The following is a 112,461-nucleotide window of genomic DNA, read 5'->3' on the forward strand; positions in this document are numbered from 1 at the left end:
CGGGCGACCCGTACGTCGGCGGCGGTGACGGTCAGGGAGCCCGAGCCGGGGACGGTGCATATCCGTCCGCGGGCGTCGATGAGCTGCACGATCTCGAACGGTCCGGGCGGGCGGGCGCCGCCCGCGGTGGGGCGTCCGGAGCAGGCGGCGAGCGCTTCGGCGAGCTGCCGGGCGACGGGGCGCGCGGGGCCCTCCCCCTCGGGGCCGGGCGGTCCGCCGGACACGGCGGCCAGCCGCCGGTCCAGTTCGCGGTAGAGCTGGTTGCGGGTGATCAGCCACCCGGCGGTCGCGCAGGCGGCGACGGCGAGCGCGACGGCCACCGCGGTGAGCAGCGCCATCCGCGCGCGCAGCGTGAGCCGCCGGGTGACGGGCCCCCGTCCTCCCGCACCCCGTCCCGCCGGGGTGGTCACGGGGCCGCTGCCGCGCGGAGCACGTACCCGACGCCGCGGACGGTGTGCACGAGCCTCGGCAGCCCGCCCGCCTCGGTCTTGCGCCGCAGGTACATGACGTACACGTCCAGGGAGTTGGAGGCGGGTTCGAAGTCGAAGCCCCAGACGGCCTCCAGGATCTGCTCGCGGGTGAGGACCTGGCGGGGGTGGGCGAGGAACATCTCCAGCAGCATGTACTCGGTGCGGGTGAGGTCGACGGGGCGTCCCGCGCGGGCGACCTCGCGGGTGCGGGTGTCCATGGACAGGTCGCCGAACGCCAGCACGTGACCCTGGCCTTCGCCGGAGCCTGGGCCCGTGGTCATGGCGGCGCGGCGCAGCAGGGCGCGGACGCGGGCGAGGAGCTCGTCCAGCTCGAAGGGTTTGGCGAGGTAGTCGTCGGCGCCGGCGTCCAGGCCGGTGACGCGGTCGCCGACCATGTCGCGGGCGGTGAGCATCAGGACGGGCATGGTGGCGCCGAGGGCGCGCAGGCGGCGGCAGGCGGTGAGGCCGTCCATGCGCGGCATGAGGACGTCCAGGACGACGAGGTCGGGCCGGTCCCGCTCGACCCGGTCCAGGGCGTCGGCGCCGTCGGCGGCGGCGTCCACCCGGTAGCCCTCGAACTCGAGGCTGCGGGCGAGGGACTCGCGGACGGCGGGCTCGTCGTCCACGATCAGTATCCGCGCGGCCCCCCGCCCATCGGCCCGCGCCCCGGCCCGTTCGGCGGCGCGTCCGGCCTGGTCGCTGCGCTGCTCCATGTGCTCACGGTAGGCAGCGCGGGCGGGATCCCGGTCTACCGGAGGGCGTTTCTCATCGTTCTTTCAGGATCTTCTGAGCGGGGGTTCAGGGCACGGAGTCGGTGGCGTCGCCCCATACGTCCCCCTGCGCGGCCTTCTCCCGAGCCTCCCGAGCCGCCTCCTCACCCTCCCCTTCGGCGTTTCCCTCGGTGTTTCCTTCCGTGTTTCCCTCGATGGCCGCCGCCACGGTCTCCTCGACGACGGCTGTGACGACGACGCGCGGGGGCTCGGGACGGGTCGCGCCTGCCCAGGTGGTCTTGACGACGTCGACCACGACGTCGCGGGACACGTCCACGATGATCCCGCGCAGGGTGTCGCGCAGCGCGAGTTTCAGCGCGTCGCGGATCAGTTCGCGCAGGACGGCCTCGATCGCGGCGGTCGTCGCGCGCAGGGCCAGGTCGCGGGCGGTGCGGGCGGCGGCGCTGCCCGCGACGGCGGTGAGCAGCCCGCCCGCGGCGCGGGCCGCGTCGGACCCGGCGGCGCGGGTGGCGAGGGAGGTGAGCGGGGCCAGGTCGGCGGCGACGCCGGTGTCCCGGGCGGCGTCCCGGACGGTGTCGCGGACCGCTCCGGCGAGGTCGCGGGCGGCCTGCTCGGCGGTCTCGCGGACGACGCGGGCGACGACGTCGCGGGCGACGAGCATCGCCGCGTCCACGGCGGCGTCGGCGACGGTGTCGACGGCGGCGTCCACGACGGCCTTGGTCGCGGCCCGCACGACGGGCCGGGACGCGGTGGCGGCGGCGGTGCGCCCGGCGCGGTCGCCGAGGTCGCGCGCGGCGGCGGCGAGGTCGCGGGCCAGCGGGCTGGTCACGGCGAGGCGGCGGGCGGCCTGCTCGGCGAGGGTCATGGCGGTGGTGGCGGCCTCGAACGCGCTCGCGGTCGCGGGGTTGGCCGCGGCGGCGGCGCGGGCCTCGGCGACGGCCCGCTCGGCGGCGCCGGACGCGGCGGCCACGGCGGCGTCGCGGGCGGCCCGCTCGACGGTCCGCATCGCGGGCGTCCCGGCCACCTGGTCCAGGATGCGGGTGGCGGCGACCGCGGCGGCGCGGCGGGCGGCGCCCGCGACGGGCTCGCCGGCCGAGGCCGCGGCGCGCGCGGCGGCCGGGGCGAGCCCGGCCCACAGCTCCTCCAGCCGGTCGGCGGCGGCCCGGTCGGCGCGCCGCGCCCGCTCGGCGAGCCCCGTCCCGGCGGGCTCGCTCCCGGACCCGCTGTCGGGCACGCTGTCGGACCCGCTGTCGGGCTCGGGCGCGCCGGGACGGCCGGTCTCGCGCTGCTGTTCGTCGTCCACGGTCACGCCTCTCATCGCGATCCGCCCCTCAAATGACGATAACTGCCGAACTGCTCCGCCAGTTCCTGCGGGGCCGCCCCGTCCGGGAAAAGGGGTGCCGGGGGCGGGCACCGCGGGGTAAGGTCGCGGTCGAACCCGAGAGGAGGTGTGGACGCATGGCCGTCGTTGCGCTGGCCGCTGCCCGCGGCATCCAGGTCGTCCTCATCTCCCGGGCCACCGGCTGACCAGCGCCTTCGTCGCGCGCTCGCCAGGGCCCCTTCACGCAAGGGTTCTCGAAGTGTCTTCTTTCACTTCTGCTTCTTCGTCTTCTTCTTCTGATTCTGGATCTCCGGGCCCGTCCGGTCTGGCCGCCTACGGCTGGGACGGCGCCCTGGAGGACGCGTTCTCTCCCCACCGCGCGGCGGGCCTGGTCCCGGCGCGGGTCGCCGCGGTCGACCGCGGCCTGTGCGACGTGGTCACCGCGTCCGGTCCGCTGCGCGCCGCGACCCACGCGGTCGGCGGCCCGTTCGGCGGCCCGGAGGGCGGGCCGTGCACGGGCGACTGGGCGGGGCTGCGGCTGGACGGTCCGGACGGCCGCGCGGCGGTGGCGGTGGTGCTGCCGCGGCGGACGGCGATCGTCCGGTCGTCGGCGTCGCGGGACTCGCGGGGGCAGGTGCTGGCCGCCAACGTCGACACCGTCGCGGTGGCGGTGCCGCTGACCGCGCGGGCGGCGCCCGGCCGGATCGAGCGGCTGGTCGCGCTGGCGTTCGAGAGCGGCGCGCGGCCGGTGGTCGTCCTCACCAAGGCCGACCAGGTGCCGGGCACCGCCGGGTTCGAGGCGGACGCCGCCGCTGCCGCCCCCGGGGTGGACGTGGTGGCGTGCAGCGCCGCGACGGGCGACGGCGTGGACGCCGTCCGGGCCGTGCTGGCGGGGACGGTGGTGCTGGTCGGACCTTCCGGGGCGGGCAAGTCCACGCTGGGGAACGCGCTGCTCGGCGCCGACCTGCTCGCGACCGGCGACGTTCGCGAGTCCGACGGCAAGGGACGGCACACCACGGTCCGGCGGGAGCTGCTGCCGCTGCCGGGCGGCGGCGTCCTGATCGACACGCCGGGGCTGCGGGGCGTCGGCCTGGTCGAGGCGTCCGACGGGCTGGAGCGCGCGTTCGCCGACGTCGAGGAGCTCGCCGCCGGGTGCCGGTTCCGCGACTGCGCGCACCAGGCCGAGCCGGGCTGCGCGGTCCTCGCCGCCGTCGCGGACGGGACGCTGCCGGGCCGCCGCCTGGACAGCTACCGCAGGCTGCTGCGCGAGAACGAGTGGGCGGCGTCGCGCACCGACGCGCGGCTGCGCGCCGAGCAGCGCGACCGGGTCAAGGCCATCTCCCGGTTCCAGCGGCAGCTGTACCGGGAGCGGGGCCGCGACCGCTGACCGTCCCGCCCCCGGACGCGGAGGCCGCACGGCCTCCGCGTCCGGGGTTCGGTCGGTTCGGTCAGCGGCCGCGCTTGCGGTAGGTCCGGGCCGACAGGGGCGCGAACACCGCGAGCAGGAGCAGCGACCAGCCGAGGCTGGCGGCGACGGGGTGGGCGATGGGCCAGGCGGCGTCCGCGGTCGGCGCGGCGGGGTTGCCGAACAGTTCGCGACACGCGGCGGTGAGGGCGCTGACGGGGTTCCAGTCGGCGATGACCTGGAGGACCTTCGGCATCCCGCCGGTCGGGACGAACGAGTTGGACAGCATCGTCACGGGGAACACCAGCGGGATGAGGTTGTCGGCGGTGTGCTCGTTCTTCACCACCAGGCCGAGGTAGCACCCGGCCCAGCTCAGCCCGTACCGCATGAGCCCGAGCAGCAGGAACGCCTCGGTGGTCGGCCACAGGCCGCGGTGCGCGCGCCAGCCGACCAGCAGCCCGGCGGCGGCCATGATCGCCAGGCCGAGGGCGCCGTGCAGGAAGTCGGCGCCGGTGTGCCCGAACGGGACGGCGGAGCGGGCGGTCGGCATGGAGCGGAACCGGTCCATGACGCCGCGGGAGGCGTCGGTGGCGACGCGCAGCGTCACGGCCATGGTGGAGGTGAAGGTGACCATGGCGAACAGGCCGGGCATCAGGTACTCGCGGTAGTTCCCGCCGCCGGGGACGGCGATGGCGCTGCCGAACACGTACCCGAACAGCACCACCATGATCGCGGGGAAGATCAGCGCGGCGATCAGCTCGCCGGGCTCCTGCCGGATCCGCGACAGCTCCCGTCCGACGAGGGCGACCCCGTCCGACAGGGCCCAGCGGAGCCGGACGGCGCGGGACGCGGGCGCGTGCACGCCGGGTGCGGCGGCGGCGGTCATCGGACGGTCTCCTTCGCACGCACCGCCGCCGACCCCTCGGCGCCGGTGCCGTCGGTCCCGGCGGGGGTGTCGGCGGTGGTGTCGTCGGCAGGGGTGCCGGTGAGGCGCAGGAACACCTCGTCGAGGGTGGGGCGGCGCAGCGCGACGTCGGCGACGGCGAGGCCGGCGCGGTCGAGTTCGCGGACGACGTCGGCGAGCCGGACGCTCCCGGCGGGCAGCGGGACCGACAGCCGTCCGCCCTCCAGGGTCGGGTAGGCGCCGGCGAGGCGGTGCAGGACGTCGGCGGCGCCCCCGGCCGCGCCGGGGTCGTCCAGGACGACGTCGAGCCGGTCGCCGATCGAGGACTTCAGCTCGTCGGGCGTGCCGGTGGCGATGACGCGGCCGTGGTCGACGACGGCGATGTCGTCGGCGAGCCGGTCGGCCTCGTCCAGGTACTGGGTGGTGAGCACGACGGTGGTGCCGCCCGCGACCAGGTCGCGGACGGCGTCCCAGATCTCGCCGCGGCTGCGCGGGTCCAGGCCGGTGGTGGGCTCGTCCAGGAACAGCACCTGGGGCCGCAGGATGAGGCTGGCGACCAGGTCGAGGCGGCGGCGCATCCCGCCGGAGTACCCGGCGACCTGCCGGTCGGCGGCGTCGGCGAGGCCGAACCGCTCCAGCAGCTCGTCGGCGCGGGCGCGGGCCTCGCGGCGCGACAGGTGGTAGAGGCGGCCGAACAGGCGCAGGTTGCCGCGCCCGGTGAGCTTCTCGTCGACGGCGGCGTGCTGCCCGGCCAGGCCGATCCGGGCGCGGACCTGGTCGGGCCGCCGCGCCACCTCGAACCCGGCGATCCGGGCGGTGCCGGAGTCGGCGTCGGCGAGGGTCGCGAGGATCCGCACGGCGGTGGTCTTGCCGGCGCCGTTGGGGCCGAGGACCCCGCAGACCGTCCCGGCGGGGACGGCCAGGTCGAGCCCGTCCAGGGCCCGGGTGTCGCCGTAGCGCTTGCGCAGTGCCTCGGCGACGACGATCGGTTCGTCCGCCACGATCCCTCCTCTGAGTACAATGTACGCAACTAGTGGGTGCCAGCGTAGACAACTGGGTACGTCGTACGCAACTAGGATGCTCCGCAAGGACGGCGACGCGCGCCGAACACGTGGCGAGCAGCTGGTGAGGGCGCGGTGAGAGGGGTGGAACGGTGACGGACGGCGGGGCGCACGTCAGTATCTGGTCGGTGCCGGAGCGGCAGGGCCGGGGCCCGCGGCCCGCCTACAGCCGCGCGCGGATCACCGAGGCGGCGATCGGGATCGCCGACGCCGAGGGGCTGGAGGCGGCGTCGATGCGCCGGATCGCCGCCGAGCTCGGCACGGGGGCGATGTCGCTGTACCGGTACGTGCCGTCCCGCGACGACCTGCTGGACCTGATGGAGGACCACGTCCTGCTGGACGCGGAGATCCCGGACCGTCCGAGCGGCGACTGGCGCGCCGACCTGACCCTGGTCGCCGAGGGGACCCGCGCGGTGTACCGGCGGCACGGGTGGCTGGCCGACCTGCAACGGCCGCGCGCCACCCTCGGCCCGAACCGGCTGCGGCTGGTGGAGTTCGCGTTCGGGGCGCTGGACGTCGGCATCCCGATCGACGACGTGTTCGTCCTGATCGAGATGCTGACCGGCTACGTCGAGCGGGTGGTGCGGTCGGAGCTGGCGTGGCGGCGGGAGGTGCAGGAGAACGGCCTCACCCCGGAGCAGTGGATGATGCGGTCCGGCCCCTACGTCCGGGAACTGCTGGACAGCGGCGCGTACCCGATGTTCCGGCGCATCGTGATCGACGCGCGGATGCCGCACATGAGCGCCGACGAGCAGTTCCGCTACGGCCTGGAGCGCGTCCTGGACTGCATAGCCGCCGTCCTTCCCCCCGACCCGGCCGCCCCCTGACCCGGCGGGGACCGGGCCGGGGCGCGGCGGCGCTACTTCTCGGCGGGCGCCTGGAGGCTCCAGACGCGGCCGTCGGGGTCGCGGACGGTCATCTCGCGGGTGCCGTAGTGGGTGTCCTCGAACGGCGCGACGACCTCGACGCCGGGCCCGGGGCGGAACGCGTCGGCGTCGGCCACCTTGAGCGCGACGCGCAGGTCGGGCTCGCTGTCCTCGGGGACCTCGACGAGGAACACGTAGGGGCCGCCGCCGTTGCGGAACAGGCCCGAGCCGTGGTCGGTCTCGAACTCCAGCTCGAACCCGAGGCCCTGGAGGAATCCGGCCGTCCTGCCCCAGTTGCGGGTCTCCAGGAACAGTGCCTCGATGCCCTCGGTCATGTCCGCTCCCCCTTCTCCGGCGACTCGGTCGCCTGCTCGGTGCTCTGCTCGGTGGTCTGGCCGGGCGTCCCGGCGCGGGTGCCGTCGAGGTAGGCGCGCAGCGCTTCGGCGACCAGCGCCGACAGGGACGTCTCCGCCTCGATGGCCTGGTGCTTCACCCGCTTGATCAGCCCGACCGGCAGGTACACGTTGAACTGCTTGACATCCTCGTCACCCACCCCCGCATGCTAGCAACTTAGGAAGCTACTCGCATGCGGTGGGCGTCGACGGCGCGGCGGGTCTCCTCGGCGACGAGGTCGGCGTTGATCTGCGCGGCCGCGGTGGCGCCCGCGGCGGCGGCGGTTCCGACCTGCGCGGACGGGTCGGTGACGTTGCCCGCCGCCCACACCCCGGGCACGGCGGTGCGCCCGGCGGCGTCGGCGGGGATGTGCGTCCCCATGCCGGACGGGTGGTCGGCGGGCCGCAGCCCGATCCCGTCGAGGAACGCGGCGCGGACGGTCATGCGCGGCGCGACGGCGACCGCGTCGCGGCGGACGAGCGTCCCGTCGGCCAGCCGCACCCCCACGAGCCGCCCGGCGCCGTCCGGCCCGGACGGGCCGCCGGTCTCCAGGGCGGTGACCTCGCCGTGGACGACGCGGACGCCGCGGGCGGCGAGCTGCTCGGCCTGCTCGGCGGACGGCTCCGGCCCGGTGTGGGCGAGGTAGGCGACGTCGCCGCTCCACTGGCGCAGCAGGAGCGCCTGGTGCACCGACATCGGCCCGGTCGCCAGGACGCCGATGGCGCGGTCGCGGACCTCCCAGCCGTGGCAGTAGGGGCAGTGCAGGACGTCGCGTCCCCACCGTTCGCGCAGGCCGGGCACGTCGGGCAGTTCGTCGGTGAGGCCGGTGGCGACCAGCAGCCGCCGCGCCCGGAGCGCCGCGCCGTCGGCGAGGACGACGGTGAACGCGCCGTCGTCCTCGCCGTCGTCGCGGGCCTCGACGAGGGCGACGGCGCCGGGGGCGACGTGCCCGCCGTAGCGGCGGACCTCGGCGCGGCCCCGGGCGAGGAGTTCAGCGGGGGGCGTGCCGTCCCGGGCGAGCAGGCCGTGGACGGCCTCGGCCGGGGCGTTGCGGGGCTCGCCCGCGTCGATCACCGCGACGCGCCGCCGCGCGCGGGCGAGCATCAGCCCGCCGCTCAGCCCGGCGGCGCCGCCGCCGGCGATCACCACGTCGTATCCGTCGTCCAGTCGATCGGTCATCATGACCACCTCCACCGGGCGACCCTGCGCGACCGCACCGCGATCCGGCAAACCTCGTTGCCGTTTCCGCAAGGACCGGCCCGTCCTGGACACTCTCCGCCAAGACGGCGGATCGGTCAGGAATCGAGAAGCGCCGCCCGGCGGGGCGCGGCTAGCGTGAACTGCGTGGACGCGAAGTCCACACCGAACCGAGACCACACGCGACCATAGGAGTGATCATGGCGGGTTCTCCCACCCAGGGGATCAAGACGGTGCTGCACCCGGTGTCGGACCTGGCGGCGGCGACCGCGGTGTACACGGCGCTGCTGGGCGTCGGGCCGAGCGCCGAGTCGTCCTACTACGTCGGGTTCGACGCCGAGGGCCAGCACATCGGGCTGGTGCCGGACGGCGGCCCGCAGAAGGCGGCGGGGCCGGTCGCGTACTGGCACGTCGCCGACATCGCGGCGAAGCTGGCGGAGGTGACGGCGGCGGGCGCGGCGGTGCGCGAGGAGCCCCGCGACGTCGGCGGCGGGCGGCTCGTCGCGACGTTCACCGACCCCGACGGCAACGTCCTCGGACTGGTCCAGGACCAGTGACCGCCCCGCGCCCCGCCCCGCGCGCCGGGGGCGGGGCGGGGCGTCCGGACGGGCCGGTCGGGCCGGTCGGGGCGCCCGTCGGGCGGACGTACTGTGTGAACCCGCCCTAATCTGAACCCGCCGCGGCAGAGCCCGGCGTTTCCCCTGCCGGACGGATGGAGACGATCGATGAGCACGACCCCGGGCACCGCCGACGCCCGCCCCCGCGACACCGAGGAGAGCGCGGGCGGGGTGCCCGCCGCGGACGCGCACGACATGATCCGCGTGCACGGCGCGCGGGAGAACAACCTCAAGGACGTGAACGTCGAGATCCCCAAGCGGCGGCTGACGGTGTTCACGGGCGTGTCGGGGTCGGGCAAGAGCTCGCTGGTGTTCGCGACGATCGCGGCGGAGTCGCAGCGGCTGATCAACGAGACCTACAGCGCGTTCGTGCAGGGGTTCATGCCGACGCTGGCGCGTCCCGACGTCGACGTCCTGGACGGCCTGACCACGGCGATCATCGTGGACCAGGAGCGGATGGGCGCCAACCCGCGCTCGACGGTCGGGACGGCCACCGACGCCAACGCGATGCTGCGGATCCTGTTCAGCAGGCTCGGCGAGCCGCACATCGGGTCGCCGCAGGCGTTCTCGTTCAACACGGCGTCGGTGCGGGCGTCCGGCGCGATCACCGTGGAGCGCGGCGACCGCAAGGCCGAGCGGGTCAGCTTCACGCGGGCGGGCGGGATGTGCCCGCGCTGCGAGGGGATGGGCAACGTCACCGACATCGACCTGTCCCAGCTGTACGACGAGGACAAGTCGCTCGCCGAGGGCGCGATCACGGTGCCCGGGTACAAGGCGGACGGGTGGTCGGTGAAGTTCTTCACCGGGTCGGGGTTCTTCGACCCGGACAAGCCGATCCGCGACTACACCGACGCCGAGCTGCACAACCTGCTGCACCGCGAGCCCGGCAAGGTGAAGATGAACGGCATCAACATGACCTACGAGGGTCTGGTGCCGCGGGTGCAGAAGTCGCTGCTGTCCAAGGACCGGGAGGCGATGCAGCCGCACATCCGCGCGTTCGTGGACCGGGCGGTCACCTACACGGCGTGCCCGGACTGCGGCGGGACGCGGCTCAGCGAGGCGGCCCGGTCGTCGAAGGTCGCGGGGATCAGCATCGCCGACGCGTGCGCGATGCAGATCAGCGACCTGGCGGCGTGGGTGGCGGGGCTGGACGAGCCAGCGGTGGCGCCGCTGCTGGGGGCGCTGCGCCACACCCTGGACTCGTTCGTGGAGATCGGCCTGGGGTACCTGTCGCTGGACCGGCCGGCGGGGACGCTGTCGGGCGGGGAGGCGCAGCGCACCAAGATGATCCGGCACCTGGGGTCGTCGCTGACCGACGTCACCTACGTGTTCGACGAGCCGTCGATCGGGCTGCACCCGCACGACGTCCAGCGGATGAACGAGCTGCTGCTGCGGCTGCGGGACAAGGGCAACACGGTGCTGGTGGTGGAGCACAAGCCGGAGTCGGTCGCGATCGCCGACCACGTCGTCGACCTCGGCCCGGGCGCGGGCACGGCGGGCGGCGAGGTGGTGTTCGAGGGCACCGTCGAGGGGCTGCGCGCGTCGGGCACGCTCACCGGCCGGCACCTGGACGACCGGGCGTCGCTGAAGGCGTCGGTGCGGGCCCCGTCGGGGGCGCTGGAGGTCCGCGGCGCCGGCTCCCACAACCTGCGGAACGTGGACGTCGACATCCCCCTCGGCGTCCTGACCGTGGTCACCGGGGTGGCGGGGTCGGGGAAGAGCTCGCTGATCCAGGGGTCGGTCGCGGGCCGCGACGGAGTCGTCGTGGTCGACCAGGCCGCGATCCGCGGGTCGCGGCGCAGCAACCCGGCGACCTACACGGGCCTGCTGGACCCGATCCGCAAGGCGTTCGCCAAGGCCAACGGGGTCAAGCCCGCGCTGTTCAGCGCGAACTCCGAGGGCGCCTGCCCCGCCTGCAACGGCGCCGGGGTCCTCTACACCGACCTCGGGATGATGGCGGGGGTCGCGACGACGTGCGAGGAGTGCGAGGGCCGCCGGTTCGAGGCGTCGGTGCTGGACCACCTGCTCGGCGGCCGCGACATCAGCGAGGTCCTGGCGATGCCGGTCGCCGAGGCCGCGGAGTTCTTCGCCGCGGGCGAGGCCAAGACCCCGGCCGCGCACAGGATCCTCAACCGGCTCGGCGACGTCGGCCTGGGCTACCTGCGGCTCGGGCAGCCGCTGACGACCCTGTCCGGCGGTGAGCGGCAGCGGCTGAAGCTGGCGACGCACATGGCCGAGAAGGGCGGCGTGTACGTTTTGGACGAGCCGACCGCGGGCCTGCACCTGGCGGACGTGGAGCAGCTCCTCGGCCTGCTGGACCGCCTCGTCGAGTCCGGCAAGTCGGTGATCGTGATCGAGCACCACCAGGCGGTGATGGCGCACGCCGACTGGATCATCGACCTCGGTCCGGGCGCGGGCCACGACGGCGGCCGGGTGGTGTTCGAGGGGACGCCCGCCGACCTGGTCGCGGCCCGGTCCACGCTGACCGGGGAGCACCTGGCGGCCTACGTCGGAGCCTGACCGCCGCCGCCGGTATGGCACGATTCGGCGTGTGACCGGTTCAGCGGGGTCGGGCGGGGCGGCGCAGGAGCGGCGGCTGCGCGACCTCGCGCGGCTGCGGCGCGTCCGCGACCGGATCGACCGGGAGTACGCGCGTCCGCTGGACGTGGAGGCGCTGGCGCGCGGGGTGAGCATGTCGGCGGGGCATCTGAGCCGCGAGTTCCGCCGCGCCTACGGCGAGTCGCCCTACGGGTACCTGATGACGCGGCGGATCGAGCGGGCGATGGCGCTGCTGCGCCGCGGCGACCTGTCGGTCACCGAGGTGTGCTTCGAGGTGGGCTGCGCGTCGCTCGGGACGTTCAGCACCCGGTTCACCGAGCTGGTCGGGGTGCCGCCGAGCGTGTACCGGCGGCGGGCGGCGGAGGCGACGCAGGGCATGCCGCCGTGCGTGGCCAAGCAGGTGACCAGGCCCCTCAGAGGCCGCTGACCCGCCAGGGGCCGCCGGTGGGTCTCCCCGGCAGGGATCGAACCTGCGCTTCCGGCTTCGGAGGCCGGTGCTCTGTCCGCTGAGCTACGGGGAGGGGACCCCGCCCCCAGGGTGACAGCGGGGGCGGGGCGGAGACGCCGGTGGGAGTCGAACCCACGTGGAACGGTTTTGCAGACCGTCGCCTGAGACCTCTCGGCTACGGCGTCGCGTCCTCCTGGAATCGGAGGGGTGGAGATGAGAAGGGCCGCGCTTCCGGTCGGGGAAGGCGGCCTGCCGCGGAATTCGGGATGCGGGCTGTCAGGGGGCCGCCGGGCGGGTCCGGGCGCGATCGCCGCGTCGACAGGTCATGACCGCTCCCCCCTTTGGGCCGGGCGTCGGAGTGCGTACGCCGGGTGCGTCCGCCTGATCAGGATGCCTCGCCGCCCGTCCCGCCCGCAACGCATTTTCCGCCGCCCGGCCCCCGGCACGACCTCCCGCGTGAAGATTCTTTCGGCGGGGGGTTTTCATTGAACGGAACGATGATGTTCCTGTGAACGCCCTGCATGGCAAGGGTGGTACGGGGCACGTGTGCAGTCCCCCGCGCCCCCGGCAGTCCGGTGGGCGGCCGGGCGGGGCGCGGCCCGGATGAGGAGGAGCGATGACGTTGCTCGACCCCGGCGTGTGGACCGGGAAGATCTTCGACGGCGGGTGGGTCGCCGCGGACGGCGGCTCCTACGCCGTCACCGAGCCCGCGACCGGCGGGACGCTCGGCACGATCGGGCAGGCCGGCGCGGCCGACGTGGCCCGCGCGGCGCGGTCGGCCGCGGCGGCGCAGCGGGACTGGGCGGCCCGCACCTACGAGGAGCGCGCCGCCGTCCTGCGCCGGGCGGGGCGCCTGTTCGAGGACCACGCCGCCGAGGTGCAGGAGTGGCTCGTCCGCGAGGCCGGGTCGATCCCGCCGAAGGCGCAGCTGGAGGCGCACTTCGCGGCGAGCCTGTGCTACGAGTCGGCGGCGCTGGCCTCGCACCCGCAGGGCATCGTGCTGCCGTCGGCGCAGCCGCGGTGGAGCCTGTCGCGGCGCCGCCCCGCCGGGGTCGTCAGCGTGATCGCGCCGTTCAACTTCCCGCTGATCCTGTCGATGCGGTCGGTGGCGCCCGCGCTGGCGCTCGGCAACGCCGTCCTGCTGAAGCCGGACCCGCGGACGGCGGTGTGCGGCGGCGTCACGATCGCGCGGATCTTCCAGGAGGCGGGCCTGCCCGAGGGGCTGCTGCACGTGCTGCCCGGCGGCCGCGAGCCCGGCGAGGCCGTGGTGTCCGCGCCGGAGGTGCGGGTGGTGTCGTTCACCGGGTCCACCGCCGCCGGACGCGCCATCGGCGAGGTGTGCGGACGGCTCCTCAAGCGCGTCCACCTGGAACTCGGCGGCAACAACGCGCTGATCGTCCTGCCGGGCGCGAACGTCCCCGACGCGGTGTCGGCGGCGGCGTGGGGCGCGTTCCTGCACCAGGGGCAGATCTGCATGACCTCCGGACGGCACCTGGTCCACGAGAGCCTGCACGAGGAGTACGTCGCGGCGCTGGCCGACAAGGCCGACAAGCTCGCCGTCGGCGACCCCCACACCGCGCAGGTCGCGCTCGGCCCGATCATCGACCAGGGGCAGCTCGCCCACGTCGACGGCCTCGTCCGCGACACCGTCGCGGCGGGCGCGCGGCTCGCCGCGGGCGGCACCCACGAGGGCCTGTTCTACCGGCCGACCGTCCTCGCGGAGGTGACCCCGGACATGCCCGCCTACGCGCAGGAGGTGTTCGGGCCGGTCGCGCCGGTCGTGCCGTTCGCCACCGCGGAGGAGGCGATCGCGCTGGCGTCCGACTCCGAGTACGGGCTGTCGCTCGGCATCCTCGGCGACGTCGGCCAGGCCATGAAGATCGCCGACGCGGTGCAGACGGGCCTGGTCCACATCAACGACCAGACCGTCAACGACGAGCCGGTCGTGCCGTTCGGCGGGGTCGCCGCCTCGGGCAACGGGTCCCGGTTCGGCGGCCCGCACGCCAACATCGAGGCGTTCACCGAGGCGCAGTGGGTCACCATCCGCGGCGAGATCGCCACCTACCCCTTCTAGCCCCTTCTAGCCCCTTCTAGCCCGTCAGGGAGGGGTGCAGGGCGCGGACCAGGGCCACCCACCGGTCGGGGTGGACGTGCGCGACGACCACGCCGCGGGGGAGCCCCGCGGCGCGGAGCGCGGCGTCCACCCGCCGGGCCGGGTGGACGGTGCGCAGCGACGCGCGCACCGTCCCGCCGACACCGGTGAACCCCAGGTCCACGCAGTCGAGGTAGGCGCCCATCGCGGACGCGGGCAGCAGCGGGACAGGGCGGCGGTCCAGCCGCAGCACCGCCGAGTCCACGCGCGGGACGGGACGGAACCGGTCCCGGCCGATCCGCCGCCCCAGCCGCCACCCGAACTCCGGCCACGTCCGCACGGTCAGGCGGCTCCACCGCCCGTAGTCGCCGGTGCGCTTGCGCGCGTACTCCCGCTGGACGATCAGCGTCGCCGACGCCAGCGACGGCGCGGCCAGGGCCCACCCGACGATCCGGGACGTGGCCGCGTACGGGATGCTCCCGGCCAGGTGGAACCGGCCGGGCGGCGCGCCGGCCCGGAGGAAGTCGCCGGTCACGCAGGTCACGTGCGGCAGGCCCGCGCACCGGTCGGCGAGCCGCGCCGCCATCACCGGGTCGATCTCGTAGGCGATGACGCGGCGGGCGCGCCCGGCGAGCGCGGCGGTGATGCGGCCGTCGCCGGCGCCCGCCTCCACGACCAGGCCGCCGGGGCCGTCGCCGACGGATCGGGCGTAGCGGGCGATGATCTCGGGGTCGGCGAGGAAGTTCTGCGACAGCTCGCGGCGGGCCCGCCCGCGCGCGGAGCCGCGCCGGGCCTGGGCGCGGGCGGTTCGGTTCGCGGGGTTGCCTGTGGTGCTGTTCGGGGTGCGGTTCACGGTCACCGTGTCCTGGGTCCCCGGCCCGGGGGACGGGCCGGTCGGGCGGTCGAGGGACGCTCGAAGGCCCTGGACGACGGCAGGCGGGAACGGCGCGGACACCGGCGCCGCGATCAGCGCGGCCCGCACCTTGGAGAGCGGACGGTGCGGGAACGGGCGGCGTCGCGCGGACGGCGCACGGCGCTGCGAGGCGGCGGCCGACGTTCACCGAACGCGGCGCTCGCCTGACGCGGACGGACGCGGCTCAGGCGCGTTCCGTCACACGGAATTGCGACCGGGCGGGCTTCAGGAGCCCGCCGGGTGGGTCAAGCGCCGGCGCGGCCTGGACGGTCCAGGGCGGGGCGACGCTCACGCAGCCGGACGGCGACGGCGGCGGAGACGAACGCCCGCGCCGCGCTGTCGTAATAAGCGCACATGCGGACCACCCTAAAACGGAGCCCGCGCCGTCCCCAAACGATTTTTACGCGACCATGCCGCGGACCGGCACGCGGACCGGCACGGAACGCCGCCCACCGGGGCCTGACCGGGGGATGGACGCCCGTGAACGAGCCGTGTCCCGGCGGCGGGCCGGGCGTGACCTGCACGTAAAGCTGCTTGCCGTCCCGTTTATCCCGCTTGGCGTGGGCAATCAACTCTTCAACCCGGGCGACCGGGACGTACAGGTCGAGGAGGCCCCGCCGTGTACAGGACGCACGAGATGCGGATGGTCCGGACGGAGGAGTCCGGGCTGGAGGAGTGGGCCTGCCCCACCTGCGGCCGCCGCATGCTGCTGCGCTGGCCGCCCCACTACGAGAAGCGGATCGTCGAGCCCGGCGACGCCCGCGCCTGCCACGTCGGCAGCGCCGCCCCCGGCCCCGCCGGGACCGGCGGCTCGCCGGACGCACCGCCCGGAACGTCGGAGGACAACGGTGAGCGGCAGTGGCGCGACGCGCGCCGCTGGCTCCGCGAGACCGGCGTCGACGCCGTCCCCCCGCCCGCCCAGCCCAACCGCCCCGAACCCGTCTGAGCGGACCGACCCGCCCGACCGGCAGGTCAGGGGCGGGCCATCTCGGCGCGCATCAGATCCAGGCCCATCGGGCCCAGGTCCAGCGCCCGGCGGTGGAACTCCTTCAGGTCGAACGCCGCGCCGGCCCGGCGCCGCGCCGCCTCACGCGCCTCCAGCCAGATCTTCTCCCCCAGCTTGTACGCGATCGCCTGCCCCGGCCGCCCCAGGTACCGGTCGATCTCGAACGCCACCTCCGCGCCCGACCTCGGGCCCGCGTGCGCGGCCAGGAACTCCCGGCCCAGCTCCGGCGTCCACCGCTCACCCTCGTGGAACCCCGTCCCCGCCGGGATCCTCAACTCCAGGTGCATCCCGATGTCCAGGATCACCCGCGCCGCGCGGAACTGCTGACCGCCCGCCAGCATCCCCAGCCGGTGCGCCGGATCCGGGTAATGCCCCAGCTCGTCCATCAGCCGCTCCGCGTACAGGCCCCAGCCCTCGCAGTGCCCCGGGTGCAGCTCGCTCGACACCCGCTGGAACCGGTTCAGCACCGGGTTCAGCGTCGTCACGCCCAGCTGGAGGTGGTGTCCGGGGACCCCCTCGTGGAACATCGTCGCAGGAACGCTCCAGGTCACGATGTCCGCCGACGGGTCGTCCACCGTCCACCACACCGTCCCCGGACGCGACAGGTCCTCCGCCGGAGCCAGGTAGTACACCCCCGCCTCCACCGGCGGGATCCGGCACTCGATCCGCCGCAACGGCTCCGGAATGTCGAAGTGCACCCCGTCCAGGTCCGCGATCGCCCGGTCCGCCAGCTCCTGGATCCACGCCCGGAACGCCTCCGCGCCCCGCATCCGGTGCGCCGGGTCGGCGTCCAGCGCCGCCACCACCGCGGTCAGCGGCTCACCCGGCAGGATCGCCTCCGCCGCCTCCGCCATCTGCGCCTCGACCCGCGCCAGCTCCTCCCAGCCCCACGCGTAGGTCTCCGCCAGATCGAGGTCGGTGCCGAGGAAGTCACGCACGCCCAACCGGTACCGGTCCGCGCCGAGGGCGTCCCGCTCCGGCGCCCGGCCCGCCAGCTCACCCGTCAGGAACTCCGCGAACTCCCCGAGCGCCGCCGACGCCGACTCCACCGCCGCGTCCAACGCGCCCCGCAGCGGACCGTCCGGAACCTGGTACCGGCCCGCCAGCTCACCCAGGTACGCCGGGACGTCCAGGCACTCACGCGCACTGCGCAGCACCTGCCGCCGCGCCGCCACCCGGCCCCGGTCACACGCGCGCTCCAGCGCGTCCCGCAACCCGCCGAGCGCACCCGGCAGCGCCGACACCCGCGCCAGCACCGCGTCCCAGTCGCTGTCCTTGCCCTGGTCGAGCAGCTCGATCGCCGTCCGGAGCCGCTGCACCGGACCGTCCGTGGTGTCCAGACAACCCTCGCGGACGCCCGCCTCGTCGAGCGCGACGTCCACCTCCAGGCGCTCCCGCAGCACCGCCGCGGCGATCCGCCCCGCCTCGCCCTCCACCGGGGTCCGCGCGAGCTCGGCCAGCGTCCGCCGCGCCAGCTCCGCGCGGGCCGCCACGCCGTCCGGGCCGTAGTCGGTCAGCCGCGCGTCCTGCCCGGAGATCCCCATCATCGCCGCCAGGCAGGGCTCCAGCGCTGCGAACGCGTCCACGTACCGGTCGGCCAGTTCATCCAGTGCGGTCACCGCCCTAGGCTACGGCCACCCGCCCCCATTGGGCGATCATGAAAATGTGCCAAAACGGTGGAACCTTCAACGGAACCTTCAACGGGTCTCGGCCGCCAGCCGCACGCCCAGCCCCACCAGCACCACACCCGACACCTGGTCCAGCCGCCGCCGCACCACCGGCCGCCCCAGCACCCGCTTCGCCGCCCCCACCAGCCACACCACCACCGCGTACCAGGCCAGATCGATCAACGCCCACAGCACCGAGAACCCCACCAGCACCACCGGCACCGACCACCCGTCCGGCACGAACTGCGGCAGGAACGACACCGCGAACACCCCGGCTTTCGGATTGGCGAAATTCGTCACCAGACCCAGCCGGTACCACCGCCACCCCGACGGCCCCTCCCCGTCCCCCTCCGCTGGACGGTCAACACCGCCCGCGACGACGCCGTCCGCGACCCGGCGCCGCGCATGCCACAACGCCCGCACCCCGAACCACACCAGCACCGCCGCGCCCGCGATCCGCAACCCGTCATAGGCCAGCCGCGACGCCGCCAGCAGCGCCGACAACCCCACCGCCGCCGCCACACCCCACGCCAGCACCCCGGTCTCGTTCCCCAGCACCGTCGCCAGCCCCGCACGGCGACCCGACCGCAACGACGCCCGCATGATCACGACCGTGCTCGGCCCCGGCGCCATCGCGATCAGCACCGCCGCACCCGCAAAAGCGAGCAAACTCCCCAGCATCCCCCCATGCTGACCCGCCCCGGCAACGCCCGGCAAACCCTTTCCCCGCGTCGCCGCACCGCGACGAACCGCTACAGGGGCCCGCCGCCGTCCTCACCGCCACCACCGTCACCGCCACCCGACGGCGACGGACTCGGAGCACCCGGCGACGGCGACCGACCCGGCGGACTCGGCGACGACGAGGGCGGCGGACTCGGCGACGCCGGACCCGTCCCCTCAGGCGACCGCGACGGCACCGGAAACGACGGCGTCGGCTCCGGCGGCTGCGGCGGCGGCTCCTTCGCCTCCGGCTGACACGCGAACAGCACACCCATCAACAACGCCAGCACCAGCAACCCCGCCGCCAGCCCCAGCACGCCCCCGACCAGACTCCGCTCCGGCGGACGCTCCCCCACCGGCCCCGCCGCACCCCCCGGACCCGGCGAACCAGGCGGCGGCTCCGGACGCTCCAACGCAGGCTCCGCCGCCGACCCCAGCCAATACGGCTGGAACTGCGGCCCCCGCCGACGCCGACCACCCCACCACGCACGCCCCGACCCCTGGAACGCCACCGGCTCCAAAAACCGCTCCGCACCCGCACGATCCGCCTCATACGACGTCGCCACCCACGGCGCCGGACCGTCCGGCTGCGCCGCCACCACCGGCGCCGGATCACCCGGCCCCCCAGCCGCCCCGCCCGGCCCGCCCGGCCCGCCGCGCCCCGGCACCGCCGCGTTGATCGCCGCACGGAACCGGTCCCGCGCCGCCGCGTCCTCCGCCGCACCCCGGTTCAACACCGCCACACTCGCGCGCCGCCCCGCCCCGTCCACCCCCAGGAACACGATCCCGGCGGCCGACTCCGACAAACGCGCCGACAAACGGAACGGCCCCAACCGGTCAGGATCACCCGGGGGCAACGGCCTCGACATGGCCGCAACCCTAACAACCACGCCCTACGATCACCCCGAGACACGACCCCGGCCCCCGCCCAACCCCCACCCCAGCGGGCCTCCCGCCCCCACTCACCGCCCCACCCGAACCGATCACCGGCAACGCGCACGTATCCCCAACGAACGGGTACAAGTGATCGCGTAGTGTCGAAAAACACGCCCAGCCCAGGCACCCGACGGACACCGAGGGGAAACCCGTCATGACCATCGCCGCCACCGACGTCGACGAGGCCGCAGCACTCCTGCAGAACACCCTCGCCGAGGTCAAGAAGGTCATCGTCGGCCAAGACCACATGGTCGAACGCCTCGTCGTCGCCCTCCTCGCCCGCGGCCACTGCCTCGTCGAAGGCGTCCCCGGCGTCGCCAAGACCCTCGCCGTCGGCACCCTCGCCAAAGTCGTCGGCGGCACCTTCGCCCGCCTCCAGTTCACCCCCGACCTCGTCCCCTCCGACATCGTCGGCACCCGCATCTACCACCCCTCCACCGAACAGTTCGACGTCGAACTCGGCCCCGTCTTCGTCAACTTCGTCCTCGCCGACGAGATCAACCGCGCCCCCGCCAAAGTCCAGTCCGCCCTCCTCGAAGTCATGGCCGAACGCCAGGTCTCACTCGGCGGCAACACCTACCCCCTCCCCAAACCCTTCATCGTCCTCGCCACCCAGAACCCCATCGAATCCGAAGGCGTCTACCCCCTCCCCGAAGCCCAACGCGACCGCTTCCTCATGAAGATCGACGTCCACCACCCCGCCGCCCACGAGGAACTCCAGATCCTCCAGCGCATGAGCGTCGACCCACCCGAAGCCGCCCAGACCCTCGACACCCACCGCCTCGCCGGACTCCAACGCGCCGCCGAAGAGGTCTCCGTCCACGAACTCATCGCCGACTACATCGTCCGCCTCGTCATGGCCACCCGCGAACCCGACCAGTACCGCCTCCCCGACCTCCGCGGCGTCATCGACATCGGCGCCAGCCCCCGCGCCACCCTCGGCCTCGCCGCCACCGCCCGCGCCCTCGCCCTGCTGTCCGGACGCGACTACGTCCTCCCCGACGACGTCCGCGCCGTCGCCCGCGACGTCATGTCCCACCGCCTCGTCCTCACCTTCGACGCCCTCGCCGACGGCGTCGACGCCGCCGACGTCATCACCCAGATCATCACCGCCGTCCCCCCGCCACGCGTCGTGTGGAACCACGGATCCGCAGCGGTGACCAGCGCATGACCCCCGCCACCGGACGCAGGCGCAGCGGCAAACTCGCCCACCTCGCCCCCGAACGCACCCTGCGCCGCCTCGAACTCCAGGTCACCCGCCGCCTCGACGGCCTCCTCAACGGCGAACACCTCGGCCTCCTCCCCGGCCCCGGCACCGAACTCGCCGAAGCCCGCCTCTACCAACCCGGCGAAGACGACGTCCGCCACATGGACTGGGCCGTCACCGCCCGCACCACCACCCCCCACGTCCGCGACCTCATCGCCGACCACGAACTCGAAGCCTGGGCCCTCGCCGACCTCACCCCCAGCATGGACTTCGGCACCGCCGCCATGACCAAACGCGACCTCGCCGTCGCCGCCCTCGCCGCCGTCGGCTTCCTCACCGTCCGCCTCGGCGACCGCGTCGGCGCCTACCTCCTCCACCACGACGGCATGCGCCGCTGGCCCGCCCGCACCGGCAAAGCCGCCCTCTACGCCCTCCTCCAGGCCGTCCTCGACGCCCAGTCCGTCGAGGACACCACCCCCGGCACCACCCGCACCGGCACCGCCTCCCCCCGCGACCTCCCCGCCGCCATCGCCGCCCTCGACCGCGGCCAGACCCGCCGCGGCCTCCGCGTGATCATCTCCGACTTCCTCGCCCCCGACGGCACCGACCCCACCGGCCTCCCGGTCGCCCGCGCCCACGACGCCCACCCCGACTGGGAACGGCCCCTGCGCCGCCTCACCACCCGCCACCAGGTCCTCGCCATCGAGATCATCGACCCGCGCGAACTCGACCTCCCCGACGTCGGACTCGTCGAGATGACCGACCCCGAGACCGGCGCCGTCCACGAGATCGTCCTCAACCGCCGCACCCGCGAACGCTACGCCGCCGCGGCCGCCGCCCAACGCGCCCGCACCCGCGACGCCCTCCGCCGCAGCGGCGCCCACCACCTCGTCCTGCGCACCGACCGCGACTGGATCGCCGACATCGCCCGCTTCGCCCTCCGCCAGCGCCGCGCCGCAGGCCGGCCCGTCTCCACCGCGGGAGCGCGCCCATGACCTTCCTCTCACCGGAACGCCTCTGGCTGCTCGGCCTGCTCCCGCTCCTGGGCGCCGCCTACGCCCTGCTCCAGCTCCGCCGCAGCCGCTACGCCGTCCGCTTCACCAACCTCGCCCTGCTCTCCCAGGTCGCCCCGCGCCGCCCCGGCTGGCGCCGGCACGTCGCCGCCGCCCTCTTCCTCATCATGATCACCCTCATGATGATCGGGTTCGCCCGCCCCGCCGACTCCGTCAAGGTCCCCCGCGACCGCGCCACCATCATGGTCGCCATCGACGTCTCCCTCTCCATGATGGCCAGGGACGTCCCGCCCAGCCGCTTCGACGCCGCCAAGGCCGCCGCCAAGAAGTTCATCGACGAACTCCCCGCCCGCTTCAACGTCGGCGTCGTCGGCTTCGCCGGAAACGCCAACCTCATCGCCGCGCCCTCCGCCGACCGCGCCGCCGCCATCGCCTCCATCGACCAGCTCGTCCTCGCCAAACGCACCGCCATCGGCGAGGCCGTCTTCACCTCGCTGCAGGCCATCCGCTCCTTCGACGCCGACGCCAGCCAGGACCCGCCGCCCGCCCACATCGTCCTGCTCTCCGACGGCGACAACACCACCGGACGCTCCGTCCAGGAGGCCATCGACGCCAGCCGCGGCGCCCACGTCCCCGTCTCCACCATCGCCTTCGGCACGCCCTACGGCACCGTCGACATCGAAGGCGAGACCACCAGCGTCTCGGTCAACAAGGAGACCCTGCGCGCCCTCGCCGACAGCACCGAGGGCAAGTCCTACGAGGCCGCCGACGCCGGACAGCTCCGCGAGGTCTACGCCAACATCGGCACCTCGCTCGGCTTCAAGACCGAGCACCGCGACGTCGCCGCGCGCTACCTCGGCATCGCGCTGATCTTCGCGCTCGCCGCCGGCGGCGCGTCCCTCGCCTGGTTCTCCCGCCTGCCCTAGCGCGCGCCCGCCCCGCCCCGGCACGGCGCCGGTACCCGCGCGACGCTGGTACGGTCGGCCGACGTGGGGGAACACTACTTCGCCGAACGGCCGGGCACCGCGAGCCGCCGTCGCACCGTCGACCTCGTCCTGCCCGACCTGCACCTGCGGCTCGACACCGACGCCGGCGTGTTCTCCCCCGACCGGATCGACCCCGGCACGCGCATCCTCCTCGAGACCGTCCCCGCGCCGCCGCCCACCGGCGACCTCCTCGACCTCGGCTGCGGATACGGCCCCATCGCCCTCACCCTCGCGAAACGCTCTTCCCAGTCGATGGTTTGGGGCGTGGATGTCAATCGCCGGGCCTTGGAGCTGGCTGAAGGTAATGCTCAAACCGCTGGCCTTGACAATGTAAGGTTCAGGGTGGCGGACGACATCGACCCCGGCCTCCGCTTCGCCGCGATCTGGTCCAACCCCCCGATCCGCGTCGGCAAGACCGCCCTGCACGACCTCCTCCTCGCCTGGCTCCCCCGCCTCACCCCCGGTGGCGCCGCGCACCTCGTCGTCCAGCGGCACCTCGGCTCCGACTCCCTGCAGCGCTGGCTGGACGGCCAGGGCCTCCCCGCCGAGCGGGTCGCGTCCCGGTCCGGATACCGGGTCCTGCGCGTCACGGCCCGCCCCGAACCCGACACGGAAGGCACCACCCGATGAGCGGCCCGACCACCCCCGGACGCCGGCAGCTGCGCGGCACCGACGTCAAGCGCCTCAACCGCGACTGGCGCCGCCGCACCGAGGCCCGCCTCGGCCTGCTCGTCGAATCGGTCACCCAGCCCTTCAACACCGGCTCGATCGTCCGCAGCGCCGCCGCGTTCGGCGTCGAGCGCGTCTGGTTCGCCGGGAACGCCACTCCCCCGACCCAGAAGGGCGTCGACAAGACCGCGCTCGGCACGCTGCGGCTCGTCCCGTGGGAGCACGCCGGGTCCGCCGCCGACGCCGCGGCCGCCGTCCGCAAGGAGGGCATGCGGCTCGTCGCCGTCGAGCTCACCGGCGACGCCGTGCCACTGCACGAGGCGCCCCTGGACGGCGACGTCTGCCTCGCCGTCGGCGGCGAGGACCACGGCTGCTCCCCCGCCCTGCTCGCCGCCGCCGACGCGGTCGCCTACATCCCCCAGATCGGACGGGTCGGCTCGCTCAACGTCGCCGTCGCCACCGCCATCGCCCTCGCCGAGGCCCGCCGCCGCGAATGGACGTCCTGACCCGCACGGTTTGCGGAAACGGCAACGCCGTTAGCGGAAAAGGCGCTCGTCCGGGCACCATCACGGCATGGACGAACCCACCAACGGCCAGGAGTTCTGGGACTCCCGCTACGGCGAGCACGACCACCTGTGGAGCGGCGAGCCCAACGCCGTCCTCGTCGAGGAGACCACCGACCTCCAACCCGGCACGGCGCTCGACCTCGGCTGCGGCGAGGGCGCGGACGCGATCTGGCTCGCCCGCCGCGGCTGGCGCGTCACCGCCACCGACATCTCCGGCGTCGCGCTCGACCGCGCCGCACACCACGCCGAGCACGCCGGCGTCGCCGACCGCATCGACCTGCAGCGCCGCGACCTCGCCGAGTCCTTCCCCGACGGCGTCTACGACCTGGTGTCCGCGCACTTCCTGCACTCGCCGCACGAGGGCATGCCGCGCGAGAAGATCCTGCGCGCCGCCGCCGCGGCCGTCGCCCCCGGCGGCACGCTGCTGATCGTCGGGCACGCCGGGCCGCCGCCCTGGGACCCCGACGCCCACCCCGACGTCCACCTGCCCACCGCCGACGAGGTCCGCGCCTCGCTCGCGCTCCCGGACGGCGACTGGGACGTCCTGCGCAGCGGCGAGCACGAGCGCGTCCAGACCGCGCCGGACGGCCGCGTCATGACCCGCACCGACAACGCCCTCCGGCTCCGCCGCCGCGCCTGACCCGATCTCCGGCGACAGGGAGGCCGCGACAGGGAGGCCGCGACACGGGCGCCGTCACGGACGGGCGGCGGCGCCCTCCATCAGGGCCGTGAACTCCTCCAGGGAGATCTTGCCGTCGCGGTTGGCGTCGGCGGCCACGACCACCTCCACCACGCGCGTGCCGGTCGTGTCCTGGCCGAGCTTCGCCATGAGGTTCTTCAGCTCGGCCGTCGAGATGTAGCCGTCGCCGTCGACGTCCACCAGCTCGAACGTCGCCCTGTACTCGTTCACGTCCGCCACGCCCGCTCCTTAGCCGATCGTTTGCCGCGGCCGACCGTAGCATTGACATCACCCGGCGCGGACCTTTACGCAGTAAGGTCCGGCGTGACCTCCCCGTCCGACATAATCGGACGGGTGCGACGCTCGTACGAGTTCCTCGACCACCCCGGCCCCATCCCGTTCGCCCACCGCGGCGGCGCCGGCGGCCGCCCCGAGAACTCCATGGCCGCGTTCCAGCGCGCCGTCGACCTCGGCTACCGCTACCTGGAGACCGACGCGCACGCCACCGCCGACGGCGTCGTCGTCGCCTTCCACGACCGCACCCTCGACCGCGTCACCGACCGCAGGGGCGTGATCGCCGAGCTGCCCTACGCCGAGGTCGCCAAGGCCCGCATCGGCGGCAGCGAGCCCATCCCCCGACTGGAGGAGCTCCTGTCGTCCTTCCCGGACGCCCGCGTCAACATCGACCTCAAGGACGCCCCCGTCATCGGCCCCCTCTCGGCGGCGCTGCACCGCGCCAAGGCGTGGGACCGGGTGTGCCTGACGTCCTTCTCCACCCGCCGGCTGGCCCAGATGCGGGCCCGGCTGCCGCTGTTCACCGACCGCGACGTGTGCACCGCGCTCGGCCCGCGCGGGGTGATGGCGCTGCGCGCCAAGTCCTACGGCGGCCCGGCCGCCAAGCTGATCCGCCTCGCCGCCACCGGCGTCGCCTGCGCGCAGGTCCCCTACGGGCTCGGACCTCTCCCGTTCGTCACCGAGGCGTTCGTCGCCCGCGCCCACGAACTCGGCCTGCAGGTCCACGCCTGGACGGTCAACGAGCCCGCCGACATGCGCCGCCTGCTCGACCTCGGCGTCGACGGCATCATGACCGACGATCTGCTGGCCCTGCGGGACGTGATGTCGTCTCGCGGCCAGTGGCCCGGCCCCTCCTGAGGCCCGTCAGCGGTTGAAGCCGGGCGGGCGGTACTCGGCCGCGATCCGCATCGGTCCCGACGGGCCGGGGCGCTCGGCGGGCCGGCCCGGCTGCCCGGGCGGCACCGTCCCGCCGACCTGGAGGTCGAGACGCTGCGACCGGGCCATCTCCAGGAGCTCCAGGTCCTCCGGGGAGACCAGCGCGGCCATCACCCGGCCGCGCCGCGTCAGCTTCACGGGCTCGCCCGTGTAGGCGACCCGGTTCACCAGATCAGCGAACTGGGCACGTGCTTCGGTTACCGGAACATCCACGTGATTCATCGTATAGCGAAACTCCCCGCTCTCCCCTGGTCGCCCTCAGCCACGCCGCGTTAACGTGCTCACGTACATAGTGTACGAACTGTACAGATGATCAAGGAGTGTCACGTGAGCGACGGACCGATGCGATGGGACGGCGACCAGCCCGGCGAGCGGCTGAACAGGACCTACATGGGCAGGACGCGGGCCAGCGTCACCGAGATGCCGCCGCTCGCCGAGGCCCAGCTGTTCGAGCGGCTCCTCGCGCAGCGCATCGTGTTCATCGGCAGCGAGATCGACGACCAGCTCGCCAACCGGGTCAGCGCGCAGCTCCTGCTGCTCGCCGCGCACGACTCCAGGCGCGACATCACGATCTACGTCAACTCCCCCGGCGGCGTCGTCGACGCGGGCATGGCGATCTACGACATGATGCAGTTCGTCCCAAACGACATATCCACGGTCGTGATGGGCATGGCGGCGTCCATGGGCCAGACGCTGCTGTGCGCCGGCACCGCGGGCAAGCGCTACGCGCTGCGGCACGCCCGGGTGATGATGCACCAGCCGCACGGCGGGATCGGCGGCACCGCGTCCGACATCAAGATCCAGGCCGAGCAGTCGCTGTACCTCAAGCGGACCCTGGCCGAGCGGACCGCGTTCCACACCGGGCAGCCGCTGGAGCGCATCGAGGCCGACAGCGACCGCGACCGCTGGTTCACCGCCGACGCGGCCCGCGAGTACGGCTTCGTCGACCACGTCATCGACAGCACAGACCGGGTGGGCACATGACACGTGCGGAACGCCGGACCCTCGTCCCGTCGTTCGAGGAGCAGACGACCTACGGGCGCAAGGAGACCGACCCCTACAACAAGCTCTTCGAGGACCGGATCGTCTTCCTCGGCACGCCGGTCGACGACGTCAGCGCCAACGACATCACCGCGCAGCTCCTCGCGCTGGAGGGATTGGACCCCGACCGTCCCATCGCCCTGTACATCAACTCGCCGGGCGGGTCGCTGACGGCGATGCTGGCGATCTGCGACACGATGCGCTACGTCCGGCCGCCGATCGAGACGACCTGCGTCGGGCAGGCCGGCTCGGCGGCGGCGATCCTGCTGGCGGCGGGCGAGCCCGGCCGGCGGCAGGCGCTGACCGGCGCGCGGATCGTGCTGCACGAGCCCGCGATCGAGGTGTCCCGCGGGTACGCCACCGACCTCGACATCCAGGCCCGCGAGGTCCTGCGGCTGCGCGAGCAGGCCGAGGCGATCGTGGCGGAGGCGACCGGCCGCGACCCCGCCACGGTCCGCGGCGACCTGGACCGCACGAGGTACTTCAGCGCCGCCGAGGCCAAGGAGTACGGGCTGATCGACGAGGTCATCACGACCCGGGGCTGACCCGCCCGGCGGGACGATCTTGCCCCGCGGCGCGGCCCGGCCGGAAACGGCAGGGTTGGATCACTCCCCCGGCGGGAATCTTGTCACGGTATTCAGCGTTGGTGATGGCAAGACCGCAAGCCGTCTGGGAGGCACGTGACGATGGCCGAGCGCGCACTTCGCGGCACCCGACTCGGAGCGACGAGCTACGAGAACGATCGCAACACCGATCTGGCCCCTCGCCAAGAGGTCGACTACACCTGCACGAAGGGCCACCGGTTCACCGTGACGCTCGCAGCCGAGGCCGAGGTGCCGATGACCTGGGAATGCCGCAACTGCGGCGCCACGGCCCTGCGGGTCGACGGGGAGCTGCCCCAAACCAAGAAGGGGAAGCCGCCGCGCACGCACTGGGACATGCTCATGGAACGCAGGACGCTCGAAGACCTGGAGGAGGTCCTCGCGGAGCGGTTGGAGATCCTGCGGGCAGGACGCCGCCGGTCGGCGTGAACGGCTGAGAGAACGCGCGGGAAGGGCCCGTACCGGGAACGGTGCGGGCCCTTTTCCATGCCTCGCGACGGCGTACGCGGGATACCGTCCGCCCTTTCGGCCGCGTGGTCGGCCGGTCAGCGGCCCGCGCGGGGTAGGACGAGGCCGGTCTCGTAGGCGGTCACGACGGCCTGGACCCGGTCGCGGAGCCCCAGTTTGCGCAGGATACGGCTGACGTGGGTCTTGACGGTCTCCTCCCCCACCACGAGCCGCGCGGCGATCTCGGCGTTGGTGAGGCCCTCGGCGACCAGGCGGAGCACGTCGGTCTCGCGCGGGGTCAGCGCGTCCAGGACGTCCGGGCCCTGGGACGGCGGCCGCGGGCGGAGCCGGGCGAACTCCCCGATGAGGCGGCGGGTGACGGCCGGGGCGAGCAGCGCCTCCCCCGCCGCCACCACGCGGACGGCGTCGAACAGCCGCTCGGCGGTGACGTCCTTGAGCAGGAACCCGCTGGCGCCCGCGACCAGGGCGTCGTAGACGTGCTCGTCCAGGTCGAACGTGGTGAGCATCAGGACGCGCGGGGCGTCCGGGGCGGAGGTGACGCGGCGGGTGGCCTCGATGCCGTCCATGACGGGCATCCGCACGTCCATCAGGACCACGTCCGGGCGGTGCTCGCGGCAGACCCGCACGGCGGCGGCGCCGTCGGCGGCGGTGGCGACGACGGCCAGGTCGGGCTGGGTGCCGAGCAGGGCCCCGAAACCCGCTCGGACGACCTCCTGGTCGTCGGCCACCACGACGCGGACGGTCACCGCGCCCCGCCGTCCTCGTCGTCGGTGGGCAGGGCCGCCTCGACCTGGAACCCGCCGACCGGCCCCGCGCCGGTGCGGAGCGCCCCGCCGACCGCGGCGGCCCGCTCGCGCATGCCGAGGAGCCCGTGACCGGCCGCCGGGCCGCCCGCTGGCCCGCCGGAGGGCGCGGGTCCGGGGCCGTTGTCGCGGACGCGGACGAGCAGCTCCCCGGCCGTGTACTCGATCTCCACGTCCACGGCGGCGCCGGGCGCGTGGCGGCGGGCGTTGGTCAGCGCCTCCTGGACGATCCGGTACGCCGCCAGCTCCACCCCCGGGTCCAGCGCGGCGACGCTCCCCCGGACGATCAGCCGCGTGTTCGCCGCGCCCGTCCCCCGCGCCTCGTCGACCAGGTCGAGGAGCTGCTGCAGGCCGGGCTGCGGACGCCGGTCCGGCGCGGCCCCGGCGGCCTCGGCGTCCTCGCGCAGCACGCCGAGCAGGCGCCGCATCTCGGTGAGCGCGGTCCGGGCGGTGTCGCCGATCGCCAGCAGCCGCTTGGCGCCCTCGTCCGGCATGCCGGGGACGGCGAGCCGCGCCGTCTCCGCCTGCACGGAGATCATCGAGATGTGGTGCGCGACGACGTCGTGCAGCTCGCGGGCGATGCGGGCGCGCTCGCCGCGCGCGGTGTGCTCCAGCAGCGTGTGCTCGAACGCGCGGCGGGAGGCGTCCAGCTCGGCGGCCCGCGCCCGCCGCCCGACCGCCCGGCGGCGCACCAGCGCGCCCCACACGATCACGAGCGCCGCCAGGGCCGCGAAGGCGGGCCCCCGGTGCAGCACGCACGCCGCCGGGGCCGCCACGGTGATCGCGGCGGCGGCGGCGCCGATCCGGTCGCGGGCGAGGACGAGCGGGAGCGTGGCGCACACGTCCACCACGATGGCCGCCGACAGCGCCGCGCCCCACACCGGCGCCCGGTACACCGCCTCCGCGACGGCGACCGCGGCCAGGCAGGCGCCGACCGCGGGCCACCCGCCGGGAGTCCCCCGCCATCGCGTCGGCCGGCGTGCCCGGCGTCCCGCGTCGACCTCCACGTCCGCCATTGTGGCGTGAACGGCCGCGCGGCGGCGTCCCTCCGGCGGGGGACGCGCGGTCCCCCGCCGCCCGCGGCATGAACGGTCCCGGGGCGGGACGACCCGGGGGCGCGGCGGTCCGTAGCCTCCCGGGGCATGGAGGCAACCATCGAAGTACGGGGGCTGCGCAAGCGGTTCGGGTCGACCGTCGCCGTCGACGACCTGTCGTTCACGGTCGGCCCCGGGCGGGTCACCGGGTTCGTCGGCCCGAACGGCGCGGGCAAGTCCACCACCATGCGGATGATCATGGGGTTGGACCGTCCCGACGCGGGCGCGGCGCTCGTCGGCGGGCGGCCCTACCGGTCGCTGCGGACCCCGCTGTGCCGGCTCGGCGCGATGCTGGACGCGTCGGCCGTCCACCCCGCCCGCCGGGCCCGCGACCACCTGCGCTGGCTGGCGCACGCCAACGGCCTGCCCGCCCGCCGGGTCGACGAGGTGATCGAGCAGGCCGGGCTCGGATCGGCGGCGCGGCGCCGGGCGGGCGGGTTCTCGCTCGGCATGCGGCAGCGGCTCGGGATCGCGGCGGCGCTGCTCGGCGACCCGCCGGTGCTGATGTTCGACGAGCCGGTCAACGGCCTGGACCCCGAGGGCATCGCCTGGATCCGAGGGCTGCTGCGGTCGCTGGCCGCCGAGGGACGCGCGGTGCTGGTGTCCAGCCACCTGATGAGCGAGCTTGAGGGCGGCGCCGACCACCTCCTGGTGATCGGGCGGGGCCGGCTGATCGCCGACACCCGCGTCGAGGACCTCCTCGCCGCCGCGTCCGACGGGCGGGTCGAGCTGCGCACCGAACGGCGGCGGGAGGCGATGACGGTGCTGGCCCGCGCGGGCGCGACCGTCACCACGTCCGGGTCCGACGCCCTCATCGTCACGGGGCCGACCGCGGAGCGGGTCATCGAGCTGCTCACCGGGGAGGGCGTCGCGTTCAGCGGGATCTCCGCGCACCGGGCGTCGCTGGAGGAGGCGTACATGGAGCTGACCAAGGACGCCCTGGAGTTCCAGGCCGTCGCCGGCGGGGAGGCCCGGTGACCGCGCCCGCGCCGCCCGCCCCTCCCTCCTACCGCAGCACCGTCGCCGGGGAGGCCCGCGACGGGTTCGGGCGGCTGCTGCTGGCCGAGTGGACCAAGCTGCGCACCGTCCCCCGCTGGACGCTGACCCTCCTCGCCGCCGTCGTGCTGATGGTCGCTGTGGCGATGCTGTCGGCGTCGGACAGCGGGTCCAGCGGCCCGGAGGAGAAGCGGTCCCCGACGGCCCAGCTGCAGATCATCGACCTCGGGCACTACACCTACCTGCCGCTCGCCGGGGACGGCTCCGTCGTGGCGCGGGTCACGTCCCAGGACGGCGGCGGGGCGTGGGCGAAGGCCGGGCTGATGATCCGGGGCAGCGCCGAGCGCGGCGCCCCGTACGCGGCGCTGGCGGTCACGCCGGGGCACGGCGTCCGGATGCTGACCGGCTACCGGCGCGACGGCGCGGGCGGCGGGACGGCGACCGCGCCGCAGTGGCTGCGGCTGACCCGCGCGGGCGCCGCCGTCACCGGCTACGCCTCCGCGGACGGGCGGGCCTGGCGGCGCGTCGGCTCGGTCCGGGTGGACGGCCTGCGCGGACGGGCGCTCGCCGGGATGTTCGTCGCCGCCCCCGACGAGGTCGAGGTGCGGCGCGTGTTCGGCGGCGAGATCATCTCCGGGAAGCCGGGCGACACCACCGCGACCTTCGACAACGTCGCGGTGTCCCCGCCCGCGCCGGACGCCGCCTGGCTGGACCGGGGCGGGCCCGGCGGCCCCGCGGCCGACCCGGCGCTGGACGGCAGCACCCGCTCCGGCGGGACGTTCACCCTGAAGGGCACCGGCGACATCGGCCCCGACGAGTTCGCCCCCGACGTCACCAAGGCGACCCTGGCGGGCGCGATGATCGGGCAGGCCGCGATCGTCGCGCTGGCGGTGCTGTTCATGACGGCCGAGTACCGGCGCGGGACGCTGCGCACCACGTTCGCGGCGAGCCCCCGGCGGGGGCGGGTGCTGGCCGCGAAGGCGGTCGTCGTGGGGCTGGCGTCGCTGGCCGCCGGGCTGGTCGCGGCGTTCGCGTCGGTGCTGCTCGCCCGGCCGCTGCTGGAGTCCGGCGGGATCGCGCCGCCGCCCGTGTCGGACCCGGCGGTGCTGCGCGCGGTGGTCGGGACGGCCGCGCTGCTCGCCGTCCTCGCGGTGTTCGCGCTGGCGGTGGCGGTGATCGTGCGGCGCAGCGCGGTCGCGATCGCGGCGGTGCTGCTGGTCCTGCTCGTCCCGGAGATCACCGCGACCGGGCTGCCGGTGGCGGCGGCGCGGTGGGTGGAGCGGGTCACCCCGGCGGCCGGGTTCGCGATCCAGCAGACGGTGACGCGGTACGACGCGGCGATCGGCCCGTGGGCCGGGCTCGGGGTGCTGTGCGCGTACACGGCGGCGGCGCTGGCGGCCGCGGCGTGGCTGCTGCGAAGGCGCGACGCGTGACCGGCGGGACGGGGCCGGCCCTCCAGGCGGGACGGGCGGTGCGGGCGGAGTGGACGAAGCTGCGCACCCTGCCGAGCACGGCGTGGCTGCTGCTGGCGCTGGCGGCGGTGACCGTCGCGGTCGGCGCGGCCGTGACGGGCGCAGTCGACACCTCCCACTGCGTGACCCCGGCCGGGTGCCGGGAGGACACGCCGAAGCTGGCGCTGTCGGGCGTCCGGCTCGGGCAGGTCGCGGCCGTCGTGCTCGGCGTCGTCGCGGTCGGCGGCGAGTACGCGACCGGGACGATCTCGGTGACGCTGGCGGCGGTGCCGCGCCGGTGGGCCGTCCTCGCCGCGAAGGCCGCCGTCGTCGCGGGCGCGGTCGCCGTCGCCGGGACCGCCGGGGTCCTCGGGTCGCTGGCGGCGGGACGCGGCATCCTGTCCGGCAACGGCTTCACCGCCGCGAACGGGTACCCGCCGCTGTCACCGCTGGACGGGCCCACCGCGCGGGCGGCGGCCGGGACCGTCCTGTACCTGGTCCTGGTGGCGCTGCTGGCGCTCGGCGCGGGGACGGCGCTGCGGGACCAGGCCGGGGCCGTCACGGCGGTGCTGGGGGCGCTGTGGCTCGTCCCGCTGGTGGCGGGGATGGTCGGCGACGACGCCTGGCGGGACCGGCTCGACAAGTACGCGCCGATGTCCGCCGGGCTGGCCGTCCAGGCGACGCGGGAACTGGACCGGCTGCCGATCGGGCCGTGGGCGGGCCTCGGCGTCCTCGCCGCCTACGCGGCGGCGGCGCTGCTGGCGGGCGCGGCGGTGCTCGCCGCGCGGGACGCCTGACCGGCCGGGTACGGGCCGGTCAGCTGCGGGAGGACGGGTCGTCCTCGTCGATGACCTCGCCGCGGACCACCGGTCCCGGCGGGGTCTCGACCCGGTCGCGCTCCGGGGCCCGGCCGAACGGGTCGAACGGGGTACCGCCGAAGCCGGGCGGGAACACCGCGCCCGCCGCCGCCCGCTCGCGGGCCCGCGCCTCGGCGGCCCGCATCCGGCGCGCCGCGAACCGGGACACCGCCCGGCGCACCAGCGGCCGGGTGAACGGCAGCACGAACGCGAACCCGATCACGTCGGTGACGAACCCGGGGGTGAGGAGCAGCACGCCGCCCGCCATGACCAGGGCGGCGTCGCCGAGCTCCCGGTCGGGCATGGTGCCGCGGCGCAGCGTCTCCTCCAGGCCGCGCCAGGCGCGGCGGCCCTCCCGGCGGACGATCCACCCGCCGAGCACGCTCTCGGCGATCAGCAGCCCGATCGTCGGCCAGGCGCCGATCACCCCGCCCACCTGGATGATCACGTAGATCTCCAGCACGGGCATCGCCAGTAGCGCGAGGACCAGCAGCAGCGGCAGCATGACTCCATCTTCGGGGTCGCGGACTGTTCTCCCTACCCCGTACAACGCCGGGACGCCCCGGAACGTTTCCCCCGCCCTCGCGCGGCGGGGGCGGGACGGTCAGCGGGGCGGGCGGGAGCGTCCGAGGCGGTCGGCGACCCCCCACTGGGTGATGCGCAGCGCCGCCTCCGCCATCACGTCGCGGCTCATCTTGCTGGTGCCGTGGACGCGCTCGACGAACGTGATCGGCACCTCCACGACCCGCAGGCCCTGCCGCAGCGCCCGCAGCGCCAGGTCGATCTGGAAGCAGTAGCCGCGCGAGTCGACGCCCTCCAGGCCGATCTTCTCAAGGGTCGCGGCGCGGAACGCGCGGTAGCCGCCGGTCGCGTCGTGCAGCGGGATGCCGAGCATCAGCCGCGCGTAGGTGTTCGCTCCGCGCGACAGCGCCTCGCGGCGCTTCGGCCAGTTGAGCACCTCGCCGCCGGGCACCCAGCGGGCGCCGATGACGAGGTCGGCGTCCTCCAGCGCGGCGAGCAGCCGGGGCAGCTCCTCGGGCTGGTGGGAGCCGTCGGCGTCCATCTCGACCATGACGTCGTAGCCGCGCTCGGCCGCCCACCGGAAACCGGCGATGTAGGCGGGGCCGAGGCCGTCCTTGCCCGCCCGGTGCAGGACCTTGATCTGCTCGTCCGCGGCGGCCATCGCGTCGGCGACCTCACCGGTGCCGTCCGGGCTGGCGTCGTCGACGACCAGGACGTCCACCGCCGGGACGGCCGCGCGGACCCGGCCTGCGATGCGCTCGACGTTGTCCCGCTCGTTGTACGTCGGGATGATCACGAGCACCCGGCCGAGGTCGGCTGGGATCTCCATCGGCGTCAATTCTCCTCGTTCTTCCTGGCCGTCGCTCTGGATGCCGCCGCCGCCGCGCAGATCGCGCCGAGCCCGAGCGCGGTGAGCACCCATTCGGGAGCGGCCCCGACCCGGTCGGACAGGGTCCGGGACGTCCGCGCCGGGACGGCTGCGACCTGCAGGTCCGGGACGAACTCCCGGGACCGGTCGATCATCCGGCCGTCCGGGGCGACGATCGCGCTGATCCCGCTCGTCGCGGCAACCAAGATCGTACGGCCATGTTCGACCGCGCGCAGCCGGGACATCGCGATCTGCTGCGGCGGCAGGCTCGTCCGGCCGTAGGTGGCGTTGTTGGTCTGGACGACGAGGAGCTCGCCGCGCGCGACGTCGCGGACCTCCTTGTCGTAGGCGACCTCGAAGCAGATGACGTCGCCGACGTTCACCGGGCCGAGTTTCATCACGCCGGAGCGGGTGCCCTTGGCGAAGTCGCGCGGGATCTGGTTGAACCGCGTGATCAGCTTGGTGAGGACGTCGCGGAACGGCAGGTACTCCCCGAACGGGACGGGGTGCCGCTTGACGTAGTAGTCGCCCGGGCCGGTGCGCGGGTCCCAGACGATGCCGCGGTTCTCGACCCTCTTGCCGTCGGGGGTGTCGGTGAGCGCGCCGACGAGGACGGGCACGCCGATGTCGCGGACGGCGCCGTCGATCGCGTTGTAGGCGTCTGGCTCGGAGTAGGGGTCGAGGTCGCTGGCGTTCTCGGGCCACACGACCAGTTCGGGCTTCGGCAGGCTTCCCGCGCGGACCTTCGCGGCCAGCTCGTGCGTGACGCGGACGTGGTTGTTCAGGACGGCCTGGCGCTGGCCGAGGTAGTCGAGCCCGAGGCGCGGCACGTTGCCCTGAACGACGGCGACGGTCACCGGCCGTCCGGACGCGGGGGTGGGGATCAGCGTCCCGCCCGCGGCGAGCGCGGCGACGGCGGCGAGCGCGCCCGCGGCCGGGACGAACGCCCGCCGCGACGGCCGCGCGTCCGGCCCCTCCGGCTTGGCCTCTCCGTCCGGCGTGTCCGGTTCCTCCGGGGCGTCCGGCGCGGGAGTGGAACGGGCCGTGTAAGCGGTGTAGCCGGTGAGCGCGGCGTAGGCGAGGAGGCCGCCGATCAGGGCGGTGAGGAAGGTGACCAGGGGCGCGCCGCCGTAGGAGGCGTAGGGCGTCAGCGGCGTCGCGGTCTGGCTGAACGCCAGCCGCGCCCACGGGAACCCGCCGAACGGGACGTGCCCGCGCAGCAGCTCCTCGCCGACCCACAGCGCGGCCGTCCACACCGGCCAGCCGCGCAGCCGGGTCACCAGCGATATCCCGGCGCCGAGCGGCAGGAAGTACGCCGCCTGGACGAGGCTGAGGACGATCCAGCCGTCCGGGCCGACCGCGGAGATCCCCTCCAGGACGGGCAGGAAGAACCCGGCTCCGGCGACGAACCCGAGCCATGCCCCGGTGCGGGGCGCCCGCCCGCGCAGGGCGAGGATGAGCAGCGCGACGCCGACGGGGGCGAGCGGGGTGAGGTCGAGGGGCGGGAACGCGGGCCACATGACGAGCCCGGCGGCGAGGGCGAGCAGGGTGCGGGGCCAGCCCGCGCGGCCGCCGGCGCGGACGCCGCGGCGCAGCCGGGCGAGGCGGCCGGGGCGCGCGTCGGGACCGGGCTCGCCGGGGGCCCCGTCGGGGCCTCGCGCGGGCGGCCGGTCCGGGAGGGTCTCCTGCGCCACGTCCCCACCTCGTTCGTTCGATCCTGCTGGGAACGCTACCGGGCCGGGACCACCGGGGCGACCGACTCACAGACCCGGCATAGCTCGCACCGGCGGTGCGGGGGCGCGGGGACGCGGGGGCGAGGTGGGGGCGTGGACACGGAAGAGGGCCCGCGACATCCATCGGGCCGGAGTCGTCCCACAGGCGGTGAGAGCGAGGCTCCGTTTTCTACTGGATGTCCGGGCCCTTCCCGGGTCCAACCCCCCGCGCGATCGGGCGGCTCCGCCCCGGGACGCGGCACCGGAGCACCGCACTGGCTCAGGCGGGCGCGGCGTGCGACCACTGGCGTGATCCCCGTCCCCGTCGTGGCGCGGTACCCGGCGGCGCCTCGGGCGGCCGATCGGTGAGTCCCGTGCTGGACTGCTGCAAAACTACCGGCTTCCGCCACCTTGTCAACCGCCCGGTGCCCTGCGGCTACCCAGGTTTTCCCAGCTCAGCACCATGATCGGAGGGTTCGGTGATTTCCCCGGCGGGACGCGCCGATCATGCCGTCCCGGGCGTGTCGGATCCCGCCGCCGACACGCCCGGCGTGCCGGGCTCAGGACGTGCCGGGCTCAGGACGCGTCGGCCGCGGGCGGGGCGGAGACGACGACGGTGCCGGACGCGGTGACCGCGACGACCGGCTCCGCCAGCACCTCGGCGGCCGACTCGCCCCGGTCGGGACGTCCCCGGCACACCACGCGGGCCTCGAACTCCATGGCGCGGCTGCGGGTCCCGGCGCGGACGAGGACGGCGGTGGCCTCCAGCACGTCCCCGGCCCGGACCGGGGCGCGGAACTGCACGTCGGAGTAGGACGCGAACAGCCCCTCGTCGCCGTCGGTGCGGACGCACAGCTCGGTCGCGACGTCCCCGAACAGGCCGAGCACGTAGGCGCCGTCGACCAGGTCACCGGCGTAGTGGGCGTGGGAGTAGGGGATGTACCGGCGGTGCGTGACGGCCAGCCCGACGCGCGGGTCGCTCATTCGTCCTCCTCGTTGGGCGGGTTCTCATCGGGAGCGGTCGTCTCGCCGGGCAGCAGGGCGTGGACGAGGTAGCTGGCCACTTCGGCGGGCGTGGTGCCCTTGCCGAAGATGCGGTCGACGCCGAGGTCGTCCTCGGTGACGGTGTCGAAGCGGGGGCCGCCGACGACGAGCAGGGGGCGTCCCATGCCGCCCGCGACGGCGGTCGGGTACTCGGCGTGGAACGCGGCGGCCATCTGCTTGGTGTTGTGCAGGTGCGCGTTGCGCTGGGTGACGACCTGGGAGACCAGGACGGCGTCGGCGTCCTCGGCCTTGGCGCGCTCCACCAGCTCGGCGACGGTGACCTGGGCGCCCATGTTCACGACCTGGATCTCGCGGTAGTACTCCAGGCCCTTCTCCCCCGCGAACCCCTTGACGTTGAGGATCGCGTCGATCCCGACGGTGTGGGCGTCGGTGCCGATGCACGCGCCGACGACGACGAGCCGCCGGTTCAGCGCCCGCCGGATCGCCTGGTTCACCTCCTGCGAGGTCAGCAGCGGGTAGGCGCGCTCCTCCGGGACGGGGATGGAGGCGTAGTCGATCAGGTGCCGCACCTTCCCGTACACGATGAAGAACGTGAAGTCGGGGCCCATCGGCTTGGCGTGGACGACGCTGGCCGGGTCCAGGCCCATCTTCGCGGCGAGCTGCAGGGCGGCGGCGTCGGCGCGCTTGCCCGCCGGGACGGGCAGGGTGAACGACATCTGCACCATGCCGTCGCCGGTGGTGTCGCCGTAGGGGCGGATCACCTGCCGGGTGTCGGCGGGTTCGGTGGGCGTGGCGGGCGGGGCGTCGGTCCCGGTCCCGTGGGCGGGGGTCGTCATGCGGGCACCTCCTGCTCGGCGGCGTCGGCGGCGGGACGGGCGGCGTGCGGGTCCTCGGTGTCGAGGATCTCGATCGCGGGGTTGACGTAGCCGTCGGCGCGCTGGACGACGCCGTCCAGGCCCTTGCCGCCGTCGGGCGGGCGGCGGGTCACGCCGAAGGTCCCCTCGGCGATGGCGGCGAGGAGCCCGTCGTCGGCGACGCGCTCCAGCAGCTCGACCGACTCGGCGAGGACCTGCTTGGCGCGCTGGACGAGCATGCCGTCCGGGCGGGGCATGAAGTCCTCGGCGAGGTCCCCGCAGGCGTCGCGGACGTAGCGGACGTTCTCCAGCGCCAGGTCGCGGTCCGACAGCCAGGGGGTGTGGATGCCCTCGGTCATCATCCCGATCAGGATGATCGACTGCCCGGTCATGACCCCGGCGAGGTTGAAGAAGGCGTCCAGCAGGTACCCGGCGAAGATGTTGCCGGTCATGTGCTTGGTCGGCGGCATGTACTTCAGCGGCGCGCCTGGGAACAGCTCGCGGACGAGCTGCGCGTGCGCGAGCTCCAGCCGGAACGACCCGGGGATCGACGGGTCGATCTCGAAGGCGTGCCCGAGGCCGAGCTGGGCGTCGGTGAGCCCCGCCTCGTGCCCGAACCGCTCGTTGAGGAGCTGGCTGACGACGACGGTGTGCGCGGCGTCGACCGCGTCGGCTGTGGTGAGGTAGTTGTCCTCGCCGGTGTTGATGACGATGCCGGCGCGGGCGTGGATCTGCCGGGAGAACCGCTGGTCGATGAACGTCCGGCGGGGGTTGATGTCGCGGAAGATGATGCCGTACATGCAGTCGTTGAGCATCATGTCCAGGCGCTCCAGCCCGGCGAGCGTCGCGATCTCCGGCATGCACAGCCCGGACGCGTAGTTGGTCAGCCGCACGTACCGGCCGAGCTCGCGGGACACGTCGTCGAGCGCGGCGCGCATCAGCCGGAAGTTCTCGCGGGTGGCGTAGGTGCCCGCGTAGCCCTCGCGGGTGGCGCCCTCGGGGACGAAGTCCAGCAGCGACTGCCCGGTGGAGCGGATCACCGCGACGACGTCGGCCCCTTCGCGGGCGGCGGCCTGCGCCTGCGGGACGTCCTCGTAGATGTCGCCGGTCGCCACGATCAGGTAGACGAGCGGCCGCGGCGGGTCGGCCATGTCGGGGGTGGGCAGCTCGGCGAGCAGCGCGTCGCGCTCGGCGCGGCGGCGGTCGACGCGGGCCATGCCCGCGCGGGCCGCCCGCTCCGCCGCCGCGCGGGCGCGGTCGGCGTCGGCGCCGGACGGCAGCCGGAACGACACCCGGCCGCGCGCGGCGGCCCCGGCCAGGTCGGCGAGGGTGGCGTGCGGGCCGGTGAGCAGGGCGTCCCAGACCGGCAGCGCCACGCCGTGCTCCAGGCCGACCTGGTCGCGGACGGCGTCGGCGAGGTGGTTGACCCAGGGGCGTCCCCCGTCGTCGGCGCCGCCGAGCCCGGCGAGGCGGAGCAGGGCGCGCTCGACCGACACGGTCGTGTGGGTGCGCGCCATATCGATGATCGGCTCGGCGGCGCGGGCGGCCAGCCGCCGGGCGGCGCGCACCGTCTCCGGGTCGAGGTCCAGCTTTCCCTGCGGCGCCATCGCCGCCTCCCCTCGCCGGCCGGTCGTGGCCGCACCGGCCCGTCGTGTCAATCGTCCTTCATGTCGGGTTCTCTACGGGAGATCTTCCGGTATCAACACCGTATTTCACAAGAACTACCGAAAAACCCTCGCGTCCCGGAGCCGAAGCCGCGCCGGGGGCCACACCCATCTTCCCCGGCCGACCGGTCAGCTCACCCCAAGGTGACGACCACGGCATACCCATCAGTAGCGACTTTCCGTAAATCTACAATCACCCGAAGTAAGCGCCGATCCGCACATCTGGGGAGGGGCATGTTCATTTACTTTGGCGCCGCGATCTGCGCGATCGCGGTGGTGATCGTGGCGAGCCGACTCGTCCGCCGGACCCGCGCCGTGGAGGACCCCGACCCCGACGGGCCCACCACCGGGCACGCCGGCGCGATGCTGTCCGCGCTGTTCCTGCTGGCGTTCGCCATCGCGATCGTCGTGCCGTGGACGACGTCCGACGCCGCCCGCACCAACACCTACACCGAGAGCCAGTCGATCTCCGAGGCGTACTGGGCGGCGGGACGGCTGCCCGCGCCCGCCGGGCCGCACGTCCAGGCCGAACTGCGCGGCTACGTCGACCTCGTCCGCGGCCCCGAGTGGCGGGAGATGCGCGACCACGCCGAACTCACCGCGCGCGGCTGGGCGGTCCTGGACGGGCTGCGCCGCGAGGTCCTCGCGATCAAGGCCGACACCGACGAGATGAAGGACGCCCGCGGCGCCCTCCTCGACCGGCTCGCCGAGATCTCCGCCGCGCGGCGGCAGCGCGCCGCCGACGCCGCGACCGAGCCGCCCACCGGGCTGCTCGCCGTCACCGTCCTCACCGGGATCGTCGTCGTGCTGCTGCCGTTCCTCGCGGGCGCCCGCCCGCGCGGGATGACGCTGGTGCCGCTGGCGCTGATGGCGGCGCTGCTCGCGGCCGGGACCTACCTGACGATCGACATCATGCACGTGTTCAGCGGCGCCCTCGCCGTCGGGCCGGACGCGTTCACGGCCTTGAACGCCGATCTGCAGCGCATCGCGGGAGGTGGCTGACCGTGCGCCGCAGCACCCGCCCGCGGGTCCGCCGCCTGCGGGGCGCGGGACGGGCCGCGTCCGTGCTGGCCGTCGCGGTCGGCGGCGTGCTGGCGGCCGCGCCGGGCGCGCTCGCCGCCGGGCCCGGTCCCGACCCGGACCCGCCCGGGCTCGTGCTCCCGCATCCCCACATCAGCCTGTGCATCGACCTGCAGATCGGCCACGGCGGGGGAAACGGCGGCTGCGTCCCGCACCCGCCGCCCTGCCCTCCCCCGCACTGGCCCCCGCACCCCGTTCCCCCGCATCCGATCCCGCCGCACCCCATCCCGCCGGTGCCGACACCCCCGGTGCCGACACCGCCCGAACCAACACCGCCAGCGCCGACCGTGAAACCGCCGCCACCGCCGACGGTCGCGCCACCCAAGCCGCCACCGCCGCCCGCGACCCACCCGCCGGTCAAGCCCCGTCCCCAGACCGTGGCGCCCGTCCCGCCGCCGCCGCGCACGCCGCCGTCTTCTCGGCCGCGGCCGCCCGCCAAGGCGACGCCCGCCCCGGCCCACACGGCGGCCCGCGCGTTCCACAAACAGCCGAAGCGCCCCGACCCGCTGAGCACGTCGCTGGTCGTGGCGGTCCTCGCCATCGTGATCAGCGCGGGCGCGGCGATCGCCTTCGCCCGCTGACCCGGCCGCGGCCGGGCGCGGGGGTCGTGCCCTGTGACGTCAACGTCCAGGTGCGGCTCGACCCGCGCACCGGCCGCGCCGACCGCCTACAGGCCCGAGACCTGGTGATTTCTGAAAGCGTCCACGAAATATTCGTGGTCGTCGCGGACGATCTCGGCGTAGCTCGTGCCGAACGCGACCATCGCCTCGACGAACGCGGTCTCGTCGGGGCCGATCACCGCGTCGATGGCGTCCTCGACCTGGAAGCCGACCAGGGTGTGGTCCGAGTCGGTGTCGGACACGCAGTGCACCTTCGCGGTGGCGCGGCCGAGGTCGTCCAGGACCGACAGCATCTCGTCGGGCTCGGTGAGACCGCTCCAGTCGAGGTCCTCCTCGTAGGGCGACAGCTCCTGGACGACGAACCCCACCCCGTCGATCTGGGTGTGCCCGAGCCACGGGTCGCTGTTGGCCTGCAGCGCACGCCGCGACACCGCCGTCCGGTGCCCGTGGTGCTTGAAGTACTCGCGGATCCGCGCGTCGTCGACGACGCGGCTCGGCGCGGCGACGTTGCCCTGCTTCATCGACAGGATGACGTCGTTCTCCAGTGCCTGCGTGTTGCCCTCGACCAGGATGTTGTAGGCCGACAGCCCGGCCGACCCGATCCCGAACCCGGACGCGCCGACGATGTCCTTGACCCCGTAGGTGAGGCTGCCGAACCGCTTCTCCGCCGGGATCGTCGTCAGGTACTCGTGGTAGGCGGCCTCGACCTTGGCGCGCTCGGCCGCGTCCAGGCGGCGGACGCCGGAGCGGTCGCGGAACCGGCGGTCGGGGCCGTCCACGACCGTCATGCCCTGCAGCAGCCCGATGCGGGTGCCGCCCATCGCGGCGACGAGGACGTCCCGGACGTACCCGTCGGTCGTGTCGAGCGTCAGCGCGAACCGCTCGTCGCCGTCGTGCGCCGCGAACCTGCGGACCTGGTCGACGTAGGCGCGCACGTACGTCTCGATCAGCCGCCGGATGTCGGCGTCGGAGATCGCCTTCTGCCAGGCCAGCAGCGCCAGGCTCGCGACGAGGCGCTTGACGTCCCAGGTGAAGTGCCCGACGTACGCCTCGTCGTAGTCGTTGACGTCGAACACGAACACGCCGTCGTCGTTCATGTAGGTGCCGAAGTTCTGCGCGTGCAGGTCGCCCTGGATCCACACGCGGGACGTGCGCTCGTCGGCCCACGGGTCGTCGTCGTGGACGATGTCGGCGTAGAACAGGCACGCGCTGCCCCGGTAGAACGCGAACGGGTCGGAGGCCATCTTGCGGAACCGGCGGCGGAACTCGGCGGGGCTGCGCTCCATCAGGTCCGAGAACGCGTCGACCAGGACGTCGACGATCTGCGCCTGGCGTTCCTTCGCGTCCCGCCCGCGCAGCTCCTCGGTGATGCTCCCCATGCCGTCTCCCTCGATGTCCGGGTGCTCCCGCCCGCTTCCGGGGCGTTCCCGGTCATTGTGCCGAATCGGACCCCGTCCGGGCGGTGAACAACGCGCGAATCGCGGGCTCGGTCCGCACCAGGTCGAGCGCCGTCTCGGCGTGCCCGGGCACGTACCCGTTGCCGATGAGCATCGTGACGTCGGCGGCGAGGCCCTCCGCGCCGAGCGCGGCGGCGGGGAACGACGTCGCCATCGAGAAGAACACCACGACGCCGCCGGGTGCGGTCGCGAGGATCGCGCCGTGCTCGCAGCCGGGGACGTCCACGCATACGACGGTGACGTCCACCGGCTCCCCGACCGCCGCGGCGACCGCGACCGGGTCGCGGGCGTCGGCGCGGACGACGGCGTCGGCGAGGCCGGTCCCGGCCAGCAGCTCCTCCTCCGCCTCGGACGGAACCAGCCCGATCACCCGCGACGCCCCGGCCCGCCGCGCCGCCGCCATCGCCAGGGAGCCGCTCTTCCCGGCCGCGCCCAGCACCGCCACCACCGGCGCCTCCTCCCGGGACGCGACGACGCGGGCGGTCAAGGCGGGCGCGCCGCACACGTCCATGACCGCGAGGGCCAGCGGGACGGGCAGGTCGTCCGGCAGCACGGCGGCGATCGACCGGGCGAACAGGATCGCGTGGCCCTCGGCGGGCACCTGCTCCGACAGCCCGTCCCAGCGGGCGAGCCCGTCGGTGATCGCCAGCGGCGTCAGCGTGAGCGACACGAGCGTCGCGATCCGGTCACCGGGTTTCAGCCCGAGGGGCGACTCCGGGCCCGCCTCGGCGACGGCGCCGACCAGCATGCCGCCCGACCCGGTGACCGGATTGTGCATCTTGCCGCGCTCGGCGACGATCCGCAGCACCTCGGCGCGGACCGCGTCCGGGTCGCCGCCGTGCGCGGTCCGCAACTGCCGGAAGGACGCGGCGTCCAGGTTGAGCCGCTCGACGGCCACGCGCACCTCGTCCGGGCGGATCCGCGGGTCGGCGTCCAGCCGCTGCGCCGCCTGCGGCAGCACCCCCGCGGGCTCCAGCACCCGGTGCAGCCCCACCGCCGTGCCCGCGTCCGTCCCCACCGCCCCCGTGCCCGCCGCGGTGCCCGTGCCGCCGCCGTCGCTCATCGCGCCTCCCGCCCTCGACCGGATGTGTTTCCGTAAGATGTACCGGGTACCACTGGTTTCATCGAAAGTCTTCCCGTAATGTCGGCTCCGTACAAGAGTTTTATGCGAACACCCGTGAGGCGAGGAGGCGGTCGACGATGACCACTGCCCTGCATCCGGAGCCGGGCCGCGGGGCCCGGTCCGCCGAGACCGCCCAGCCGTACGAGTACCGGCGCCGGCCCCTGGAGGAGCCGGACTGGCGGCGCCTGCCCGGCTGGCGCGACGTCACCCGCGAGGAGTGGGAGTCCGCGCAGTGGCAGCGTGCCCACTGCGTGAAGAACCTGCGCCAGCTCCGCTCGGTCATGGGCGGCCTGCTCGACGAGTCCTTCTACGCCGACCTGGAACGTGACCAGGCCGAACGCGCCACCATGTCGATGCTGCTGCCCCCGCAGATGCTCAACACGATGGACACCTCCTCCACCGGCGCCTTCTACGCCGACCCCGTCCGGCGCTACATGCTTCCGGTGTTCAGCGACCGGCGCGCCGACTGGCCCTCCCACCCGCTCGCCGAGCGCGACTCGCTGCACGAGGCCGAGATGTGGGCCGTCGAGGGCCTCACGCACCGCTACCCCACCAAGGTCCTGGCGGAGATTCTGCCGACGTGCCCGCAGTACTGCGGGCACTGCACCCGCATGGACCTCGTCGGCAACTCCACCCCGAACGTCGACAAGCACAAGTTCACCGTCAAGCCGCCGGACCGGCTCGGCGCCATGCTCGACTACCTGCGCCGCACGCCCGGCGTCCGCGACGTGGTCGTGTCCGGCGGCGACGTCGCCAACATGCCCTGGCCCCGGCTGGAGTCGTTCGTCAGCGACCTGCTCGACATCGACAACATCCGCGACATCCGCCTCGCCAGCAAGGCGCTCATGGGCCTGCCGCAGCACTGGCTGCAGGACGAGGTCCGCGCGGGCATGGAGCGCCTCGCCACCAAGGCCCGCGAGCGCGGCGCGCAGATCGCGATCCACACCCACGTCAACGCCGCCGGCTCGGTGACGCCGCTCGTCGCGAAGGCGGCGCGGGCGATGCTCGACACCGGCGTCCGCGACGTCCGGAACCAGGGCGTGCTGCTGCGCGGCGTGAACGACTCCCCCGCCGCGCTGCTCGACCTGTCGTTCGCGCTGCTCGACGAGGCCGGGATCATGCCCTACTACCTGTACATGTGCGACATGATCCCCTACAGCGAGCACTGGCGCCTCGCCGTCTGGGAGGCGCAGGAGCTGCAGCACGCGATCATGGGCTACCTCCCCGGCTTCGCCACCCCGCGGATCGTCTGCGACGTCCCCTACGTCGGCAAACGCTGGGTGCACCAGCTCGCCGACTACGACCGCGAGCGCGGGATCTCCTACTGGACGAAGAACTACCGCACCGCCCTGGAGGCGTCCGACCCCGACGCGCTGACCCGGCGGTACGAGTACCACGACCCGATCTACACGCTGCCGGAGCGGGGCCGGGAATGGTGGCGGCGGCAGGCCGACGCCGCCTGACCGGTCGCGCCGCGTCTGATCCGTCGCACCGCCCGACGCCTTTACGTTGTAGATCATTAGCAGGGCGATCTATGCTCGGACGGATGACGACCGACCTGACCTCCCGTTTCCCGCTCGGCGCCGCCGTCACGACGGCCGAACTGGACGACGACCCGCATCCGCGCCTCGCGCGGCTGCGGGAGCGCGAGCCAGTCTCCTGGCTCCCCGCGCTCGGCGGCTGGCTGGTCACCGCCCGCGACCCGGCGCAGCGGGTGCTGCGCGACGCCGCCGCGTTCACCGTGGACGACCCGCGCTTCTCCACCGCGCAGGTCGTCGGGCCGAGCATGCTGTCGCTGGACGGACCCGTCCACACCCGGCACCGCGACCCGTTCGCCCGCCCGTTCCGGCCCGCGCCGACGCGGGAGCGGTTCACCGCGTTCGTCGCGGCCGAGGTCGACCGGCTCGTCGCCGGGATCGCGCCCGCCGGGCGGGCCGAGCTGCGCGGCGACGTCGCCGGTCCGCTCGCCGTCGCGGTCGTCGCCGAGGCCCTCGGGCTGGACGGCGTGGACGCGGCGACCGTCCGCTCCTGGTACGGCGCGTTCGTCGACGCCGTGTCCGCGATCACGGCGGGCGGCGCCGCGCCGACCGCGGCGGGCGAGGCGTACCGGCTGCTCACCGCCGCGGTCGAGGACGCGATCCGGGCGTCCCGTCCCGGCTCGCTGCTGGCCGGGGCGGCGCGGGACGAGGCCGGGCTGACCACCGCCGAGGTCGTCGCGAACGCCGCGATCCTGATGTTCGGCGGCATCGACACCACCGAGGGGATGATCGCCAACGCGGCGATGCACCTGCTCGGCCACCCCGGCCAGCTCGAACTCGTCCGCGAGGACCCCGGACTGCTGGACGCCGCGATCGAGGAGTCGCTGCGGCTGGAGCCGTCCGCGTCGGTCGTCGACCGGTACGCCACCCGCGACGCCGCCCTCGAAGGGGCGCGGATCCGCGAGGGCGACCTGGTGCGGGTGTCGATCGCGGGGGCCAACCGCGACCCGTCCGTCTTCCCCGACCCCGACCGCTTCGACGTGCGGCGGAGCAACGCCGCCGACCACCTGGCGTTCGCGCGCGGCCCGCACTTCTGCTTCGGCGCCCACCTCGCCCGGCTGGAGGCGCACACCGCGCTCGCCGCGCTGCTGGAGCGGCTGCCGGGGCTGCGGCTCGACCCGTCGCGTCCGGCCCGGCCGCGGGGACTGGTGTTCCGCAAGCCGCCCCACCTGCACGTCCAGTGGGACGCCTGAGCCCCGTATATGGGAGCATTTCCCAATGATCGTGGAACGCCGGGTCGAGCTGCGCTTCGGGTGGGAAAGCCGTGAGGCCGAGACGCACACCAACCTGTCCGCCGTCCGCCAGGACGGACGCTGCCTGTGGGTCGCGGGGGACGAGACCGCCACCATCGAGCGGCTGACCGCCGAGCTCGACGGCGACGGGCGGGTGACCGGCTACGCGGCGCAGGAGACCGTCGCGCTCGCCGACCTCGTCCCGCTGCCCGCCGGGCCGGACGAGGAGGCCGACATCGAGGGCCTCGCCCGCGCCAACGGCTGGCTGTGGGCGATCGGCTCGCACAGCCTCAAGCGCAAGAAGATCAAGCCGGGGCAGCGCGACGCGAAGGCGCGCAAGCGGCTCGCCACCGTCGTCCGCGAGGACAACCGCTTCGTCCTCGTGCGGCTGCCGCTGGCGACCGGCGCGGACGGGCTGCCGCACGTCGTCCGCGAGGACGGCGGGCGCACCGCCGCCGTCCTCGGCCTCGACAAGGACTCGATCACCGACCTGCTCGACGACGACCCGCACCTCGCGCCGTTCCTGTCCATCCCGAGCAAGGACAACGGCATCGACATCGAGGGCGTCGCCGCACACGGCGACCGCCTCTACATCGGGCTGCGCGGCCCGGTGCTGCGCGGCTGGGCGGTGCTGGTCGAGATCCGCCCGGACACCCACCCCGACGACCCGCGCCGCCTCCGCCTGCTGCCCGTCGGCGACGGCGGCGACCGCTACCGCACGCACTTCCTCGACCTCGGCGGCCTCGGCATCCGCGACCTGTGCCCGCACGGCGACGACCTGCTCGTCCTCACCGGTCCCAGCATGGACCTGGACGGGCCGGTAAGGCTCGTCCGCTGGCCGGGCGCCGCCGAGGCGGACGCGGCGGAGATCGTCACCGCGGACGAGCTGGAGGTGCTCGGCGAACTCCCCTACGGCGACGGCGACGACCACGCCGAGGGCATCGCCGTCCTGGACGAGCCCGGCGCGCCCGGCACCCGCCTGCTCGTCGTGTACGACAGCCCGTCCCCAGACCGGCTCACCGACCGGGGCGGGGTCGTCGCCGACGTGGTCCGACTCCCCGAGTAAGCGCTCGCTTTCGTCTTCTGCTTGGATGGTCCCGCAGGCATCCGGCGGAGGGCGGGACGAGCATGATCGAGTGGTCCGACGAAGACCTGATGATCCGGGACGCGGTGCGCGGCTGGATCGACGCCGAGGTCAGGCCGAACCTGGACGCGCTGGAGTCCGGCGACCTGCCCCCGTACGACCTGCTGCGCGACCTCTACAAGACGTTCGGGATGGACGAGGTGGCCCGCTCGTCCTTCCGGTCCCGCACGCAGAAGGACGCGGACGCCGGGGAGCGGACGGGCGGCGGCAGCGCGGCGATGACGATGATCCCCGTCATCGAGCTGTGCCGGGTCGCGCCCGGCCTGGTCGCGGCGATGGGCGTCGGCCTCGGCCTCGCCGCCGGAACGATCATGAAGCGCGGCACGCCCGAGCAGCGGGAGCGCTGGGCCCTCCCGCTGCTCACCATGGAGAAGATCGGCGCGTGGGCGATCACCGAGCCGAACTCCGGGTCGGACGCCTTCGGCGGCATGCAGGCCACCGCGCGCAAGGTCGGCGACGAGTACGTCATCAACGGTGCCAAGACGTTCATCACCAACGGCCCTTACGCCGACACCATCGTCTTCTACTGCAAACTCGACGACGGGCGCGCCCCGCGCGACCGGGAGATCCTCACGTTCGTCCTGGACAAGGGCATGCCGGGCCTGGAGCAGAGCCGGCCGCTGCGCAAGATGGGCCTGCACTCCTCCCCCACCGGCGAGCTGTCGCTCACCGACGTCCGCGCGGGCGCCGACCGGCTCCTCGCGGCGGGCGAGGGCGGCGGCCGGGAGTCGGCGCGGCAGAACTTCGTCACCGAGCGCGCGGGCGTCGCGGCGATGGCGCTCGGCGTCATCGAGGAGTGCCTGCACCTGTCCGTCGAGTACGCGAAGGCGCGCGAGCTGTGGGGGCAGCGGATCGGCGACTTCCAGCTCATCCAGCTCAAGCTCGCCAAGATGGAGGTCGCGCGGCTGAACGTCCAGAACCTGGTGTTCCGGCACATCGAGATGCAGCGGGCCGGGCGGACGCCCACGCTCGCCGAGGCGTCGGCGATGAAGCTGTACGCGGCGCAGGCCGCGAGCGAGGTCGCGCAGGAGGCCGTGCAGCTGTTCGGCGGCAACGGCTACATGAGCGAGTTCCGGGTCGAGCAGCTCGCCCGCGACGCCAAGTCCTTCCAGATCTACGCGGGCACCGACGAGATCCAGGTCACCCATATCGCCCGTGACCTGCTGTCGCGCTGAACCGTCCGGGAACCGGTCCGAGAGCCCCGTCCGGGCGGGCGTTTCGCGGCGAACACGCCGCGAACTTCCGGCGGCCGGGCCGCGTCGAAGAGGGGGAGGGTGGGTGAGGGCGATCGCCCACCCTCGTCTGACGGCCGCAGATGGACAAGCCGACGACGGGGACTGGATACTCAACGACATGGACGGTCAGCCCTCATTCCCGGTGAGAGCGTCCGACACCGAGCGGGACCGCGTGCTGCGGGCCCTGAGCGACCGCGTGGCCGAGGGCCGCATGTCGCACGAGACCTTCGAGCGGCGCGTCGACCAGGTCCTGCGCGCGCGCAGCCAGGCCGAGCTGGCCGACATCGTGCACGACCTGCCGTCCGGGAACCGGGTGCTGAACCGGCTGACCGGCATCGTGTCCTCGGTCTCGCAGGCCACCGCGCGGTTCGAGGCGGCCTGGCGGGCGCCGCGGCTGCCGCGCTTCACGCTGCCGCCGAAGGACCTCGGGCGCATCGTCGTCGGCCGCGCCCCGGCCTGCCAGTTCATCCTCACCGACCTGACCGTGTCGCGGTTCCACGCCGAGATCTACCGCGCGGACGAGGGGTGGATGATCTCCGACCTCGGGTCCATGAACGGGACGCGGGTCAACGGCTGGCGGCTGACCGGGCCCGCCCGCGTCCGTCCGGGCGACGAGGTCGGCTTCGGCAACTCCAGCTTCATCGTCGCCGCCCCCTGAGCACCGCCCCCCTGAGCACCGCCCCCCTGAGCACCGCGCCCTGCGAAGGTCTTGACGCATTCGTTAAGAGTCCTTACTTTCTCCTCCAAGTTAGGAAACCTTCTTAACGCGGAGGCGCCGCCGTGTCCACGCCCGTCCCCGGGACCCCGAGCCTGCTGCGGGCGATCAACGACCGCGCGGCGCTGGAGGCGCTGCTCGACCGGGGGCCGCTGACCCGGCCGCAGATCTCCGACCTCACCGGCATCTCCAAGCCGACCGCGTCGCAGCTGCTCGCCCGGCTGGAGGACGCCGGGCTCGTCGTCCGGGACGGCATCCGCGAGGGCCTCCCGGGACGCACCGCCGAGCTGTACCGCATCAACGGGTCCGCCGCGCACGTCGCGGGCGCCGACGTCACGCCCGCCCGGATCCGGGTCAGCGTCGCCGACCTCGCCGGGACGGTCGTCGGCGAGCACACCCTCCCGACGCCCGCCCGCACCGGCGTCGACGTCGTCGCCCGCATGGCCGCCGCCCTCGACGGCGCCGCCGCGGCCGCCGGGCTGGACCGCGCCGCCCTCGGCCTCGCCGTCATCGGCATCCAGGGCGCCGTCGACCCCGCCACCGGACGTCTCGGGTACGCGTCCCACATCCCCGGCTGGCACATCCCCGACCTGGTCGCGACGCTGAGCGACGGGCTCGGCGTGCGGGTCGCGATCGAGAACGACGTCAACCTCGCCGCGCTCGCCGAGCGCGCCGGCGGGCAGGCCGCGGGCGCGGGCGACTTCGTCCTGCTGTGGGTCGCCGACGGCGTCGGCATGGCCGTCGTGCTGAACGGCGCGCTGCACCGCGGCGCGACCGGCGGCGCGGGCGAGATCGGCTACATGCCCGCGATCGGCGCGCCGCTGATGCGGGACGTGCGCCGCACCCACACCGGCGGCGTGCACAGCCTCGTCGGCGGCCTCGCCGTGCTGAAGCTGATGCGCGAGCACGGCTTCCGCGGCCGCGACGCCGTCACCGCGCTCGGCCGCGCCGCCGCCGACGTGGGCGCGGCCGGGGCCCGCACCGCGACCGACGCGGGCGCCCGCGCCGAACGCGCCCTGACCGAGCTCGCGTCCCGGCTCGGCGTCACGCTCGCCACCGTGGTGGGCGTCCTCGACCCCGCCCTCGTCGTCCTGAACGGCGAGGTGCTGCGCGCCGGCGGTGAGCCGCTGCGCGCCCGCGTCGAGCAGCACCTGCACAGCCTGACGATCCCCCGTCCCGAGGTGCGGCTCAGCACCGTCCAGGGGAACCCGGTCCTGGCCGGGGCGCTCCAGCAGGCCCTCCGGGAGACCCGCGACGAGGTCTTCTCCAGCACCGTCCCCTGACGACCCCGGAAACCCCCACCCCCCATAAGGAGAACCGGAGTGGCCACCATCATCAGCACGCGCCGGCTCGTGGCGGCCCTGACCGCCGCCGGGCTCGGCCTCACCGCCGCCTGCACGGCCGGCGGAGACAAGACCGACGACGGCCCGAAGGCCGACGAGAAGCAGACGATCCAGGTCTGGCACGGGTGGAACGCCCCGCACGAGGTGAAGGCGTTCCAGGACGCCGTCGCCGGGTTCAACAAGGAGCATCCGAACATCACCGTCAAGCTCGTCGGGGGGCAGACCGACGACCGGATCACCAACGCCATCCGGGGCGGGAACCCGCCGGACGTGGTGTCGTCCTTCACCACCGACAGCGTCGGCCAGTGGTGCCAGAGCGGCGCGTGGCAGAACCTGTCGCCCTACATCACCAAGTCGAAGCTGGACCTGAACCAGTTCCCCGCGGCCGTCCGCAAGTACACCGAGTACAAGGGCGTCCGCTGCGCGATGCCGCTGCTCGCCGACGCCTACGGCCTCTACTACAACAAGAAGCTGATGAAGGGCGAGCAGCCGCCGAAGACGATGAGCGAGCTGACCGCGCTCGCCAAGAAGCTCACCGTCCGCGACCCCGACGGCACCATCAAGGTCGCCGGGTTCATGCCGTCCGCGCAGTACTACGAGCACCAGGTGCAGCACCTCGCGCCGCAGTTCGGCGTGAAATGGCTGACCGACGACGGAAAGGCCAACTTCGCGGGCGACCCGCAGTTCCAGGCGTACCTGAAATGGAACAAAGAGCTCATCGACTGGTACGGCTACAAGAACGTGAAGAAGTTCCTGCGCTCGCTCGGGCAGGAGTTCGAGTCGTCCAACCCCTTCCAGAAGGGGAAGGTCGCGATGGCCATCGACGGTGAATGGCGCACCAAGTTCATCCAGCAGGAGGCGTCGAGCCTCGACTACGGCACCGCGCCCGCGCCGGTCTCCGACGACCGCGCGTCCTCCTACGGCGGCGGGTTCGTCACCGGCACCGTCATCGGCGTCCCGCGCGGCGCCAAGCACGCGCAGGCCGGGTGGGAGTTCGTCCAGTACCTCACCACGAACACCGAGGCGCTGGTCACGTTCGCCAACGCGCTCGGCAACGTGCCGTCCACCATCCCGTCGCTGTCGTCGACGAAGCTGACGCTGCCGCCGCAGTTCCGCACGTTCCTGGACGTCTTCAAGAACCCGGCGAGCAGCACCACGCCCCCCACCCCGAACGGCAACGACTACGTCGTCCGGTTCCAGAAGTTCGTCCAGGAGGAGTGGGAGCCCGGCAAGGTCGGCGACCCCGGTGCGGCGCTGAAGAAGCTCGACGGCGACGTCGACGGCGCGCTGAAGCTCGCCGGAGGCTGACCCGTGGCACCCGGTTCACTGCGCGTCCCCTTCACCGGGACGCGGACCGGGACGGCGGCGGCGCGGGCGCGCCGCCGCCGGCGCCTCCGGGTCCTCGCGTTCCTGTCCCCGTGGCTGGTCGGCTTCGCGCTGTTCTTCGCCTACCCCCTCGCCGCGACCGTCTACTTCTCCTTCACCCGGTACAACCTGTTCACGCTTGAGTACATCGGCCTGGACAACTACAAGTACCTGCTGCACGACGGTGAAGCGTGGACGTCCATGCGCAACACGCTGTGGCTGATCGTCGTCCTCGTGCCGCTGAAGGTGCTGTTCGGGCTCGGCACCGCCCAGCTCATGACGAAGGTCAAGCGGGGCGGGGGGCTGCTGCGGTCCGTCCTGTACGTGCCGTACCTGATCCCGCCCGTCTCGGCGACGGTCGCGTTCGTGTTCCTGATGAACCCCGGCACCGGGCCGTTCCACACCATCACCGACCGGCTCGGCATCCCGCTGCCGGACTTCTTCAACGACGCCCCCTGGGCCAAGCCGGGGCTGACCCTGCTCGCCCTGTGGGCGGTCGGCGACGTCATGATCATCATGCTGGCGGCGCTGCTGAACGTCCCGCAGTCGCTGTACGAGGCCGCCGCGATCGACGGCGCCGGGGCGTGGTCGCGGTTCCGGCACATCACGCTGCCGACGATCTCGCCCGTCCTCGCCTTCTCCGCCGTCACCGGCGTGATCGAGACGTTGCAGTACTTCACGCAGCCGATGGTGGCGGGGAAGGTCGCGTCCGGGCGGGCCGACCTGCCCGGCACGCAGTACTCCCCCGGCTACCCCGACGGCTCCACGCTGACGCTCCCCCAATGGCTCTACGACCAGGGGTTCCGCCAGTTCAACATGGGGTACGCCTGCGTCCTCGCGCTGGTCATGTTCGCCATCGCGATGGTCTTCACCCTGTTCCTGCTGCGCCAGTTCCGCGCTTTCGCCGGTGAGGAGGCGTCATGACGGCGGCTGCCACGTCCCGGCAGAGGATGCGGTCGGGGAGCAGGGCGCGGCGGGCGCTGCTGTGGGTGGCGGTGCACGCCACCGCCGTCGCGATCGGCGTGATGTTCCTCGCGCCGCTGGCGTTCATGGCGCTGACCGCCGTGATGACCGACCGGCAGGCGCTGACCGGCGACCTGTGGCCGCGGAACTGGGAGTTCGGCAACTTCGTGGACGTGTTCAGCGGCGACATGGTCCGCTGGACGGTCAACAGCGTCGTCTACGCGTCCCTGTCGACGGTGTTCATGCTGGTGTCGAGCGTCCCAGCGGCGTACGCGCTCGCCCGGTTCCGGTTCCGCGGCCGCAACGCCGCGCTGGTCGTGGTGATCTCCGCGATGATGCTGCCGCCGCAGGTCACGATGGTGCCGCTGTACATCGTCTGGTCGCGGTTCGAGCTGACCGGGACGCTGTGGCCGCTGATCATCCCGCAGCTGTTCGGGGACGCGTTCTCCATCTTCCTGCTCCGCCAGTTCCTCGTGACGATCCCCCGCGAGTACGCCGACGCGGCCCGCGTGGACGGCTGCGGGGAGCTGCGCACCATGCTGCGGGTCGTCCTGCCGATGGCGAAGCCGGCGCTGGCCGCGGTCGCGCTGTTCCAGTTCTTCTACTGCTGGAACGACTACTTCCGGCCGCTCGTCTACGCCGACCCCGACCACTGGACGCTCGCCATCGGCGTCGCCACCTTCCGCCAGGCGCACCGCGTCGAGTGGAACCTCACCATGGCGGCGACGCTGCTGACGATCCTGCCCGTGCTCATCGTGTTCTTCCTCGCCCAGCGAGTGTTCATCCAGGGTGTGACCTTGACGGGAGTGAAGGGTTGAAGCTGACTGTCATCGGGGGTGGGTCCACCTACACCCCGGAACTCGTCGACGGGCTCGCGCGGGCCCACAGCGCGCTGCCGGTGTCCGAGCTGGTCCTGCAGGACCCGGACGCCGAGCGGCTGGACCTCGTCGGCGGCCTCGCCGCGCGGATGCTGTCCCGCGCCGGGCATCCCGCCACCGTGACGACGACCGCCGACCTCGACAAGGCGGTCGCCGACGCGACCGTCGTCCTGCTGCAGCTGCGCGTCGGCGGCCAGGCCGCCCGGCACCTCGACGAGACGATCCCGCTCGAGTGCGGCTGCGTCGGGCAGGAGACGACCGGCGCGGGCGGGCTCGCGAAGGCGCTGCGCACCGTCCCCGTCGTGCTGGACATCGCCGCCCGCGTCGCCGACCTCGCACCCAACGCGTGGATCGTCGACTTCACCAACCCGGTCGGCATCGTCACCTGCGCGCTGCTGGACGCCGGGCACCGCGCCGTCGGCCTGTGCAACGTCGCGATCGGGGTGCAGCGGCGCGCCGCCGCGCTGCTGGACGTCCCGCCCGACCGGATCAGCCTCGGCCACGCCGGGCTGAACCACCTCACCTGGGTGCGGTCGGTGCTGCTGGACGGCCAGGAGGTGCTCCCCCGCCTGCTCGACGAGCACCCGGACGAGCTGGCCAAGGCGTCCGGGCTCCCGGCGTCGTTCGTCCGGCGGCTCGGCGCCGTCCCGTCGTACTACCTGCGGTACTTCTACCAGCACGACCAGGTCGTCGAGGAGCTGCGCGGAGCCGAGACCCGGGCGGAGCAGGTCGCGGCGCTCGAACGCGACCTCCTCGACCTCTACGCAGACCCGACGCTGGACACCAAGCCCGCCCGGCTGGAGGAGCGCGGCGGCGCGTTCTACTCCGAGGCCGCCGTGCAGCTCGTCGCGTCCCTGCTGACCGGGCGCGGCGACGCGCAGGTCGTGAACGTCCGCAACCACGGGACGCTGCCGTTCCTGGACGACCGCGCCGTCATCGAGGTCCCCTCGCGGATCACCTCGGCGGGGGCGGTGCCGCTGCCCGTCCCGGCGTTCGAGCCGCTGTTCGCCGGGCTGGTCGCGCACGTGTCCGCCTACGAGGAGCTCGCCCTCGACGCCGCGCTGCGCGGCGGCGTGGACCGCGTCGCGACCGCGCTGCTCGCCCACCCCCTCGTCGGGCAGGCCGACATCGCCGACCGGCTCGCCCGCGACCTGGTGGCCGCCAACCGCGCCCACCTCCCCTGGGCCGCGTGATGGCCGCTCCCGGGAACGTCCCCGCGCCGGAGGGCGGCGTGCTGGTCGCCGTCGACGGCGGCAACAGCAAGATCGACGCGGCCGTCGTCGGGACCGGCGGCGAACTGCTCGCCACGGTGCGCGGCGACGGGTTCCGGCCGCACGCGGTGGGGCTGGACGCCGCCGTCGACTCCCTCACCGCCGTGATCGCCGAAGCGCTGCGCGGCGCGGGCGCCGCGCCCGGACCGGTCGCCCACCTCGCCGTCTACACCGCCAACGTGGACCTTCCCGGCGAGGAGGAGCGGCTGGAGAAGGTCCTGCTCGACCGGGGCACGGCGGCGAGCGTCACCGCCGGGAACGACACGTTCGCGCTGCTGCGCAGCGCCGTCACCGCGGGGTGGGGCGTCGCCGTCGTGTGCGGCGCGGGCATCAACTGCGCGGGCGTCGGCCCGGACGGGCGGACCGCGCGGTTCCCCTCCCTCGGCCCGCACACCGGCGACTGGGGCGGCGGCTCCTCGCTCGGCCGCTCGGCGCTGTGGCACGGCATCCGCGGCGAGGACGGCCGGGGCCCGGAGACGGCGCTGTCCGCCGCGGTCGCCGCCCACTTCGGCGTCGCCCGCGCCCTGGACGTCGGCCTCGGCATCCACCACGGCGAGTTCGCCAAGGGCGACCTCACCGCGCTCTCGCCCGTCCTGCTGGACGTCGCGGAGGCGGGCGACGAGGTGGCCCGCGAGGTCGTGTCCCGGCTGGCGGAGGAGGTCGCGCTGCTCGGCTCGGTGGCACTGCGCCGCCTCGACCTGCTGGACTCGCCCGCCGACGTCGTCCTCGGCGGCGGCGTGCTCGCCGCCCGGCGCCCGCTGCTCATGGACGCCGTCGCCGAACGCTACGCCGCGCTCGCCCCGCGCGCGCGGCTCCTCGTCCCCGAGGACCCGCCGCTGCTCGGCGCCGCGCTCCTCGGGCTCGACCACCTCGGCGTACCGGCCGCCGCCCACGACACGCTGCGCGCCGCGTTCCGCCGCCCCCGCTGATCGCTCCCCCCGGCGGGTGGTTGGATGGATCATGGGGCCGCCGGCCAGCGGCCTTGACGTTGTAAGGTCGCGCTGGTCCGGGCCGGGCCGGGAGGGAGCGGGCCGTGGAGATCGGGTTCGGCGTTCCGACGACGGGCGCCTGGGCGACCCCGGAGGCGCAGGCGCTCGTCGCGCGGCGCGCCGAGGAGCTCGGCTACCACTCGGTGTGGACGCTGCAGCGCGTCCTGAACCCGGCGGGGTCGGCCGACGCGACGTACCGCAGCGTCACCGACCCGTTCATCACGCTCGCCTACCTCGCCGCGCACACCTCGCGCGTGCGGCTCGGCGTCGCCGTGGTCAACCTGCCGTTCTACGCGCCGCCGATCCTCGCCAAGCAGGCCGCCTCCCTCGACCGCGTCAGCGGCGGGCGGCTCGACCTCGGGCTCGGCCTCGGCTGGATGCGCGAGGAGTTCGCGGCGGTCGGCGCGCCGATGGAGCGGCGCGGGGCCCGCGCCGAGGAGTTCCTCGCCGTGCTGCGCGCGCTCTGGAGCGGCGGGCCCGCCGAGTTCCACGGCGAGTTCTACGACGTCCCGCCGGTCGTCATGGAGCCGCGCCCGGTGCGGTCGCCGGGGCCGCCGGTGCTGCTCGGCGGCGGCGCGGAGGCCGCGCTGCGCCGCGCCGGGCGGCTCGCGGACGGCTGGGTCAGCTCCAGCCGCGCCGACCTCGGCGCCCTCGGACGGTCGATCGGGATCGTCCGGGACGCGGCCGAGCGGGCCGGGCGCGACCCGTCCGCGCTCCGGTTCGTGTGCCGGGGCGCCGTGCGGGTCAGGCCCGGCGGGGCGGCGGGCCGAAAGCCGCTCACCGGGTCGTTCGACGAGATCCGCGCCGACCTGCGCGACCTCGCGGGCCAGGGGGTCACCGAGGTGTTCGCCGACCTGAACTTCGACCCCGAGATCACCGGGCCGGACGCCGACCCGCGCGCCTCGCTGGACCGCGCCATGCAGGCCCTGGACGCCCTCGTCCCCGGCCGCTGAGCCGGACCGGAAGGCGGGTCACAGGGGCGGGCGGCGGGCCTCCCACGGCGTGCTCAGCACGACGGTCGTCCGCGTCGCGACGTTCGCGGCGGCGCGGATCTTCTGCAGCAGGTCCTCCAGCTCGTTCGGGGACGCGACCCGCACCTTGAGGATGTAGCTCTCGTCCCCGGCGACCGAGTGGCACGCCTCGATCGCCTGGAGATGGGCGAGCCGCTCCGGCGCGTCGTCCGGCGCGGCCGGGTCGATCGGCTTGATCGAGATGAACGCGGTCAGCGGCAGCCCGATCTCCCGGCTGTCGAGCTGGGCGGCGAACCCGGTGATGACCCCGCGCTTCTGCAGCCGCCGCACGCGCTGGTGCACGGCCGACACCGACAGGCCGGTCTCCTTGGCCAGGTCGGTGAAACTCATCCGCCCGTCGTCGGCGAGCAGCGCCAGGATCTGACGATCGATCTCCTCCACGCGGGAAATCTAGCGCGACTGGACCCCGATCAGATCACCGATCGGCTCATTCCGCGCGATCCACCGCGATATCGGCCCCGTCACCGGCCCCTGGACGATCAGCGGCGCTGGCTCCGCAGCGGGCCGCAGCTGCCCCGCACGACCAGTTCGGTCGGCAGCAGCACCGGCCCTCCCCGGCCGCGCCGGGCGGGCTCGCGCAGCAGCAACTCGCAGGCCCGGTAGCCGACGTCGTGGCCGGGACGCGCGACGGCGGTGAGCGGCGGGTCGCACAGCTCGGCCCACGCCACGTCGTCGACCATCGCGATCGAGACGTCCGCGGGGACGCGCAGGTCCAGCTCGCGGGCCACGAGGACGGCGGCCTCGCCGAGGATGTGCCCGGCGGCCAGCACGGCGGTGACGTCGGCGCGGCGCTGCAGCAGCCCGGCGGCGGCCGCGTAGGCGGCGTCGCGGGCCGGGCGCGCGGCGACGACGAGGTCCTCCTCGACCGGGACGCCGAGCCGCCCGAGCGTGCCGCGGAACGCCCGCTCCCGCACCCGGGACGGCCCGCCCGGCGTGGCGCCGAGGAACCCGATGCGGCGGTGCCCGAGCCCCGCCAGGTACTCGGTGAGGGACCGGACGCCGCCCGCGTCGTCGGCGAGGACGGACGGCACGTCCGGCATCCCCGGCAGGGTGCGGCCCGCGAACACGACGCTGGAGCACACCCGCGCGGCGCCGCGCCAGTCGGCCTCGTCCCCGGCGGGCAGGGCGATGATCCCGTCCACCCGCTGCTCGACGAGCCGCTCGACGATCTCGGCCTCGCGGGCCGGGTCGCCGCCCGCCGCGTCCACGATCACGTGCTCGCCGAGGGTGCGGGCGCAGGCGAGCACCCCGGCGACGAGCTCGGCGCAGAACGGGTCGGTGACGTCCGGGACGATCAGCCCGATGCCGCCGCTGCGGCGCAGCTTGAGGCCGCGGCCGAGGGCGCTCGGCCGGTAGTCCAGCGCGCGGGCGGCGGCGAGCACCCGCTCGCGGGTGGGGGCGCTGACCGAGCCCGCCCCGGAGAAGACCCGCGACACCGTGGCGATGCCGACGCCCGCCGAGGCCGCCACGTCCTTGACCGTGGCCGGTCTCCGGTCCGCCATCCGTTCCACCCCATTCGCCCGGTTCCGATCAGCTTCTCACGATCTCGACTCCCCTGGAAACGTTTCCATGAGGTTTACTCCAGTTTGTACCGCAAAACCCCTGCTCGGCAGGGGGCTATGGAAACGTTTCCACCGAGGGGTCCCGAATGGCGAAGATCGTTCTCGACAAGGTCGACAAGGTGTACTCCGGCGGGGTCAAGGCCGTGGACGGCCTCGACCTGGAGATCCACGACGGCGAGTTCATGGTGCTCGTCGGGCCGTCCGGCTGCGGCAAGTCCACCGCGCTGCGGATGATCGCCGGCCTTGAGGAGATCTCCGCCGGGAAGGTCTCCATCGGCGACCAGGTCGTCAACGACCTCGCGCCCAAGGACCGCGACATCGCGATGGTCTTCCAGAACTACGCGCTGTACCCGCACATGACCGTCGAGCAGAACCTCGCGTTCGGCCTCAAGCTGCGCGGCACGCCGAAGGCCGAGATCAAGCAGAAGGTCCGCGAGGCGGCGAAGATGCTCGGCCTCGAGCAGTTCCTGTCCCGCAAGCCCGCCGCGCTGTCCGGCGGCCAGCGCCAGCGGGTCGCGATGGGCCGCGCGATCGTCCGCCAGCCGCAGGCGTTCCTGATGGACGAGCCGCTGTCCAACCTCGACGCCAAGCTCCGCGTCTCCATGCGCGCCTCCCTCAGCCAGCTGCACGAGCGGCTCGGCGTCACCACCGTCTACGTCACCCACGACCAGGTCGAGGCCATGACCCTCGGGTCGCGGGTGTGCGTGCTGCGCGAGGGCAGGCTCCAGCAGGTCGACACGCCGCAGCGGCTGTTCGACCACCCCGTCAACCTGTTCGTGGCGGGCTTCATCGGCTCGCCCTCGATGAACTTCGTGTCCGCCGACCTGTCGGCCGGCGACGGCGGCGCGCGCGTGTCGTTCGCCGGGTACACGCTGCCCGTCCCCGCCGCCACGCTGAACGAGCGGCCGCACCTGCAGAACTACATCGGCCGCCAGATCATCCTCGGCATCCGCCCGTCCGACTTCGAGGACGCCGCGCACGCCCAGCCCGACTGGGCGCCGATGTCCGTCCGCAGCACCGTGACCGAGGAGCTCGGCAGCGAGATCAACGTCATCTTCACCATCGACGCCCCGCCGGTCGAGCACAAGGACACCGCCGACCTCGCCGAGGACGCCGCCGAGGGCGACGGCGACATGGCGATCCCCCTCACCGACAATCGCGCCATGTGGACGGCCCGCGTCAACTCCCGCTCCCACGTCCGCCCCGGCCAGCAGGTGGAACTCGCGGTGGACACCCGCCGCCTCCACTTCTTCGACCCGGCCTCCGGCCTGGCTGTATAACCCAGGGGGGCGACCCCCTGGAACCCCCGTTGCTCGCGAGTGGCCGTTTCCCGAATCGCGTTCGCTCTCGGGAAACGGCCCCTCGCTCGGCGGGTCGGGCGACCTCCGGCCTTGGCGGCCTACGGCCGCCCGACCCGTGACGCCGGTTTGGGTTTCTTACTTCACGGAGCCTGCTAGGACGCCTTCTACGAAGTAGCGCTGGAAGGCGAAGAAGACGGCCAGGGGGACGATCAGGGACAGGAACGCGCCCGGGGCCAGGATGTCGATGTTGCCGGTGAACTGGCGCATCTGCGACTGGAGCCACTTGGTCATCGGCTGGGACTCGGTGTCGGCGAACACCAGCGCGACGAGCAGGTCGTTCCACACCCAGAGGAACTGGAAGATGCCCAGCGAGGCGATCGCCGGGCCGCCCAGCGGGAAGATCACCCGGCGGAAGATCGTCCACTCGGAGCCGCCGTCCATCCGCGCCGCTTCGAGCAGGTCGCGCGGGATCGCGGCGAAGAAGTTGCGCAGCAGGAAGATCGCGAACGGCAGGCCGAACGCGACGTGGAACAGCACCACGCCGGTGATCGACCCGAACATGTGGAAGCCGCCGAACTCGACGTGCCCGTACAGCTTGGCGACCGGGATCAGCGCCACCTGGACGGGCACCACCAGCAGCGCGACCACGGCGAGGAACAGCCAGTCCCGGCCGGGGAACTCCATCCACGCGAACGCGTAGGCGGCGAGCGAGGCGATCACCACGACCAGCACCGTCGCGGGGACGGTGATCAGCACGGTGTTCCAGAACGAGTCGACGAAGTCGCCCTTGTCGAGCAGGGCGGAGTACGAGCCGGCGGTGAGCTGGGCGGGCTCGGTGAAGACCGTCCACCAGCCGCTGGCGTTGTTGTCGGCGTTGGAGCGCAGCGACGCGACCAGCAGGCCGAGGGTCGGCACCAACCAGAACAGCGCGACCAGGACCAGCAGCGTCTGCGCGGCGCCGCCGCCCAGCCGTCCGACGAGGCGGGCGGCCAGGTTGCGGCGGGGCGCGCCCGCCGCCCCGTCGCGGGCCGTCGCCGGTGTCGGTGCCGGTGTCGGGGCGGCCTCTTCCGCGGTGCTCATGAGCGCTCCTGCCGGATTCGCCGGACGTTGAACAGCATGGCGGGCAGCACCAGGACGAACAGCAGCACCGCGATCGCGCTGCCCGCGCCCTGGTCGTCGCCGCCGCCGAACGACTCGGTCCACATCTGGAGGGCGAGGACGCTGGCGTCCGGGTCGCCGCCGCCGATGATGTAGACGAGGTCGAACACCTTCAGCACGTTGATGACGAGCGTCACCAGCACCACGACGAGGACGGGCGCGAGCAGCGGGATCGTCACCCGCCGGAACACCTGCCACTCGGTGGCGCCGTCCACCCGGGCCGCCTCCAGCGCGTCCCGGGGGATGGCGGCGAGCCCCGCGGCGATCAGCACCATCGCGAACCCGGCCCACACCCACAGGTACGACCCGATGATCGCGGGCGTGATCAGCGTCCCGCCCAGCCACTCCGCGCCGTTGTAGGCGGCGGTGAAGTTCCCGGCGGGCAGCCGGATCGTGTAGCTGCCGTCCGGGACCTTCTTCATCGTGAACGTGCCGTCGGCCCCGGTGGTGGCCTTCGCGACGACCTTGCCGTCCTTGACCGCCTCGACCTTGATGCCGGGCAGGCCGGACTCGCCCGCGTTCGGGGCGTTCGGCTGGCCGCCGCCGCCCTTGGTGAAGTCGAACCAGACCGTCCCGGTGAGCCGGCCCGGCTGCGAGGCCGGCGCCCGCGCGGCGGGCTTCGCGTCCTTCGGCAGGTACTCCGGCTTGACCTTCAGCAGCGGGACGAGCGCGCTCTGCCCCGCCGCGACCTGGTTCACCGTGACCACGCCGCCGCCCTCCGCGCGGACGGGCTGGTTCCCGCCGTTGCGCGGCCCGGCGCCCGGATAGGTCGTGCCCTGCGCGAACGTGTCGTGGATCGCGACCAGTGCGGCGTTGGCGACGCCCTTGTCCGGGTCCTGCTGGTACACCAGCCGGAAGATCACGCCGGACGCGAGGAACGAGATCGCCATCGGCATGAACACGACGAGCTTGAACACCGTCCCCCACCGGATCCGCTCGGTGAGGACGGCGAACACCAGCCCGACGATCGTCACCACGGTCGGCGCGACCACCACCCAGATGGCGGTGTTGCGCACGGCGACGAGGTTGTCGTGCCCCTTGAAGACCCCGGTGTAGTTGTCGACGCCGACGAACCCGTCGCCGGAGGCGTCGAAGAAGCTGCGGATCACCGAGTAGACGATCGGGTAGACCACCAGGAAGCCGAGCAGCAGCAGCGCGGGCAGCAGGAACGTCATCGCCAGCCAGGACGGCGGGTTCAGCCGCTCCCGGGCCGTGCGGCCGCGCGGGGCGGGGGCGGCGCCGCCCGCGACCGCCGGCGGCGCCTGCTCTTTCGGAGCCTCCTCGTTCGGAGCCTTCATGCGGGGTCTCCTACTTGTACGCCTTGGCGGCCTCGGCCTCCAGCTTGGCCTGCGTGCCCTTCACGTCCGTCGGGTGCTGCACGAACGCGCGCAGCGCCTCCCACTCGCCCTTGCCGGGCGTCGCGCCGAACGCGGCGGGCGCGAGGTCGGACATGTCGTAGCGGGCCGCGTCGCCGGACTTCTGGATCTGCTCGATGAGCTGCTTGGCGATCGGGTCGGAGTACGCGCTGGACGGGACGTTCTTGTTCGGCGTCAGGTAGCCGCCGAGCCCCGCCCACACCTTCCCGGCCTCCGGGGACGCGAGGAACTTCATCAGCTCCTGCGCGCCCTTGCCGTCCTTGAGCGCGACGGCGACGTCGCCGCCGAGGATCGCCGGCGGCGTGGTCCCGGCCGCCGGGAACGCGAAGACCTGCGCGTCCGTGCCGACCTTGGCCTTGGTGGTGGCGATGTTCGCCGCCGCGAAGTCGCCGCCGTACACCATCGCGGCCTTCTCCTGGCCGAACACCTGCGTGACCGACTCGTCGAACTTGGTCTTGGTCGCGGTGGCGACGCCGCCGTTGAGGAAGTCGCCCTTGCCCCAGATCTGCGCGAGGGTCTCCAGCGCCTTCCCGACGGTCGGATCGGTCCACTTGATCTCGTGCTTGGCGAGCTTGTCGTAGTTATCCGGCCCGGCCTGCGAAAGGTAGACGTTCTCGAACCAGTCGGTGAGCGTCCAGGAGTCCTGCGGGCCCGCGGCCAGCGTGAACGGCGTGGTGCCCGCGTCCTGGAGGGTGCCCGCGGTCTTCACCAGGTCCGCCCACGACTTCGGGGGCTGGACGCCCGCGTCGGAGAACACCTGCGGCCGGTACCAGAGGATCGACTTGTAGGCGGCCTTGACCATGACGCCGTAGGGCTTGCCGTCGGCGGAGCCGAGCTCCTTCCAGTACGGCGAGAAGTTGTTGCCGACCTCGGTGACGACGTCGGGGGCGAGGGGCTTCAGCGCGCCCTTCTTCGCGTACTGCTGCATGAGGCCGGGCTGCGGAAGCAGCGCCACGTCCGGCGGGTTCTTCGCCTCGATGCGCGGGCCGAGGTAGGCGTCGGTGTTCTCGCCGGTGGACGCGTAGTTGACCTTCGCGCCCGTCTTCTTCTCGAACGCCTGGAGCACCTTGCGGAAGTTGGCCTCCTCGGGGCCGGTCCACTTGGCGGCGACCTCGATCGTGGTGCCCTTCAGCGCTCCCCCGCCGGACGGCGTCGAACCGCCGTCGCCGCCGTCGTCGTCCCCGCCGCAGGCGGCGGCGCCGGACACCACCAGCCCTGCCGCCACTGCCGCGCTGAGCACACGCCTACTGACCCTCATTCTCATCCTCCCTGGACGGTCCGGCGGCGTCCGATCCCCAGATCGCCGCGCCGGACTCGATATCGAAGAAGTGCAGGCGGCCGGTGTCGACGCGGGCCGTCACCGGGTCGCCGACCTTCACGCGGGTGCGCGGGCTGAACCGCGCGACGAGGTCCGTGCGGGGCCGCTCCAGATGCCCCAGCACATCGGTGCCCGCGTCGCGGGCGAGTTCCCTGGTGTCCTCGGTGACGACCTGGTCGGCCTCCAGCGCGAAGTGGACCAGCACGTCCGAGCCCATCGCCTCGACCAGGTCGGCCGTGGAGGTGAGCGCGGAGCCGGCGGGGGCCTCGACGAGGTCGGCGTCCTCCATGTCCTCGGGACGGATCCCGACGACGACCTCGCCGCCGAGCCGGGACGCGAGGTCCGGCCGCTCGGCCAGCACGCCCGGCGGGAGCGCCAGCGTCTGCCCGCCGATCTCCAGCCGCGCGTCGCCCGCGTCCCCGGCCAGGGTCGCCTTCAGCAGGTTCATGGCGGGCGAGCCGATGAAGCCCGCGACGAACAGGTTCGCCGGCCGGTCGTAGAGCTCCTGCGGCGGCGCGACCTGCTGCAGTTCGCCCTTCTTCATCACCGCGACGCGGTCGCCGAGCGTCATCGCCTCGGTCTGGTCGTGCGTGACGTAGATCGTCGTGACGCCGAGGTCGCGCTGGATGCGCGCGATCTCGGCGCGCATCTGGACGCGGAGCTTGGCGTCGAGGTTGGACAGCGGCTCGTCCATCAGGAACGCCTGCGGCTCCCGGACGATCGCGCGGCCCATCGCGACCCGCTGCCGCTGCCCGCCGGACAGGTTGCGCGGCTTGCGCGACAGGTGCTCGGTCAGCCCGAGGATCTCCGCGGCCCGGTCGACCTTCTCCCTGATCTCGGCCTTGGGGAGCTTGCGCAGCGACAGCCCGAACCCGATGTTGTCGCGGACGGACAGGTGCGGGTAGAGCGCGTAGCTCTGGAACACCATGGCGACGTCCCGGTCGCGGGCGGGGACGCGGTTGACGACCCGTCCGCCGATCGCGACCTCGCCCTCGGAGATCTCCTCCAGCCCGGCGACCATCCGCAGCGCGGTCGTCTTCCCGCAGCCGGACGGCCCGACGAGCACGAGGAACTCCCCGTCGGCGATGTGCAGGCCCAGGTCGGTCACGGCCCGCGTGCCGTCGGGATAGACCTTCCCGACGCTGGTCAGGTCGACCTCTGCCACGGCGTCCCCTCTTTCCCGTCGCTCCACGGCACGCCCTCGTCGCGCCCTCGTCGCGGCACGCGCCTCCCCGCCCCGGCGGGGCCGGGGCCCCGCGATGCGGAGGAAACGTGACTTACTCCCGCGTAGCTATGACTAGCTACAGGGCGGATCGGCCCCGTTGCAATACGCGGGGAGAACGCTGACGGTTTTGGTGCAGAGATCGTTACCGGGCCGTTTTTCGCCCGCATTCCGCGCGATTTTCAGGCGTCCGAAAACAGGCGAGGGCGCGGACGGAAATCCGTCCGCCCCCTCGTTAACGTGCTTTTCGGGCCGTGGCCTGGGAATTCAGCCGACGATCACCAGGCCGCGCCCGGTGACGTTCAGCGGGTCGAAGCCGTCCTCGGTGCAGACGACGATGTCCTCGATGCGGGCGCCGTGCGGGCCGGGGTAGATGCCCGGCTCGATCGAGAACGCCATGCCCGGCTCCAGCGGCTCCAGGTTGCCCGAGACGATGTAGGGGTCCTCGTGCGACTCCAGGCCGATGCCGTGGCCGGTGCGGTGGAAGAAGTGCTCGCCGTACCCGGCGGCGGCGATCACGTCGCGGCCGGCGGCGTCGACGGCCTCGGGCGTCGTCCCCGGGCGGACGGCCGCGCACGACGCGCGCTGCGCCTCCTCCAGCACCGCGTAGTACGCCAGGTACTCGGCGGGCGGCTCGCCGACGCAGTAGTTGCGGGTGGAGTCGGAGCAGTAGCCGCTCGGCATCGTCCCGCCGATGTCGACCACGACCGGCTCGCCCGCGCGGATCACCCGGTCGGTCGGCTCGGCGTGCGGGTTCGCGCCGTTCGGGCCCGACCCGACGATCACGAAGTCGACGCGGGAGTGGCCCTCGGCGACGATCGCGTCGGCGATGTCGCGGGCGACCTCCTCCTCCGTGCGCCCGGCCGCGAGGAGGCCCGGGACGCGGCGGTGCACCCGGTCGATCGCCTCGCCCGCCTCGCGCAGCGCGGCGACCTCGGCGGCGCTCTTGCGGATCCGCAGCCCGCGCAGCACTCCCCCGGCCGCGACCTGCTCGGCGGCGGGCATCGCGGCGCGGAACCGCAGCGCCATCACCGCCCACATCCGATCGGCCACGCCGACCTTCGGCAGGCCGGACGGCAGGCGCCGGGCGACGAGGGCGTAGGGGTCGTCGGTCTCGTCCCAGGGCACCAGCTCGACGCCGAGCGACCCGGCGGGCGACACCTGCGCGGCGGGCAGCTCGAGGCGCGGGACGACGAGGAACGCCTCCCCCTCGGCGGGCACGACCAGGCAGGTGAGCCGTTCCAGCTCCTTGGCGTCGTAGCCGGTCACGTAGCGCAGGTCCGGGCCGGGCGTCAGCAGCACCGCCCCGAGGCCGGCCTTCGCGGCCGCCTCCCGCACCAGGCCGACGCGCTCGCGCGGATACAACTCCGTTGTCACACCCGTCTCCATTCTCCGGTCGTCCGCACGCGGACCACTCGTCCGTGCGGGTACCAGGATCGCAGAGCGGCGGCGCGCCGACGACGCCGCCCGCGTGGCACGATGTGCCCCATGAGCGGGCTGATGCTGCTGGACACGCCGTCGTTGTACTTCCGCGCCTTCTTCGGCGTGCCCGAGTCCGTCACCGCCGACGACGGGACGCCGGTGAACGCGGTCCGCGGGCTCATCGACATGATCGCGCGGCTCGTCCAGGACCGCTCGCCCGACCGGCTCGTCTGCTGCATGGACGCCGACTGGCGGCCCGCGTTCCGGGTGGCGGCGCTGCCGTCCTACAAGGCGCACCGGGTGGCCGACGACGGCGGCGACCAGACGCCCGACGCGCTGGCGGCGCAGCTCCCGGTCATCGACGAGGTCCTGGACGCGTTCGGGCTGGCCCGGGTGGGCGTCCCCGGCTACGAGGCCGACGACGTCATCGGCACCCTCGCGGTGCGGGGCGCGGCGGACGGCCCGGTCGACATCGTCACCGGCGACCGCGACCTGTTCCAGCTCGTCGACGACGGCACCCCCCGGAAAGGCCCGGTGTGCGTCCTCTACACGGCGCGGGGCATCAGGAACCTGCAGATCATGGGTGAGAAGGAGGTCGCGGCCAAGTACGGCATCCCGGGCCGCGGCTACGGCGACTACGCGACGCTGCGCGGCGACCCGAGCGACGGGCTGCCCGGCGTCCCCGGCGTCGGCGACAAGACCGCGGCGGCGCTGGTCACCCGGTTCGGGACGGTCGAGGGGATCCTCGCCGCGCTCGACGCCGGGACCGACGAGGGGTTCCCGGCGGGCGCGCGGCGCCGGATGGAGGCGGCCCGCGGGTACCTCGCCGCCGCCGAGACCGTGGTCCGGGTCGTCACCGACATCGACGCGCCGGAGCTCGCGGCGCTGGACGACCGGCTCCCCGCCGGCGCCCGCGACCCGGAGAGGCTCGTCGCGCTGGCCGACCGCTGGAACCTCGACGGCCCGGTCAACCGGCTGCTGAACGCCCTCACCCGCTGACGGGTCATATCGCTGCAATTTTCGGCAAAAGTGTCGGATGACGCAGACGGCCCGTTCCCCCGCGTGCAGCATCGGGATCAGTGAGGCGCTCTCATAGGGGTGAAAGGCAGTGCACCGCCGCGGGACGGACGGGGACGGACGTCCGGGCGGCGCCCGCATGAGCGACCGGTACCCGCGGCACTGGGCCTCAACGCCCCACTCCCCCCATCTGCCGTGGGTACCGGTTCACCCGAATCCCGGAAGCGGAGACGCGCACCCGTGACCCATCGACCGCAGATCCGGCGGAGCGCGCCCCGCGCCGCTCCCGACCCGGACCCCGGCCCCGGCTCCGATCCCGATCCCGACTCCGATCCCGGCCGCGGCTTCTGGGACGCGCTCCGCCCGGCCGAGCGGGCGTCGCTGCGCGCGGTGGCGCGGCCGCGCCGGTTCCCGCCCCGGACGCCGCTGTGCTACCAGGGCGACGACTCCGACCACATCATCATCATCGAGTCGGGCTGGGCGAAGGTGACCTCCACCAGCGAGGAGGGCCGCGAGGTCGTGCTCGCCGTGCGCGGGCCGGGCGACCTCGTCTGCGAGAGCGCGGTCCTCGGCCGCCGGGAGCGGTCGGCGACGGTCGCGGCGCTCAGCCCGATCCCCGCGCTGGTGGTGCCCGCCGCCCGGTTCACCGGGTTCCTCGACGCGCACTCCCGGGTGTGGCTGCTGGTCAGCGAGACGTTCGTCCGCCGCCTGGACGACGCCGACCGGCGGCTGCGGGCGCACGTGTCCGCGCACGGCGCGCGGCGGCTGGCGATCCTGCTGACCGAGCTCGCCGAGCTGTCGGCCCGGCACGGCGCGCCCGCCCCCGGCGGGGGCGTCGCGATCGGTCCGCCGCTCTCCCAGGAGGAGCTCGGCAGCTGGATGGACGCCTCCCGCGAGACCGTCGCGCGGGCGCTCGGCACGCTCCGCGCGGAGGGCCTGGTGCGCACCGGCCGGCGGCGGATCACCGTGGTGGACGTGGCGCGGCTGCGCGAGTTCGCGCGTACGCCGGAGCGGCCGCGGCCCACCGCCTTTACAATGTAGATCACGAAGAGGGTCAGGCGGCGGGCCGCAGGACCTCGCCGAGCTCCTCGGCGAGGTCGGCGTTGAGCCGGTAGGCCGTCTTCACCTCGTCGACGACGCGGAGCCGCTCGTCGTCGTCCCAGGGGGCGGCGTCCAGCAGGGCGCGGTAGCGGTCCTTGTACGCCTTGGGCCTGCCCGGGAAGCGGTAGAAGCGGACGCCGTCGTCCTCGGCGTCGAGGTCCAGCGCCTTGCGGACCTGGAGGCCGATGTACTGCCCGCCCGACAGGTCGCCCAGGTAGCGGGTGTAGCCGTGCGCGACGAAGCCGCCCGCCCAGTCGAAGCACACCTCGCGGAGCCGGTCGCGGTACCGGGACGCGGCCTCGCCCGGCTCGGCCCTGGCCCGCCAGCGCGGGCCGTAGAAGTAGGCGAGGTCGGCCTCGAGCGCCTCGCGGCGGCGCAGGCCGGGAAGGTCGAACGGGCCCGCGACCGGGTCGGCCGCCATCCGGTCGGCGGCCTCTTCGAGGAGGTCGTAGACGGGGTGGAGCTGCGCCACGAGGACGGCGTACTCGTCGCGGCCGAGGCGCCCCTCGACGAGCGCGCTCATGTAGGCCGAGGTCTCGTTGGCGCCGTGGTCGCTCCGGGTGGCGGCCCGCAGCCGCGCGGAGAACGGCTCGTCCGTGGGGGTGGTGTCCATTACGGCCCTCCTTAATCCAGGAGAATTTAGGCTAGCCTTACCTAAATCACCTGGGAAGACGGGACCGCAAGGTTCCCGACGTGACGTCGGTTACTTTTCCGACGTCACGTCGGGAAGAGGTCGGTCAGGCGCTGAGCGCGGCGCGGGCCTCCTCGGTCATCCGGACGACCTCCATCCGCACCTGCGGACGCTCGGTGAGCCGCTCGCCGAACGGGATCCGGACGTCGTGCTCGACGCCCCCGTCCATCACGGCGAAGTCGATGCCGTCGGCGTCCAGGCCGGTCATCCGGGCGGCCGTCGCGCCGGGACGGCCGCCGAGCGCGCGGCAGATCGTGAGGCAGTCGGCGGCGTGGTCGTCGTTCATGTGGCGCGCGATCTGGCGCACGACGTCCTCGGTGAAGGGGCCCGCGTCGGTCATGGAACGTTCCTTTCGATCGGGGCGCCGGTCCCGGCGTGCGGTTCTCGAAGATCCGCGGTGTTCTCGAAGATCCGCGGGACGTCGCCCGGCGAGGCGTCCGTCCGGCGTGGAGGCCGACAATACCCGGCGCCCCGCACCGGCATCGCGGCACGTCGTGCACCATGGAGGGGTGACGCAGGTAGCTGAAGACCGGTCCGCGGACGCGGGTGCCCGGCTGCGGGCGCTCGCCGCCCTCGTCGCGGACGGCGGCGTGGTGGTGCTGAGCGGCGCGGGCCTCTCGACCGAGTCGGGCATCCCCGACTACCGCGGCGAGACGGGGCGCCGCCGGCGCGCCGACCCGATGACCTACCAGGGGTTCACCGCGTCGGCGGCGGCGCGGCGGCGGTACTGGGCGCGCAGCCATCTCGGCTGGCGGCACATCGCGGCGGCGCGGCCGAACGCCGGGCACCGCGCGGTCGCCGAGCTGCGGCGGCGCGGCCTGGTCACCGGGATCATCACCCAGAACGTGGACGGCCTGCACCAGGCCGCCGGGGCGGACGGCGTGATCGAGCTGCACGGCGCGCTCGACCGGGTCGTCTGCCTGGACTGCGGCGAGCGGACCCCGCGCGCCCGGCTGGACGCGCGGCTGCGCGCCGCGAACCCGGGCTTCGACGCCCGCGCCGCCGCGGTCAACCCGGACGGCGACGCCGTCCTCGCCGACGCCGACGTCGAGGCGTTCCGCGTCGTGGACTGCGAGCGCTGCGGCGGCGTCCTCAAACCCGACGTGATCTTCTTCGGCGAGAACGTGCCGCCGCCGCGCGTCCGGGACTGCTACGCGCTGACCGAGGGCGCGGGGGCGCTGCTGGTGCTGGGGTCGTCGCTGACGGTGCTGTCGGGGTACCGGTTCGTCCGGCACGCCGACCAGCACGGGGTGCCCGTCGCGATCGTGAACCACGGCGCGACCAGGGGCGACGAGCACGCCCTCGTCACGTTGGACGCGCCGCTCGGCGCGACGCTCCAGGCGCTCCTCGCCGGACTGCCCGCGTAAACCGCGTCAGCCCTGGACGAGGGACGTCGCGGCGGGCGCGGGCGAGTGGCCGTGGTCGGGTCCGCCGGGCGCGGGCGCGCCGGTGACCGCCGGCGGGTCGGGCAGCGTGTCGCCGGTGACGAACCCCGTGCCCTCCAGCAGGCGCATGTGGGTGCTGACGAACGTCTCGCACCGCTCCGCGAAGTCGCGGACCAGGGTGTTGCGGGTGCTGGCGCGGACGGCGGCGACCTGCGGGTAGATCTGCCCGTGCGCCATCCGCAGCCGCGCGACGGCCGTCTTGTCGTAGTCGGTGCCGGACTTCCCGGTGATCTCCGACATCCAGCTCTGCTGCTCCGCGGTGGGCTGGTCCGGCAGCGGGACGCCGAGCTGCGCGGCGATCCGGCGGTCGAGGTCGTCGAGCCGCTCGTGCTGGCGGGCGATCTCGGCGAGGTTCCGCCTGGTCGCGGGGCGGGACGCGCGTGTCGCCGCCTCCCGCCCGACGGGGATCTCCCACAGCCCGGCCTGCCGGACCTTGACCACGAGCAGGCGGTCGGCGGGGCCGAGCGGCCCCCACTGCGTCGCCACGGTGGCCTGGGCGGCGTTCTCCGCCGCGACGCGCGACGGCTGCGCGGCACCGTCCGCGGCCTGGCCCATCGGCGCGCAGCCGCCGAGCGGGACGCCGAGGAGGAGGGCGGCGGCGAGCGCGGCCGCCGTCCTCCGGTGCTCCGGTGCGGAGGCCGGTCGGGATGCCAGTCGGGGTGGTCGCATCCTCCGCCGTCCTTTCCGTGAGGGGACGCTGCCAGGCGGTACGCACCCGCGCACCCCCTGGTTCGCCCTCGCGGCGGAATTTCGGACGGCGTTCCCGGCGGTCAGGTCCAGCCGAGCGGGACGAGCGTCGGCACCGGCGGCTCGCCGCCCGCGTCGGTGAAGGCGCGCAGCGCGGCGACGAGGGCGCGCCGCTCCCCGGCGGGCATCCGCGCGACGATCTCGGCGATCCCGGCCCGGCGGCGGGCGGTGACGTCGTCGACGAGGCCGCGCCCGGCGGCGGTGAGCTCGATCCGGACCTCGCGCCCGCTGTCCGGGCTGGCCCGCCGGTCGACGAGCCCGGCGGCGGCGAGCCGGTCCACCATCCGCAGCGCGGTGGACGGGTTGACCCCGAGCAGCCCGGCGAGCGTCACGAGCTTGGCCGGGCCCTGCGCGGACAGCACGACGAGCAGCCGGAACTGCGGCGGCGTGACGGCGTCCTCGACGGCGGCGAGGGACCGCACGGAGATCGACACCAGCAGCCGGGACGCGGTCAGCACGGCCGAGGTGACGGCGTCGACGTCGTCACCCGAACCGACGCCGCCACCCGTCCCGACTGCGTCACCCGCACCGGTGGCGTCGGCGCAGGACCCGGCGTGCTCTCTCATGACGACTTTCTACCGCGCGCGGAGCCGCCCATGCCAATGTCAGCAACACGGCGGTTGCGCGGGCGGCGGGAGCGCGGGTGGAGTCGTACCCGATGTCCTGACGTCGCTCCCCCGAGAGGAAGCCCTATGCGAACACGGCACGCGGGCGGCATCGCCTTCGCCCGTCCCGCCGCCTTCTGGGCCGGGTTCACCGCCTGCGTCGCCGGGGTGGCGCTGCACCTGCCGATGTACGTCCGGTCCGGCGACATGCACTACCGGATGCGGGGCATGGCGATGGACGCGCCGATGCTCACCGGGATGGCGCTGATCGTGCTGGGGCTGGCGGCGACGGCGTACGGGCTCGTCCCGCGCGGGCTCGCGGCGGCCCGGCGGGCGGACGCGGTCCGGGTCCGGGCGGCGCGGGACGCGCCGTTCCGCCGCGCGCACATCGGGCTGGTCGCCGTCATGACGACGGCCGTGACGATCGACGCGATGAAGCCGATCACGCTGTCGTTCGTGGCGCCGGGGATGGGCCGCGAGTACGGCCTGAAGTCGGCGCTCAACCCGCACGGGGGCTGGCCGGTCGCGCTGCTCCCGCTGTCCGGGCTGACGGGGACGGTGCTCGGTTCGCTGCTGTGGGGCTGGCTCGGCGACCGCATCGGGCGCCGGTCGTCCATCCTGCTGGCCGGGGTGATGTTCGTGACGACGGCGATCTGCGGCGCGATGCCGTCGTTCGGCTGGAACCTCGTGATGTGCTTCATGATGGGCCTCGCCGCGGGCGGGATGCTGCCGATCACGTTCTCGCTGCTCGCCGAGACGATCCCGGGACGGCACCGGGGCTGGGTGATGGTGCTGATCGGCGGGAACCTGGCGCTCGCCTACGTCATCACGAGCTCGCTGTCGGAGGCTCTCGTCCCGCACTTCTCGTGGCGGATCCTGTGGCTGGTGGGGCTGCCGACGGGCGTCCTGCTGATCGCGCTGAACCGGTGGATCCCCGAGTCGCCGGGGTTCCTGCTGGCGCACGGCCGCGAGGCGGAGGCGCGGGAGATCATGGCCCGGTACGACGCCGTCGCGCGCGGTCCGGCGACGGCCCCCGCCGAGGAGCGGCCGGACGCGGCGGACGGCGCGGGGTTCGGGCCGCTGTTCCGGCCGCCGTTCGCCGGGCTCAGCGCGGCCGTGCTGGTCCTCGGCCTCGGGATCGGGCTGGTGACGTACGGGTTCCAGCTGTGGATCCCGTCCAACCTGCAGGGACTCGGCCTGGACCAGCGGACGGCCGACCGGGCGCTGCGCGACTCCGCGCTGCTCGGCCTGCCGCTGGTGTTCGCCGCCGCCGCCATGTACGGGCTGTGGAGCGCCAAGCGGACGATCATCGTGCTGACCGCGCTGACGGCCGCGGCGCTGGCGGCGTTCGCGGTGGCGGGCGAGTCGCTCGCGCACAGCAGGGGCTGGCTGTACGTCCTGCTCGCGGGGCCGATCGTCGGGACGGCGACGATCGCGGCGGTGCTCGCCGCCTACAGCTCGGAGATCTACCCGACGCGGATCCGGTCGCGCGGCTCCGGCCTGTCGGCGGGCGTCGGCAAGCTCGGCGGCGTGGTGGTGACGGTGGTGCTGGTCGCGGGCGCGTCGGTCCCGTCGATCGGGCAGACGGCGCTGCTCGGCGCGGTGCCGCTGCTGGCGGCGGTGCTGGTCGTCGGCCTGTGGGGGGTGGAGACGCGGCCCCGCCGGACGGGCGGCGGCGCGCCCGGCCCGGAGGTCTCCCCCGCCGACGCCTGACCCGGACGGGCGGACGCGGTCGCCCCGCGTCCGCCCGCCAAGCGGTTCAGGCGGACCGTTCGCGGACGAGGGCGCCGAGGTCGGCGCGGGCGAGTCCGCGCAGGCCGGGGCGCTGTGCCAGCCACGCGACGGCGAGCACGGCGAGCGCGGACCAGGCGAACGTCGCGGGCCGGACCTCGGTGTGGAACGCCATCAGGTCGCTGTCGAACGCGCCGAGGAACGCGCCCGCGGCGAGCCGTCCGAGGACCAGTCCGGGGACGGTCCCGGCGGCCACGACGAGGAGGTTCTCGGCGGTGACGAGCCGGGCGAGCCGCCGCCGCCCGACGCCGGACGCGCGCAGCGCGGCGAGTTCGGTGCCGCGTTCGGCGAGGTTGACCGACAGGGTGGCGAACAGGACGGTGAAGGCCAGCAGCCCGCCGAACCCGAGCATGACCGCGACGAACACGTAGAACAGGTCCATGTAGTCGTCCATGGTCTTCTTCAGCGCCTGCGCGTCGGTGTAGGCGACGACGCCGGGCAGGGACGACAGGGACCGTCCGACGGCGGCGCGGTCCGCGCCGGGGTCGAACCGGACGAGGACGTCGCCGGGCCGTGCGGCGGGGTCCCAGGCGGCGACCTGGTCGAGGGTGGCGTAGGCGTAGGTGCCGAGGGGCTCGTCGACGAACCCGGCGACGGTGGTGGTGACGGACCGTCCGCCGGGGAGGCGCAGGGCGACGGGGTCTCCGGCGCGCAGGCCGAGCCGGTCGCGCAGGGCCGCGCCGAGCAGGGCGCCGCGGTCGGGCAGCGCGCGTTCGCCGCCGCCGGGCGTGAGGAACCGGTGCATGCGGGTGCGGGCGGGCAGGCCGACGACGGCGGTGGAGTAGGACGCTCCCCCGGCGGTGATCGTGACGGGCAGCCGGGCGGACGGCTCGGCGGCGCGCACCCCGGCCGCGTCCGACACCGCGCGGAGCGCCGCGCCGTCGCCGGGACGGGCGAGGGTCAGCTCGGCGTCCTGCCGCTGCACCCGGTCGAACTGCCGGGACACGGTGGCCTGCGACGAGTCGAGCATCCCCCAGGACACGAGGATCAGCACGAGCGCGAGGATCACGCCGGTCATGGTGTAGAGGGTGCGGCGGAGCTGGCGGGTGGGGCCGCGCAGGACGAGCCACGTCCCGGCGGGGAGCCGTCCGGCGGCGGGCACCGCGCGGCCCAGCCGGGCACCGCCGAGTCGAGCCAGGAGTCCGCCGCCCCGGGCGGCGGGGACCGTCCCGCGCATCGCCTCGGCGGGTGGGACGCGGGCGGCGGCGACGGCGGGCGCGAGTGCCGCGAGACCGCCCGCGACCAGGCCGAACGCGAGCCCGGCGAGGACGGTCGTCGCGCGGACGGACACGGTCGTCTCGGGCAGCCCGATCGCGTCCCCGTACAGGCGGGTGACGGTCCCGGCGAGCGGCGGCCCGGCGGCGGCGCCGAGCGCCGACCCGGCGAGCCCGGTCGCGAGTCCGGTGGCGAGGTAGTGCGCGACGACGGTGCGGCGGCGGAACCCGCTGGCGCGCAGGGTCCCGATGACGACGCGGTCGCGGGCGACGCGGCGGGTCAGCACGACGTAGACGGCGACCCCGGCGGCGGCGAGGAACAGCAGCGGGAACACGACGGCGAGCTGGGAGAAGCCCTTGATGTCCTGGGAGAGGGCGGCGTTGCTCGGCTGGTCGGCGCGGGTCTCGCCGCTCGCGGCGCCGTGCGCGCGGGCGGCGCCGGTGAGGGCGGCGTCCAGGCGCGCGGCGTGGTCGCGTCCGGCGGCGGTGTAGTAGACGTTCACCTCGTTGGGCGCCCGCGTTCCGGCGAGTTGCCGGGCGAGCGGCTCCGGGACGAACAGGACGCCGAACGAGCCGGGCGCGGGCAGCGCGTCCTGGCGGCTGGACGCGGGCCACAGGTACTCGGGCGACGACGCGGTGCCGCGCACGGTGACGACCCGCCAGGCGCGGCCGTCCCAGACCGAGACCGCCGAGCCGGGACGCAGGTGGGCGTGGTCGGCGATGTGCTTCTCGGCGAGGACGCCCGCCGGGGCGGCGGCGGTCGGGTAGCCGCCGCGCAGGACCTTCACCCGGTTCACGGCGGGCTGCGTCCCGGCGGGGAGGCCGACGACGCGGCCGACGAGGGTGTCGCCGTCCGGCATGCGCAGCGGGACGTCGGCGACGGTGCGGGCGGTGGCGGCGGCGACGCCGGGCCGCGTCCGCGCGTCGGCGGCGATCGCGGCGGCGTCGCCGCCGCGCAGCGTCAGGTCCGCGAACCGGTACCGGGCGAACGTCGCCTGGTAGCCCTGGTCGAGGTTCCTGTAGGCGTCGTAGGACGCGCCGAAAAGCGCGACGCCGAGCATGACCAAGGCGACCGCCGCGACGAGCTGCGCGGGACGTCGCCGCAGGTCGCGGCGCAGTTTCATGTTGAGGACGCTCACCAGGCCACCTCGTCGGCGGAGGCGGGCGCGGTGTTCTCGGCGACCTCGACGACGCGCCCGGACCGCATCCGGACGACGCGGTGCGCGACGGCCGCGATCGCCGCGTTGTGGGTGACGACGAGGACGGTCCGGCCGCGGGCGTTGAGGTCCTGAAGGACGCGCAGGACGCCGCGTCCGGTCTCCAGGTCAAGCGCGCCGGTCGGCTCGTCGCACAGGAGGAGCTCGGGGTCCTTGGCGATGGCGCGGGCGATCGCGACGCGCTGCTGCTCGCCGCCGGACAGCTGCGCCGGGAAGTGCCCGCCGCGCTCGGCGAGCCCGACCGCGGCGAGCGCGGCGGCGGACCGCTCCCGGTCGCCGCGCCCGGTCAGTTCGGCGACGAGCCGGACGTTCTCCAGCGCGGTCAGCGTCGGGACGAGGTTGAAGAACTGGAACACGAACCCGACGGCGTCGCGGCGGTAGGCGGTGCGGGCGTCCTCGTCCAGGCCGGTGAGGTCGCGGCCGCAGGACACCACCTCCCCGGACGTGGCGGGCTCGATCCCGCCGATCAGGTTGAGCAGCGTCGTCTTGCCCGACCCGGACGGGCCGAGCAGCACGGCGAACTCGCCGCGCCGGACTTCCAGGTCGGCGTCGCGCAGCGCGTGCACCGCGGCGTGCCCGGAGCCGTAGGTCTTGGCGGCGCCGCGCAGCAGCACCGCGGCGTCCCCTACATCAACCGTGTCGGGGGCGCGGTCACGGCCGTGGCGGATCATCATCGTCGTCTCCTCGATCCTGCGGGGCGGTGGTGGGACGGAGCAGGCCGAGCAGCCCGTCCGCGGCTCCGGCGGCGTCGGTGCCGCCGTCGAGCAGGACGTGCAGGAGCAGGCCGTCCATGAGCGCGGCGAGCAGGACGGCGAGGCCCGCGGGGTCGGCGTCGGCGCGCAGCAGCCCGGCGTCCCGGTTCTCGGTGAGGCGGGCGGCGAGCAGCTCGCGGAACATCCGGATCTGCTGGGCGGAGTCGGCGCGCAGCTCGGGGTCGCGGAGGCCGTGCAGGAGCGCCTCCGCCATGACGCGCTGCCCGGCGGTGCCGGTCCCCCGGTCGACGAGGGCGCGGATCGCGGCGGAGACGCCGTCGAGCGCGTCCTCCGCCTGGAGGATCGCCGTGACCGGGCCCTCCAGCTCCATCTCGACCGCGTGGGTCACGGCGGCGCGGCGCAGGGCGTCCACGGAGCCGAAGTAGTAGTGCACGAGCGCGTTGTTGGCGCGCGCCCGCTCGGCCACGGCCCGGGACGTGACCGCGGACCACCCGCCCTCGGCCATCACCGCGACGGCCGCCTCCAGCAGCCGGACCCGGGTGGGCACCTCCTCGCCCGCCATCCCGCTCCCCTCTCCCGTTCTTGGTCGAATGCTTTAAGCATCTGCTTAAACTGTAGCGCGGGATCATTGCACGATGCAACGTTCGACGGTGTCGGCGACGCGGGGGGCCTTGACGGGCGGGGACGTCCCGTCCGACGATGCGCTTGATCATGAACGCGCGGGACGGGGAGGGCGGGGCCGGTGGCGGGCACGGGACGGAACCGGGACGGCGCCGCCGGAAGCGGACCCGGCGCGATCACGCCGGACGGGTCGGCCGTCGAGTTCTACGCGGCCATGGCGCCGGACGAGGCGAGCGCGGCGCTGGTGCACGCCGCCGTCCCGGCGGGCACGCCGGTCCTGGAGCTCGGCGCGGGCGCGGGCCGGGTCACCCGCGCGCTGCTCGCCCTCGGCCACCCGGTGACGGCGGTGGACGACTCGGCGGAGATGCTCGCTCACATCGAGGGCGCGCGGACCGTCCGCTCCACGATCCAGGACCTAGAGCTCGGCGAGCGGTTCGGCTGCGTGCTGCTGATGTCGTACCTGGTCAACTACGGCGACCGGGCGGCGCTGCTGGACGCCTGCCGCCGGCACGCCGCGCCCGGCGGCCTCGTCCTGCTCCAGCGGGAGACGCGCCCCTGGCTCGGCCCGGACGCGCCGCGCGCGTGGTCGCACGACGGCGTCGACTTCGAGGTGGTGCGGGCCGAGCCCGCCGGGCCGGACGCCGCCGCCGTCACGATCGGGTACCGGACGGGCGGGCGGCGCTGGACGCACGCGTTCACGTCCCGGCGGCTGGGCGACGACGAACTGCCCGCCGTGCTGGCCGCGTCCGGGCTGCGCCTCGACCGGTTCCTGGACGGCGACCGCGCGTGGGTCGCCGCCCGTCCCGCCTGACCGCCCGCCTGACCGGCCCGGACGCGAAAGCGCCCGCCCGCGCGCCGGAGCGCGGGGGCGGGCGCGTCACGCGCGGCGGACGTCGTCAGGCGTCGCGGCGCTTGAGCAGGTACGCGGCGGCGGCGAGGAGCGCGGCCGTCCAGAGGGCGAACACGCCGTACCCCTGCCAGGGGGTGAGCAGGTCGCTGTCCCCCTGGTGGGCCTTGGCGATCAGGACGCCCGCCTCGGACGGCAGGTAGGCGTGCACGTGGTCGCCGATGCTGCCGGGCAGCAGCGCGGTGAGCGGCGCGAGCACGAGCACGAACCCGATCACGCCGGTGATGCCGCCCGCCGGGTGCCGCACGATGGCGCCGACGGCCAGCGCGAACAGCCCGAGCATCGCGAGGTACAGGCCGCCGCCGACGACGGCGCGCAGCACGCCGTCGTCGCCGAGCGAGACGTGCACCTTGTCGCCCATGATCGCCACGCCGATGAAGTAGGACGCGAACGACACGGCGATGCCGATGACCAGCACGATGATCGCGAACACCAGGGCCTTGGCCCACAGCATCGGCAGCCGCCGCGGCACGGCGAGCAGGCTGGCGCGGATCATGCCGGTGGAGTACTCGGAGGCGATCACCAGGACGCCGAGCACGCAGACCGTGAGCTGGCTGAGGAAGAACCCGCTGCCGAGGATGAAGCTGACGGGGTCGGCGGCGACCTGGGCGCGGTCGCCGGCGTCCATGTCCTTCCAGGTCCCGGCGGTCAGCCCGACGAACAGGGCGGTGAACCCGATGCTGAGGACGACGAGCAGGATCAGCGACCACAGCGTCGACCGGACGGTGCGGATCTTCGTCCACTCGGCGGCCATCAGCCGGGTGAAGCCGGGCCGCTGGTGGGCGGCGGGCCCGCCCGCGGACCGGGCGGCGGGCCGCGTGGCGGCGGTCATCGGTTCTCCCCCTCTGCGGCGGGACCCGCGGGCGGCGCGGCCACCGGCACGGCGGCCCCTGGCGGCGCTCCGGGCAAGGCGGGCGCGTCGCCCGCGCCGTACTCGACGCTCTCGCGGGTCAGTTCCATGAACGCGGCCTCCAGCGAGCCGCGCTTCGGGGTCAGCTCGTGCAGCACGACCCCCTCGGCGGCGGCGAGTTCCCCGACCCGCGGCGCCTCCATGTGGGTGACGGTGAGCAGCCCGTCCGGGGACGGGGCGACCTTCGCGCCCTCGGCGGTGAGGACGCCGGTGAGCCGGTCGGCCTCGGGGCTGCGGACGATCACCATCTTCTCGGTGCTGCGCTCGATGAACTCCTCGGTGGAGCAGTCGGCGATCAGCCGCCCGCGGCCGATGACGATGAGGTGCTCGGCGGTGACGGCCATCTCGTTCATGAGGTGGCTGGAGACGAACACGGTCCGCCCCTCGCGGGCGAGGTGCTGCATCAGGGTGCGGATCCAGACGATGCCCTCGGGGTCGAGGCCGTTGACGGGCTCGTCCAGGATCAGCACGTCCGGGTCGCCGAGGAGCGCGGCGGCGATGCCGAGGCGCTGCCCCATGCCGAGCGAGAAGCCGCCCGCGCGCCTGCGCGCGACGCCGGTGAGCCCGACGAGTTCGATGACCTCGTCGACGCGCTTGCGGCCGATGCCCTGCGTCTGCGCGAGGGCCAGCAGGTGGTTGTAGGCGCTGCGGCCGGTGTGCACGGCGCGCGCCTCCAGCAGCGCCCCCACGACCCGCAGCGGCGCGGGAAGGTCGGTGTAGTGGACGCCGGCGATCCGGGCGTCGCCGCGGTTCGGCCGGTCGAGGCCGAGGAGCAGCCGCATCGTGGTGGACTTCCCGGCGCCGTTCGGGCCGAGGAACCCCGTCACCCGGCCGGGCTGGACCGTGAAGGTCAGGTCGTCGACGGCGGTCTTGTCGCCGTAGCGCTTGGTGAGGTTCTCCGCCTCGATCATGCACACATCCTGCGGTTTCGTGGTAAGCCGTGATCGTGATCACACTAGTGCCCGGTCGGGGATGCCCGGATCCTCCGCGAAGCGGATATGCCTCCGACCTCGGTAGGGGGCCGGGCCGTTCCGACAGGGGCCTAAAGTGCCGGAAGGGGCCCCGCCCGCAAGCGCGGCGAGACCCCTCCCGGGCGGTCGTCAGGCGGCGACGCCGTCGGCGGCGTTGACGTCCTTGTGGAACCGCTTGTGCACGTACACCTTCTCCCCCAGCGTCTCGCACCGCCACCACAGGCCGCTCGGCGGGCCGATGCGGGTGCCGCGCGGGAGCTCCCGCAGGACCTCGTTGACGGGGGTCATCTTCATCCGCCCGGACCGGCACACGAGGATGCGCCGGTCGGTCACGACGACGACGCGGTAGGCGTTGGAGAAGATGATGATCCAGATGGACAGCAGCGCGAAGTACTGGCTGGTCGTCTGGGCGCCGAACACCGCCTGGATGTTCTCGCCCGGCTGCAGGACGTGGGCCGCGTTGGCGCGCATCTTGTCGCGGATGGCCACGGTCGGGACCTTTCTCGTGTGAGACGTGGGCGGCCGGGGTCTCTCCTCACCCGGCCCGGGGGGCGCCGCTCGTGCACCGTGCTTCCCACGGCCCTGATCGGTTTAGGGCCTCCCGATTGTGGCACCTCAGCGCACTGTTCATGACGTTTTCCCCACCATCGGCGCATTTCCGATCACGGACGCTTATTGACCATCTGTCAATAAAGGGGGAGGATGTCCGGGCAGGACCCCGACCGGCCGGGAGGCGCCATGCCCGCCACGCACGAGACCCCGGCGCGGCCCGCCGGTGGTCTCGCCGACCGTCTCGCCGAGCGGGACGTGCTGCGCGCGCTGGCCGCCGAGCCGCTCGTCGGCCTCGGCGCGGGACGGGCCCTGCTGATGCAGCTCGCGCACCCGGCCGTCGCGCGCGGCGTCGCCGAGCACAGCGACTTCGCCGACCGTCCGCTGGCCCGCCTGTTCGGCACGCTCGACTTCCTGCTCGTCGTGACGTTCGGGACGCCGGAGCAGGTCGCGCGGATCGCCGCGAAGGTCCGCGGCGTGCACACCGCCGTCCGCGGCGACGGCTACTCCGGCGGCGACCCGGACCTGCAGATGTGGGTGAACGCGACCCTCATCGACACCGCCCTGCACATGTACGAGCGGGTGATGCCGCCGCGCGGCGACGACCGCGCCCTGTCCGCGGAGTACTACCGGCAGGCCCGGGTCGTCGCCGAGGTCCTCGGCTGCCCCCTCGACGCGCAGCCGCCCGACCTCGCCGCGTTCCGCGCCTACATGGCCGAGACGCTCGCCGCGCTGGAGGTCACCGGCACGGCCCGCGAGGTCGCGACGGCCGTGCTGTGGCCGCGCGGGCTCCGCGTCCTGTTCCCCGCCCTCGCCGTGTTCCGGCTGGTCACGGCCGCCCTGCTCCCTGATGAGCTGCGCGCCCAGTACGGGCTGCCGTGGGACGAGCGGCGGCAGCGGACCGCGGCCGCGCTGCTCCGGACGGCGGGCGCCATGCACCGGGTGACGCCGCGACCGCTGCGCCGCCCGCCCGAGTTCGTCCTGGTCAGGCTGGCGACGCACCGGGTGGACCGGACCCTGTCGTCCCGCCGCGCCCGCGCCCGCCGCGCCCGCGCCGGGGTGCGGGCGGGTCAGGCGACGGACGAGTAGGCCACGACGCCGCGGCGCATCGCGTCCATGGCGCGGCGCGCGGTCTTGCGGATGTGGCCGTTGCGCGGCGCGGCGTCGGCGACCTGGCCGAGCAGGTCGAGGAGCTGCTTCACCGCGCGGACGAAGTCGCCCGCCGTGAGGTCGCTCTCCAGCAGGACCTCGTCGAGGTCGTCGCCGCGCGCCCACCGGTAGGCCGTCCACGCGAACCCGAGGTCGGGCTCGCGCAGGAACGACACCCGGTTGTCGCGCTCGACGCCCTCCAGTTCGCCCCACAGCCGCACCATCGCGGCGAGGGCGTCCTGCGCGGGCCCGGCCGGGGTGCGGGGCGGGGTCGCGTCGTCGGGCTGCCGCGACTCGTAGACCAGCGCGGACACGCACGCGGCCAGCTCGGCGTGGCCGAGCTTGTCCCACAGCCCCTCGCGCAGGCTCTCCGCGGTGAGGAGGTCCAGCTCGTTGTAGATGCGGCCGAGGCGGCGGCCCTCCTCGGTGACGGACCCGCCCGCGAGGTAGCCGAGCTGCTCCAGGACGCCGCACACCCGGTCGAAGGTGCGGGCGATGACCTGCGAGCGGCCTTCGACGCGGCGGCGGAGCTGCTCGGTCTCGCGGTCGAGGCGGTGGTACCGCTCGGCCCAGCGGGCGTGCTCCTCGCGCTTGTCGCAGCCGTGCACGGGGTGGCGGCGCAGCTCGGCGCGCAGCTCGGCGATCTCGGCGTCGTCGGGGGCGGCGGAGTCGCCGCGGGACCGCTTGCGCGCCTGGACGTCGTCGGGGACCTTGTTGCGCAGCGTCGCGGCGAGGTCGCGGCGGTCCTGCGGGTTGCGGGGGCTGAACGACTTCGGGATGCGGATCCGCTCGACCGGCTCCACGGCGCGCGGGAAGTCCTGGATCGACAGGCGCTGCACCGACCGGTTCACGGTGAGGACGAGCGGCGCGGGCCCGTCCGAGCGGCGCCCGAGCCCCGGGTCGAGGACGACGGCGAGCCCGGACCGCCGCCCGGACGGCACGACCACCACGTCCCCCGGCCGCAGGTGCTCCAGCGACCGCGCCGCCTCGGCGCGGCGCGCGCCCGCCCGCTCCCGGGACAGGTCGGCCTCCCGGTCCGACAGCCGCCGCCGCATCGCCGCGTACTCCATGAAGTCGCCGAGATGGCACTCGGCGGCCTTGGCGTACCCGTCGAGCGCCTCCTCGTTCTTGTGCACCTGCCGGGCTAGGCCGACGACGGCGCGGTCGGCCTGGAACTGCGCGAACGACTCCTCCAGCAGCGTCCGGGCCCGTTCGGCGCCGACCGCGCCGACCAGGTTCACGGCCATGTTGTACGACGGCCGGAAGCTGGAGTTCAGCGGGTAGGTGCGGGCCCCGGCGAGCCCGGCGACGGACGCGGGCTCCACGTTCGGCCCCCACACCACGACGGCGTGCCCCTCCACGTCGATGCCGCGCCGCCCGGCGCGCCCGGTGAGCTGCGTGTACTCGCCGGGGGTGAGGTCGACGTGGGCCTCGCCGTTCCACTTGTCGAGCTTCTCGATCACGACGGTGCGGGCCGGCATGTTGATGCCGAGCGCGAGCGTCTCCGTCGCGAACACCGCCTTGATCATCCCGCGGGTGAACAGCTCCTCGACGATCTCCTTGAACGTCGGCAGCATCCCGGCGTGGTGGGCGGCGACGCCGCGCTCCAGCGCGCCGAGGAAGTCGGCGTAGCCGAGGACGCGCAGGTCGTCCGGGGAGATGTCGGCGGTGCGCAGGTCGGCGTGCGCGCGGATCTCCTCGGCCTCCTCCTTGGACGTCAGCCGGATCCCGGCGTGCAGGCACTGCAGGACGGCCGCGTCGCACCCGGCCCGGGAGAAGATGAACGTGATCGCCGGGAGCAGCCCGGCGCGGTCGAGGCGCTCGATCACGTCCGGCCGGGCGGGCGGCCGGAACCGCTGCGGGCGGGGCGCGCGGCGCCGCCCGGTGCGCCGGCCCTGGTTGACCTTGGCGCGCCGGACCTCGTCCACCGCCATCCGGGTGAGCTGCGGGTTCAGCCGGGCCTGCCGGTCCTTGCCCTTGCCGGTGTCGACGAACAGGTCGTACAGGCGGCCGCCGACCAGCATGTGCTGGAACAGCGGGACGGGACGGTGCTCGTCCACGATCACCGCGGTCTCGCCGCGCACCTCCTGCAGCCACTCCCCGAACTCCTCGGCGTTGCTGACCGTCGCGGACAGCGCGACGATCCGCACCGAGTCGGGGACGTGGATGATCACCTCTTCCCAGACGGCGCCGCGGAACCGGTCGGCGAGGTAGTGGACCTCGTCCATCACGACGAACGCGAGCCCGGCGAGGGCCTGCGACCCCGCGTACAGCATGTTGCGGAGCACCTCGGTCGTCATGACGACGATCGGCGCCTCGCCGTTGACGCTGTTGTCGCCGGTGAGGAGCCCGACCTTGTCGGCGCCGTAGCGGCGGACGAGGTCGGCGTACTTCTGGTTCGACAGCGCCTTGATCGGCGTGGTGTAGAAGCACTTGCCGCCGCCGGTGAGGGCGAGGTGGACGGCGAACTCCCCCACCACCGTCTTGCCGGACCCGGTCGGCGCGGCGACGAGGACGCCGCTGCCGTCCTCCAGCGCCTGGCACGCCTCGATCTGGAACGCGTCCAGCTCGAAGTCGTACAGGGTGCGGAAGTCCAGCAGGGCGGGGCCGTTACCGGCGGTGCGCGCGCGGTAGGCGGCGTACCGCTGGGCCGGCGTCTGCCCGGCCGATCCGGTGTCGGCGCCTGCGCCGGTGTCGGTGTCGGGGGTGGTCATGTCTTCGAGCCTACGGTTTCGACCGGCCCGATTCCCAATCCGGCGGCGATCCCCCGCCGGGTCCCGGCCGGGACGGCTCCCGGCGGGACCGGATCGGCGGGACGGGACGGGTCGGCGGGGCGGGGCGGCGGGTCAGCGGGCGCGGTCGCCCTTCTCCAGTTCGGCGTCCATGGCGTCCAGGTCGAGCGGGGACGCCTCGTCGTCCGACAGCCCCTCGTAGGGGTCGGGCCGGCGGGCCTTGCGCCGGTCGTGGAAGAACGCGATCAGCTCGGCGATCTCGAACAGCACGATCGTGGGGAGCGCGAGCGCCAGCATGGTGAACGGGTCCTGGCTCGGCGTGGCGACCGCCGCGAACACGAACACCCCGAAGATCAGGAGGCGCCGCGACTTGCGGAGCCGCTGGTGGCTCAGCACGCCCATCATGTTCAGCATGATGACGAACAGCGGGAGCTCGAACGTCAGCCCGAAGATGAACAGCATCGCCTGCGCGTAGCCGAGGTACTCCTGGATGCCGACCAGGACGGGCGTGTCGCCCGGCGCGAGCCCGATGAAGATCTTCAGGCCCTTGTCCATCGTCAGGTAGGCGAGGGCGCCGCCGAGCACGAACAGCGGCACGGCCGCCGCCATGAACGTGTACGTCCAGCGGCGCTCGCGCCGGTACAGGCCCGGCGCGACGAACGCCCAGAGCTGGTAGAGCCAGATCGGCGACGACAGGATCGCCCCGAAGATCAGCGCGACCTTCAGGTGGATGAAGAAACCGTCGAAGATCCCGTGCACGACCAGGCTGCAGTTGCCGCCCAGGCAGTGCTTCGGCGGGATCCGCGTGTAGGGCTCCGTAATGAAGTCCCAGATCGGGGGGAAGAGGATCCACCCGACGATCGCGCCGAGCGCCAGCCCGAGGATCGCCTTGATCAACCGGTTCCGCAGCTCACGGAGGTGTTCCATGAGGGACATGCGGCCGTCGGGGACGGCTTCGCGGCTGCTCAGCTTCATCGTGGACATTCAGGCTAGGGGGCGGGGGATGGTGGCCGGCCGGAACCGGTTCGCGGCCGCGGTCAGCCCTTGCGGACCTTGGACGGGTCCGACACCGGAACGCCCTGGATCGGCTCGCCGGAGCCGATCGCGCCGCGCGGGCGCTGCGCGCCGTCGGCGGCCTCGCGCTCCAGCCGGGCGGCCTCCTCGCGCAGGCGGGCGGCCTTCTCGCGCGCGTCCTCCGCGCCCTGACCGGCGTCCTGACCCTGTGCCTCGGTCTGCGCCTTCGCGGTGGAGCTCTCATTGTCGTGGAGGCCCTGGGTCTCGGCCTTCAGAATCCGTGCCGACTTGCCCAAGGACCGCGCGAGCTGCGGAAGCTTCGCCGACCCGAACAGGAGCAAGACGACCGCCAGGATGATCAGAATCTCGGTCGTGCCAAGTCCAGCCATGACAATCCTTCTCAGCAGGGGTCCATCAGGACGATCGTACGCCGTCCCCGGGCCGTTGTGACGCACGCGTTCGTTCGAGCCGGGACAGTTCACTGCGCAGCGTCGAGTGTTTCGGTTCGAGCCGCCGCCTGGTGCGCTCCAGTTCACGGCCGAAACGCCGCACGCCGAGCCACACCTTGAACGCGCAGAAGGCGAGCACGGCGAGACCGGCGAATCCCAGACACACCGACACCGCGACCCACGCCATCCCGCCACGGTAGCCGATTCGATCAACCCCCGTCTGTGCGGACCGTGCCGGAACCTGCGCACGGCGCGCCGGGTTCAGGCGACGCCGCCGTCCCGCCCCGTCTTCGGGCGCCGGGCTCAGCCCATCCCGTACAGGGCCAGCGCGCGGGCCGCGTCGTCGCGGATCCCGGCCGCGAGGTGGTCCGGAGCGACGACGCGCCCCTGGTCGCCGAGCCGCATCGCGAGGCCCCGCACCCACCGGGTGTCCGGCGTCCGCAGCACGACGCGGAGCCGCCCCTCCCCGAGCTCCTCCACCGACTCGCACGGGTAGTAGTCGGCGACCCACCGGCCGCGCGCCGTCAGCTCCAGCGTGACGGCCTCGTCCTGCGGCGACGGGCGGAACAGGCCCGCGTCCACGTCGATCGGCTCGGCGTCGTCGGGGACCTCGGCGGCGACGTCCAGCACGGCGAGGTCGGCGATCCGGTCCAGCTTGAACAGCCGGACCGCCTCCGCCCGGCGGCACCACCCCTCCAGGTACGTGGTGCCCTCCACGACCAGCAGCCGCATCGGGTCGACGTCACGCTCGGTGTTCTCGTCCCGCGCGGGCACGTAGTACGTCAGGTGGACGCGGCGGCCCGCCGCGATCGCCTCCCGCAGCAGCTCCACGGCCGTGCGGTCCGGGTCCGGGGACCGGCCCCACACGTCCACCTCCACCGACACCTGGCTGGACACCGCCGCCGCTGCCGCGCCCGCCGCGCCCTCCAGCTTCGCGATGACGCGGCTGAGCGCGTCGCGGTCGTCCAGGCCAGGGATCCCGGCGAGCATCCGCAGCGCCACCAGCAGCGCGGACGCCTCGTCCACCTTCAGCCGCAGCGGCCGCGCGATCGACTCCGCCTCCGCCACCGTGATCTCCCCGCCCTCGTAGGACAGGTCGATCGGGCAGTACGGGTCGGGGGCGCGCAGCTCCACGCACCACAGCAGGTTCAGGTCGTCGATCAGCTGCTTCTCGGTCACGCCGAACGCGGCGGCGGCCTCGCCGAGCGCCACCGAGTCGCGGTTCACCACGTACGGGACGAGCGCGAGCAGCCGCCCGAGCCGGTCCGTCGACGTCGTCGCCGCCTTCGCCGCGGCCGTCTTGCCCGTGGCGCGCGTGCCGCCGGCCTTCGCCGTCATCGGGGGCCCACCGTCCCGCCGGCCTCGGCCGCCGGGCGCCCGGCGCACGCCAGCACCGACTTCAGGTGCTGGATCACCGCCTCCCGCAGGTCCGGCGGATCGAGCACCACGACGTCGGCGGCGAACCGCGCCAGGTACGGCGCGAACCGCTCGGCGTCGCGGAACGTCAGGACCGCCTCGTCCCACGCCCCGCCGTCCCCGTCATGCCCGTCCCCATCGGCCGGGCGGACGTCGCGGGCCCAGCGGCGCGGGCCCTGCGCCGCGCCGCGCCGCAGCCGCACCGTCGCCGGGCGCGGCTCGCTCGGCGGGTCGCCCCAGTCGAACGCGATGCGCCGCACGTCCACCCCGTCCGGGACGGTCACCGACCCGGCGGGGCCGTCCGCCCGCACGTCCCCGACGATCCGGCTCAGCCGGAACACCCGCTGCTCGTCGCGGTCGCGGTCGAACCCGACCACGTACCAGCGGCCCCGGCGGCTCACCACGCCCCACGGCTCCAGGTGCCGCCGCGCCACCGACGTCCGCCCGATGCCCTGGTAGTCGAACGCGACGGGACGGCCGTCCCGCACCGCCTCCCACAGCGCCGGGAACGACGGGTCCTGGGTGTTGACGCGCGGCTCGATCCCGACCGCGGTCGGCGCGTCGGTCTCCACCCCGGCCGCGCGCAGCTTCAGCAGCGCGCCCGACGCCGCCTCCGCCATGCTCGCCCGCTGCCACACCCGCGCCGCGAGGCCGAGCACGGCCGCCTCGTCCGGCGACAGGTGGATGTCGGGCAGCTCGTACGCCTGCGGCGGGATCCGGTAGCCGATCTCCTCGCCGCCGCCGCCCTGCTGGTCGCTGCCGACCTCCAGCGGGACGCCGAGCTCGCGGAGCTCCTCCTTGTCCCGCTCGAACATCCGCTTGAACGCCTCGTCGGAGTCGGGGTAGCCGGGCACCGCCCGGCGGATCTGCTCGGCCGTCAGATAACGCCGGGTGGCGAGCAGGCAGACCACCAGGTTGAGCAGACGCTCGGTCTTGCGCCGCGACACTTCGCCATCACCTCTTCGCTCCGTCGGCCCCCGGACCGCCGCCCCGTCCCGGCCGTCCCGCGCGGACTCGAACACGCCCGCGACCGCCGCTCAGGACGCTACCGTTTCCCGGTGTGATCCGATGGCGCAAAGGCACAGTCGAGGGCATCCGACGCGAATGGCCCGGGGCGGTCGAGCTGGACGTCTCGATCGGGGACGACTCGATCGAGGGCGTCCCGACCGAGGACGGCGGCACCTGCCGCGCCCTCGCCTATCCCGCCCTGGTGGGACGGCCCGAGCCGGGGGACGCCGTCCTGCTCAACACTACGGCCTTGGCGATGGGCCTCGGCACCGGCGGCTACGCCATGGTCGTCGCGGTCCCCGACCGGCTGCCGCCCGACCCGTCCGGCCCCGGGCACCTCGTCAAGGCCCGCTACACGCCGCTGCAGGCGACCGTCCTCGGCGCCGACGAGCAGGACTCCCCCCACCACGACGTCCTCCGCGACGCCGACTCCCTCGACGGCATGCCCGTCGTCGTCGCCGACCTGCACTCCGCGCTCCCGCCGATCCTCGCCGCGCTGCTCGCCGACCGGCCGTCCGCGCGGGTCGTGTACGTCATGCCGGACGGCGGAGCGCTCCCCGCGTGGTTCTCCATGTCCATCGCCCGGCTCAAGGACGCGGGCGCCCTCGCCGCCACCGTCACCGTCGGGCAGGCGTTCGGCGGCGACCTGGAGGCCGTCACCGTCCACACCGGGCTGCTCGCGGCGCGGCTCGTCCTCGGCGCGGACGCCGTCGTCCTCGCCCAGGGCCCCGGCAACCTCGGCACCGGCACCAAGTGGGGCTTCTCGGGCGTGTCGGCGGGCGAGGCCGTGAACGCCGCGGCCGTGCTCGGCGGACGCCCCGTCGGGTCCCTCCGGGTCAGCGAGGGCGACCTGCGCGAACGCCACCTCGGCGTCTCCCACCACTCCGTCACCGCCTACGGGCGCGTCGCCCTCGCCGCCGCGGACGTCCCCGTCCCCGAACTCGGCGGCGAGTTCGGCGCCCGCGTCGCCGCCGGGGCCGCGCCGCTCGGCGAGCGGCACCGGCTCGTCCCCGTCGCCGTCGACGGCCTCCACGAGACCCTCCGCGCCGCGGAGAAGGAGTGGGGCGTCCGGCTGTCCACCATGGGGCGCCGCCTCGACGAGGACCTCGCCTACTTCCTCACCGCCGCCGCCGCGGGCCGCCACACCGCCGCCCTGCTCGCCTAGGCGCCCTGCTCGCCTAGGCGCCGTGCTCGGCTAGGCGCGCTGGACGGCGGCCGCTTCGACCGCTTCGGCCTCCTCGGCGGTGAAGGCGGAGTTGAACGTGAACGCGCGGGGCGTCGGGCCCTCCGCGCGGAGCAGGGCGAGGCGCTCCAGGGCCTCGTCCACCGTCGGGACGTGCCCGGCCGGGATCCACCACAGGACGAGGTGCGCCTCGGCGTGCCGCCGGAACCACTCGCGGCGCCGCCGCATCGTCTCCAGGTGCGCGCTGCGGTAGACGAAGTCCCACACCGCCTCCGCCGACTCCCACACCGAGAAGTTGACCACCACGTCCGCGCCCGCGGGACGCATCCCGGTCGCGTCCGGCTGCCCCTCCTCGACCAGCCGCCACACGAAGCCGGGCGCGGCGTCGGCGAGCGCGTTCACGGGGTCGAGCAGCGCGACGAAGTCCGCCATGCGCGCGTCGTCCAGGGGGTGGATGAGGGTGGCGACGTTGAACTGGGCCAGATGCCGTCCGGGGGCGATCTCATCGGTCATGGGATCAGCTCACCACGCCGCCTTCTTCTATGTCAATCTTCATTGTTTTTAGATTCGAGGGCGGTGCCGGACGGCGCCGCGGCGACGCAGCACCAGCCGGGCCGCGGGTCCATCCGCACCCGCACCGCCGAACCCTCCACCAGGCCCTCCAGCAGCGCCAGGTTCATCCCGCACACCAGCGGCGGGAACATCTCCGCCACCGCGTGGAACGGGCAGTTCCGCATCCGCAGGACGCCCTCGCCGTCGTCCACGGCAGGTTCGTAACCGCGAGCCTTCAGGAGCGCCGCCAGATCGTCGAGATCTCCGCATGATTCCGCCGGACCGCGCAGCGCCCTGCCCTGGCGCCGTGCCGCGTCCTGCACCTCCCGGTCCAGGCCCGCCGCCTCCGCCGCCTCCGCCAGCAGGCCCGCCGCCGTCCGGTAGTCCCGCGCCGGGACCGACACGGCGCGCTCCCCCGCCGCCCGCCGGTACACCTTGGCCGGACGCCCCGCACCCGGCCCCGACCGTCCCGACAACCGGCGGCTGCCCGCCTCCAGCAGGCCCGCCTCCACCAGCCGGTCCAGATGGAACGCCGCCAGCGTCCGCGTCACGCCCGCCGCCTCCGCGGCCTCGCCCCGCCCCACCTCGGCGTCCCGCGCCGCCACGAACTCGTACAGCCGCCGCCGCACCGGATCCTGCAGCAGCGCCACCGCCTCGATGTCCTCCACCCCGCCATTCTAAGAACAACGAGGACCGGAATTAGAGACGGGCGGTCAGCGCGCGCCGGAGTCGGTGCGCGCCAGGGGTCAGTGCGCCAGGGGTCAGTGCGCGCCGAGGAGGTCGACGACGAAGACCAGCGTGTCCGTGCCCTTGATGCCGGACTGCGCCAGCCCCTTCGGCCCGTACCCGAGCGACGGCGGCACCACCAGCAGCACCCGGCTCCCGACCCGCTGCCCGACGAGGCCCTGGTCCCAGCCCCTGATCACCTGACCGGTGCCGATCACCACGCCGTAGGGATGCCCCGCCGACCAGGACGAGTCGAACGCCCGCCCGTCCCGCCAGAAGAACCCGCCGTACTGCAACGCCAGCAACTGCCCCTTCCGGACGGGCGGGCCGTCGCCCCGCGTCAGCGTCCGAACCTGCAGCCGCTTCGGCGGCGCCGCGTGCGGCACCGTCACCGAAGGCGCCCTGCCCGCCGGGGCGTCCCCGACCTTCGGCAGCCCCGGCTCGTCCAAGGGCGCCTCACGCCTCCCGTGCGGGCCCGACGTCCGCGCGTACACCGCCCGCACGTCCAGGACGTACACGAGCGTGTCACCCGCCCCCACCTGGTGCTTCGGGTCGCCCTTCTCCCCGAAACCGTCCCGCGGCGGAATCCGCGCCACCACCCGCGACCCCGGCCGCGCCCCGTCCAGCGCCCGCGTCAACCCCGGCACCAACTGACCCGTCGGGAACGCACCCGGCTGACCCTGCGCGTAACTGCTCGCCAGCAGCTTCCGGCCGTCCCCACCCCACCGGTAACCGACATAGTCGGCCACCACCAGGTCGCCCTTGCGCGCCGCCGCCCCCTCACCCCGACGAAGGGTCTTCACCGCCAACGAACCCGACGGCCCGCCCTTCGGGAACCGCACCTCCGGCAGCTTCCCGAAATCACCGCGCACCGTCACGTCCACGCCGTCCCCGCCCGAACACGCCACGGACGACACCGACACCGCCACCAGCACCGCCACCAGCGGCGACAACCGCGAACGACGGCTCACACGGCGGCGCACACGACGACGCAACGGGGACCTCCGGGGGTGGCTCAGCGCTCCTGGCCGCTCACCCTACCGCCCAGGTGACCCGCCGGTAGCCCCCGCCGCGCGTGTCGCCGGGCGCCCCTCACATCCCCGCGATCAGCTTGTCGACCCGCTCGTCCACCGAACGGAACGGGTCCTTGCACAGCACCGTCCGCTGCGCCTGATCGTTCAACTTCAGATGCACCCAGTCGACCGTGAAATCACGGCGCTTCTCCTGCGCCTTCCGAATGAACTCGCCCCGCAACCGCGCCCGCGTCGTCTGCGGCGGAACCGACTTCGCCTCGAAGATGTCCAGATCCCGCGACACCCGATCGACCGAACCCCGCTTCTCCAACAGGTAGTACAACCCGCGGTCACGATGCACGTCGTGATACGTCAGATCGAGCTGCGCCACCCGCGGCGACGACAACGGCAGATCGTACTTCCGCCGGTACCGCTCGATCAGCTTGTACTTCGTCACCCAGTCGATCTCACGCGACACCAGGTCGAGATCGCCCGTCTCCACCGCGCGGAGCGTCCGCTCCCACAGCTCCAGCACCCGCTTCGCCGTCGCGTCCCCGCCGCGCGCGTCCACGAAGTCGCGCGCCTTCCCGAAGTACTCCTTCTGGATCTCCAGCGAACTCGCCTCCCGGCCGTTCGCCAAACGCACCTTCCGCCGGCCCGTCATGTCATGGCTCACCTCGCGGATCGCCCGGATCGGGTTCTCCAGCGTCAGATCGCGCATCACCACCCCGGCCTCGATCATCCGCAGCACCAGGTCCGTCGCGCCGACCTTCAGCAGCATCGTCGTCTCGCTCATGTTCGAGTCGCCGACGATCACGTGCAGCCGCCGGAACCGCTCCGCGTCCGCGTGCGGCTCGTCCCGCGTGTTGATGATCGGACGCGACCGCGTCGTCGCCGACGACACGCCCTCCCAGATGTGCTCCGCCCGCTGCGACACGCAGTACACCGCGCCCCGCGGCGTCTGCAGCACCTTCCCCGCACCGCAGATGATCTGCCGCGTCACCAGGTACGGGATCAGCACGTCCGCCAGCCGCCCGAACTCCCCGTGCCGCCCCACCAGATAGTTCTCATGACAACCGTACGAGTTGCCCGCCGAGTCGGTGTTGTTCTTGAACAGGTAGATGTCGCCCGCGATCCCCTCCTCGCGGAGCCGCCGCTCGGCATCGACCAGCAGCCCCTCCAGGATCCGCTCCCCCGCCTTGTCATGCGTCACCAGATCCACGACGCTGTCGCACTCCGGCGTCGCGTACTCCGGGTGGCTCCCCACGTCCAGGTAGAGCCGCGCCCCGTTGCGCAGGAACACATTGCTGCTACGGCCCCACGACACCACCCGCCGGAACAGATAGCGCGCCACCTCGTCCGGTGACAACCGCCGCTGACCGCGGAAGGTACAGGTGACGCCGTACTCGTTCTCAAGCCCGAAGATGCGCCTGTCCACACCCCGACCCTATGCGGCCCGGACCCCACTTGGCAGTCTCTCCACCCGACCACTTCCCACGAACCGGACAACCCCCGCACACGCCGCAGGCCCGCCGCCCCGGGGCCTCCGACCGGCCACCCCGCAGCGACGGGCCAATACCCGCACGTCTTCCTAGCTACGACTAGTCGTCGTCCGCGGTCGACGCGTCCTCGGACTCCGCGGCTTTGCCACCGCCGGACGCAGCGCCGGACGCGGCACCGCCGTCCGCCGCCGACAGCAGCTCACCGATCCGCGCCGCCGTCAACCGCTTGAACAACCGGTGCTCACGATTGCGGTCCAGAACCGCGACCTCCAGCGACTTCGCCTCCAGCCGCCGCTCCGCGTCCTGCGCCTCCAGCGCCCGCACCGCCGTCTGCAACGCCGCCGCCAGCGCCGAACCCTCCCGGTAGCCGTCCTTCAACGACTGCGCCACCGCCTCGGCCTGCCCGCCCATCGCCACGTAACCGTGCTCGTCCGACACCGACCCGTCGAACGTCAACCGGTAGATCTGGTCCGTCTCCGCGTCGTCGCCCACCTCCGCGACGACCAACTCCACCTCGTACGGCTTCGCCGTCTCCGTGAAGATCGTCCCCAGCGACTGCGCGTACACGTTCGCCAGCCCCCGCGCCGTCACATCACGACGGTCGTACTGGTAACCGTTGATGTCCGCGTACCGGACGCCCCCCAACCGCAGGTTCTCGAACTCGTTGTACTTCCCCACCGCCGCGAACGCGATCCGGTCGTAGATCTCACTGATCTTGTGCAGCGCCCGGGACGGATTCTCCGCCACGAACAAGATCCCGTCGTCGTACTGCAGCACGACCACGCTGCGGCCACGCGCGATCCCCTTGCGCGCATAGTCCGCCTTGTCCTTCATCTGCTGTTCGGGCGACACGTAGAACGGCATGGACACCGATCTGGATCCCTTCTAACGCAGCGGGGCGGTCGGACCGCCCGGCGACTCGTAACGACCATCGACGACGGCCCGCGCCAACGCGCCCACCTCGTCCTCGCCCAGCCGGCGGTACCCGTCCGACGTCACCGCCGCCACCACCGGGAAGATCCCGCGCGTCAGGTCGGGCCCGCCCGTCGCCGAATCGTCGTCGGCCGCGTCGTACAACGACTGCACGCACACCAGAGCCGCGTCCTCAGCCGACAGGTCCGCCCGGTACAGCTTCTTCAACGCACCCCGCGCGAACACCGAACCCGAACCCACCGAGTAGAAGTCCCGCTCCTCGTACCGGCCGCCCGCCGGATCGTAGGAGAAGATACGGCCCTCGTCGCGCTCCTCGTCGTACCCCGCGAACAGCGGCACCACCGCCAGCCCCTGCATCGCCATGCCCAGGTTCTGCCGCACCATCGTCGCCAGCCGGTTCGCCTTGCCCTCCACCGACAGCGTCCGGCCCTCGCGCTTCTCGTAGTGCTCCAGCTCCACCTGGAACAACCGGACCATCTCGATCCCGATGCCCGCCGTCCCCGCGATCGCGATCGCCGAGAACTCGTCCGCCCGGAATACCTTCTCGATGTCACGCTGCGCGATCATGTTGCCCGCCGTCGCCCGCCGGTCCCCCGCCATCACCACCCCGCCGGGGAAGTTCACGGCGACGATCGTCGTCCCGTGCGGGATCTCGTCCCCCGCCCGCGACGCCGGCGGCGTCCGCCTGCCGGGCAGCGACTCCGGAGAATACGCCCCCAGGAACTCCGTGAACGACGACGTGTCCGGGTTCGCGAACAACCCCGGCAGACGTCCGGTGTGCGAATCGTGGGACGCCACGCGACTCCCTTCCCTCCACCATTGCACCGGCTCCAGCAACCTCACCGGCGCGGACGACTACGACCCTACTGTTCAAGGTCGCCCAAGCGCATGCCGCATGATCCTCCGCCGAGTCCGCCCACGGCGAACCCTTCCATCGCGCAACCCCGCGTCACCCCACCCAGGCGGGACGCCCGATGAGGACGCCCAGTTCCGGATTCGCCTTGCGGTGCCGCCCGTCCGCCTCCCAGTGCAAGGTCCAGCCGCCCGGCGGCACGTTCAGCGGATCCATGTCCGGGACGGTGAACGACAACCGCGTCCCGCCGCCCCGCGCCGGAACGGCCTTCACCAGCCCACCCGTCAGGTAGTCGGCCGCCCGCCGAAGCGCCACCGGGTCATCACGAAGCTGCCCCATGCCCGTGTTACAGCCGTGACAGGCGATCCCGCGCACCGCACCGGTCCTGTGATCGTGATCGACGTGCTCCGCCGGGTAGTCGAAACAGGCCGCGCAGTAACCGACCTGCATCTTGAGCAACCACTCGACGTCGTCGTCGTCGATCCCATAGCGCTCTAGGCGGCGTTGTTCGCGCGAGGAGTTTCGCTTGAGCCTCGCGCGCCACTCGCTCTCGCTCCAGTGAGTCCGTCTCACGAAGACGGGGGCACCGCGTTCGAGGATCAGACGCCTCGCGTGGGAGCCGTCCAGTTCCAGGTACTCCGCCGCAAGGCGCAGACGCTCCGGGTTGTCTTCGAACTGGCCGAGCGCCCCGTTGCACTTGAAGCACAGGATGCGACGGACGAGCCCGGTCATGTGGTCGTGGTCGACGTGCTTTGGCTCCTCACGGAGACAGATGACGCAGACACCACCCTGCTCCGCGATCATCTCCTCAACCTGCTTCTCGGTGATTCCGTATCGCAGCTTGAGCAGATAGTTGCGCCCGCTCCCGTGGTTGCGCGCCCTGTTCGCCGCCATGATTTTGTTGTGGCACGGGCGACAGTAGTTCGCGATACCAGATTTCTGTGCGCGGTTACTGCCGAAGTCGGCGATCGACTTGATCTCTTCGCAACCCGGGCAGTACTTCATCCCGTCGGGCACGTCGGAGTGCCTTCTATATACTCGGGTGGGCTTGCCCAGTTTTGCCTGCTTGTTCCGGTATGAACGGCTATTACGCAAACCGAAGCATGCTTTGCAGTAGGGCGCCAGCCCATCCGGAGCCGCTTTGCGTTTCCAGAACTCGGATGCGGACTTGACCTCACCACAGTCCGAACACTTTTTCGAAGACATGGGCGGGACTTTAGCAGCCCGCCCATGTCTTTACCGTCAACTTTTTGTTTGGCGAGCGATACACCCTCGCCTAGCATTCGGACATTATTTGATATGTCCGATTTATATTACTCTCCGCCTTTTTGCACATAAGCGCGGACAAAGTCCTCTGCGTTCTCTTCGAGAACTTCGTCTATTTCGTCCAGAATTGAGTCCACGTCGTCGGTGAGCTTCTCCTGGCGCTCCTGCACGTCCTCGGTCGTCGTGGCCTCGGTCTCCTCGACCTCTTCCGTGCGCCGAGTGGTCTGCTTCTGACCGCCGGTGTCCTTCGTGGCCATTCCGTACCTCCGCTCTGCCGGTGCCTCCGACCCTATCTCCGATCTTCGACGACGAGCGGATCTTGAGCGTCCGTTTCGCCGCCTACGCCCGGGGGCCGGGGGCATGCTCGGGTTATCGCCAGCCGACCGGCCACTGAAACGGGCATACCGGTCACGAAACCGAGACCTGATCCGTCTCCGCAGGTCAGCACATCGAAAGGCACTCGATAGTAAAGCTATCCAATGAGTGCGCCCACCGGCCCCGAGCGCTTGGACGGGGCTCTGGTCAGCTCTGGCCGGTCAGGGTGGCGACGAGGTCGGCGGCCGTCCGGCAGCGGTCCAGGAGGGCGCCCACGTGCTGCCTGGTGCCGCGCAGGGGCTCCAGGGTGGGGACGCGCTGCAGGGACTCGCGGCCCGGGACGTCGAAGATGACGGAGTCCCAGGACGCGGCGGCGACGGAGTCGGCGTACTGGCGCAGGCAGCGGCCGCGGAAGTAGGCGCGGGTGTCCTCGGGCGGGTCCTCGACGGCGGACTCGACCTCGGCCTCGCTGACGACGCGGTCGATGCGGCCGCGGTCGACGAGGCGGTTGTAGAGGCCCTTGTCGGGCCTGATGTCGCTGTACTGGAGGTCGACGAGCTGCAGGCGCGGGTGGGACCAGTCGATGCCGTCGCGGGTGCGGTAGCCCTCCAGGAGGGCGAGCTTGGCGACCCAGTCGAGTTCGCGGGAGAGCTGCATGGGGTCGTCGCCGAGGCGGTGGAGGACGGACTCCCAGCGGTCGAGGACGTCCTTGGTCATCTCGTCGACGTCGGCGCCGAAGCGGTCCTCGACGTACTTGCGGGACTGCTCGAGGTATTCCATCTGCAGTTGGACGGCGGTCATCTTGCGTCCGTCGCGGAGGGTGAGCAGGTGCTTGCAGGACGGGTCGTGGGACACGGCGCGGAGGGCGGCGACGGGCATGTCGACGGAGAGGTCGACGGTGAGGAAGCCGTCTTCGATCATGGCGAGGACGAGGGAGGTGGTGCCGAGCTTGAGGTAGGTGGAGAGCTCGGCCATGTTCGCGTCGCCGATGATGACGTGCAGCCGCCGGTACTTCTCGGGGTCGGCGTGGGGTTCGTCGCGCGTGTTGATGATGGGTCGTTTGAGGGTGGTCTCCAGGCCGACCTCGACTTCGAAGAAGTCGGCGCGCTGGCTGATCTGGAAGCCGTCGCCGCGTCCGTCGACGCCGATGCCGACGCGGCCTGCGCCGCAGACGATCTGGCGGGAGACGAAGAAGGGGGTGAGGTGGCGGACGATGTCGGCGAAGGGGGTCTCGCGGCGCATGAGGTAGTTCTCATGGCAGCCGTAGGAGGCGCCCTTGTTGTCGGTGTTGTTCTTGTAGAGCTGGATGGGGTGGGTGCCGGGGACCATGGCGGCGCGTTGGGCGGCGTCGGCCATGACGCGTTCTCCGGCCTTGTCCCAGATGACGGCGTCGCGGGGGTTGGTGCATTCGGGTGCGGAGTATTCGGGGTGGGCGTGGTCGACGTAGAGGCGGGCGCCGTTGGTGAGGATGACGTTGGCGAGGCCGAGGTCTTCGTCGGTGAGCTGGGTGGGGTCGGCGACCTCGCGGGCGAGGTCGAAGCCGCGGGCGTCGCGGAGGGGGTTCTCCTCCTCGAAGTCCCAGCGCGCTCTGCGGGCGCGCGCGGCGGACGCCGCGAGGTAGGCGTTGACGACCTGGGAGGAGGTCACCATCGCGTTGGCCCCTGGTTGCCCGGGTACGGAGATGCCGTACTCGGTCTCGATGCCCATCACCCGCCGAACACTCATATCGTCGAGCCTATCGGGGCGGCGGGGGTGGAGCCACGGGGCCGGGTGTTCGGGGGCGGATGTCGCGGGCGCGCCGAGGCGGCGGCCCCGGGTCGGGGGCCGCCGCGCATGTCGGCGTGTGGTGCCGGTTTACAGGTATTGGCCGGTGTTGGCGACGGTGTCGATGGACCGTCCGGCTTCCGCGCCCTTGGTTCCGGAGACGAGGGTGCGGATGTAGACGATGCGTTCGCCCTTCTTGCCGGAGATGCGGGCCCAGTCGTCGGGGTTGGTGGTGTTGGGCAGGTCTTCGTTCTCGCTGAACTCGTCGACGCAGGCGGCGAGGAGGTGGTTGACGCGAAGACCTTTTTGGCCGGTGTCGAGGAACTGCTTGATGGCCATTTTCTTGGCGCGGTCGACGATGTTCTGGATCATCGCTCCGGAGTTGAAGTCCTTGAAGTAGAGGACTTCCTTGTCGCCGTTGGCGTAGGTGACCTCCAGGAAGCGGTTCTCCTCCGTTTCGGTGTACATGCGTTCGACGGTGCGCTGGATCATGGCGTCGACGGTGGCTTCGACGGAGCTGCCGTGCTCCTTGAGGTCGTCGGGGTGGAGGGGCAGGTTGCCGAGGATGTACTTGGAGAAGATGTCTCGGGCGGCTTCGGCGTCGGGTCGTTCGATCTTGATTTTGACGTCGAGGCGGCCGGGGCGCAGGATCGCGGGGTCGATCATGTCCTCGCGGTTGGATGCGCCGATGACGATGACGTTCTCCAGTCCTTCGACGCCGTCGATCTCGCTGAGGAGCTGCGGGACGATGGTGTTCTCGACGTCGGAGGAGACTCCGGATCCGCGGGTGCGGAAGATGGAGTCCATTTCGTCGAAGAAGACGATGACGGGCGTTCCGGCGGACGCCTTTTCGCGTGCGCGTTGGAAAACGAGCCGGATGTGCCGTTCGGTTTCGCCGACGTATTTGTTGAGGAGTTCTGGGCCCTTGATGTTGAGGAAGAAGCTCTTGCCTTCCTGGCCGGTCTTCTCGGCGACCTGTTTCGCGAGCGAGTTGGCGACGGCCTTGGCGATGAGGGTCTTCCCGCATCCGGGGGGTCCGTAGAGGAGGACGCCCTTCGGGGGCCGGAGCTGGTGTTCGCGGAAGAGGTCGGCGTGCAGGTAGGGAAGTTCCACGGCGTCGCGGATCATTTCGATCTGTGAGCCGAGGCCGCCGATCTCGTCGTAGGAGATGTCGGGGACCTCTTCGAGGACGAGTTCTTCGACCTCCGCCTTGTGGATCTTCTCGTAGGCGTATCCGGAGCGTGGTTCGAGCATGAGGGAGTCGCCGGCGCGGAGCGGGACTCCGCGGAGCGGCTCGGCGAGCTTGACCACGCGTTCTTCGTCGGCGTGCGCGATGACGAGTGCGCGTTCGCCGTCGTCGAAGAGTTCCTTGAGCATGACGACTTCGCCCTGCTCTTCGAAGGCGAGCGCCTCGACGACGTTGAGGGCCTCGTTCAGCATGACCTCTTGGCCGCGCTGGAGTTCGTCGACGTCGACGGCGGGGCTGACGTTCACCCGGAGTTTGCGTCCGCCGGTGAAGATGTCGACCGTTCCATCGTCTCGGCCTTCGAGGAAGACGCCGAATCCGGATGGTGGTTGTGCGAGCCTGTCGACCTCCTCCTTGAGCGCCACGATCTGTTCGCGAGCCTCTTTGAGGGTCGCTACGAGTCGCTCGTTCTGACCTGTTACGGCTGCCAGGTTGGCCTGTGCCTCATGGAGGCGTTCTTCCAGAACACGTACTTGGCGCGGGGACTCCGCGAGCTTGCGGCGCAGCACGGAGATCTCCTCCTCCAGGAAGGAGATCTGCGTTTGGAGGTCCCTGACCTCCTTTTCGTGCTGCGCCCTGCGCGCCCCGGCATCGTCACGAGCGGCCACGCCCCGTCACCTCCTCACGAAGAGAGCCGACGACCTACTGAGACCCTACCTATCTGGAGGGCTTCCGTAACCTGCCCATTCGGTGTTCGTGTCGTGCGGGGGTGTTCCGGGAGGGTTGGGAGGGGTGCTGTGGGGGCGGGGTGGGGTGAGGGGTTACGGGGCCTGGACCTGGGGGTTTGTGGTTCCGGGCGTGTCGTGGTGGCGGGTTTGCCGAGTTCGGGGGTGTCTGGGAGGGGCGGCGGGTGTGTCGCGGCGGGGAGGGGCGCGCCGGGCGGGTCGCGGGGAGTGTGATCTACGACTCGGCGGGGCGTCCGGGCGTGGCGGGCGGCGCGGTCGGCGGTTCGGCGGGCACGCCGGGCGCGGCGGGTTCGGGGTGGGCGGCCTTGGCGGGACGGCGGCGGCGGGCGGGCGGGGTGACGCCGTCGGCGAGGCGGCGGGCGGTGACGAGGAAGCCGGTGTGGCCGACCATGCGGTGGTCGGGGCGGACGGCGAGGCCGTCGACGTGCCAGGTGCGGAGCATGGTCTCGCTGGCGTGGGGTTCGGCGAAGTTGCCGTGGGCGCGGAGGTCTTCGACGACGCGGGACATCTGGGTGGTGGTGGCGATGTAGGCGCAGACGATGCCGCCGGGGACGAGTGCCTTGGCGACGGCGTCGAGGCATTCCCAGGGGGCGAGCATGTCGAGGATGACGCGGTCGACGTCGGTCTCGGCGAGGGCGTGTTCGAGGGAGCCGAGGGTGAGGCGCCAGGCGGGGTGGGGTCCGCCGAAGAACTTCTCGACGTTGGCGCGGGCGATGTCGGCGAAGTCGGGGCGGCGTTCGTAGGAGGAGAGGAGGCCGTGTTCGCCGACGGCGCGGAGGAGGAAGCAGCTGAGGGCGCCTGATCCGGCGCCCGCCTCGACGACGCGGGCTCCGGGGAAGACGTCGGCCATGGCGACGATCTGGGCGGCGTCCTTTGGGTAGACGACGGCGGCGCCGCGGGGCATGCGGAGGGCGAAGTCGGCGAGGAGGGGGCGGAAGGCGAGGTAGTCGGTGCCGCCGGTGGAGCGGAAGACGGTTCCTTCGGGGCTGCCGATGATGTCGTCGTGGGGGACGGAGCCCTTGTGGGAGTGGTAGAGCTTGCCGGGCTGGAGGGTGATGGTGTTGATGCGGCCCTTGGGGTCGGTGAGCTGAACCTGGTCTCCTGGCCGGAACGGGCCGTGGGGGGTGCGGCCTGGGGTGGTGGGGGGTTCGTTCGGCTGGGGTTCGCTCATGGTGGTCAAGGCTAGCGGCGGGCGCGGGCAGGTCAGGCCGCTCGCGGGGCGTGCGGGGCGGGTGGTTCGAACACCCGTGGTTCAGATGCCCGTGGTTCAGATGCCCGCGAAGGCGCGGTCGACGTCGGCGGTGGCGAGGACGCCGTAGACGCGGCCGTCGGGTTCGACGAGGAGGTACTCGGACGCGGGCGCGCGGCGGAGCGCGTCCATGAGGTCCTCGCCGGTGAGGTCGGCGGGGAGGGTGAGGTCGCCGGTGCCGCGGGAGAGGTCGCCGGCGGTGACCCAGGGGCGGCGGTGCTCGGGGGTGGCGGTGACGGCCTTCTCGCTGACGAGGCCGAGGGGCCTGCCGTCGTGGTCGGCGATGACGATGGCGCCGGCGTGGTCGTCGCGGGCGCGGCGGACGGCTTCGGCGAGGGGGGTGTCGGCGGTGACGAGGGTGGCGCGGCGGGCGAGGCGGCGGGCGGACAGCAGGGGGATGCGGTCGCGGACGTACTCGGCGCGGATGGACTGGGTGGCGCCGACCCAGATGAAGGACGCGACGAGCGCGGACCAGAGGAGGGCGAGCCAGCCGATGCCGCCGTCCGCGCCGGTGCCGTAGGTGGCGAGGAGGGCGCCGCCGACGAGGGTGGCGATGGCGACGCCGCGGCCGACCCAGCCGGCGATGATGGCGCCGGTGCGGCTGCGTCCGGTGGCCTTCCAGACGGCGGCGCGGACGAGGCGTCCGCCGTCGAGGGGCAGGCCGGGCAGGAGGTTGAAGACGCCGACGAGGAGGTTGGCGAAGGTGAGGGCGTCGACGAGGAGGACGGCGACGTCGGGGAGCGGGAGGAGGGCGTGGGCGAGGAGGCCGATGCCGGCGAGGACGAGATTGACGAGGGGTCCGGCGAAGGCGATGAGGAATTCGCGGCCGGGGGTGGGGGCCTCGCGTTCGATGGAGGTCTCGCCGCCGAGGACGTGGAGGGTGACGGAGCGGACGGGCAGCCGGAACGCGCGGGCGGTGACGGCGTGGCTGAGCTCGTGGACGAACACCGACCCGTAGAGCAGGAGGGCGTAGGCGAACGCGACGAGGTAGCTGAGGGGGCGTTCGACGACGTCGTGGACCTGTCCTTCGAACATGACGGTGACGAGGACGGCGACCAGGAACCAGCTGGGCGAGACGTAGACGGGGACGCCGAAGGGGCGGCCCATGAGCAGGCCGGGCCGTGCGGCGGGGCCGCGGTCGGGGCCTTGCTGGCCTTCGGGCGTCTTGCCCTGGGTCGGGGGCGCGCTGTGTGTCACGTCACCGATGCTACGGCCCCGGTGGGGCGGGCGGTCCGGTGGCGTCCGGCGGGCGCGCCCGGAGGGGGCGCGGGCGGGACGCGGGCGGGGTCGCCGGGTTGCGGGATTTCGTCGGGGGCGTCGCCTAGTGTGCTGTGCCATGACGACGACCGAGGCGGGTAGTGAGGCGTCCGTTCCGTCCGCGCGCGGGGGGTCCGGCGGGGAGGCGCCGGAGGTCGAGGTGGTGGGGTCGTTGTCGCCGTCGCGGGCGAGCGATTTCATGACGTGTCCGCTGCTGTACCGGTTCCGGGTGATCGATCGGCTGCCGGAGCGGCCGAGCGCGGCGGCGGCGCGGGGGACGCTCGTCCACGCGGTGCTGGAGCGGCTGTACGACCTGCCGCGGGACGGGCGGACGGCGGAGGCGGCGGCGGGGCTGCTCGATCCGGAGTGGGAGCGGCTGCTGGCGGCGGAGCCGGAGCTCGCGGGGCTGTTCGAGGCGGGCGCGGAGGGCGACGCTGAGCGGGCGGTGTGGCTGGAGCAGGCGCGCCGCATGGTGGAGCGGTACTTCACGTTGGAGGATCCGCGGCGGCTGGAGCCGGCGGAGCGGGAGCTGTTCGTCGAGACGGTGCTCGACTCGGGGTTGAAGCTGCGGGGTTACATCGACCGGGTGGACGTGGCGCCGAGCGGCGACGTCCGGATCGTCGACTACAAGACGGGCACGGCGCCGCGGGCTGACTTCGAGGCGCGGGCGCTGTTCCAGATGAAGTTCTACGCGCTGGTGCTGTGGCGGCGGCAGGGCCGGGTTCCGCGGCTGCTGCAGCTCATGTACCTGGGCAACGGGGAGGTGCTGCGGTACGAGCCGGACGAGGCGGACCTGCGGGCGACGCAGCGGAAGGTGGAGGCGCTGTGGGAGGCGATCCGGCGGGCGATGGACACCGGGGAGTGGCGTCCGCGGGCGGGGCGGCTGTGCGACTGGTGCGACCACCGGGAGCGGTGCCCGGAGTTCGGGGGCACTCCCCCGCCGCTGCCGGATGCGCCGGTGCGGCGTCCGTCCCCGGCGGATCTGGAGCCTGCGGGCGGGGCGCGTCCGTCGGCGCGCGAGCGCGACGACCTCTGAGCGGCGGGGCCCGGCGCGCCCGGCGTGTCGGCCGGTGGGTCGGCGGGTCCGGAGCGGCGTAGGGGCAGGGCCTGCGCGTCCTCCTTGGGGAGGACGGCGGATCCGCGTACAGGAGGGGTCACGACCTGGCGCGACCTCCTAGGGTGAGAGTCGTGTCACCCCGCATCCGTGGTTTTCGTTCCCTCCGCGCCTGGCTTCGGGGGCGCCCGCAGGCGGCGGACGCCCTGCTGGCGTTCGGGCTGCTGGCGGCGGGGCTGCCGCAGTTGTTCCTGGAGAACCTGCCGGCCGACTCCGACCTCGAGAAGTTCCGGACCCCCGACCTGTGGGACGGGCTGCTGGTCTTCGTGGTGACGATGGCGCTGACGTGGCGGCGGCGGCATCCGATGGCGGTGCTGGTGGTCGTGCTCGCCGGGGAGCTGGCGCTGGCGGTGGCGGGGTATCCGCCGTCGCTGCCGGACGTCGCGGCGTTCCTGATCGCGGTGTACAGCGTGGCGGCGCACCGGGGGCTGGCGCAGAGCGCGCTGGGCGGGGCGGCGGCGTTCGCCTATTTCGTGGCGTATCTGGCGTTGCTGCCGGTGTCGGTGTCGCCGGGGGCGCTGCTGACGGACTGCGCGCTGGTCATCGGGGTGTGGGTGCTCGGCCGGAACCTGCGGCTGCGGCGGGCGTACTTCGCCGAGCTGGAGGACCGCGCGGCCCGGTTGGAGCGGGCGCGGGGCACGGACGCGCGGGCGGCGCGGATCGAGGAGCGGTCGCGGATCGCGCGGGAGCTGCACGACGTGGTGGCGCACCATGTGAGCGTGATGACGGTGCAGGCGGGCGCGGCGCGGCGGATCATCGACCGGGATCCGGGCAGCGCGCGGGAGGCGATGTCGACGATCGAGGAGGTCGGCCGGACGGCGCTGAGCGAGATGCGGCGGATCGTCGGCGTCCTGCGGACCGACCGCGACCCCGAGCGGGCGGGCCGGGAGCTGGCGCCGCAGCCGGGGCTCGGCGATCTCGGGGAGCTGCTCGACCACGTCCGGGAGACGGGCCTGGCGGTGCAGCTGTGGATCGAGGGCGAGGCGCGGCCGCCGTCGCCGGGGGTGGACGTGGCGGCGTTCCGGCTGATCCAGGAGGCGCTGACGAACACGCTGAAGCACGCGGGCCCGCAGGCGCGGGCGTGGGTGCGGCTGTACTACGGCGACCGGGACCTGACCGTGGAGATCGAGGACGACGGGCACGGCACCGCGACGATCATGGCGGACGACGGCGACAATCCGGGCCACGGGCTCGTCGGCATGTACGAGCGTGTCGCGCTGTACGGTGGCGAGTTGAAGATCGGGCCGCGGGTCGGCGGCGGGTTCGGTGTGCGGGCGCGGTTCCCGCTCGAGGCGTGAGGCATGCGGCGCGAGGCCGTAGGTTTGGGCAGAGGCGGCGTGAGGCGAGGAGCGGGGCCAATGGACACACCGGGACGCGAGGCGGCGCGATGACCGCGGCGGAGCGAGGATCATCGAGCCCCCTTCGCGGGGGCCTGGGGGCCGTCCCCCCGAAGGGCGGAGCGGCATGAGCGCGGTGCGGGTCCTGCTCGTGGACGACCAGCCGCTGCTGCGCACGGGGTTCCGGCTGATCCTGGAGGCCGAGACCGACATCGCGGTGGTGGGAGAGGCCGGGGACGGCGCGGCCGCCGTGGAGCTGACCCGTTCGCTGCTGCCCGACGTGGTGCTGATGGACATCCGGATGCCCGGGGTGGACGGCATCGAGGCGACCCGGCGGATCATCCGGGAGGAGGCGGCCTCGCACGATCCGAGGGTGCTGATCCTGACGACGTTCGACCTGGACGAGTACGTGATCGAGGCGGTGCGGGCGGGGGCGAGCGGGTTCCTGCTGAAGGACTCGCCGCCGGAGGACCTGGTGCAGGCGATCCGGATCGTCGCGGCGGGCGACGCGATCGTGGCGCCGAGCGTGACGCGGCGGCTGCTGGACAAGTTCGCGACGCGGCTGCCCGCGGTGCGGGACGCGGCCCCGCCGCCGGGTCTGGACACGCTGACGGAGCGGGAGCGCGAGGTGCTGTCGCACGTGGCGCGGGGCCAGTCGAACGCGGAGATCGCGGCCGAGCTGGTGGTCAGCGAGACGACGGTGAAGACGCACGTGGGGAACGTCCTGGCGAAGCTGGGGCTGCGCGACCGGGTGCAGGCCGTGGTGTACGCGTACGAGACGGGCCTGAGCCGCCCGGGCCAGGGCTGAGCCCGCGGTAAGCACCCCGGTACTAGCACCCGGGTACCACGGCTACAGTGAGCGACAACGGCGCGTCAGGGACGTCCCTGACGCGCCGTCGGCGTTCCGTCGCAGGCGGGCGCGGGGGTCCGGGGGCACGGCCTCAGGGATGGGCCCCGAGGGACCCCTGTCCTCCGGGTGGACGCGCCTACTCCGGGAGGACGATCAACCGGGTGTGCCTCCTGCCACGGGTGGACGGCCAAGTCCGTTCCTGGGGCGCATCACACGAGCATGCCGGACTCCTACTGTTTTGAGAGTCGGATCGCCGGGGGCTCGGGCGCGGTCCGGTGGAATCCAGCTCACTCACACTCGGGAGTTTCTCGTGACGAACACCGCCCCATCGACCGCCGGCGCGCGGACCGCGCCCGGGGCGGGCGATTTCGCCGCACGGACCCAGCAGATCGCGAAGGTGTACGGGCGCGGCGACGCTCAGGTCGTCGCGCTGGACGGGGTCACCGTTGGAATTCCCCGCGGCCGCTTCACCGCGATCATGGGCCCGTCCGGGTCCGGCAAGTCGACGCTCATGCACTGCATGGCGGGCCTGGACTCGGTGGACTCCGGGCAGGTCTTCATCGGCGACACCGAGCTGACCCGGCTGCGCGACAAGCAGCTCACCCGGCTGCGCCGCGACAAGGTCGGGTTCATCTTCCAGGCGTTCAACCTGGTGCCGACGCTGACGGCGCTGGAGAACATCACGCTCCCGATGGACATCGCGGGCCGCAAGCCGGACCGGGAGTGGCTGGACGCGGTGATCGACACGGTGGGGCTGCGGCCGCGGCTGAAGCACCGCCCGTCGGAGCTGTCCGGCGGGCAGCAGCAGCGGGTGGCGTGCGCGCGGGCCCTGGCCGCCCGCCCGGAGATCATCTTCGCGGACGAGCCGACCGGGAACCTCGACTCGCGGTCCGGTGCGGAGGTGCTCGGCTTCCTGCGCGACTCGGTGCGGCGGATGGGCCAGACGATCGTAATGGTGACGCACGACCCGTCCGCGGCGGCGTACGCCGACCAGGTGCTGTTCCTGTCGGACGGGCAGATCGTCGACACGATGCACGAGCCGACCGCCGAGCGGGTCCTGGAGCGGATGAAGGGCTTCGACGCCGTCGGCGCGCCCGTCCGCCCGGCCGGTGACGAGCCGGGGGTCGCGGCGCGATGATGGGCAAGGTCACGCGCCGCAACCTGGCGGCGCACAAGATCAGGCTGGTGCTGACCGGCGTCGCGGTGATCCTCGGCGTCGCGTTCGTGGCCGGCACGCTGATCTTCACCGACACGATGAACAAGCAGTTCGACGACCTGTTCAGCCGGGTCGGCAAGAACGTGGCCGTGGACGTGCGGGCCGAGAAGGTCGTGGGCGACGACGACGGCATGGCGGCGCAGCCCGTCCCGGCGTCGGTGCTGGCGGCGCTGCGGGGCGTCGACGGGGTGAAGGACCCGAAGGGCAACGTCACCGGGTACGCGGCGGTCGTCGGCAAGGACGGCAAGGTCGTCGGCACCCCGCAGAACGGGCCGCCGCAGATCGGCGCGAACTGGACGGCGGGCGGGTCGTACGACCTGAAGTCGGGGCGGGCGCCGCAGGGCCCCGCCGAGGTCGTGATCGACGCGAAGAGCGCCGAGAAGGGCAAGCTGTCCGTCGGTGACACCGCGCAGGTCGTCACCGCGGGCCCGCCGCAGCGGATGAAGGTCGTCGGGCTGATCGACACGGGGAACCTGATGGGCGCGACGGTCACCGCGTTCGACACCCCGACGGCGCAGGCGCTGATGCTGAAGCCCGGCTACTTCAGCGACATCGAGATGGGCTCGACGGGCCCGTCGCAGGCGGAGCTGCGCGACCGGGTCGCGAAGGTCCTCCCCCAGGGCATGGAGGCCGTCACCGGGGAGAAGCTCCGCGAGGAGTCCAAGAGCGACATCGCCTCGATGATGAACTTCTTCCAGACGTTCCTGCTGGTGTTCGCGCTGATCTCGATCTTCGTCGGGGCGTTCATCATCTTCAACACGTTCTCGATGCTGGTCGCGCAGCGGACCCGCGAGCTGGCGCTGCTGCGCGCGATCGGCGCGGCCCGCGGCCAGGTCACCCGCGCGGTGATCGGCGAGGCGGTCGCGGTCGGCGTGATCGGGTCGACGCTCGGCCTCCTCGTCGGCGCGGGGCTCGCGTCGCTGCTGCAGTCGCAGATGGGCGACGCCGGGCAGGGCGGGCTGACGTTCACCTCGCGGCCGGTGATCTGGTCGTACGTGGTCGGGATCGTCGTTACCGTCGTGTCGGCGTACTTCCCGGCGCGGCGCGCGGCGAAGATCCCGCCGGTCGCGGCGATGCGGGACGACGTGGCGATGCCGCAGCGGTCGCTGCGGATCCGGGTGGCGCTCGGCTCGCTGCTGACCGCGGCGGGCGCCGGGCTGATCGCGGTGGGCCTCGCGGGCGGCGGCGGCAGCCCCGTCGCGCTCGTCGGGGTGGGGGTGTTCTCGGTGTTCATCGGGGTGGCGATGCTCGCCCCGGTGATCAGCGTCCCGGTGCTGCGGGTGCTCGGCGCGCCGTTCGCGCGGCTGATGGGGTCGCCGGGCCGGCTCGCCCGGCAGAACGCGCTGCGCAACCCGCGCCGCACCGCCGCGACCGCCGCCGCGCTGATGATCGGCCTGGCGCTGATCACGACGGTGAACGTGCTCGGCACGTCGACCTCCGCGTCGATGAGCGCGCAGGTCGACGCGCAGTTCGGCGCAGACTACCTCGTCATGCCGACCGGCGCGGGCTCCATCGGCACGGAGGTCCCCGGGAAGATCAAGGCGGTGCCGGGGGTGCGGAACGCGTCCCCGACGTACACCGCCGACGCCAAGATCGCCGGTAAGCGGAACTCGGTCATGTCCGGCGACGTCGCCGAGATCGTGAAGGCGGCGCGGCTGAAGATGGTCGCGGGCTCCAGCGACCTCGGCGCGGCCGGGATCATGATGGACGAGAAGTCGGCGAACAAGCACGGCTGGACGGTCGGGGCGATGGTCCCGGTGCAGTTCACCGACGGCAAGACCGAGCCGCTGCGGCTCACCGGCGTCTACACCAAGAGCGACCTGATCGGCTCGAACGTCATCGCCGAGCAGGCGTACCGGCAGCACACGGTCCGTCCGTTCATCGACGCGGTCATCGTCGACGCCGCGACGACCGGCGCCGCCACCAAGACGGGCATCGAGAACGCGCTGAAGGACTACCCGGCGCTGGAGGTGTCCGACCAGGCGGCGCTGAAGGACCAGATCAGCAAGCAGATCGACGGGCTGGTGAAGTTCGTGTCGATCCTGCTGGCCATGTCCGTGATCATCGCCGCGGTCGGCGTCGTGAACACGCTCGCCCTGTCGGTGATCGAACGGACCAGGGAGATCGGGCTGCTCCGCGCGATCGGGATCAGCCGCCGCCAGCTCCGCCGCATGATCCGCGCCGAGTCGATCATGATCGCGGTGTTCGGGGCGCTGCTCGGCATGGGCATCGGCGTCGCGTTCGGCGCGGCGATGCAGAACGCCCTCGCCGACAAGGGCCTCGGGGTCCTCGCCGTCCCGTACGGGACGCTGGTCGTCTACCTGGTGGTCGCCGCGGTGATCGGGGTGCTGGCGGCGCTGTGGCCGGCGTGGCGGGCCGGGCGCATGGACGTCCTGAAGGCCATCGCCACCGAGTGAGGGCCGAAGCCCCGGGCAAGGAGCCGGGGCCCTTCGAGTCCGGCGCCGAAGCCGCGTAGGCCGCCTCCCGGATCGGGAGGCGGCCTACGCGCGCCGCTTCGGCGGACCGTTCACGGTCCTATTCTCGGGCTACCACTTCTTCCAATCGGTCCGCCCGCACTTCACCGCCCAGTAGCCGAGCTTTCCGGCGCCCACGGGGCCCGCGTAGGGCCCGTGGGCGGCGATGCACCGCATGATCCTGACCTGCTTGGGCGTGAACGCGTGGCCCTTCTTCCAGCACGCGGGGACGATCTTCCGGACGATCTTCTTCGCGCAGAGCCCCTTCCAGTACGGCGGAATCCCCCGAACGGTGGCGCCGTCGTAGGCGGCCGTCGCCGTGTCCGGGAGTGCGGCGGGCTGCGTTCGCGCGCCCGCTGCGGGCGCCTGCTCGGCCGCGATGGCCGGTGTCGCCGCCACGACCGGCGCCGCGACCAGCGCCCCGAGGAGCGCGGCCGTCGCCATCGTTCGTCTCGCCATCACGGACCCCTTTTCTTCATGACCCCCGGCGTCGTCGCCGTGGGGGCCGGCCTTTGCCGTCAAGGCCGCAGTGCAGCAGGGGCCCGATCTCCGCGGCGTCTCCGCGGCGTCCCTCCGGCTCTTCCATGGCGTCTCCGCGGCGTCTCGGCGCCATGTGGAGGGCAGGGGCGGATTTCTTCCGCGCGGAAAGGCGAAGACCCGGCCCCATCGAGGTGGGGCCGGGTCTTCGTCGTGCCGGGGCCGCGCGGCGCGCGGGAGCTGGTTACTCCGCGGGCTCGGGGTCCTCGGACGGGGCGGTGCCCGGTGTCACCGCGGCCTTGGCGACCGCGTCGGTCGCGCTGACCGTGGTGTTCTCCGGGAAGTGGCAGGCGGCCTGGTGGCCGGGGCTGAGCTCGACCAGCGGCGGCTCGACCTGCTTGCAGATGTCCTGCGCCTTCCAGCAGCGCGTGTGGAACCGGCACGCGGGCGGCGGGTCGAGGGGGCTCGGCACGTCCCCCTGCAGCCGGATCCGCTGCCGGTCGCCCCGCTCGGCCGGGTCCGGGATCGGGACCGCGGACAGCAGCGCGTTCGTGTACGGGTGCATCGGCCGCTCGTACAGGTCCGACCGCTCCGCCACCTCGACGATCTTGCCGAGGTACATGACGGCGACGCGGTCGGAGATGTGCCGGACCACCGACAGGTCGTGCGCGATCACCACGTAGGTGAGGTCGAGCTCGTCCTGCAGGTCCTCCAGCAGGTTCACCACCTGCGCCTGCACCGACACGTCGAGCGCGGAGACCGGCTCGTCGGCGACGATCAGCTTCGGCTTCAGGGCGAGGGTGCGGGCGATCCCGATGCGCTGCCGCTGCCCGCCGGAGAACTCGTGCGGGTACCGGTTGTAGTGCTCGGGGTTCAGGCCGACGAGTTCCAGGATCTCCTGGACGGCCTTCTTCACGCCCTGCTTGGCCTCGATGTTCTGCAGCCGGAACGGGGCCCCGACGATCGCGCCGACCGTCTTTCGCGGGTTCAGCGACGAGTACGGGTCCTGGAAGATCATCTGAAGGTCGCGGCGGTACGGCCGGAGCCGCCCCTGCGACAGCTTCGTGATGTCCTGCCCCTCAAAGACGATCTTGCCGAAGCTCGGGTCGAGCAACCGCATGATCATCCGGCCGGTGGTGGACTTGCCGCAGCCCGACTCGCCCACCAGCCCGAGGGTCTCGCCCTTGCGGACCGAGAACGACACGCCGTCCACGGCCTTCACCGCCGCGACCTGGCGGCGCAGCA

108 protein-coding genes and 2 tRNA genes (2 of these 110 only partly in view) are annotated in these 112,461 nt (G+C 73.5%); 48 read left to right on the forward strand and 62 right to left on the reverse strand.

Annotated elements, in window-relative coordinates:
* The 3 genes from FXF65_RS08715 to FXF65_RS08725 form a co-directional block, all read right to left on the reverse strand.
* Positions 1–410, reverse strand: partial view of a sensor histidine kinase gene (locus tag FXF65_RS08715; protein WP_246198434.1) — the beginning only. 1,066 nt of this gene lie to the left of the window's left edge; only the first 410 of its 1,476 coding nucleotides appear in the window; it begins with the start codon at positions 408–410; its stop codon lies off the left edge, out of view.
* A complete protein-coding gene (locus tag FXF65_RS08720; protein WP_246198468.1) occupies positions 407–1,105 on the reverse strand; it encodes a response regulator transcription factor in 699 nt (232 codons plus the stop codon). The genes FXF65_RS08715 and FXF65_RS08720 overlap by 4 nt, the downstream gene beginning before the upstream one ends.
* Positions 1,106–1,268: 163 nt before the next feature.
* Positions 1,269–2,519, reverse strand: a complete 1,251-nt coding sequence (locus FXF65_RS08725; protein ID WP_148349198.1) for a hypothetical protein — start codon at positions 2,517–2,519, stop codon at positions 1,269–1,271.
* A gap of 262 nt (positions 2,520–2,781) precedes the next feature.
* Between FXF65_RS08725 and rsgA the strand changes: the two genes are divergently transcribed.
* Positions 2,782–3,909 (forward strand): ribosome small subunit-dependent GTPase A, encoded by a 1,128-nt coding sequence (gene rsgA, locus FXF65_RS08730; RefSeq protein ID WP_148349199.1) that lies wholly within the window; start codon positions 2,782–2,784, stop codon positions 3,907–3,909.
* A gap of 61 nt (positions 3,910–3,970) precedes the next feature.
* Here rsgA and FXF65_RS08735 read toward each other — a convergent pair whose 3' ends face one another.
* Positions 3,971–4,813: an ABC transporter permease gene (locus FXF65_RS08735; protein ID WP_148349200.1), complete on the reverse strand. Its 843-nt coding sequence runs from the start codon at positions 4,811–4,813 to the stop codon at positions 3,971–3,973.
* A complete protein-coding gene (locus FXF65_RS08740; protein ID WP_222868445.1) occupies positions 4,810–5,832 on the reverse strand; it encodes an ATP-binding cassette domain-containing protein in 1,023 nt (340 codons plus the stop codon). Before FXF65_RS08740 ends, FXF65_RS08735 begins: the two co-directional genes overlap by 4 nt.
* Before the next feature lie 152 nt (positions 5,833–5,984).
* Between FXF65_RS08740 and FXF65_RS08745 the strand changes: the two genes are divergently transcribed.
* The gene (locus FXF65_RS08745; protein WP_148349201.1) at positions 5,985–6,719 is read left to right on the forward strand and encodes a TetR/AcrR family transcriptional regulator; all 735 of its coding nucleotides are present in this window, start codon (positions 5,985–5,987) and stop codon (positions 6,717–6,719) included.
* Positions 6,720–6,751: 32 nt separating this feature from the next.
* Here the strand turns inward: FXF65_RS08745 and FXF65_RS08750 are convergent, their stop codons facing one another.
* From FXF65_RS08750 to FXF65_RS08760, 3 genes are read right to left on the reverse strand one after another with little or no spacing between them, the layout of a single operon-like run.
* Positions 6,752–7,093, reverse strand: a complete 342-nt coding sequence (locus tag FXF65_RS08750) for a VOC family protein (RefSeq protein WP_148349202.1) — start codon at positions 7,091–7,093, stop codon at positions 6,752–6,754.
* On the reverse strand, positions 7,090–7,311 hold the full coding sequence (locus FXF65_RS08755; protein ID WP_148349203.1) for a ribbon-helix-helix domain-containing protein: 222 nt from the start codon (positions 7,309–7,311) through the stop codon (positions 7,090–7,092). The genes FXF65_RS08750 and FXF65_RS08755 overlap by 4 nt, the downstream gene beginning before the upstream one ends.
* Positions 7,312–7,328: 17 nt before the next feature.
* A complete protein-coding gene (locus FXF65_RS08760) occupies positions 7,329–8,330 on the reverse strand; it encodes an NAD(P)/FAD-dependent oxidoreductase (protein ID WP_187412193.1) in 1,002 nt (333 codons plus the stop codon).
* A gap of 218 nt (positions 8,331–8,548) precedes the next feature.
* Here FXF65_RS08760 and FXF65_RS08765 point away from each other — a divergent pair, with 218 nt between their 5' ends.
* From FXF65_RS08765 to FXF65_RS08775, 3 genes are all read left to right on the forward strand, one after another.
* Positions 8,549–8,905: a VOC family protein gene (locus tag FXF65_RS08765; protein WP_148349205.1), complete on the forward strand. Its 357-nt coding sequence runs from the start codon at positions 8,549–8,551 to the stop codon at positions 8,903–8,905.
* Between the two features lie 168 nt (positions 8,906–9,073).
* On the forward strand, positions 9,074–11,485 hold the full coding sequence (locus tag FXF65_RS08770; RefSeq protein WP_148349206.1) for an ATP-binding cassette domain-containing protein: 2,412 nt from the start codon (positions 9,074–9,076) through the stop codon (positions 11,483–11,485).
* Positions 11,486–11,516: 31 nt separating this feature from the next.
* Positions 11,517–11,951, forward strand: coding sequence for a helix-turn-helix transcriptional regulator (locus FXF65_RS08775; RefSeq protein WP_148349207.1), 435 nt, complete (start codon positions 11,517–11,519; stop codon positions 11,949–11,951).
* A 22-nt stretch (positions 11,952–11,973) separates the two neighbouring features.
* On the opposite strand, the gene FXF65_RS08780 is transcribed toward FXF65_RS08775, so the two are convergent.
* Both FXF65_RS08780 and FXF65_RS08785 read right to left on the reverse strand, forming a co-directional pair.
* A tRNA-Arg gene (locus FXF65_RS08780) sits at positions 11,974–12,045 on the reverse strand.
* Between the two features lie 38 nt (positions 12,046–12,083).
* Positions 12,084–12,157: transfer RNA gene (locus FXF65_RS08785), tRNA-Cys, on the reverse strand.
* Between the two features lie 431 nt (positions 12,158–12,588).
* On the opposite strand from FXF65_RS08785, the gene FXF65_RS08790 reads away from it, so the two are divergent.
* A complete protein-coding gene (locus FXF65_RS08790; RefSeq protein WP_148349208.1) occupies positions 12,589–14,046 on the forward strand; it encodes a benzaldehyde dehydrogenase in 1,458 nt (485 codons plus the stop codon).
* Positions 14,047–14,062: 16 nt separating this feature from the next.
* Here the strand turns inward: FXF65_RS08790 and erm are convergent, their stop codons facing one another.
* On the reverse strand, positions 14,063–15,046 hold the full coding sequence (erm, locus tag FXF65_RS08795; RefSeq protein WP_246198435.1) for an ErmE/ErmH/ErmO/ErmR family 23S rRNA (adenine(2058)-N(6))-methyltransferase: 984 nt from the start codon (positions 15,044–15,046) through the stop codon (positions 14,063–14,065).
* Between the two features lie 550 nt (positions 15,047–15,596).
* Between erm and FXF65_RS08800 the strand changes: the two genes are divergently transcribed.
* A complete protein-coding gene (locus FXF65_RS08800) occupies positions 15,597–15,923 on the forward strand; it encodes a hypothetical protein (RefSeq protein ID WP_148349209.1) in 327 nt (108 codons plus the stop codon).
* 26 nt (positions 15,924–15,949) lie between these two features.
* Here the strand turns inward: FXF65_RS08800 and FXF65_RS08805 are convergent, their stop codons facing one another.
* The gene (locus FXF65_RS08805) at positions 15,950–17,602 is read right to left on the reverse strand and encodes a DUF885 domain-containing protein (RefSeq protein WP_148349210.1); all 1,653 of its coding nucleotides are present in this window, start codon (positions 17,600–17,602) and stop codon (positions 15,950–15,952) included.
* Between the two features lie 78 nt (positions 17,603–17,680).
* Positions 17,681–18,331 (reverse strand): LysE family translocator, encoded by a 651-nt coding sequence (locus tag FXF65_RS08810; protein WP_148349211.1) that lies wholly within the window; start codon positions 18,329–18,331, stop codon positions 17,681–17,683.
* A 6-nt stretch (positions 18,332–18,337) separates the two neighbouring features.
* Between FXF65_RS08810 and FXF65_RS43585 the strand changes: the two genes are divergently transcribed.
* The 7 genes from FXF65_RS43585 to FXF65_RS08845 all read left to right on the forward strand — a co-directional run bounded on the left by FXF65_RS43585 (position 18,338) and on the right by FXF65_RS08845 (position 24,387).
* Positions 18,338–18,625, forward strand: a complete 288-nt coding sequence (locus FXF65_RS43585) for a hypothetical protein (protein ID WP_187412180.1) — start codon at positions 18,338–18,340, stop codon at positions 18,623–18,625.
* Between the two features lie 835 nt (positions 18,626–19,460).
* Positions 19,461–20,477 carry an AAA family ATPase gene (locus FXF65_RS08820; protein ID WP_148349213.1) on the forward strand — a complete coding sequence of 339 codons (1,017 nt, stop codon included), beginning with the start codon at positions 19,461–19,463 and terminating at the stop codon, positions 20,475–20,477.
* Positions 20,474–21,508, forward strand: a complete 1,035-nt coding sequence (locus tag FXF65_RS08825; protein WP_148349214.1) for a DUF58 domain-containing protein — start codon at positions 20,474–20,476, stop codon at positions 21,506–21,508. Before FXF65_RS08820 ends, FXF65_RS08825 begins: the two co-directional genes overlap by 4 nt.
* On the forward strand, positions 21,505–22,452 hold the full coding sequence (locus tag FXF65_RS08830; RefSeq protein WP_148349215.1) for a VWA domain-containing protein: 948 nt from the start codon (positions 21,505–21,507) through the stop codon (positions 22,450–22,452). The genes FXF65_RS08825 and FXF65_RS08830 overlap by 4 nt, the downstream gene beginning before the upstream one ends.
* 63 nt (positions 22,453–22,515) lie before the next feature.
* Positions 22,516–23,142, forward strand: a complete 627-nt coding sequence (locus FXF65_RS08835; protein ID WP_148349216.1) for a class I SAM-dependent methyltransferase — start codon at positions 22,516–22,518, stop codon at positions 23,140–23,142.
* The gene (locus FXF65_RS08840; protein ID WP_148349217.1) at positions 23,139–23,687 is read left to right on the forward strand and encodes a TrmH family RNA methyltransferase; all 549 of its coding nucleotides are present in this window, start codon (positions 23,139–23,141) and stop codon (positions 23,685–23,687) included. Before FXF65_RS08835 ends, FXF65_RS08840 begins: the two co-directional genes overlap by 4 nt.
* Before the next feature lie 67 nt (positions 23,688–23,754).
* Positions 23,755–24,387 carry an SAM-dependent methyltransferase gene (locus FXF65_RS08845; RefSeq protein ID WP_148349218.1) on the forward strand — a complete coding sequence of 211 codons (633 nt, stop codon included), beginning with the start codon at positions 23,755–23,757 and terminating at the stop codon, positions 24,385–24,387.
* A 54-nt stretch (positions 24,388–24,441) separates the two neighbouring features.
* Here FXF65_RS08845 and FXF65_RS08850 read toward each other — a convergent pair whose 3' ends face one another.
* Positions 24,442–24,666 (reverse strand): EF-hand domain-containing protein, encoded by a 225-nt coding sequence (locus FXF65_RS08850; RefSeq protein ID WP_148349219.1) that lies wholly within the window; start codon positions 24,664–24,666, stop codon positions 24,442–24,444.
* A gap of 114 nt (positions 24,667–24,780) precedes the next feature.
* Between FXF65_RS08850 and FXF65_RS08855 the strand changes: the two genes are divergently transcribed.
* Complete coding sequence (locus tag FXF65_RS08855; protein WP_148349220.1) at positions 24,781–25,578, forward strand: glycerophosphodiester phosphodiesterase family protein; 798 nt, start codon at positions 24,781–24,783, stop codon at positions 25,576–25,578.
* 6 nt (positions 25,579–25,584) lie between these two features.
* Here FXF65_RS08855 and FXF65_RS08860 read toward each other — a convergent pair whose 3' ends face one another.
* Complete coding sequence (locus tag FXF65_RS08860; protein ID WP_148349221.1) at positions 25,585–25,869, reverse strand: type II toxin-antitoxin system Phd/YefM family antitoxin; 285 nt, start codon at positions 25,867–25,869, stop codon at positions 25,585–25,587.
* A 177-nt stretch (positions 25,870–26,046) separates the two neighbouring features.
* Here FXF65_RS08860 and FXF65_RS08865 point away from each other — a divergent pair, with 177 nt between their 5' ends.
* From FXF65_RS08865 to FXF65_RS08875, 3 genes are all read left to right on the forward strand, one after another.
* Entirely contained in the window at positions 26,047–26,640 is a 594-nt protein-coding gene (locus FXF65_RS08865) for a ClpP family protease (RefSeq protein ID WP_187412194.1), read from the forward strand.
* Positions 26,637–27,242, forward strand: a complete 606-nt coding sequence (locus tag FXF65_RS08870; RefSeq protein ID WP_148349222.1) for an ATP-dependent Clp protease proteolytic subunit — start codon at positions 26,637–26,639, stop codon at positions 27,240–27,242. Before FXF65_RS08865 ends, FXF65_RS08870 begins: the two co-directional genes overlap by 4 nt.
* Positions 27,243–27,383: 141 nt before the next feature.
* Entirely contained in the window at positions 27,384–27,728 is a 345-nt protein-coding gene (locus FXF65_RS08875) for an RNA polymerase-binding protein RbpA (RefSeq protein WP_148349483.1), read from the forward strand.
* A gap of 116 nt (positions 27,729–27,844) precedes the next feature.
* On the opposite strand, the gene FXF65_RS08880 is transcribed toward FXF65_RS08875, so the two are convergent.
* Both FXF65_RS08880 and FXF65_RS08885 read right to left on the reverse strand, forming a co-directional pair.
* Positions 27,845–28,513 carry a response regulator gene (locus FXF65_RS08880; protein ID WP_148349223.1) on the reverse strand — a complete coding sequence of 223 codons (669 nt, stop codon included), beginning with the start codon at positions 28,511–28,513 and terminating at the stop codon, positions 27,845–27,847.
* On the reverse strand, positions 28,510–29,577 hold the full coding sequence (locus FXF65_RS08885; RefSeq protein WP_222868446.1) for a sensor histidine kinase: 1,068 nt from the start codon (positions 29,575–29,577) through the stop codon (positions 28,510–28,512). Before FXF65_RS08885 ends, FXF65_RS08880 begins: the two co-directional genes overlap by 4 nt.
* A 135-nt stretch (positions 29,578–29,712) precedes the next feature.
* Between FXF65_RS08885 and FXF65_RS08890 the strand changes: the two genes are divergently transcribed.
* The 3 genes from FXF65_RS08890 to FXF65_RS08900 are packed head-to-tail and all read left to right on the forward strand — an operon-like array spanning position 29,713 to position 32,908.
* Positions 29,713–30,642 carry an ABC transporter ATP-binding protein gene (locus FXF65_RS08890; protein ID WP_148349225.1) on the forward strand — a complete coding sequence of 310 codons (930 nt, stop codon included), beginning with the start codon at positions 29,713–29,715 and terminating at the stop codon, positions 30,640–30,642.
* On the forward strand, positions 30,639–32,093 hold the full coding sequence (locus FXF65_RS08895; RefSeq protein ID WP_148349226.1) for an ABC transporter permease subunit: 1,455 nt from the start codon (positions 30,639–30,641) through the stop codon (positions 32,091–32,093). Before FXF65_RS08890 ends, FXF65_RS08895 begins: the two co-directional genes overlap by 4 nt.
* The gene (locus FXF65_RS08900; protein WP_148349227.1) at positions 32,090–32,908 is read left to right on the forward strand and encodes an ABC transporter permease subunit; all 819 of its coding nucleotides are present in this window, start codon (positions 32,090–32,092) and stop codon (positions 32,906–32,908) included. The genes FXF65_RS08895 and FXF65_RS08900 overlap by 4 nt, the downstream gene beginning before the upstream one ends.
* A gap of 19 nt (positions 32,909–32,927) precedes the next feature.
* On the opposite strand, the gene FXF65_RS08905 is transcribed toward FXF65_RS08900, so the two are convergent.
* From FXF65_RS08905 to kamD, 6 genes are all read right to left on the reverse strand, one after another.
* The gene (locus FXF65_RS08905; RefSeq protein ID WP_222868447.1) at positions 32,928–33,473 is read right to left on the reverse strand and encodes an FxsA family protein; all 546 of its coding nucleotides are present in this window, start codon (positions 33,471–33,473) and stop codon (positions 32,928–32,930) included.
* A 99-nt stretch (positions 33,474–33,572) separates the two neighbouring features.
* Complete coding sequence (locus tag FXF65_RS08910) at positions 33,573–34,319, reverse strand: polyprenol monophosphomannose synthase (protein ID WP_148349228.1); 747 nt, start codon at positions 34,317–34,319, stop codon at positions 33,573–33,575.
* 5 nt (positions 34,320–34,324) lie between these two features.
* Positions 34,325–36,052, reverse strand: a complete 1,728-nt coding sequence (gene lnt, locus FXF65_RS08915) for an apolipoprotein N-acyltransferase (protein ID WP_246198436.1) — start codon at positions 36,050–36,052, stop codon at positions 34,325–34,327.
* Positions 36,053–36,646: 594 nt separating this feature from the next.
* Positions 36,647–37,054, reverse strand: coding sequence for a 3-aminobutyryl-CoA ammonia lyase (gene kal / locus FXF65_RS08920; protein ID WP_148349229.1), 408 nt, complete (start codon positions 37,052–37,054; stop codon positions 36,647–36,649).
* Positions 37,051–37,911: a lysine 5,6-aminomutase subunit beta gene (gene kamE / locus FXF65_RS08925; RefSeq protein WP_148349230.1), complete on the reverse strand. Its 861-nt coding sequence runs from the start codon at positions 37,909–37,911 to the stop codon at positions 37,051–37,053. The genes kal and kamE overlap by 4 nt, the downstream gene beginning before the upstream one ends.
* Entirely contained in the window at positions 37,908–39,536 is a 1,629-nt protein-coding gene (kamD, locus tag FXF65_RS08930) for a lysine 5,6-aminomutase subunit alpha (protein WP_148349231.1), read from the reverse strand. The genes kamE and kamD overlap by 4 nt, the downstream gene beginning before the upstream one ends.
* A gap of 291 nt (positions 39,537–39,827) precedes the next feature.
* Here kamD and FXF65_RS08935 point away from each other — a divergent pair, with 291 nt between their 5' ends.
* Both FXF65_RS08935 and FXF65_RS08940 read left to right on the forward strand, forming a co-directional pair.
* Positions 39,828–40,595 carry a bestrophin-like domain gene (locus FXF65_RS08935; RefSeq protein WP_148349232.1) on the forward strand — a complete coding sequence of 256 codons (768 nt, stop codon included), beginning with the start codon at positions 39,828–39,830 and terminating at the stop codon, positions 40,593–40,595.
* Positions 40,596–40,597: 2 nt separating this feature from the next.
* Entirely contained in the window at positions 40,598–41,254 is a 657-nt protein-coding gene (locus FXF65_RS08940) for a hypothetical protein (RefSeq protein WP_148349233.1), read from the forward strand.
* 86 nt (positions 41,255–41,340) lie between these two features.
* On the opposite strand, the gene FXF65_RS08945 is transcribed toward FXF65_RS08940, so the two are convergent.
* Both FXF65_RS08945 and kdd read right to left on the reverse strand, forming a co-directional pair.
* Complete coding sequence (locus FXF65_RS08945) at positions 41,341–42,672, reverse strand: DUF2252 domain-containing protein (RefSeq protein ID WP_148349234.1); 1,332 nt, start codon at positions 42,670–42,672, stop codon at positions 41,341–41,343.
* A 52-nt stretch (positions 42,673–42,724) separates the two neighbouring features.
* On the reverse strand, positions 42,725–43,813 hold the full coding sequence (gene kdd / locus FXF65_RS08950; protein WP_187412181.1) for an L-erythro-3,5-diaminohexanoate dehydrogenase: 1,089 nt from the start codon (positions 43,811–43,813) through the stop codon (positions 42,725–42,727).
* 137 nt (positions 43,814–43,950) lie between these two features.
* Here kdd and FXF65_RS08955 point away from each other — a divergent pair, with 137 nt between their 5' ends.
* The 12 genes from FXF65_RS08955 to FXF65_RS09010 all read left to right on the forward strand — a co-directional run bounded on the left by FXF65_RS08955 (position 43,951) and on the right by FXF65_RS09010 (position 57,499).
* The gene (locus tag FXF65_RS08955) at positions 43,951–45,336 is read left to right on the forward strand and encodes a KamA family radical SAM protein (RefSeq protein ID WP_148349235.1); all 1,386 of its coding nucleotides are present in this window, start codon (positions 43,951–43,953) and stop codon (positions 45,334–45,336) included.
* A gap of 83 nt (positions 45,337–45,419) precedes the next feature.
* Positions 45,420–46,604, forward strand: coding sequence for a cytochrome P450 (locus tag FXF65_RS08960; protein ID WP_148349236.1), 1,185 nt, complete (start codon positions 45,420–45,422; stop codon positions 46,602–46,604).
* Between the two features lie 25 nt (positions 46,605–46,629).
* Positions 46,630–47,709 (forward strand): DUF3616 domain-containing protein, encoded by a 1,080-nt coding sequence (locus FXF65_RS08965; protein ID WP_148349237.1) that lies wholly within the window; start codon positions 46,630–46,632, stop codon positions 47,707–47,709.
* A 62-nt stretch (positions 47,710–47,771) separates the two neighbouring features.
* Positions 47,772–48,962 carry an acyl-CoA dehydrogenase family protein gene (locus tag FXF65_RS08970; RefSeq protein WP_148349238.1) on the forward strand — a complete coding sequence of 397 codons (1,191 nt, stop codon included), beginning with the start codon at positions 47,772–47,774 and terminating at the stop codon, positions 48,960–48,962.
* Between the two features lie 178 nt (positions 48,963–49,140).
* On the forward strand, positions 49,141–49,680 hold the full coding sequence (locus FXF65_RS08975; RefSeq protein WP_148349239.1) for an FHA domain-containing protein: 540 nt from the start codon (positions 49,141–49,143) through the stop codon (positions 49,678–49,680).
* A 122-nt stretch (positions 49,681–49,802) separates the two neighbouring features.
* Entirely contained in the window at positions 49,803–51,020 is a 1,218-nt protein-coding gene (locus FXF65_RS08980; RefSeq protein WP_148349240.1) for an ROK family transcriptional regulator, read from the forward strand.
* A 39-nt stretch (positions 51,021–51,059) separates the two neighbouring features.
* Positions 51,060–52,388 carry an ABC transporter substrate-binding protein gene (locus FXF65_RS08985; protein WP_187412182.1) on the forward strand — a complete coding sequence of 443 codons (1,329 nt, stop codon included), beginning with the start codon at positions 51,060–51,062 and terminating at the stop codon, positions 52,386–52,388.
* A gap of 3 nt (positions 52,389–52,391) precedes the next feature.
* Positions 52,392–53,369 (forward strand): carbohydrate ABC transporter permease, encoded by a 978-nt coding sequence (locus FXF65_RS08990; RefSeq protein WP_246198437.1) that lies wholly within the window; start codon positions 52,392–52,394, stop codon positions 53,367–53,369.
* Entirely contained in the window at positions 53,366–54,226 is an 861-nt protein-coding gene (locus FXF65_RS08995) for a carbohydrate ABC transporter permease (RefSeq protein WP_148349242.1), read from the forward strand. Before FXF65_RS08990 ends, FXF65_RS08995 begins: the two co-directional genes overlap by 4 nt.
* On the forward strand, positions 54,223–55,479 hold the full coding sequence (locus tag FXF65_RS09000; RefSeq protein ID WP_148349243.1) for a 6-phospho-beta-glucosidase: 1,257 nt from the start codon (positions 54,223–54,225) through the stop codon (positions 55,477–55,479). Before FXF65_RS08995 ends, FXF65_RS09000 begins: the two co-directional genes overlap by 4 nt.
* Positions 55,479–56,486, forward strand: coding sequence for an N-acetylglucosamine kinase (locus FXF65_RS09005; RefSeq protein ID WP_148349488.1), 1,008 nt, complete (start codon positions 55,479–55,481; stop codon positions 56,484–56,486). The genes FXF65_RS09000 and FXF65_RS09005 overlap by 1 nt, the downstream gene beginning before the upstream one ends.
* A gap of 104 nt (positions 56,487–56,590) precedes the next feature.
* Positions 56,591–57,499 carry a TIGR03619 family F420-dependent LLM class oxidoreductase gene (locus tag FXF65_RS09010; protein ID WP_148349244.1) on the forward strand — a complete coding sequence of 303 codons (909 nt, stop codon included), beginning with the start codon at positions 56,591–56,593 and terminating at the stop codon, positions 57,497–57,499.
* Positions 57,500–57,517: 18 nt separating this feature from the next.
* Here the strand turns inward: FXF65_RS09010 and FXF65_RS09015 are convergent, their stop codons facing one another.
* Together FXF65_RS09015 and FXF65_RS09020 are read right to left on the reverse strand one after the other, a co-directional pair.
* A complete protein-coding gene (locus tag FXF65_RS09015; RefSeq protein ID WP_148349245.1) occupies positions 57,518–57,958 on the reverse strand; it encodes an Lrp/AsnC family transcriptional regulator in 441 nt (146 codons plus the stop codon).
* 98 nt (positions 57,959–58,056) lie between these two features.
* Positions 58,057–59,079, reverse strand: coding sequence for a LacI family DNA-binding transcriptional regulator (locus FXF65_RS09020; protein WP_148349246.1), 1,023 nt, complete (start codon positions 59,077–59,079; stop codon positions 58,057–58,059).
* A 146-nt stretch (positions 59,080–59,225) separates the two neighbouring features.
* Between FXF65_RS09020 and FXF65_RS09025 the strand changes: the two genes are divergently transcribed.
* Positions 59,226–60,419 (forward strand): ABC transporter ATP-binding protein, encoded by a 1,194-nt coding sequence (locus FXF65_RS09025; protein WP_148349247.1) that lies wholly within the window; start codon positions 59,226–59,228, stop codon positions 60,417–60,419.
* Positions 60,420–60,575: 156 nt separating this feature from the next.
* Here FXF65_RS09025 and FXF65_RS09030 read toward each other — a convergent pair whose 3' ends face one another.
* From FXF65_RS09030 to FXF65_RS09050, 5 genes are all read right to left on the reverse strand, one after another.
* Positions 60,576–61,520: a carbohydrate ABC transporter permease gene (locus tag FXF65_RS09030; RefSeq protein WP_148349248.1), complete on the reverse strand. Its 945-nt coding sequence runs from the start codon at positions 61,518–61,520 to the stop codon at positions 60,576–60,578.
* Entirely contained in the window at positions 61,517–62,896 is a 1,380-nt protein-coding gene (locus tag FXF65_RS09035) for an ABC transporter permease (protein ID WP_148349249.1), read from the reverse strand. Before FXF65_RS09035 ends, FXF65_RS09030 begins: the two co-directional genes overlap by 4 nt.
* Positions 62,897–62,906: 10 nt before the next feature.
* Positions 62,907–64,232 carry an ABC transporter substrate-binding protein gene (locus tag FXF65_RS09040; protein WP_148349250.1) on the reverse strand — a complete coding sequence of 442 codons (1,326 nt, stop codon included), beginning with the start codon at positions 64,230–64,232 and terminating at the stop codon, positions 62,907–62,909.
* The gene (locus FXF65_RS09045; RefSeq protein WP_148349251.1) at positions 64,219–65,457 is read right to left on the reverse strand and encodes an ABC transporter ATP-binding protein; all 1,239 of its coding nucleotides are present in this window, start codon (positions 65,455–65,457) and stop codon (positions 64,219–64,221) included. Before FXF65_RS09045 ends, FXF65_RS09040 begins: the two co-directional genes overlap by 14 nt.
* 324 nt (positions 65,458–65,781) lie before the next feature.
* Entirely contained in the window at positions 65,782–66,891 is a 1,110-nt protein-coding gene (locus tag FXF65_RS09050; RefSeq protein ID WP_246198438.1) for a M24 family metallopeptidase, read from the reverse strand.
* A gap of 111 nt (positions 66,892–67,002) precedes the next feature.
* Here FXF65_RS09050 and FXF65_RS09055 point away from each other — a divergent pair, with 111 nt between their 5' ends.
* Together FXF65_RS09055 and FXF65_RS09060 are read left to right on the forward strand one after the other, a co-directional pair.
* Positions 67,003–67,935, forward strand: a complete 933-nt coding sequence (locus tag FXF65_RS09055) for a 5'-3' exonuclease (RefSeq protein ID WP_148349253.1) — start codon at positions 67,003–67,005, stop codon at positions 67,933–67,935.
* 258 nt (positions 67,936–68,193) lie between these two features.
* Positions 68,194–68,994, forward strand: a complete 801-nt coding sequence (locus FXF65_RS09060) for a Crp/Fnr family transcriptional regulator (protein WP_246198439.1) — start codon at positions 68,194–68,196, stop codon at positions 68,992–68,994.
* A gap of 13 nt (positions 68,995–69,007) precedes the next feature.
* On the opposite strand, the gene FXF65_RS09065 is transcribed toward FXF65_RS09060, so the two are convergent.
* A complete protein-coding gene (locus FXF65_RS09065) occupies positions 69,008–69,667 on the reverse strand; it encodes a biliverdin-producing heme oxygenase (protein ID WP_148349254.1) in 660 nt (219 codons plus the stop codon).
* A 124-nt stretch (positions 69,668–69,791) separates the two neighbouring features.
* Positions 69,792–70,085 (reverse strand): DUF2470 domain-containing protein, encoded by a 294-nt coding sequence (locus FXF65_RS09070; RefSeq protein ID WP_148349255.1) that lies wholly within the window; start codon positions 70,083–70,085, stop codon positions 69,792–69,794.
* A 169-nt stretch (positions 70,086–70,254) separates the two neighbouring features.
* Here FXF65_RS09070 and FXF65_RS09075 point away from each other — a divergent pair, with 169 nt between their 5' ends.
* Positions 70,255–71,112, forward strand: coding sequence for an NAD-dependent protein deacetylase (locus FXF65_RS09075; RefSeq protein WP_246198440.1), 858 nt, complete (start codon positions 70,255–70,257; stop codon positions 71,110–71,112).
* 6 nt (positions 71,113–71,118) lie between these two features.
* Here the strand turns inward: FXF65_RS09075 and FXF65_RS09080 are convergent, their stop codons facing one another.
* A complete protein-coding gene (locus FXF65_RS09080) occupies positions 71,119–71,859 on the reverse strand; it encodes a DUF4142 domain-containing protein (RefSeq protein ID WP_148349257.1) in 741 nt (246 codons plus the stop codon).
* 101 nt (positions 71,860–71,960) lie between these two features.
* Positions 71,961–72,503: a MarR family winged helix-turn-helix transcriptional regulator gene (locus FXF65_RS09085; protein ID WP_148349258.1), complete on the reverse strand. Its 543-nt coding sequence runs from the start codon at positions 72,501–72,503 to the stop codon at positions 71,961–71,963.
* 126 nt (positions 72,504–72,629) lie between these two features.
* Between FXF65_RS09085 and FXF65_RS09090 the strand changes: the two genes are divergently transcribed.
* Positions 72,630–74,255, forward strand: a complete 1,626-nt coding sequence (locus FXF65_RS09090; RefSeq protein ID WP_148349259.1) for an MFS transporter — start codon at positions 72,630–72,632, stop codon at positions 74,253–74,255.
* Positions 74,256–74,301: 46 nt separating this feature from the next.
* On the opposite strand, the gene FXF65_RS09095 is transcribed toward FXF65_RS09090, so the two are convergent.
* The 3 genes from FXF65_RS09095 to FXF65_RS09105 are packed head-to-tail and all read right to left on the reverse strand — an operon-like array spanning position 74,302 to position 78,039.
* Positions 74,302–76,686, reverse strand: a complete 2,385-nt coding sequence (locus FXF65_RS09095; protein ID WP_148349260.1) for an ABC transporter permease — start codon at positions 76,684–76,686, stop codon at positions 74,302–74,304.
* Positions 76,683–77,438, reverse strand: a complete 756-nt coding sequence (locus tag FXF65_RS09100) for an ABC transporter ATP-binding protein (RefSeq protein WP_246198441.1) — start codon at positions 77,436–77,438, stop codon at positions 76,683–76,685. The genes FXF65_RS09095 and FXF65_RS09100 overlap by 4 nt, the downstream gene beginning before the upstream one ends.
* Entirely contained in the window at positions 77,416–78,039 is a 624-nt protein-coding gene (locus tag FXF65_RS09105; protein WP_148349261.1) for a TetR/AcrR family transcriptional regulator, read from the reverse strand. The genes FXF65_RS09100 and FXF65_RS09105 overlap by 23 nt, the downstream gene beginning before the upstream one ends.
* Before the next feature lie 180 nt (positions 78,040–78,219).
* On the opposite strand from FXF65_RS09105, the gene FXF65_RS09110 reads away from it, so the two are divergent.
* On the forward strand, positions 78,220–78,909 hold the full coding sequence (locus FXF65_RS09110; protein ID WP_222868448.1) for a class I SAM-dependent methyltransferase: 690 nt from the start codon (positions 78,220–78,222) through the stop codon (positions 78,907–78,909).
* Between the two features lie 85 nt (positions 78,910–78,994).
* Here the strand turns inward: FXF65_RS09110 and FXF65_RS09115 are convergent, their stop codons facing one another.
* The 3 genes from FXF65_RS09115 to FXF65_RS09125 all read right to left on the reverse strand — a co-directional run bounded on the left by FXF65_RS09115 (position 78,995) and on the right by FXF65_RS09125 (position 81,375).
* On the reverse strand, positions 78,995–79,837 hold the full coding sequence (locus FXF65_RS09115; protein ID WP_148349262.1) for an ABC transporter permease: 843 nt from the start codon (positions 79,835–79,837) through the stop codon (positions 78,995–78,997).
* Positions 79,834–80,826: an ABC transporter ATP-binding protein gene (locus FXF65_RS09120; protein ID WP_148349263.1), complete on the reverse strand. Its 993-nt coding sequence runs from the start codon at positions 80,824–80,826 to the stop codon at positions 79,834–79,836. Before FXF65_RS09120 ends, FXF65_RS09115 begins: the two co-directional genes overlap by 4 nt.
* Before the next feature lie 189 nt (positions 80,827–81,015).
* Positions 81,016–81,375 (reverse strand): hypothetical protein, encoded by a 360-nt coding sequence (locus FXF65_RS09125; RefSeq protein ID WP_148349264.1) that lies wholly within the window; start codon positions 81,373–81,375, stop codon positions 81,016–81,018.
* A 249-nt stretch (positions 81,376–81,624) separates the two neighbouring features.
* Here FXF65_RS09125 and FXF65_RS09130 point away from each other — a divergent pair, with 249 nt between their 5' ends.
* Positions 81,625–82,524 carry an oxygenase MpaB family protein gene (locus FXF65_RS09130; RefSeq protein WP_148349265.1) on the forward strand — a complete coding sequence of 300 codons (900 nt, stop codon included), beginning with the start codon at positions 81,625–81,627 and terminating at the stop codon, positions 82,522–82,524.
* On the opposite strand, the gene FXF65_RS09135 is transcribed toward FXF65_RS09130, so the two are convergent.
* The 6 genes from FXF65_RS09135 to FXF65_RS09160 form a co-directional block, all read right to left on the reverse strand.
* Positions 82,506–85,298: a DEAD/DEAH box helicase gene (locus FXF65_RS09135; protein WP_148349266.1), complete on the reverse strand. Its 2,793-nt coding sequence runs from the start codon at positions 85,296–85,298 to the stop codon at positions 82,506–82,508. The two genes, FXF65_RS09130 and FXF65_RS09135, sit on opposite strands and share 19 nt — an antisense overlap.
* Before the next feature lie 132 nt (positions 85,299–85,430).
* Positions 85,431–86,291 carry a twin-arginine translocase subunit TatC gene (tatC, locus tag FXF65_RS09140; RefSeq protein WP_148349267.1) on the reverse strand — a complete coding sequence of 287 codons (861 nt, stop codon included), beginning with the start codon at positions 86,289–86,291 and terminating at the stop codon, positions 85,431–85,433.
* 62 nt (positions 86,292–86,353) lie between these two features.
* Positions 86,354–86,719 (reverse strand): Sec-independent protein translocase subunit TatA, encoded by a 366-nt coding sequence (tatA, locus tag FXF65_RS09145; protein WP_148349268.1) that lies wholly within the window; start codon positions 86,717–86,719, stop codon positions 86,354–86,356.
* A 25-nt stretch (positions 86,720–86,744) separates the two neighbouring features.
* On the reverse strand, positions 86,745–86,966 hold the full coding sequence (locus tag FXF65_RS09150) for a hypothetical protein (RefSeq protein WP_148349269.1): 222 nt from the start codon (positions 86,964–86,966) through the stop codon (positions 86,745–86,747).
* Positions 86,967–87,082: 116 nt separating this feature from the next.
* Positions 87,083–88,117, reverse strand: coding sequence for a helix-turn-helix transcriptional regulator (locus FXF65_RS09155; RefSeq protein ID WP_148349270.1), 1,035 nt, complete (start codon positions 88,115–88,117; stop codon positions 87,083–87,085).
* Positions 88,114–89,142 (reverse strand): helix-turn-helix transcriptional regulator, encoded by a 1,029-nt coding sequence (locus tag FXF65_RS09160; RefSeq protein ID WP_148349271.1) that lies wholly within the window; start codon positions 89,140–89,142, stop codon positions 88,114–88,116. The genes FXF65_RS09155 and FXF65_RS09160 overlap by 4 nt, the downstream gene beginning before the upstream one ends.
* Before the next feature lie 113 nt (positions 89,143–89,255).
* Here FXF65_RS09160 and FXF65_RS09165 point away from each other — a divergent pair, with 113 nt between their 5' ends.
* Positions 89,256–90,368 (forward strand): DUF3866 family protein, encoded by a 1,113-nt coding sequence (locus FXF65_RS09165; RefSeq protein ID WP_148349272.1) that lies wholly within the window; start codon positions 89,256–89,258, stop codon positions 90,366–90,368.
* Positions 90,369–90,398: 30 nt separating this feature from the next.
* On the opposite strand, the gene FXF65_RS09170 is transcribed toward FXF65_RS09165, so the two are convergent.
* From FXF65_RS09170 to FXF65_RS09225, 12 genes are all read right to left on the reverse strand, one after another.
* On the reverse strand, positions 90,399–90,899 hold the full coding sequence (locus FXF65_RS09170; protein WP_148349273.1) for a DUF3291 domain-containing protein: 501 nt from the start codon (positions 90,897–90,899) through the stop codon (positions 90,399–90,401).
* Positions 90,900–90,931: 32 nt separating this feature from the next.
* Positions 90,932–91,606 (reverse strand): helix-turn-helix transcriptional regulator, encoded by a 675-nt coding sequence (locus tag FXF65_RS09175; protein ID WP_148349274.1) that lies wholly within the window; start codon positions 91,604–91,606, stop codon positions 90,932–90,934.
* Between the two features lie 93 nt (positions 91,607–91,699).
* Complete coding sequence (locus FXF65_RS09180; protein ID WP_148349275.1) at positions 91,700–92,635, reverse strand: FKBP-type peptidyl-prolyl cis-trans isomerase; 936 nt, start codon at positions 92,633–92,635, stop codon at positions 91,700–91,702.
* 121 nt (positions 92,636–92,756) lie between these two features.
* Positions 92,757–94,115 carry a Pup--protein ligase gene (pafA, locus tag FXF65_RS09185; protein WP_021593623.1) on the reverse strand — a complete coding sequence of 453 codons (1,359 nt, stop codon included), beginning with the start codon at positions 94,113–94,115 and terminating at the stop codon, positions 92,757–92,759.
* Positions 94,116–94,278: 163 nt separating this feature from the next.
* Entirely contained in the window at positions 94,279–95,043 is a 765-nt protein-coding gene (gene prcA, locus FXF65_RS09190; protein WP_148349492.1) for a proteasome subunit alpha, read from the reverse strand.
* A 21-nt stretch (positions 95,044–95,064) separates the two neighbouring features.
* Positions 95,065–95,910, reverse strand: a complete 846-nt coding sequence (gene prcB / locus FXF65_RS09195) for a proteasome subunit beta (RefSeq protein WP_148349276.1) — start codon at positions 95,908–95,910, stop codon at positions 95,065–95,067.
* A 151-nt stretch (positions 95,911–96,061) separates the two neighbouring features.
* Positions 96,062–97,171 (reverse strand): endonuclease VII domain-containing protein, encoded by a 1,110-nt coding sequence (locus FXF65_RS09200; RefSeq protein WP_246198442.1) that lies wholly within the window; start codon positions 97,169–97,171, stop codon positions 96,062–96,064.
* A 107-nt stretch (positions 97,172–97,278) separates the two neighbouring features.
* Positions 97,279–97,488, reverse strand: a complete 210-nt coding sequence (locus tag FXF65_RS09205; RefSeq protein ID WP_067886731.1) for a ubiquitin-like protein Pup — start codon at positions 97,486–97,488, stop codon at positions 97,279–97,281.
* Positions 97,489–97,753: 265 nt separating this feature from the next.
* Positions 97,754–99,271, reverse strand: a complete 1,518-nt coding sequence (dop, locus tag FXF65_RS09210) for a depupylase/deamidase Dop (protein WP_148349277.1) — start codon at positions 99,269–99,271, stop codon at positions 97,754–97,756.
* Positions 99,272–99,400: 129 nt separating this feature from the next.
* Positions 99,401–101,164 carry a proteasome ATPase gene (gene arc / locus FXF65_RS09215; RefSeq protein ID WP_148349278.1) on the reverse strand — a complete coding sequence of 588 codons (1,764 nt, stop codon included), beginning with the start codon at positions 101,162–101,164 and terminating at the stop codon, positions 99,401–99,403.
* Positions 101,165–101,456: 292 nt separating this feature from the next.
* Positions 101,457–102,413, reverse strand: coding sequence for a tRNA (adenine-N1)-methyltransferase (locus FXF65_RS09220; protein ID WP_148349279.1), 957 nt, complete (start codon positions 102,411–102,413; stop codon positions 101,457–101,459).
* A 96-nt stretch (positions 102,414–102,509) separates the two neighbouring features.
* Entirely contained in the window at positions 102,510–103,688 is a 1,179-nt protein-coding gene (locus FXF65_RS09225) for a site-2 protease family protein (RefSeq protein ID WP_148349280.1), read from the reverse strand.
* A gap of 139 nt (positions 103,689–103,827) precedes the next feature.
* Between FXF65_RS09225 and FXF65_RS09230 the strand changes: the two genes are divergently transcribed.
* The 5 genes from FXF65_RS09230 to FXF65_RS09250 all read left to right on the forward strand — a co-directional run bounded on the left by FXF65_RS09230 (position 103,828) and on the right by FXF65_RS09250 (position 110,682).
* On the forward strand, positions 103,828–104,784 hold the full coding sequence (locus tag FXF65_RS09230; protein ID WP_148349281.1) for a RecB family exonuclease: 957 nt from the start codon (positions 103,828–103,830) through the stop codon (positions 104,782–104,784).
* Positions 104,785–104,936: 152 nt separating this feature from the next.
* Complete coding sequence (locus FXF65_RS09235) at positions 104,937–106,160, forward strand: sensor histidine kinase (protein WP_148349282.1); 1,224 nt, start codon at positions 104,937–104,939, stop codon at positions 106,158–106,160.
* A gap of 166 nt (positions 106,161–106,326) precedes the next feature.
* Complete coding sequence (locus tag FXF65_RS09240; RefSeq protein ID WP_148349283.1) at positions 106,327–107,007, forward strand: response regulator; 681 nt, start codon at positions 106,327–106,329, stop codon at positions 107,005–107,007.
* 352 nt (positions 107,008–107,359) lie between these two features.
* Entirely contained in the window at positions 107,360–108,187 is an 828-nt protein-coding gene (locus FXF65_RS09245; protein ID WP_148349284.1) for an ABC transporter ATP-binding protein, read from the forward strand.
* Complete coding sequence (locus tag FXF65_RS09250) at positions 108,184–110,682, forward strand: ABC transporter permease (protein WP_246198443.1); 2,499 nt, start codon at positions 108,184–108,186, stop codon at positions 110,680–110,682. Before FXF65_RS09245 ends, FXF65_RS09250 begins: the two co-directional genes overlap by 4 nt.
* Positions 110,683–110,811: 129 nt before the next feature.
* Here FXF65_RS09250 and FXF65_RS09255 read toward each other — a convergent pair whose 3' ends face one another.
* Positions 110,812–111,198 carry a hypothetical protein gene (locus tag FXF65_RS09255; RefSeq protein WP_148349285.1) on the reverse strand — a complete coding sequence of 129 codons (387 nt, stop codon included), beginning with the start codon at positions 111,196–111,198 and terminating at the stop codon, positions 110,812–110,814.
* Positions 111,199–111,460: 262 nt separating this feature from the next.
* A protein-coding gene (locus tag FXF65_RS09260; RefSeq protein ID WP_148349286.1) for an ABC transporter ATP-binding protein crosses the window boundary here: on the reverse strand, positions 111,461–112,461 show its 3' portion. The gene runs 106 nt beyond the window's last position; the window shows 1,001 of its 1,107 coding nt (coding positions 107–1,107); the start codon falls outside the window, past its right edge — the gene reads right to left on this strand; the stop codon is at positions 111,461–111,463.

This window comes from Actinomadura syzygii (assembly GCF_008085905.1).
Lineage (GTDB): Bacteria > Actinomycetota > Actinomycetes > Streptosporangiales > Streptosporangiaceae > Spirillospora > Spirillospora syzygii.

Excerpts from the sequence above, each read along its gene's own strand:
- FXF65_RS08725 (WP_148349198.1), bottom strand. The coding sequence starts at position 2,519 with ATGAGAGGCGTGACCGTGGACGACGAACAGCAGCGCGAGACCGGCCGT.
- FXF65_RS08735 (WP_148349200.1), bottom strand. The coding sequence starts at position 4,813 with ATGACCGCCGCCGCCGCACCCGGCGTGCACGCGCCCGCGTCCCGCGCC.
- FXF65_RS08750 (WP_148349202.1), bottom strand. The coding sequence starts at position 7,093 with ATGACCGAGGGCATCGAGGCACTGTTCCTGGAGACCCGCAACTGGGGC.
- FXF65_RS08760 (WP_187412193.1), bottom strand. The coding sequence starts at position 8,330 with ATGACCGATCGACTGGACGACGGATACGACGTGGTGATCGCCGGCGGC.
- FXF65_RS08765 (WP_148349205.1), top strand. The coding sequence starts at position 8,549 with ATGGCGGGTTCTCCCACCCAGGGGATCAAGACGGTGCTGCACCCGGTG.
- FXF65_RS08770 (WP_148349206.1), top strand. The coding sequence starts at position 9,074 with ATGAGCACGACCCCGGGCACCGCCGACGCCCGCCCCCGCGACACCGAG.
- FXF65_RS08790 (WP_148349208.1), top strand. The coding sequence starts at position 12,589 with ATGACGTTGCTCGACCCCGGCGTGTGGACCGGGAAGATCTTCGACGGC.
- FXF65_RS08810 (WP_148349211.1), bottom strand. The coding sequence starts at position 18,331 with ATGCTGGGGAGTTTGCTCGCTTTTGCGGGTGCGGCGGTGCTGATCGCG.
- FXF65_RS43585 (WP_187412180.1), top strand. The coding sequence starts at position 18,338 with ATGCTGACCCGCCCCGGCAACGCCCGGCAAACCCTTTCCCCGCGTCGC.
- FXF65_RS08820 (WP_148349213.1), top strand. The coding sequence starts at position 19,461 with ATGACCATCGCCGCCACCGACGTCGACGAGGCCGCAGCACTCCTGCAG.
- FXF65_RS08825 (WP_148349214.1), top strand. The coding sequence starts at position 20,474 with ATGACCCCCGCCACCGGACGCAGGCGCAGCGGCAAACTCGCCCACCTC.
- FXF65_RS08830 (WP_148349215.1), top strand. The coding sequence starts at position 21,505 with ATGACCTTCCTCTCACCGGAACGCCTCTGGCTGCTCGGCCTGCTCCCG.
- FXF65_RS08840 (WP_148349217.1), top strand. The coding sequence starts at position 23,139 with ATGAGCGGCCCGACCACCCCCGGACGCCGGCAGCTGCGCGGCACCGAC.
- FXF65_RS08845 (WP_148349218.1), top strand. The coding sequence starts at position 23,755 with ATGGACGAACCCACCAACGGCCAGGAGTTCTGGGACTCCCGCTACGGC.
- FXF65_RS08865 (WP_187412194.1), top strand. The coding sequence starts at position 26,047 with ATGGGCAGGACGCGGGCCAGCGTCACCGAGATGCCGCCGCTCGCCGAG.
- FXF65_RS08870 (WP_148349222.1), top strand. The coding sequence starts at position 26,637 with ATGACACGTGCGGAACGCCGGACCCTCGTCCCGTCGTTCGAGGAGCAG.
- FXF65_RS08875 (WP_148349483.1), top strand. The coding sequence starts at position 27,384 with ATGGCCGAGCGCGCACTTCGCGGCACCCGACTCGGAGCGACGAGCTAC.
- FXF65_RS08890 (WP_148349225.1), top strand. The coding sequence starts at position 29,713 with ATGGAGGCAACCATCGAAGTACGGGGGCTGCGCAAGCGGTTCGGGTCG.
- FXF65_RS08905 (WP_222868447.1), bottom strand. The coding sequence starts at position 33,473 with ATGCTGCCGCTGCTGCTGGTCCTCGCGCTACTGGCGATGCCCGTGCTG.
- FXF65_RS08910 (WP_148349228.1), bottom strand. The coding sequence starts at position 34,319 with ATGGAGATCCCAGCCGACCTCGGCCGGGTGCTCGTGATCATCCCGACG.
- kal (WP_148349229.1), bottom strand. The coding sequence starts at position 37,054 with ATGAGCGACCCGCGCGTCGGGCTGGCCGTCACGCACCGCCGGTACATC.
- kamE (WP_148349230.1), bottom strand. The coding sequence starts at position 37,911 with ATGACGACCCCCGCCCACGGGACCGGGACCGACGCCCCGCCCGCCACG.
- kamD (WP_148349231.1), bottom strand. The coding sequence starts at position 39,536 with ATGGCGCCGCAGGGAAAGCTGGACCTCGACCCGGAGACGGTGCGCGCC.
- FXF65_RS08935 (WP_148349232.1), top strand. The coding sequence starts at position 39,828 with ATGTTCATTTACTTTGGCGCCGCGATCTGCGCGATCGCGGTGGTGATC.
- FXF65_RS08945 (WP_148349234.1), bottom strand. The coding sequence starts at position 42,672 with ATGGGGAGCATCACCGAGGAGCTGCGCGGGCGGGACGCGAAGGAACGC.
- kdd (WP_187412181.1), bottom strand. The coding sequence starts at position 43,813 with ATGAGCGACGGCGGCGGCACGGGCACCGCGGCGGGCACGGGGGCGGTG.
- FXF65_RS08955 (WP_148349235.1), top strand. The coding sequence starts at position 43,951 with ATGACCACTGCCCTGCATCCGGAGCCGGGCCGCGGGGCCCGGTCCGCC.
- FXF65_RS08960 (WP_148349236.1), top strand. The coding sequence starts at position 45,420 with ATGACGACCGACCTGACCTCCCGTTTCCCGCTCGGCGCCGCCGTCACG.
- FXF65_RS08965 (WP_148349237.1), top strand. The coding sequence starts at position 46,630 with ATGATCGTGGAACGCCGGGTCGAGCTGCGCTTCGGGTGGGAAAGCCGT.
- FXF65_RS08970 (WP_148349238.1), top strand. The coding sequence starts at position 47,772 with ATGATCGAGTGGTCCGACGAAGACCTGATGATCCGGGACGCGGTGCGC.
- FXF65_RS08975 (WP_148349239.1), top strand. The coding sequence starts at position 49,141 with ATGGACGGTCAGCCCTCATTCCCGGTGAGAGCGTCCGACACCGAGCGG.
- FXF65_RS08995 (WP_148349242.1), top strand. The coding sequence starts at position 53,366 with ATGACGGCGGCTGCCACGTCCCGGCAGAGGATGCGGTCGGGGAGCAGG.
- FXF65_RS09005 (WP_148349488.1), top strand. The coding sequence starts at position 55,479 with ATGGCCGCTCCCGGGAACGTCCCCGCGCCGGAGGGCGGCGTGCTGGTC.
- FXF65_RS09020 (WP_148349246.1), bottom strand. The coding sequence starts at position 59,079 with ATGGCGGACCGGAGACCGGCCACGGTCAAGGACGTGGCGGCCTCGGCG.
- FXF65_RS09025 (WP_148349247.1), top strand. The coding sequence starts at position 59,226 with ATGGCGAAGATCGTTCTCGACAAGGTCGACAAGGTGTACTCCGGCGGG.
- FXF65_RS09030 (WP_148349248.1), bottom strand. The coding sequence starts at position 61,520 with ATGAGCACCGCGGAAGAGGCCGCCCCGACACCGGCACCGACACCGGCG.
- FXF65_RS09035 (WP_148349249.1), bottom strand. The coding sequence starts at position 62,896 with ATGAAGGCTCCGAACGAGGAGGCTCCGAAAGAGCAGGCGCCGCCGGCG.
- FXF65_RS09040 (WP_148349250.1), bottom strand. The coding sequence starts at position 64,232 with ATGAGGGTCAGTAGGCGTGTGCTCAGCGCGGCAGTGGCGGCAGGGCTG.
- FXF65_RS09055 (WP_148349253.1), top strand. The coding sequence starts at position 67,003 with ATGAGCGGGCTGATGCTGCTGGACACGCCGTCGTTGTACTTCCGCGCC.
- FXF65_RS09065 (WP_148349254.1), bottom strand. The coding sequence starts at position 69,667 with ATGGACACCACCCCCACGGACGAGCCGTTCTCCGCGCGGCTGCGGGCC.
- FXF65_RS09070 (WP_148349255.1), bottom strand. The coding sequence starts at position 70,085 with ATGACCGACGCGGGCCCCTTCACCGAGGACGTCGTGCGCCAGATCGCG.
- FXF65_RS09080 (WP_148349257.1), bottom strand. The coding sequence starts at position 71,859 with ATGCGACCACCCCGACTGGCATCCCGACCGGCCTCCGCACCGGAGCAC.
- FXF65_RS09085 (WP_148349258.1), bottom strand. The coding sequence starts at position 72,503 with ATGAGAGAGCACGCCGGGTCCTGCGCCGACGCCACCGGTGCGGGTGAC.
- FXF65_RS09090 (WP_148349259.1), top strand. The coding sequence starts at position 72,630 with ATGCGAACACGGCACGCGGGCGGCATCGCCTTCGCCCGTCCCGCCGCC.
- FXF65_RS09100 (WP_246198441.1), bottom strand. The coding sequence starts at position 77,438 with ATGATGATCCGCCACGGCCGTGACCGCGCCCCCGACACGGTTGATGTA.
- FXF65_RS09105 (WP_148349261.1), bottom strand. The coding sequence starts at position 78,039 with ATGGCGGGCGAGGAGGTGCCCACCCGGGTCCGGCTGCTGGAGGCGGCC.
- FXF65_RS09115 (WP_148349262.1), bottom strand. The coding sequence starts at position 79,837 with ATGACCGCCGCCACGCGGCCCGCCGCCCGGTCCGCGGGCGGGCCCGCC.
- FXF65_RS09120 (WP_148349263.1), bottom strand. The coding sequence starts at position 80,826 with ATGATCGAGGCGGAGAACCTCACCAAGCGCTACGGCGACAAGACCGCC.
- FXF65_RS09130 (WP_148349265.1), top strand. The coding sequence starts at position 81,625 with ATGCCCGCCACGCACGAGACCCCGGCGCGGCCCGCCGGTGGTCTCGCC.
- FXF65_RS09135 (WP_148349266.1), bottom strand. The coding sequence starts at position 85,298 with ATGACCACCCCCGACACCGACACCGGCGCAGGCGCCGACACCGGATCG.
- tatC (WP_148349267.1), bottom strand. The coding sequence starts at position 86,291 with ATGAAGCTGAGCAGCCGCGAAGCCGTCCCCGACGGCCGCATGTCCCTC.
- tatA (WP_148349268.1), bottom strand. The coding sequence starts at position 86,719 with ATGGCTGGACTTGGCACGACCGAGATTCTGATCATCCTGGCGGTCGTC.
- FXF65_RS09150 (WP_148349269.1), bottom strand. The coding sequence starts at position 86,966 with ATGGCGTGGGTCGCGGTGTCGGTGTGTCTGGGATTCGCCGGTCTCGCC.
- FXF65_RS09155 (WP_148349270.1), bottom strand. The coding sequence starts at position 88,117 with ATGACGGCGAAGGCCGGCGGCACGCGCGCCACGGGCAAGACGGCCGCG.
- FXF65_RS09170 (WP_148349273.1), bottom strand. The coding sequence starts at position 90,899 with ATGACCGATGAGATCGCCCCCGGACGGCATCTGGCCCAGTTCAACGTC.
- prcA (WP_148349492.1), bottom strand. The coding sequence starts at position 95,043 with ATGCCGTTCTACGTGTCGCCCGAACAGCAGATGAAGGACAAGGCGGAC.
- FXF65_RS09200 (WP_246198442.1), bottom strand. The coding sequence starts at position 97,171 with ATGTCTTCGAAAAAGTGTTCGGACTGTGGTGAGGTCAAGTCCGCATCC.
- FXF65_RS09205 (WP_067886731.1), bottom strand. The coding sequence starts at position 97,488 with ATGGCCACGAAGGACACCGGCGGTCAGAAGCAGACCACTCGGCGCACG.
- dop (WP_148349277.1), bottom strand. The coding sequence starts at position 99,271 with ATGAGTGTTCGGCGGGTGATGGGCATCGAGACCGAGTACGGCATCTCC.
- FXF65_RS09220 (WP_148349279.1), bottom strand. The coding sequence starts at position 102,413 with ATGAGCGAACCCCAGCCGAACGAACCCCCCACCACCCCAGGCCGCACC.
- FXF65_RS09230 (WP_148349281.1), top strand. The coding sequence starts at position 103,828 with ATGACGACGACCGAGGCGGGTAGTGAGGCGTCCGTTCCGTCCGCGCGC.
- FXF65_RS09240 (WP_148349283.1), top strand. The coding sequence starts at position 106,327 with ATGAGCGCGGTGCGGGTCCTGCTCGTGGACGACCAGCCGCTGCTGCGC.
- FXF65_RS09250 (WP_246198443.1), top strand. The coding sequence starts at position 108,184 with ATGATGGGCAAGGTCACGCGCCGCAACCTGGCGGCGCACAAGATCAGG.
- FXF65_RS09255 (WP_148349285.1), bottom strand. The coding sequence starts at position 111,198 with ATGGCGAGACGAACGATGGCGACGGCCGCGCTCCTCGGGGCGCTGGTC.